This is a genomic window from Streptomyces sp. PR69 (genome assembly GCF_026420845.1).
In the GTDB taxonomy this organism is placed as follows: domain Bacteria; phylum Actinomycetota; class Actinomycetes; order Streptomycetales; family Streptomycetaceae; genus Streptomyces.
Genome location: NZ_JAOWCB010000019.1, coordinates 1 through 113,538, shown reverse-complemented (window position 1 = coordinate 113,538; position 113,538 = coordinate 1). Strand labels below are relative to the sequence as shown.

General features: G+C 72.7%; 102 protein-coding genes, 1 pseudogene and 1 riboswitch. Of the genes and pseudogenes, 55 read left to right on the top strand and 48 right to left on the bottom strand.

Annotated features, from left to right (window positions below):
- From OF819_RS19360 to OF819_RS19350, 3 genes and pseudogenes are all read right to left on the bottom strand, one after another.
- Positions 1–517: pseudogene (locus OF819_RS19360) on the bottom strand (ABC transporter ATP-binding protein); the annotation flags it as partial.
- A 77-nt stretch (positions 518–594) separates the two neighbouring features.
- Complete coding sequence (locus OF819_RS19355; RefSeq protein ID WP_267244835.1) at positions 595–1,443, bottom strand: NmrA family NAD(P)-binding protein; 849 nt, start codon at positions 1,441–1,443, stop codon at positions 595–597.
- Entirely contained in the window at positions 1,440–1,697 is a 258-nt protein-coding gene (locus OF819_RS19350) for a hypothetical protein (RefSeq protein WP_416370573.1), read from the bottom strand. Before OF819_RS19350 ends, OF819_RS19355 begins: the two co-directional genes overlap by 4 nt.
- 88 nt (positions 1,698–1,785) lie before the next feature.
- Between OF819_RS19350 and OF819_RS19345 the strand changes: the two genes are divergently transcribed.
- The 4 genes from OF819_RS19345 (at position 1,786) to OF819_RS19330 (ending at position 7,842) form a co-directional block, all read left to right on the top strand.
- Positions 1,786–2,415: a TetR/AcrR family transcriptional regulator gene (locus OF819_RS19345; RefSeq protein WP_267244834.1), complete on the top strand. Its 630-nt coding sequence runs from the start codon at positions 1,786–1,788 to the stop codon at positions 2,413–2,415.
- A gap of 241 nt (positions 2,416–2,656) precedes the next feature.
- Positions 2,657–4,492, top strand: coding sequence for a transglycosylase domain-containing protein (locus OF819_RS19340; RefSeq protein WP_267244833.1), 1,836 nt, complete (start codon positions 2,657–2,659; stop codon positions 4,490–4,492).
- 240 nt (positions 4,493–4,732) lie between these two features.
- A complete protein-coding gene (locus OF819_RS19335) occupies positions 4,733–6,514 on the top strand; it encodes an SPFH domain-containing protein (protein WP_267244832.1) in 1,782 nt (593 codons plus the stop codon).
- Complete coding sequence (locus OF819_RS19330) at positions 6,511–7,842, top strand: SPFH domain-containing protein (protein ID WP_267244831.1); 1,332 nt, start codon at positions 6,511–6,513, stop codon at positions 7,840–7,842. Before OF819_RS19335 ends, OF819_RS19330 begins: the two co-directional genes overlap by 4 nt.
- Positions 7,843–7,964: 122 nt before the next feature.
- Here OF819_RS19330 and OF819_RS19325 read toward each other — a convergent pair whose 3' ends face one another.
- A complete protein-coding gene (locus tag OF819_RS19325) occupies positions 7,965–9,056 on the bottom strand; it encodes an RICIN domain-containing protein (RefSeq protein WP_267244830.1) in 1,092 nt (363 codons plus the stop codon).
- Positions 9,053–10,216, bottom strand: coding sequence for an alpha/beta hydrolase (locus OF819_RS19320; protein WP_416370572.1), 1,164 nt, complete (start codon positions 10,214–10,216; stop codon positions 9,053–9,055). Before OF819_RS19320 ends, OF819_RS19325 begins: the two co-directional genes overlap by 4 nt.
- Positions 10,217–10,684: 468 nt before the next feature.
- Here OF819_RS19320 and OF819_RS19315 point away from each other — a divergent pair, with 468 nt between their 5' ends.
- Positions 10,685–12,403 carry a cytochrome b gene (locus tag OF819_RS19315; protein ID WP_267244829.1) on the top strand — a complete coding sequence of 573 codons (1,719 nt, stop codon included), beginning with the start codon at positions 10,685–10,687 and terminating at the stop codon, positions 12,401–12,403.
- A gap of 28 nt (positions 12,404–12,431) precedes the next feature.
- Here the strand turns inward: OF819_RS19315 and OF819_RS19310 are convergent, their stop codons facing one another.
- A complete protein-coding gene (locus OF819_RS19310) occupies positions 12,432–12,824 on the bottom strand; it encodes a cytochrome c oxidase subunit 4 (protein WP_267244828.1) in 393 nt (130 codons plus the stop codon).
- On the bottom strand, positions 12,821–14,536 hold the full coding sequence (ctaD, locus tag OF819_RS19305) for a cytochrome c oxidase subunit I (protein WP_267244827.1): 1,716 nt from the start codon (positions 14,534–14,536) through the stop codon (positions 12,821–12,823). Before ctaD ends, OF819_RS19310 begins: the two co-directional genes overlap by 4 nt.
- A gap of 281 nt (positions 14,537–14,817) precedes the next feature.
- On the opposite strand from ctaD, the gene OF819_RS19300 reads away from it, so the two are divergent.
- The 3 genes from OF819_RS19300 to OF819_RS19290 all read left to right on the top strand — a co-directional run bounded on the left by OF819_RS19300 (position 14,818) and on the right by OF819_RS19290 (position 19,777).
- A complete protein-coding gene (locus OF819_RS19300; RefSeq protein WP_267244826.1) occupies positions 14,818–16,404 on the top strand; it encodes a DUF4331 domain-containing protein in 1,587 nt (528 codons plus the stop codon).
- 152 nt (positions 16,405–16,556) lie between these two features.
- On the top strand, positions 16,557–18,029 hold the full coding sequence (locus OF819_RS19295) for a tetratricopeptide repeat protein (RefSeq protein WP_267244825.1): 1,473 nt from the start codon (positions 16,557–16,559) through the stop codon (positions 18,027–18,029).
- Positions 18,029–19,777 carry a nickel transporter gene (locus OF819_RS19290; RefSeq protein WP_267244824.1) on the top strand — a complete coding sequence of 583 codons (1,749 nt, stop codon included), beginning with the start codon at positions 18,029–18,031 and terminating at the stop codon, positions 19,775–19,777. The genes OF819_RS19295 and OF819_RS19290 overlap by 1 nt, the downstream gene beginning before the upstream one ends.
- A gap of 81 nt (positions 19,778–19,858) precedes the next feature.
- Here the strand turns inward: OF819_RS19290 and OF819_RS19285 are convergent, their stop codons facing one another.
- A complete protein-coding gene (locus OF819_RS19285) occupies positions 19,859–21,229 on the bottom strand; it encodes a S1 family peptidase (RefSeq protein WP_267244823.1) in 1,371 nt (456 codons plus the stop codon).
- 142 nt (positions 21,230–21,371) lie between these two features.
- Positions 21,372–21,884, bottom strand: coding sequence for a GNAT family N-acetyltransferase (locus OF819_RS19280; RefSeq protein ID WP_267244822.1), 513 nt, complete (start codon positions 21,882–21,884; stop codon positions 21,372–21,374).
- 108 nt (positions 21,885–21,992) lie between these two features.
- Here OF819_RS19280 and OF819_RS19275 point away from each other — a divergent pair, with 108 nt between their 5' ends.
- Positions 21,993–22,982 carry a pyridoxal-phosphate dependent enzyme gene (locus tag OF819_RS19275; RefSeq protein WP_267244821.1) on the top strand — a complete coding sequence of 330 codons (990 nt, stop codon included), beginning with the start codon at positions 21,993–21,995 and terminating at the stop codon, positions 22,980–22,982.
- Positions 22,983–23,054: 72 nt separating this feature from the next.
- Here OF819_RS19275 and OF819_RS19270 read toward each other — a convergent pair whose 3' ends face one another.
- From OF819_RS19270 to OF819_RS19260, 3 genes are all read right to left on the bottom strand, one after another.
- A complete protein-coding gene (locus OF819_RS19270) occupies positions 23,055–23,798 on the bottom strand; it encodes a class I SAM-dependent methyltransferase (protein WP_267244820.1) in 744 nt (247 codons plus the stop codon).
- A gap of 245 nt (positions 23,799–24,043) precedes the next feature.
- A complete protein-coding gene (locus OF819_RS19265) occupies positions 24,044–24,439 on the bottom strand; it encodes a GntR family transcriptional regulator (protein ID WP_267244819.1) in 396 nt (131 codons plus the stop codon).
- The gene (locus tag OF819_RS19260; RefSeq protein WP_267244818.1) at positions 24,436–25,197 is read right to left on the bottom strand and encodes a hypothetical protein; all 762 of its coding nucleotides are present in this window, start codon (positions 25,195–25,197) and stop codon (positions 24,436–24,438) included. Before OF819_RS19260 ends, OF819_RS19265 begins: the two co-directional genes overlap by 4 nt.
- A gap of 223 nt (positions 25,198–25,420) precedes the next feature.
- Here OF819_RS19260 and OF819_RS19255 point away from each other — a divergent pair, with 223 nt between their 5' ends.
- Positions 25,421–27,154, top strand: a complete 1,734-nt coding sequence (locus tag OF819_RS19255; RefSeq protein WP_267244817.1) for a glycoside hydrolase family 71 protein — start codon at positions 25,421–25,423, stop codon at positions 27,152–27,154.
- Here the strand turns inward: OF819_RS19255 and OF819_RS19250 are convergent.
- Entirely contained in the window at positions 27,112–27,621 is a 510-nt protein-coding gene (locus OF819_RS19250; RefSeq protein ID WP_267244816.1) for an Lrp/AsnC family transcriptional regulator, read from the bottom strand. The genes OF819_RS19255 and OF819_RS19250 overlap by 43 nt on opposite strands.
- Positions 27,622–27,815: 194 nt before the next feature.
- On the opposite strand from OF819_RS19250, the gene OF819_RS19245 reads away from it, so the two are divergent.
- Both OF819_RS19245 and OF819_RS19240 read left to right on the top strand, forming a co-directional pair.
- Complete coding sequence (locus OF819_RS19245; RefSeq protein WP_267244815.1) at positions 27,816–28,829, top strand: DMT family transporter; 1,014 nt, start codon at positions 27,816–27,818, stop codon at positions 28,827–28,829.
- Positions 28,822–30,066: an amino acid aminotransferase gene (locus tag OF819_RS19240; protein WP_267244814.1), complete on the top strand. Its 1,245-nt coding sequence runs from the start codon at positions 28,822–28,824 to the stop codon at positions 30,064–30,066. The genes OF819_RS19245 and OF819_RS19240 overlap by 8 nt, the downstream gene beginning before the upstream one ends.
- Before the next feature lie 275 nt (positions 30,067–30,341).
- On the opposite strand, the gene OF819_RS19235 is transcribed toward OF819_RS19240, so the two are convergent.
- Positions 30,342–30,575 (bottom strand): hypothetical protein, encoded by a 234-nt coding sequence (locus OF819_RS19235; protein ID WP_267244813.1) that lies wholly within the window; start codon positions 30,573–30,575, stop codon positions 30,342–30,344.
- A gap of 343 nt (positions 30,576–30,918) precedes the next feature.
- Between OF819_RS19235 and OF819_RS19230 the strand changes: the two genes are divergently transcribed.
- The 4 genes from OF819_RS19230 to OF819_RS19215 all read left to right on the top strand — a co-directional run bounded on the left by OF819_RS19230 (position 30,919) and on the right by OF819_RS19215 (position 33,966).
- Positions 30,919–31,284, top strand: coding sequence for a hypothetical protein (locus OF819_RS19230; RefSeq protein WP_323748940.1), 366 nt, complete (start codon positions 30,919–30,921; stop codon positions 31,282–31,284).
- Positions 31,284–32,186, top strand: coding sequence for a non-homologous end-joining DNA ligase (ligD, locus tag OF819_RS19225; RefSeq protein ID WP_267244812.1), 903 nt, complete (start codon positions 31,284–31,286; stop codon positions 32,184–32,186). Before OF819_RS19230 ends, ligD begins: the two co-directional genes overlap by 1 nt.
- 1 nt (position 32,187) lies before the next feature.
- Entirely contained in the window at positions 32,188–32,892 is a 705-nt protein-coding gene (locus OF819_RS19220; RefSeq protein ID WP_267244811.1) for a DUF429 domain-containing protein, read from the top strand.
- Between the two features lie 231 nt (positions 32,893–33,123).
- On the top strand, positions 33,124–33,966 hold the full coding sequence (locus OF819_RS19215; RefSeq protein ID WP_267244810.1) for a DMT family transporter: 843 nt from the start codon (positions 33,124–33,126) through the stop codon (positions 33,964–33,966).
- Between the two features lie 225 nt (positions 33,967–34,191).
- Here the strand turns inward: OF819_RS19215 and OF819_RS19210 are convergent, their stop codons facing one another.
- The gene (locus OF819_RS19210) at positions 34,192–35,397 is read right to left on the bottom strand and encodes an effector-associated domain 2-containing protein (protein WP_267244809.1); all 1,206 of its coding nucleotides are present in this window, start codon (positions 35,395–35,397) and stop codon (positions 34,192–34,194) included.
- 5 nt (positions 35,398–35,402) lie between these two features.
- Complete coding sequence (locus OF819_RS19205) at positions 35,403–35,702, bottom strand: trypco2 family protein (protein ID WP_267244808.1); 300 nt, start codon at positions 35,700–35,702, stop codon at positions 35,403–35,405.
- A 177-nt stretch (positions 35,703–35,879) separates the two neighbouring features.
- Between OF819_RS19205 and OF819_RS19200 the strand changes: the two genes are divergently transcribed.
- Complete coding sequence (locus OF819_RS19200; RefSeq protein ID WP_267244807.1) at positions 35,880–36,629, top strand: tRNA-dependent cyclodipeptide synthase; 750 nt, start codon at positions 35,880–35,882, stop codon at positions 36,627–36,629.
- On the top strand, positions 36,619–37,860 hold the full coding sequence (locus tag OF819_RS19195) for a cytochrome P450 (RefSeq protein WP_267244806.1): 1,242 nt from the start codon (positions 36,619–36,621) through the stop codon (positions 37,858–37,860). The genes OF819_RS19200 and OF819_RS19195 overlap by 11 nt, the downstream gene beginning before the upstream one ends.
- A gap of 122 nt (positions 37,861–37,982) precedes the next feature.
- Here the strand turns inward: OF819_RS19195 and OF819_RS19190 are convergent, their stop codons facing one another.
- Positions 37,983–39,074, bottom strand: a complete 1,092-nt coding sequence (locus OF819_RS19190) for a sugar ABC transporter substrate-binding protein (protein ID WP_267244805.1) — start codon at positions 39,072–39,074, stop codon at positions 37,983–37,985.
- A 190-nt stretch (positions 39,075–39,264) separates the two neighbouring features.
- Here OF819_RS19190 and OF819_RS19185 point away from each other — a divergent pair, with 190 nt between their 5' ends.
- Positions 39,265–40,263: a zinc-binding alcohol dehydrogenase family protein gene (locus OF819_RS19185; RefSeq protein WP_267244841.1), complete on the top strand. Its 999-nt coding sequence runs from the start codon at positions 39,265–39,267 to the stop codon at positions 40,261–40,263.
- Here the strand turns inward: OF819_RS19185 and grpE are convergent.
- Both grpE and dnaK read right to left on the bottom strand, forming a co-directional pair.
- Entirely contained in the window at positions 40,226–40,903 is a 678-nt protein-coding gene (grpE, locus tag OF819_RS19180; RefSeq protein ID WP_267244804.1) for a nucleotide exchange factor GrpE, read from the bottom strand. The two genes, OF819_RS19185 and grpE, sit on opposite strands and share 38 nt — an antisense overlap.
- Positions 40,900–42,789: a molecular chaperone DnaK gene (dnaK, locus tag OF819_RS19175; protein ID WP_267244803.1), complete on the bottom strand. Its 1,890-nt coding sequence runs from the start codon at positions 42,787–42,789 to the stop codon at positions 40,900–40,902. The genes grpE and dnaK overlap by 4 nt, the downstream gene beginning before the upstream one ends.
- 1,904 nt (positions 42,790–44,693) lie before the next feature.
- On the opposite strand from dnaK, the gene OF819_RS19170 reads away from it, so the two are divergent.
- Positions 44,694–45,926, top strand: coding sequence for a transglycosylase family protein (locus OF819_RS19170; RefSeq protein WP_267244802.1), 1,233 nt, complete (start codon positions 44,694–44,696; stop codon positions 45,924–45,926).
- A gap of 246 nt (positions 45,927–46,172) precedes the next feature.
- On the opposite strand, the gene OF819_RS19165 is transcribed toward OF819_RS19170, so the two are convergent.
- A complete protein-coding gene (locus OF819_RS19165) occupies positions 46,173–46,541 on the bottom strand; it encodes a hypothetical protein (protein WP_267244801.1) in 369 nt (122 codons plus the stop codon).
- Positions 46,542–46,723: 182 nt separating this feature from the next.
- On the opposite strand from OF819_RS19165, the gene OF819_RS19160 reads away from it, so the two are divergent.
- The 9 genes from OF819_RS19160 (at position 46,724) to OF819_RS19120 (ending at position 56,974) form a co-directional block, all read left to right on the top strand.
- A complete protein-coding gene (locus OF819_RS19160) occupies positions 46,724–47,551 on the top strand; it encodes an SGNH/GDSL hydrolase family protein (RefSeq protein ID WP_267244800.1) in 828 nt (275 codons plus the stop codon).
- 187 nt (positions 47,552–47,738) lie between these two features.
- Complete coding sequence (locus tag OF819_RS19155; protein WP_267244799.1) at positions 47,739–49,019, top strand: WS/DGAT domain-containing protein; 1,281 nt, start codon at positions 47,739–47,741, stop codon at positions 49,017–49,019.
- Positions 49,020–49,066: 47 nt separating this feature from the next.
- Positions 49,067–51,310, top strand: a complete 2,244-nt coding sequence (locus OF819_RS19150; protein WP_267244798.1) for an MMPL family transporter — start codon at positions 49,067–49,069, stop codon at positions 51,308–51,310.
- On the top strand, positions 51,289–51,702 hold the full coding sequence (locus OF819_RS19145; RefSeq protein WP_267244797.1) for a phosphopantetheine-binding protein: 414 nt from the start codon (positions 51,289–51,291) through the stop codon (positions 51,700–51,702). Before OF819_RS19150 ends, OF819_RS19145 begins: the two co-directional genes overlap by 22 nt.
- A complete protein-coding gene (locus OF819_RS19140) occupies positions 51,699–52,946 on the top strand; it encodes a beta-ketoacyl-[acyl-carrier-protein] synthase family protein (protein WP_267244796.1) in 1,248 nt (415 codons plus the stop codon). Before OF819_RS19145 ends, OF819_RS19140 begins: the two co-directional genes overlap by 4 nt.
- Before the next feature lie 282 nt (positions 52,947–53,228).
- Positions 53,229–53,711, top strand: a complete 483-nt coding sequence (locus OF819_RS19135; RefSeq protein WP_267244795.1) for a hypothetical protein — start codon at positions 53,229–53,231, stop codon at positions 53,709–53,711.
- A 196-nt stretch (positions 53,712–53,907) separates the two neighbouring features.
- Positions 53,908–54,621: a VOC family protein gene (locus OF819_RS19130; protein ID WP_267244794.1), complete on the top strand. Its 714-nt coding sequence runs from the start codon at positions 53,908–53,910 to the stop codon at positions 54,619–54,621.
- A 109-nt stretch (positions 54,622–54,730) separates the two neighbouring features.
- A complete protein-coding gene (locus OF819_RS19125; protein WP_267244840.1) occupies positions 54,731–55,591 on the top strand; it encodes an aldo/keto reductase in 861 nt (286 codons plus the stop codon).
- A gap of 405 nt (positions 55,592–55,996) precedes the next feature.
- The gene (locus tag OF819_RS19120) at positions 55,997–56,974 is read left to right on the top strand and encodes a TerC family protein (protein ID WP_267244793.1); all 978 of its coding nucleotides are present in this window, start codon (positions 55,997–55,999) and stop codon (positions 56,972–56,974) included.
- Here OF819_RS19120 and OF819_RS19115 read toward each other — a convergent pair.
- Entirely contained in the window at positions 56,947–58,089 is a 1,143-nt protein-coding gene (locus OF819_RS19115; protein WP_267244792.1) for a site-2 protease family protein, read from the bottom strand. The two genes, OF819_RS19120 and OF819_RS19115, sit on opposite strands and share 28 nt — an antisense overlap.
- A gap of 277 nt (positions 58,090–58,366) precedes the next feature.
- Between OF819_RS19115 and OF819_RS19110 the strand changes: the two genes are divergently transcribed.
- Positions 58,367–60,466, top strand: coding sequence for a SpoIIE family protein phosphatase (locus tag OF819_RS19110; RefSeq protein ID WP_267244791.1), 2,100 nt, complete (start codon positions 58,367–58,369; stop codon positions 60,464–60,466).
- Positions 60,467–60,689: 223 nt separating this feature from the next.
- Here OF819_RS19110 and OF819_RS19105 read toward each other — a convergent pair whose 3' ends face one another.
- Positions 60,690–61,730 (bottom strand): polyprenyl synthetase family protein, encoded by a 1,041-nt coding sequence (locus OF819_RS19105; RefSeq protein ID WP_267244790.1) that lies wholly within the window; start codon positions 61,728–61,730, stop codon positions 60,690–60,692.
- Positions 61,731–62,063: 333 nt separating this feature from the next.
- Between OF819_RS19105 and OF819_RS19100 the strand changes: the two genes are divergently transcribed.
- Positions 62,064–62,843, top strand: coding sequence for a DNA-formamidopyrimidine glycosylase family protein (locus OF819_RS19100; RefSeq protein ID WP_267244789.1), 780 nt, complete (start codon positions 62,064–62,066; stop codon positions 62,841–62,843).
- Positions 62,844–62,862: 19 nt separating this feature from the next.
- Here OF819_RS19100 and OF819_RS19095 read toward each other — a convergent pair whose 3' ends face one another.
- On the bottom strand, positions 62,863–63,156 hold the full coding sequence (locus tag OF819_RS19095; protein ID WP_267244788.1) for a hypothetical protein: 294 nt from the start codon (positions 63,154–63,156) through the stop codon (positions 62,863–62,865).
- A gap of 217 nt (positions 63,157–63,373) precedes the next feature.
- Here OF819_RS19095 and OF819_RS19090 point away from each other — a divergent pair, with 217 nt between their 5' ends.
- Entirely contained in the window at positions 63,374–63,871 is a 498-nt protein-coding gene (locus tag OF819_RS19090; protein WP_267244787.1) for a peptidylprolyl isomerase, read from the top strand.
- 139 nt (positions 63,872–64,010) lie between these two features.
- Here OF819_RS19090 and OF819_RS19085 read toward each other — a convergent pair whose 3' ends face one another.
- The 12 genes from OF819_RS19085 to OF819_RS19030 form a co-directional block, all read right to left on the bottom strand.
- Positions 64,011–64,820, bottom strand: a complete 810-nt coding sequence (locus OF819_RS19085) for a LysM peptidoglycan-binding domain-containing protein (protein ID WP_267244786.1) — start codon at positions 64,818–64,820, stop codon at positions 64,011–64,013.
- A gap of 4 nt (positions 64,821–64,824) precedes the next feature.
- Positions 64,825–64,980, bottom strand: a riboswitch (cyclic di-AMP (ydaO/yuaA leader).
- Positions 64,981–65,364: 384 nt separating this feature from the next.
- Positions 65,365–67,017, bottom strand: coding sequence for a phospholipase D-like domain-containing protein (locus tag OF819_RS19080; RefSeq protein WP_267244785.1), 1,653 nt, complete (start codon positions 67,015–67,017; stop codon positions 65,365–65,367).
- A gap of 141 nt (positions 67,018–67,158) precedes the next feature.
- The gene (locus OF819_RS19075; protein WP_267244784.1) at positions 67,159–67,413 is read right to left on the bottom strand and encodes a hypothetical protein; all 255 of its coding nucleotides are present in this window, start codon (positions 67,411–67,413) and stop codon (positions 67,159–67,161) included.
- Between the two features lie 443 nt (positions 67,414–67,856).
- Positions 67,857–68,189 carry a putative quinol monooxygenase gene (locus tag OF819_RS19070; protein ID WP_267244783.1) on the bottom strand — a complete coding sequence of 111 codons (333 nt, stop codon included), beginning with the start codon at positions 68,187–68,189 and terminating at the stop codon, positions 67,857–67,859.
- Positions 68,190–68,286: 97 nt separating this feature from the next.
- On the bottom strand, positions 68,287–69,036 hold the full coding sequence (locus tag OF819_RS19065) for an IclR family transcriptional regulator (protein WP_267244782.1): 750 nt from the start codon (positions 69,034–69,036) through the stop codon (positions 68,287–68,289).
- Between the two features lie 142 nt (positions 69,037–69,178).
- A complete protein-coding gene (gene tgmB, locus OF819_RS19060) occupies positions 69,179–70,099 on the bottom strand; it encodes an ATP-grasp ribosomal peptide maturase (protein ID WP_267244781.1) in 921 nt (306 codons plus the stop codon).
- An 18-nt stretch (positions 70,100–70,117) separates the two neighbouring features.
- Entirely contained in the window at positions 70,118–70,309 is a 192-nt protein-coding gene (gene tgmA, locus OF819_RS19055; RefSeq protein ID WP_267244780.1) for a putative ATP-grasp-modified RiPP, read from the bottom strand.
- Positions 70,310–70,595: 286 nt separating this feature from the next.
- Complete coding sequence (locus OF819_RS19050; RefSeq protein WP_267244839.1) at positions 70,596–71,426, bottom strand: carbohydrate ABC transporter permease; 831 nt, start codon at positions 71,424–71,426, stop codon at positions 70,596–70,598.
- Between the two features lie 125 nt (positions 71,427–71,551).
- On the bottom strand, positions 71,552–72,892 hold the full coding sequence (locus tag OF819_RS19045; RefSeq protein WP_267244779.1) for an ABC transporter permease subunit: 1,341 nt from the start codon (positions 72,890–72,892) through the stop codon (positions 71,552–71,554).
- An 11-nt stretch (positions 72,893–72,903) separates the two neighbouring features.
- On the bottom strand, positions 72,904–74,238 hold the full coding sequence (locus OF819_RS19040; protein WP_267244778.1) for an ABC transporter substrate-binding protein: 1,335 nt from the start codon (positions 74,236–74,238) through the stop codon (positions 72,904–72,906).
- A gap of 38 nt (positions 74,239–74,276) precedes the next feature.
- Positions 74,277–75,962, bottom strand: coding sequence for a glycoside hydrolase family 13 protein (locus OF819_RS19035; protein ID WP_267244777.1), 1,686 nt, complete (start codon positions 75,960–75,962; stop codon positions 74,277–74,279).
- Positions 75,963–76,172: 210 nt separating this feature from the next.
- Positions 76,173–77,462 (bottom strand): ABC transporter substrate-binding protein, encoded by a 1,290-nt coding sequence (locus tag OF819_RS19030; protein WP_267244838.1) that lies wholly within the window; start codon positions 77,460–77,462, stop codon positions 76,173–76,175.
- A gap of 183 nt (positions 77,463–77,645) precedes the next feature.
- Here OF819_RS19030 and OF819_RS19025 point away from each other — a divergent pair, with 183 nt between their 5' ends.
- Genes OF819_RS19025 through OF819_RS19015 form a run of 3 tightly spaced genes read left to right on the top strand, consistent with a single transcriptional unit; the run spans position 77,646 to position 81,360 of the window.
- The gene (locus OF819_RS19025) at positions 77,646–78,152 is read left to right on the top strand and encodes a PadR family transcriptional regulator (protein WP_267244776.1); all 507 of its coding nucleotides are present in this window, start codon (positions 77,646–77,648) and stop codon (positions 78,150–78,152) included.
- Positions 78,149–78,985 (top strand): ABC transporter ATP-binding protein, encoded by an 837-nt coding sequence (locus tag OF819_RS19020; protein WP_267244775.1) that lies wholly within the window; start codon positions 78,149–78,151, stop codon positions 78,983–78,985. Before OF819_RS19025 ends, OF819_RS19020 begins: the two co-directional genes overlap by 4 nt.
- Positions 78,986–78,990: 5 nt before the next feature.
- On the top strand, positions 78,991–81,360 hold the full coding sequence (locus OF819_RS19015; protein ID WP_267244774.1) for an ABC transporter permease: 2,370 nt from the start codon (positions 78,991–78,993) through the stop codon (positions 81,358–81,360).
- 625 nt (positions 81,361–81,985) lie between these two features.
- Here the strand turns inward: OF819_RS19015 and OF819_RS19010 are convergent.
- A complete protein-coding gene (locus OF819_RS19010; RefSeq protein WP_323748939.1) occupies positions 81,986–82,264 on the bottom strand; it encodes a glycosyltransferase in 279 nt (92 codons plus the stop codon).
- A gap of 278 nt (positions 82,265–82,542) precedes the next feature.
- On the opposite strand from OF819_RS19010, the gene OF819_RS19005 reads away from it, so the two are divergent.
- Together OF819_RS19005 and OF819_RS19000 are read left to right on the top strand one after the other, a co-directional pair.
- Positions 82,543–83,871, top strand: coding sequence for a glycosyltransferase (locus OF819_RS19005; RefSeq protein WP_267244773.1), 1,329 nt, complete (start codon positions 82,543–82,545; stop codon positions 83,869–83,871).
- A 4-nt stretch (positions 83,872–83,875) separates the two neighbouring features.
- Positions 83,876–84,772: a DMT family transporter gene (locus OF819_RS19000; RefSeq protein WP_267244772.1), complete on the top strand. Its 897-nt coding sequence runs from the start codon at positions 83,876–83,878 to the stop codon at positions 84,770–84,772.
- A gap of 134 nt (positions 84,773–84,906) precedes the next feature.
- On the opposite strand, the gene hpnR is transcribed toward OF819_RS19000, so the two are convergent.
- Positions 84,907–86,406, bottom strand: a complete 1,500-nt coding sequence (hpnR, locus tag OF819_RS18995; protein ID WP_267244771.1) for a hopanoid C-3 methylase HpnR — start codon at positions 86,404–86,406, stop codon at positions 84,907–84,909.
- An 84-nt stretch (positions 86,407–86,490) separates the two neighbouring features.
- The gene (locus tag OF819_RS18990; RefSeq protein ID WP_267244770.1) at positions 86,491–87,411 is read right to left on the bottom strand and encodes an SDR family NAD(P)-dependent oxidoreductase; all 921 of its coding nucleotides are present in this window, start codon (positions 87,409–87,411) and stop codon (positions 86,491–86,493) included.
- A 355-nt stretch (positions 87,412–87,766) separates the two neighbouring features.
- Between OF819_RS18990 and OF819_RS18985 the strand changes: the two genes are divergently transcribed.
- A complete protein-coding gene (locus OF819_RS18985; protein WP_267244769.1) occupies positions 87,767–89,068 on the top strand; it encodes a cytochrome P450 in 1,302 nt (433 codons plus the stop codon).
- A 151-nt stretch (positions 89,069–89,219) separates the two neighbouring features.
- A complete protein-coding gene (locus OF819_RS18980; RefSeq protein ID WP_267244768.1) occupies positions 89,220–89,708 on the top strand; it encodes a DUF5709 domain-containing protein in 489 nt (162 codons plus the stop codon).
- Between the two features lie 30 nt (positions 89,709–89,738).
- Here the strand turns inward: OF819_RS18980 and hemC are convergent, their stop codons facing one another.
- Entirely contained in the window at positions 89,739–90,674 is a 936-nt protein-coding gene (gene hemC / locus OF819_RS18975) for a hydroxymethylbilane synthase (protein WP_267244767.1), read from the bottom strand.
- A 318-nt stretch (positions 90,675–90,992) separates the two neighbouring features.
- On the opposite strand from hemC, the gene OF819_RS18970 reads away from it, so the two are divergent.
- Entirely contained in the window at positions 90,993–92,372 is a 1,380-nt protein-coding gene (locus OF819_RS18970; RefSeq protein ID WP_267244766.1) for a vanadium-dependent haloperoxidase, read from the top strand.
- Positions 92,373–92,399: 27 nt separating this feature from the next.
- Here OF819_RS18970 and OF819_RS18965 read toward each other — a convergent pair whose 3' ends face one another.
- From OF819_RS18965 to OF819_RS18955, 3 genes are all read right to left on the bottom strand, one after another.
- Positions 92,400–94,142 carry a sigma-70 family RNA polymerase sigma factor gene (locus OF819_RS18965; protein ID WP_416370571.1) on the bottom strand — a complete coding sequence of 581 codons (1,743 nt, stop codon included), beginning with the start codon at positions 94,140–94,142 and terminating at the stop codon, positions 92,400–92,402.
- 116 nt (positions 94,143–94,258) lie between these two features.
- A complete protein-coding gene (locus OF819_RS18960) occupies positions 94,259–95,350 on the bottom strand; it encodes a type III polyketide synthase (protein WP_267244765.1) in 1,092 nt (363 codons plus the stop codon).
- Positions 95,351–95,397: 47 nt separating this feature from the next.
- Positions 95,398–96,606, bottom strand: coding sequence for a cytochrome P450 (locus OF819_RS18955; protein ID WP_267244764.1), 1,209 nt, complete (start codon positions 96,604–96,606; stop codon positions 95,398–95,400).
- Between the two features lie 316 nt (positions 96,607–96,922).
- Between OF819_RS18955 and OF819_RS18950 the strand changes: the two genes are divergently transcribed.
- Entirely contained in the window at positions 96,923–98,236 is a 1,314-nt protein-coding gene (locus tag OF819_RS18950; RefSeq protein WP_267244763.1) for a Dyp-type peroxidase, read from the top strand.
- Positions 98,237–98,356: 120 nt separating this feature from the next.
- Here the strand turns inward: OF819_RS18950 and OF819_RS18945 are convergent, their stop codons facing one another.
- Positions 98,357–98,548, bottom strand: a complete 192-nt coding sequence (locus OF819_RS18945) for a DUF6381 family protein (RefSeq protein WP_267244762.1) — start codon at positions 98,546–98,548, stop codon at positions 98,357–98,359.
- Between the two features lie 208 nt (positions 98,549–98,756).
- On the opposite strand from OF819_RS18945, the gene OF819_RS18940 reads away from it, so the two are divergent.
- From OF819_RS18940 to OF819_RS18900, 9 genes are all read left to right on the top strand, one after another.
- Complete coding sequence (locus OF819_RS18940) at positions 98,757–98,972, top strand: hypothetical protein (protein ID WP_267244761.1); 216 nt, start codon at positions 98,757–98,759, stop codon at positions 98,970–98,972.
- Positions 98,973–99,045: 73 nt separating this feature from the next.
- A complete protein-coding gene (locus OF819_RS18935) occupies positions 99,046–99,288 on the top strand; it encodes a hypothetical protein (RefSeq protein ID WP_267244760.1) in 243 nt (80 codons plus the stop codon).
- Between the two features lie 478 nt (positions 99,289–99,766).
- Positions 99,767–100,489 carry a class I SAM-dependent methyltransferase gene (locus tag OF819_RS18930; RefSeq protein ID WP_267244759.1) on the top strand — a complete coding sequence of 241 codons (723 nt, stop codon included), beginning with the start codon at positions 99,767–99,769 and terminating at the stop codon, positions 100,487–100,489.
- A gap of 70 nt (positions 100,490–100,559) precedes the next feature.
- On the top strand, positions 100,560–101,687 hold the full coding sequence (locus OF819_RS18925; protein WP_267244758.1) for a trypsin-like serine peptidase: 1,128 nt from the start codon (positions 100,560–100,562) through the stop codon (positions 101,685–101,687).
- 126 nt (positions 101,688–101,813) lie between these two features.
- Positions 101,814–102,032, top strand: coding sequence for a hypothetical protein (locus OF819_RS18920; RefSeq protein WP_267244757.1), 219 nt, complete (start codon positions 101,814–101,816; stop codon positions 102,030–102,032).
- Positions 102,010–103,434: an amidase gene (locus OF819_RS18915; protein ID WP_267244756.1), complete on the top strand. Its 1,425-nt coding sequence runs from the start codon at positions 102,010–102,012 to the stop codon at positions 103,432–103,434. Before OF819_RS18920 ends, OF819_RS18915 begins: the two co-directional genes overlap by 23 nt.
- 31 nt (positions 103,435–103,465) lie before the next feature.
- A complete protein-coding gene (locus OF819_RS18910) occupies positions 103,466–104,038 on the top strand; it encodes a TetR/AcrR family transcriptional regulator (protein WP_267244755.1) in 573 nt (190 codons plus the stop codon).
- Between the two features lie 90 nt (positions 104,039–104,128).
- Positions 104,129–104,836, top strand: a complete 708-nt coding sequence (locus tag OF819_RS18905; protein WP_267244754.1) for a polysaccharide deacetylase family protein — start codon at positions 104,129–104,131, stop codon at positions 104,834–104,836.
- Positions 104,837–104,965: 129 nt separating this feature from the next.
- Positions 104,966–105,670, top strand: coding sequence for a hypothetical protein (locus OF819_RS18900; RefSeq protein ID WP_267244753.1), 705 nt, complete (start codon positions 104,966–104,968; stop codon positions 105,668–105,670).
- 93 nt (positions 105,671–105,763) lie between these two features.
- Here the strand turns inward: OF819_RS18900 and OF819_RS18895 are convergent, their stop codons facing one another.
- Positions 105,764–106,240 (bottom strand): DUF6299 family protein, encoded by a 477-nt coding sequence (locus OF819_RS18895; RefSeq protein ID WP_267244752.1) that lies wholly within the window; start codon positions 106,238–106,240, stop codon positions 105,764–105,766.
- Positions 106,241–106,516: 276 nt separating this feature from the next.
- On the opposite strand from OF819_RS18895, the gene OF819_RS18890 reads away from it, so the two are divergent.
- Positions 106,517–107,329 carry a VOC family protein gene (locus OF819_RS18890; RefSeq protein ID WP_267244751.1) on the top strand — a complete coding sequence of 271 codons (813 nt, stop codon included), beginning with the start codon at positions 106,517–106,519 and terminating at the stop codon, positions 107,327–107,329.
- Positions 107,330–107,361: 32 nt separating this feature from the next.
- Here OF819_RS18890 and OF819_RS18885 read toward each other — a convergent pair whose 3' ends face one another.
- Together OF819_RS18885 and OF819_RS18880 are read right to left on the bottom strand one after the other, a co-directional pair.
- Positions 107,362–107,721 (bottom strand): DUF3040 domain-containing protein, encoded by a 360-nt coding sequence (locus OF819_RS18885; RefSeq protein WP_267244750.1) that lies wholly within the window; start codon positions 107,719–107,721, stop codon positions 107,362–107,364.
- A gap of 92 nt (positions 107,722–107,813) precedes the next feature.
- Positions 107,814–108,254, bottom strand: coding sequence for a CBS domain-containing protein (locus OF819_RS18880; RefSeq protein WP_267244749.1), 441 nt, complete (start codon positions 108,252–108,254; stop codon positions 107,814–107,816).
- Positions 108,255–108,677: 423 nt separating this feature from the next.
- On the opposite strand from OF819_RS18880, the gene OF819_RS18875 reads away from it, so the two are divergent.
- Positions 108,678–109,481 carry an RNA polymerase sigma factor SigF gene (locus tag OF819_RS18875; RefSeq protein WP_267244836.1) on the top strand — a complete coding sequence of 268 codons (804 nt, stop codon included), beginning with the start codon at positions 108,678–108,680 and terminating at the stop codon, positions 109,479–109,481.
- On the opposite strand, the gene OF819_RS18870 is transcribed toward OF819_RS18875, so the two are convergent.
- Positions 109,476–110,714 carry a PAS domain-containing protein gene (locus OF819_RS18870; protein ID WP_267244748.1) on the bottom strand — a complete coding sequence of 413 codons (1,239 nt, stop codon included), beginning with the start codon at positions 110,712–110,714 and terminating at the stop codon, positions 109,476–109,478. The two genes, OF819_RS18875 and OF819_RS18870, sit on opposite strands and share 6 nt — an antisense overlap.
- 76 nt (positions 110,715–110,790) lie before the next feature.
- On the opposite strand from OF819_RS18870, the gene OF819_RS18865 reads away from it, so the two are divergent.
- Positions 110,791–111,555: an ANTAR domain-containing response regulator gene (locus OF819_RS18865; RefSeq protein WP_267244747.1), complete on the top strand. Its 765-nt coding sequence runs from the start codon at positions 110,791–110,793 to the stop codon at positions 111,553–111,555.
- Positions 111,513–111,893, top strand: coding sequence for a hypothetical protein (locus OF819_RS18860; RefSeq protein ID WP_267244843.1), 381 nt, complete (start codon positions 111,513–111,515; stop codon positions 111,891–111,893). Before OF819_RS18865 ends, OF819_RS18860 begins: the two co-directional genes overlap by 43 nt.
- A gap of 116 nt (positions 111,894–112,009) precedes the next feature.
- On the opposite strand, the gene OF819_RS18855 is transcribed toward OF819_RS18860, so the two are convergent.
- Entirely contained in the window at positions 112,010–113,128 is a 1,119-nt protein-coding gene (locus tag OF819_RS18855) for a Vms1/Ankzf1 family peptidyl-tRNA hydrolase (protein ID WP_267244746.1), read from the bottom strand.
- Positions 113,129–113,234: 106 nt separating this feature from the next.
- Here OF819_RS18855 and OF819_RS18850 point away from each other — a divergent pair, with 106 nt between their 5' ends.
- Positions 113,235–113,513, top strand: coding sequence for a DUF6158 family protein (locus tag OF819_RS18850; RefSeq protein WP_267244745.1), 279 nt, complete (start codon positions 113,235–113,237; stop codon positions 113,511–113,513).
- Positions 113,514–113,538: the final 25 nt, after the last annotated feature.

Below are 113,538 nucleotides of genomic sequence, written 5' to 3'. Positions count from 1 at the left end.
GCCGGACACGCTCGGGAGGCCCGTCGGCGATCAACCGGCCGAAGTCGAGAACGGTCACCGAGTCGGCGATGCGCATGATCAGACCCATGTCGTGCTCGACGATCAGGATCGAGATGCCCAGCGCGTCACGGACCTTGGCGATGGCTTCTGCCATGGCCGCCCGCTCGGCGGGATGCATGCCGGCGACAGGTTCGTCCAGCAGCAGCCGGGGCTCCATGCACAGCGCACGCGCCATCTCGACACGTTTGCGGTCCCCGTACAGAAGCGAGCTCACCGGCTTGTCGAAAGCGGACCTCAGGCTGAGGAAGTCCGCGATCTCGGCCGCTCGCTCCCGGTGGCGGCGCTGCTCCCCCACCGCACGAGGCAGCCGCAGCGCACTCTCCACGAATCCCGCACGGGTCAGGCAGTGGCGGCCGAGCATCAGATTGTCGGCAACCGTCCCGTGGGTGAGCACAATGTTCTGGAAAGTACGGGCCACGCCCAGCCAGGCAATACGGTGCGGCGCCTGGCGGGTGAGGGGCGGGCGGCGGGGGCGCTCGGCGGTGGTGTGCGGCGGTCGGGTGCCCGCAGCGCCGTCGCCATGGCCTCCGCACGTCATCTGCGCCGTGTCAGCTCCCGTTCGGCCACCGTCCGAAAACTGTGCGGCGGCCGGCCGGTGAGGCGCTGGACGGTGTCGGTGGTCCGGTTCTCGGCTCCCCGGGCGATGGCGCGGTCCATGCCGGCCAGCAGGGCGGCGAATTCCAGCGGCATGGACGCGGCCAGGCGGTCACGCAGCTGTTCGCACGTCAGGTGGCGGTGGGTCACACGGCGGCCTGTGACCTCGGTGACGACGGCCGCGATGTCGTCGTAGGAGAGCGCCTCCGGCCCGGTCAGGATCAGGTCGGCGTTGGGTGCGCGGGCGGCGGTCAGGGCGCGGGCGGCGACGGCGGCGATGTCCTCGGCGTCGACGAATCCGACACGGCCGGATCCGGCCGCGGTCAGGATGACGGCGTCTTCGCGGATGCTGCGGGCGTGGGCGTGCGTGCCGGTGAAGTTCTGCATGAACCAGGAGGGCCGCAGCACCGCCCAGTGGCCGAACAGGCCCCGCAGGGCCTGGTGCACCGCCCCCGCGCCCGGGCCCCCTTCGGAGATGGCCGAGGAGCTGAGCAGCACGGCGCGGTGCACGCCTGCGGTGCGGGCCCGGTGGAGGAAGGGCAGCATGACCGCGGCCGGGTCGGGGTCGCCGACCGGCGGGACGAGGTAGACGCGTTCTGCTCCGAGCAGAGCGTCGCCGAAGGTGGCGGGGTCGTACCAGTCGAAGCGGACCGGTTCCGCGCCCGGGAGCCGGGCGGCCCGACGGCTCGCGGCCTTGACGCGGTGGCCTGCGGCGATCAGCGCGGCGGCGGTTCGGCTGCCGGTGGTGCCGGTGGCCCCGGTGACCAGGGTGGCGCCGGTGACAGTCATCGGACGCCGGTGACGCCGAAGGGGCCCTGCATCCCGGCCAGGCGGCCCGCGCCGCGCATCCCGACCACGATGGTCTGCGGGCCGGCGGTCTGGTGGATCCTCAGGTCGGGATGGTGGCGTATAGAGGCGGCGACGGCCTTCCCGCCCCCGAGCCGCCCCGGCCGGGCGGGAATGTCCTTGTCGAGGAGCAGGCGCAGGCCGTGGCGGTCGAGCTCTTCCGGTGACGCGTGCGTCGCGTGCGTGGGCATGGGCATGGGGTCCTCCGTCCCGTACGATGTGGACCCGCGGTCCGTTTCAATGGACGATACGGACCGCCGGTCCGGATTGCAAGGGAGGGAACACGTGGACGCGCGCAGACCGCGCAAGGACGCGGTGCGCAACCGGGCAGCCGTCTTCGCGGCCGCCGACGCGCTCTTCGCCCAGTGCCAGAGCCCCCAGAACGTCACCATGGCCGACATCGCGGCTGCGGCCGGCGTCGGCAAGGCGACCCTCTTCCGCGCCTTCGGCGATCGCACGGGGCTGATCCGCGCGCTGTACGCGGCACGGCTCGAGCCGGTCAGAAAGGCCGTCGAGGAGGGACCGCCGCCCCTGGGACCCGCCGCCCCGCCGCTGGTGCGCGTACCCGCCCTGCTCGACGCCGTCCTGTGCTTCAAGCTCGACAACCGCCACCTCGCCATGGCCCTGGAGTCGGCCGGCGCGGACAGCCCCTACCGCACCGAGCACTACGAGCGCTGGCACACCCTGCTCCGGGACCTGCTGGAGCAGACCCCGGGACCGGCGGCCGCCGGCTCCGCCGGCTTCGCCGCTCACGCGCTGCTCGCCGCCACCCGGGCCGACCTCGTCGCGCACCTGGCCGACGGGAAGGGCGTGCCCCGCGAGGAACTGCGGGATCAGCTGGCGGACTTCACCGCCTCGGTGCTCGGCGCCGGCACCGGGCGGGGACCGGCCTCGGGCCGCGGCGCCGGGTGCTGACGGCGGCCCGCCCGCGGCCCTGGTGAACGGGCGGTCGTCGCGGCCCGTAGGAGAGAGTGCACCCGCTTTCACCGTACGAAAGAGGTCCTCCACCGTGATACGCCGCAGGGGTCGCAGCACCCGGACGCCGCGCCGGTCCACCGCCCCGGCCGGCCTGCTTCGCGTCCGTGTCGACTACCCCCGCCGGGGACGCAGCGGACCGGCTCGCTTCCTGCCGTCATGGCGGCAGCTCCTCGGCCTTGTGCTCTTAAGCTTCGCCGCAGTCACCGGGCTGGCCGGCTGGGTCTACGCGACGACGACGATCCCGGACCCCAACGCCGAAGCACAGGCCGAGGCCACGGTCTACTACTGGGCCGACGGCACACAGATGGTGAGCGTGGGCCCCGTCAACCGGCAGAGCGTGCCGCTGTCGGACATCCCGCTCTCCCTGCAGAACGCGGCGATCGCCGCGGAGAACGCCGGCTTCCGCAGCGACCCGGGCTTCTCCGTCCGCGGTCTGGCGCGGGCCGCGGTCAGCGTCGTGCGCGGCGAGGAACTCCAGGGGGGCTCCACGATCACCCAGCAGTATGTGAAGAACACCTTCCTCACCCAGGAGCAGACCGCCGAACGCAAGCTCCGCGAGCTGTGCCTGGCGGTCAAGCTGTCCCGGACCCAGTCCAAGGACCAGATCCTGCAGGGGTATCTGAACACCAGCTGGTTCGGCCGGAACTCCTACGGGGTCCAGGCGGCGGCCATGGCGTACTACGGCACGGACGTCCGGCAGCTCGACCCCTCCCGCAGCGCCCTGCTGGCCGCGCTCCTCAAGAACGGGGATCTGTACGACCCGGCCCTCGGCGAGGCCAACCGCCGCAGGGCGGAGGCACGCTGGCGGTATGTACTGGACCGGCAGGTGGAGCTCGGGCTGATGACGCGTGAGGAACGGGCGGCCTACTCCGTCTTCCCCGAGCCCCGGCCGCGGGAGGCGGCAAGCGGCCTCGCAGGGCAGGCCGGCTACCTCGTCGACGCGGCCAACAAGGACCTGCGGAACCGGGCGGGGCTGACGCCCGAGGCGCTGGGCAGGGGCGGGTACCACATCCGCACCACGTTCGACCGGGCCGCGGTGGAACGGCTGCGGCGGGCGGTGGAGGAAGTCTCCGCCGAGGCGCAGGCCCCGGACCGACAGGCAGCGGACCGGGACGTCCAGTACGGCGCCGCGTCCGTACGGACCGAGGACGGCGCGGTGCTCGCCCTGTACGGCGGGCCCGACGCCACACGTCACTTCGCGAGCAACGCCGACACGGCCGGGGTGCCGGTGGGGTCGGCGTTCAAGCCCTTCGTCCTGGCGGCGGCCCTGGAGCACGGCGGCGCGACGGGCGAGAGCCTCGCATCGGCCCGCACCGGACTGCTCGACACCGCCGTGCCCCCGCCGGCGGGCGCCGGCGGGGCCGGCGCAGACATCGCCTCACCGGACACGCTCGCCCTGCGCCGGGCCCTGGTCCGCGGCGACCAGGACGCCTTCCGCCGGCTGGGCGCGGACGTCGGACCGCGCCAGGTGCGGAAAACCGCGATCGCCTCCGGGCTGCTGCCGCACAGCATGGCGGCGCCGGACCCGTCGTTCGCGCTCGGCACGTCCACGCCGAGCGCCATCCGGATGGCCGCAGCGTATGCGACGTTCGCCCGCGAGGGACGGCGGACCGCACCGTACTCCGTGGCCTCGGCGACCTACCGGGGAACACCGCTGGCAGGCCTGGAACGGCCGGGCTCCCGGCAGGCGATCGCCCCGCAGACGGCCCGCGAACTCACCCGGGCGCTGCGGGACGTCGCCGTGGACGCCGTCGACGCCGCCACCCTGCGCAGCCTGGGGCCCATCGCCGCCGGGCGCACGGACGGCGGGGACCGGATCCCGGCGGGGTGGTTCGTCGGATACGGCGAGGAGCTGTCGACGGCCGTCACCGTCTTCCGCAGCGCCCCGGACGGCGGCGGACTGCTGGCGCTCGACGAACCCGGCACGGGAACGCCGGGCAGGGGCGAGACACTGCCCCTGCGCGTGTGGTCGGCGTTCATGAAAGGCGAACGGCCCGGAAGCGGCAGCGACTGAGCGCGCACCGCCCGACGCACTGCCCGGCCGCCGATTCCTGACCGGACCGGACGACACCGCGTGCTGCCAACATGTGAGCGAGGCGGTCGCCGCCGGCCGCGAACCGCACGAAGCCCCGCCCTGGCCTTCGGACCCTCCCTGCCCCCGTCCCGGCGCATGGTGTGGGATGTCCTGGGGCGCCCGGCACGGCGCCCCAGGACAGGGAACACAACGGCAAGGAACGAAGGAGGGGGGATCGTCATGGCACGAACACGGGCTCAGAGCCTGCGGAGAGCCGCCCAGGCGGTGGCCTCCGGCACCGGTCCGCGGGCAGCCGCCGAAGAGGAGCTGCGGCGGCACACCGGACGCTCGGGCGGGCAGCAACGGCAGCAGCGGCACGACATGCATGACTCCGACGAGCGGCACGAGCCGCAGGAGGAGGGCATGGACCCGGCGGACTTCCCGGCCGCGCGCGAGCAGGGCGGGTCGATCGCCACCGTCATGGCGCAGAAGACCGTGGCTCTGGATGACGCCGGTGCGGCGCTGGGCCGCAGCGAGCAGCAGCGCGTGGACGGCGAGCAGGTCCATGCGATCTGCCCCATGGTGCTGCCCAGGGGCCGCTCGCTGCTGTCCATGCTGCCGGTGCTGTCGCTGCTTCTGGTGGGCGTCGTGGGCACGGCGGTCGTCTCGGCCGTGGACGACTCCCCGTGGAGCCATCCGCTCTTCGGCGTCCACTACTGGGTCATCTCGGTGCTCGCCGTGGTGTTCGTGTGGTGGCGGCAGGGCATGGTGATGGTGCCGGACGGCAGCCAGGCGATGATCACCCGGTTCGGGAAGCTGGAGCGGGTGGTCGGGCCCGGGCGGGTGATTCTGCTCAGCCCGTGGAAGCGGGTGTCGTACATCGTCAACACGACCCGTGAGTACCCGTTCAACGCGCCGGTGCGCGAGGCCCCGACCAAGGGGGGCGTGAAGGCGTCGATCGATCTGTTCATCCAGTTCCGCATCAGCGACCCCACCGAGTTCGTCTACACGCTGGGCGCGGTGCGCGGCTTCGAGGAAAAGCTGAGCAACGCGGTGAGCGAGACAATCCGCAGCCTCATCTACGAGCAGGAGGCCGCCGGGATCTACGACATGGTCGGCGAGGACACAGGGCGGCTGCTGGAGCAGCTGAACCAGCAGTTCCGGCCCGCGGTGGAGCTGACCAACGCCAACATCACGCACGCCGAGCCGTCCGACCGCAACTACCGCATGGACCTGGCGGCCCCGGAGATGGTGCGCATGGCGAAGGAGGCGTACACCCACGAGTACGCGCTGATGCTGCGCAAGGAGCAGGACGAGGGCGATCTGAGCCGGGAGCTGGCGGGCAGTCAGGAGACGCTGTCCGCGATCCAGGCCGACATCGCCCAGTACCAGGCGCAGATGGACACCGCGGTGGAGCGCGAGACCAACCGCGCCGAGGCGCTCGCCCGCCAGCGGTATGTGCAGGCCGAGTCGGAGGCGAAGGCCAACGCGGCGCTGCTGGAAGCGCAGGCGCTGGACATCCGTGCGGTGACCGCGGCCGAGGCGCCGGAGATCCTCGAGTACCGCTACCAGCAGCAGGTGCTCGACACGCTGGAGCAGGTCGCGGACCATCTTCCGCACCTGGTGCGGATCGGCGGCTCCGCGGACGGCAGCGGCGCGGCCGGGGTCGACTTTCTGCAGCTGGCCCGGGAGCTCGTCGGCGAGCGGGGCGCGAAGCTGTTCACGGACGCGGACACGGCGGCGGTGCGGGCGCGGCTCGGCGAGGTCGCCGACCGCATCGCCTCCCGCGAGGCGGAGATCAGCGCGCTGCTGGAGGCGGACCGCCCAACCGTGCCGACCGCGCCCGCCGCGGCGGCGGCAGAGACGACGGCGGCCGCCGGGGCCGCGGCGGAGGCGGCTGCCGGGGCCGCCTCCGAAGAGGCCGAAGAGGCCGCAGGGGCCGTAGCGGCCTCGGCGGCCGAGCAGGCCGGGACGTCCGAGCGGTTCGGGCGGTTCGACGAGTCCGACGGGGCCGAACAGTGAGCAGCGCACCTGCCGGCCGCCGGTCGGTCATATCCGAGGCCGTCGCCCCGTGGAGTGAGATCGCGCAGCTGCTGCGCGGCGGCGAGGCGGGCACCCTGATCCCGGTGATCATTCCCCGCCACCGGCGCAGACTGTGGTGGATGCTGCCGCTGTGGCTGGGGCTGTTCGCCCTGCTGAGCGGGGTGATGCTGAGTGTGCGCGAGGCAGGCTCGGACGGGGCCGCCGATCTGGCGTACGGGGCGCTGGCCGCGCTCGCCTACACCGCCGGGCTCCTGCTGATCCTGACCGGCGGGCTGTGGTGGTGGCGGTCCTCGATCGTCGAGATCGAACAGGGCACGAATGGCGTGCTGACCCGCTACGGCGCCGTCACCCGCACCCTCGACGCCGGCCGCCACTATCTGTGGCATCCGTGGTCAAGGGTCGATTTCGTCGTGGACACGGCGACCGAGATCCCGTACTCCGCGCCGGTGATGGCCTGCCCGACACAGGAGAATGTGCCGCTGCGGTCGATCGAGTTCTTCCTGAAATTCCGGATCACGGACGCGGTGCTGTTCGTGCGCACCATCGGCGCGGGCAACTTCGACCTGGTGCTGTCCAGCGCGGTGCAGGACGCCATCCGGCAGCGCGCCCGCACCATGCGCACCGAGCGGGCCTACGACCTGCGCGGCTCAGACGTGGCCGACATGCAGGAGCTGCTCAACCGCCAGCTGTCGCGCTACGGCGTGCGCGTCACGGGGTCCAACATCCCCGATGTCCAGCTGCCCGCGCAATACCAGCAGCATCTGGCCACCCGTGAGCGGATCGCCAAGGAACGCACGGCGTACGAACAGGAGTGGGGTCTGACCCGCAAGCGCCGCATCGACAGCCTGGGCATGGACATCGAACGGGCGAAGAAGGTGCGGGACGCGCGCATCGTGGAGGTGAAAGCCGCCCTGAACCGGGCCCGGGAAGAGGTCGCCCAGCTGCTCGAACAGCAGGAGACCAACGCCCAGCGGGTGCGCTTCGAGATCGAGACGCGCGGGCGCAGCGGGCTGATCGCCGCCGAGAACGAGGCCCGCGCACAGCGCGCCCTCGCCAAGGCCTACCGCGACAACCGCGCGGTCCTCCAGTACGAACTGGCACGCAGGCGGCTGGAGGTGGGCGCCGAGCTTGCCACACGGGCGCCGCAGCCGGTGGTCGTCAGGACCGACGGCGCCGGCGGCGACGTCTCCGCGCTGTCGACCCTGATCACCGCCCAGCTGCTGCCCCGGCTGACGCCGCTCCCGCCGGACACCGGCGGGAACTTCCCCGGCGGCCGGCCGCCGGGTGAGGACGGCCGCGGGGAGTAGACGGGACGGTCTGTCCCCTCTCGGGTCCGGGCGCGTACCGCGGGGTACACGCCCGGGCTTGCCGACCGGGCCTGCCGCCGCTGTCGCCCGGCGGGGCGGGCGGCAGCGGCGGCCGGGGCGGTTCAGGAGCAGGAGGTGAAGGTCTCGCTGGTGTTGGCGATGTAGACGGTGGCGCCGCCGCTGGGGTCGTCCTTGACGGGGACGGTGATGGTGTCGTCGGCCTGCCAGGGCAGCCCGCGGGCGTCGAACGTCCAGGTGCCGGTGACCTTGCGCGCCAGTACGGAGAGGGTCACCCAGCCGTAGTGTGCGGCGGGGACGTGCACCTCGACGCCGTCGTCGACGCTGGCAGAGCCCGACCAGGTGTTGGTGAAGCTCAGGGTGGAGCCGATCCTCGTCTGCAGTGCGGGGGCGGCGCCGGCTTCGAGGTCGGTGGACAGGGTGGTGCCGATGCTGCTGCTCCAGCCGGTGGTCTGGTTCACCGAGAAGGACTGGGTGACGGGACCGGCGGTGTTGTTGTACCAGACGGCCGAGGCGCAGACGGTCGGCAGGGGCGCCGCCGGGGCTTCATGGGTGACGGCCCAGGAGCAGCTGGACGGGGTCTTCTGGCATTGCCGGGCCGCATGGTCCACGGCGAGGTCCCATGCGCCCTCCGCGGTCTTCCACTGCTGGTTGACCCTGCCGTGGCAGCTGGACTTGCCGGTCCAGGCGTCGTCGTACTGCGCATTGAGCAGCAGGTCGAGGCAGGAGTCGTCGCTCGCGTTGCGGATCATGAACGCGTCACCGGACCCTGACACCGGCTGGAAGTACCACTTCTGGCTTTCCTGACCCCGGCACGTCTGCTGGCGCAGGGCAGGCCAGCTCAGGCCGATGCACTTGCCGGTGGCGTTGTTGACGATGGAGAAGGTGGAGTCCGCCCCGTCGACGTTCAGCCGCCAGGACTGGTGATATCCAGGGACCGAGTTGGTCACGATATAGGCGCCGTCGCCGCGTGATCCGTTCTGTACGTCGAGCATGCGGCCGTTGCCCACCGACTGGATGGTGGCGCACTGCAGCGGGGTCGCGCAGTTCTCCGCCGCGTGGGCGGCGGGTGCGGCGGACGGTGACAGGCTGATGCCCAGCGCGATGCAGCAGGTCACCAGGGCCGCGGCGAGCAGTCGCAGTGGGGCGGGGGGCTGTCCGGGCCGTCTGCGGGGGCGGGCGGCTGTCGATGTCACGGGTGGGTTCCCTTCCTTGGCTGCGGGGTGTTCGGCAGGAGCGCCTGGGCGGCGAAGGCCGCTTCCAGACGCGGCACATAGTCGGTGAGGTCCTGTGCCCAGCAGCCGCTGTTGTGGCCGCCGTTGCACTGGTCGCCCCAGGTGGCGCCGTTGCCGTAGTTCACGTAGTGGTGGGGGTATCCGAGGGCGTCCAGGGCCTCCTTGGCGTGCTGCGCCGCGGACTGGACCCAGAACTCCATCTCGGCGGGGTTGCCGGCGCCGTCGCCCGTGTAGATCGAGATGCCCATGCCCTCCAGTGCGTCCATGTGCGCGGCGGGGTCCGCGGCGTTCCAGCGCCAGTCGGCGTCGAACAGCGGATACGGCGTGCCGAAGATCGCGTCGCTGGACACGGTGGGCCCGAAGTCGAGGGAGCAGGTGGAGCCGGCGCCGGTGCTGGAGCCGCAGAGCGGCTTTCCGGCGTTGACCAGGGTGGCCACGACGGCGGCCCGCATGACGGCGTGGTTCCTGGAGAGGTCGGTGGCCCCGGAGAACGTGGCGACCTGGCTGAACAGTTCGGGATGGTTCTGCGCGTAGTGCATGGCGCCGAAGCCGCCCATGGAGATGCCGCCGACGGCCCGCCCCTGTCGGGTGGCCACGGTGCGCAGATTGGCGTCGATGAAGGGGATGACCTGGTTGATGTGGAAGTTCTTCCAGTTCTGTGCGCCTGCGGCGGTGTTCTGGTCGAGCCAGTTGGCGTACCAGCCGCGCAGTCCGCCGTCCGGGATGACCGTGATCATCGAGGTGGACCGGGTGAGGGCGGGGTAGGCGAGGGCGGGGTTGCCCGGGTCGTCGGCTGCGCCGTGCAGGAAGTAGAAGACCGGGTAGCGCTTGGCGGGCTGGTCCGCGTAGTCGCTGGGCAGCAGGATTCTGATGCGCTGTTCGCCGGCGACCTCGGGGGTGGACACGGTGATGACGAAATTGGTCGCGGTGCCGGTCGGCTCAGCGGTCTGGGTCAGTCCGTAGCCGTCGGTCAGCAGTGGCGGGACGGTGGCGTCGGCCCGGGCTGCGGGTGTGCCGGGGCCCAGGAGGAGGACGAGGACGGCGGCGGTGAGGGCGGCGATCGCCGCCGTGGCCCGATGGGGTCGTAAGGACGGTGGCCAGGCGGGCAGGGCGGGTCTCAAGGCGTCTCCTCCGGTGGGGGGCTGGACATGCGTCGAGTGTGGACCGCGTCTGGTGCCGGTGTGGAGTAGTTTTCTAGAAAAAGTTTCTAGATGATTTTGGTCGGCGGGCGTGGCGACCCCCGTGCCCGAAGCTGGGGCTCCGCCCCAGGACCCGGTTCTCGGGGGCTTAAGCCCCCGGACCCCCGCGCCTCAAACTCCCCCAGCTGCCTCCCCCAGACTCCGTCCGGGGGTACCCCCAGAGGTGCCCCCGCGAGGCTGCGTTGTGCAGCCCCCTGCGCCTCAAGCGCCGGCGAGGCGGGGTTTCTGGCCTCCGTGCCTTGAGGGCCGGGGATGAGGCAGGCGCGGACGTCGTCAATGCGGGGTGACCCGGCGGGGCGGGCGATTGAGTCGGGGCGTCGGCGGTTACCCATGGAGCGCGAACGGCGGCGGACGTCCCGCGGGCGGGACCGCGGACAGGGAGAGTGGCGCATGGTCCTTCACAGCTACCGGGCCCGGATGCGGGGCAGGGCCCGTGACGCCGTGGCGGGCGGGTTCACCGGCGCGGACCGACGGCTGCCCGTCGCCGAGCTGTCCCGGCAGCTGCTGCGCAAGACCTTCCCCGACCACTGGTCGTTTCTGCTCGGCGAGGTGGCGCTGTACTCCTTCGTGGTGCTGCTGCTGACCGGCGTCTATCTCACGCTGTTCTTCGACCCCAGCATGGCCGAGAGCGTCTACGACGGGCCCTATGCCCCGCTGCAGGGTCTGAGCGTGACGCGGGCGTACGCCTCCACGGTGGACATCAGCTTCTCGGTGCGGGGCGGGCTGCTCATCCGTCAGATCCATCACTGGGCCGCGCTGGTGTTCGTCGCGGCGATCGCCGTCCATCTGCTGCGGGTCTTCTTCACCGGGGCGTTCCGCAGGCCGCGGGAGGGCAACTGGGTGATCGGGGTGACGCTGTTCATGCTGGCGATGCTCGAAGGGTTCGCCGGCTACTCCCTGCCCGACGACCTGCTGTCGGGGACCGGACTGAGGACGGCGGCCACGATCGTGCGGTCGATCCCGGTGGTCGGGACCTATCTGGAGATGGCGGTGTTCGGCGGGCAGTTCCCGGGCGAGGTCATCCTCCCCCGGCTGTACATCGTGCACGTTCTGCTGGTGCCGGGGCTGATGCTGGCGCTGATCGCGGCGCATCTGATTCTGGTCGTGTATCTGAAGCACACGCAGTGGGCCGGGCAGGGGAAGACCAACCGGAACGTGGTGGGCCAGCCGATGTTCCCGCAGTTCACCGCGAAGACGACCGGCTTCTTTTTCCTGGTGTTCGGCGTGTTGACGGTGCTGGGTGCGGTCGCGCAGATCAATCCCGTATGGAATTACGGCCCCTACCGTGCCGATCAGATCTCCACCGATGTGCAGCCCGACTGGTATGTGGGCTTTCTGGAGGGGGCGCTGCGGCTGATGCCGCCCTGGCAGACCGAGGCCGCGGGGCACACGGTGATGTGGAATGTCTTCATTCCGGCGGTGGTGCTGCCGGGTGTGCTCTTCGGTGTGCTGTATCTCTATCCGTACGCCGAAAGGTGGGTGACGGGCGAGAGAGGGGAACGCCATCTGTGCGACCGGCCGCGCAATGCGCCTACGCGTACGGGGCTGGGCGTGGCGGGTGTCGTCTTCTACGCGGTGCTGCTGATCGCCGGCGGCAACGACGTCGTGGCCTTCGCGTTCCTGCTGTCCCTGGAGGCCACCACCTGGGTCCTGCGGGTGGCTCTCGTCCTCGCCCCGCCGCTGGCGTTCATGATTGCCAAGCGGGTCTGTCTGGCGCTGCAGGAGGGGGACCGCAGACGGCTCGCCCACGGTGTGGAGACCGGTCAGGTGACCCAGTCGGTGTCGGGGGGCCTGTCGGAGGGCTGCCGGCCGCTTCCTCCCGCGGCCCGGTACCGGATTCTGATGCGCGATGTCCCGGCGCCTCTGACGCCCGAAGAGCCCGAAGAGGCCGAAGAGCACGGAGAGGCCAAGGGGGCTGAGCGGCCTGAGGAGCCCGGGGAGGGCGCGCGGGGCCGGGAGGGCGGGCCGCCGCGGCGCAGACGGCTGCGGGTCGCGCTCAGCGGCTGGTACTACGGCGATGTGGTCGACCTTCCCGCCACCGACGAGCAGCGGGCCGCGATCGCCGATCGGACGCGGCCGCCTCAGTTCGCGGAGGACCGGGAGAGCTGACGCCGTACGGCGGGGCGTGCAGGGCGCGTCAGCGCTCCTCCCGCCCCGCGTACTGGAAGGTCATGGCGCACACACCGGCCGTCACCATCCCCAGGCCGATCAGGAGGAGCCACACGGCGTACACCGCTCCGAGCGCCACGACGGCCGCCCCGGCGGCCGTGGTCACGGGCCAGGGGCTGTGGGGCGGGAAGAAGTCCACCGGCCCGGCCCGCTCGGACACATCGCTCCTCTTGCGGTCCTCGGGGCGCAGTCCCCTGCGCCGGTAGTTCATGGCGAAGAAGAAGGTGATGAGAAGGGACATCAGGAGGGCGATGGTGAGGGCGGCGGTGCCCGCGGGGTCCTTGGACCACACGCCGTACAGGACGCCGGTGACGAGGAAGAAGGCGGAGACTCCGGCGAACACGGCGGCTTCGGTCCTCATCGGTTCCTCTCCTGGAGTGTGTCGGGGGTGGGGACGGAGGGGTCGTGGTCGCCCGGCCGTCTGCCGTGGACGTCGGGGTGGTTCATGTCGAAGGCGGGCGAGTCGGAGCGGACGCGCGGGATGGCGTGGAAGTTCTGGCGCGGCGGCGGGCTTGTGGTCGCCCATTCGAGCGACCTGCCGAATCCCCAGGGGTCGTCCTCACCGGTCTTCGGCGCATGGCGTTGGGTGCGCCAGACGTTGTAGAGGAACGGCAGGGTGGACAGGCCCAGCAGAAAGGAGCCGATCGACGACACCGAGTTGAGCAGGGTGAATCCGTCCGCGGCGAGGTAGTCGGCGTAGCGGCGCGGCATTCCCGACTGGCCGAGCCAGTGCTGGACGAGGAAGGTCGCCTGGAATCCCGTGAAGAGGGTCCAGAAGTGAATGCGTCCGAGGCGCTCGTCGAGTCTGCGTCCCGTCCATTTAGGCCACCAGAAGTAGAACCCGGCGAACATGGCGAAGACCACCGTGCCGAACAGCACATAGTGCAGATGGGCGACGATGAAATAGCTGTCGGTGAGGTGGAAGTCCAGCGGCGGGGAGGCGATCAGCACACCGCTGAGTCCGCCGAGCAGAAAGGTCACCAGGAAGCCCGCCGAGAAGAGCATCGGGGTTTCGAAGGAGAGGCTGCCGCCCCACATCGTGCCGATCCAGTTGAAGAACTTGACCCCGGTGGGCACGGCGATGATGAAGGACATGACGGCGAAGAACGGCAGGAGGACCGCTCCGGTGGCGAACATATGGTGTGCCCAGACGACTGCCGAGAGCATGGTGATGGCGATGGTGGCGCCGACCATGCCGATATAGCCGAACATGGGTTTGCGGCTGAAGACCGGAATGATCTCGCTCACCACGCCGAAGAACGGAAGGGCGACGATATAGACCTCCGGATGCCCGAAGAACCAGAACATGTGCTGCCACAGCAGCGCTCCCCCGTTGGCTGGATCGTAGACATGCGACCCGAACGTCCGGTCCGACATCAGCGCCAGCAGCGCGGCGGTGAGCACCGGGAAGGCGAACAACACCAGGATCGAGGTGAAGAGCACATTCCAGGTGAAGATCGGCATCCGGAACATCGTCATGCCCGGGGCCCGCAGACAGACGATCGTGGCGATGAAGTTGACGGCGCCGAGGGTGGTGCTGACGCCGGACAGCACCAGTCCCATGGCCCACAGGTCCCCGCCGTGGCCGGGTGAGAAGACGGCCCCGTTCAGGGGGGCGTAGGCGAACCAGCCGAACGAGGCCGCGCCGCCGGGGACGATCAGCCCCGAGACGACGATCAGCCCGCCGAAGAGGAAGAGCCAGTAGGTGAGGGCGTTGAGGCGGGGGAAGGCCACATCGGGCGCGCCGATCTGCAGCGGCATCACGGCGTTGGCGAAGCCGGCGAACATGGGGGTGGCGAACAGCAGCATCATCACCGTGCCGTGGACGGTGAACAGCTGGTTGTACTGTTCGGCGCTGAAGATCTGCATGCCCGGGCGGGCCAGTTCGGCTCTTATGAGCATCGCGAGGGCGCCGGCGAAGACGAAGAACCCGAATGCGGTGACCATGTAGAGATTGCCGATGACCTTGTGGTCGGTGGTGGTCAGCCAGCCCGTCACCCGGACGCCGGCGCTGATCCGTCTGCCGGTCGCCGTCCGTCCGGCTGGGACGGCCTGCTGCTGGTCCTGCGACATCTGGCGCTCCGTATACGCTCCGCGGGGGTTGAACCCGGAAGGGGCGCTTCCGGCTTCCAGACCCGATGGTGGGGCTTTTCGGCGCGCCCGCGCGGCGCGACTGGCGGGCGGGCCGCGGATTTCATCAGTTCACCGCCGTCTTGTGACGGGGCCGGGGGTGGCTGCCGGGGTCCGCTGCCGCGCCGGACGCCCGGTCCGGCTCCGAACATGAACGGCCCCGCGCGCGTACTTGACGTCAAGCAAGCCCGGACTGACGGGATGACGGATGAAGGACGTGCGATATGACTGCACAGAGCACAGACGGGCGGACACGGCGGCGGCCCGGGCAGCCGGAGGCCGGCGGGCGGACGCGGCGGGGCCTGAGGGGCGTCGCGCTGCTGACGGGCGCCGCACTGGCCGCCGGGGGCCTCGCGGCGGCGGGAGCGGGCCTGCTCGCGCCGGACACGGCGCGCGCGTCAAGTCATCGGGAGGCGCCGCTGATATCCGGGCAGCCTCAGTTCGACACCACCGACCTGTACGCGTTCGTCAGCCCCGACCATCCCGACACCACGACGCTGGTGGCGAACTGGCTGCCGTTCCAGGAACCGGCGGGCGGGCCGAACTTCTACCCCTTCGCCCAGGACGCGCGCTACAACCTGCACATCGACAGCGACGGCGACGCCCAGGACGATCTCGTCTACCGCTTCACCTTCCGGGACCACCGGAAGAACGAGCACACCTTCCTCTACAACACGGGCGTGGTGGAGAGCCTGGACGACCCGGATCTCAACTTCACCCAGACCTACGACATAGAGCTGCTGCGGCTGAAGCACAAGAAGGTCGTCTCACGCCATGTGCTGGGGCGGCATCTGCCGGTCGCGCCGTCGAACGTCGGCAAGGCGTCGATGCCCGACTACCAGACGCTGCGCGACCAGGCGGTGCGCAAGCTCCCCGGCGGGCTGAAGGCCTTCGCCGGCCAGGCGGACGATCCGTTCTTCCTCGATCTGCGGGTGTTCGACCTGCTGTACGGCGGGGATCTGTCGGAGGTCGGGAACGACACGCTGCGGGGCTACAACGTCAACACGATCGCCCTGCAGGTGCCCAGCTCCTACCTCCGCCAGTCGGCGGAGCAGCCGGTGATCGGCGTGTATGCGACGACGGAGCGCAAGAACGCCGCGGGGGACTTCGCCCAGGTGTCGCGGCTGGGGATGCCGCTGGTCAACGAGGTCGTCAACCCGGTGAAGGACAAGGACAGGTTCAACGCCTCCTCACCGGAGGAGGACGGGCAGTTCCTGAAGAACGTCACGGAGCCTGAGCTGCCGAAGCTCATCGAACAGCTCTACAAGATCAAGGCCCCGGAGGAGCCCCGGAACGATCTGGTGTCGGTGTTTCTGACCGGCGTCGAGGACCTCAACCAGCCGCCGAACGTCACCCCTTCGGAGATGCTCCGCCTCAACACGTCCATCGAGCCGGTCGCGGAGCCCAAGCGGCTCGGCGTGCTGGACGGGGACAACGCGGGCTTCCCGAACGGACGGCGGCTGACGGACGACGTGGTGGACATCGCGCTGCAGACCGTCGAGGGCGAGCTGGTCGGCGCGGAGAACGATCTGGGTGACGCCGTCGACGCCAACGACAAGGAGTTCGGCGGCAGCTTCCCGTATGTCGCCCTGCCCACCGCCGGTTCCGACGTCAGGGCGGACCAGGCCGCGACCAAGTCCGGCGCGACCGGGCTGAGCGGCGGGCTGTCGTCGGTTGCCGCGTCGTGGGGCAGCGACACGCTGATGCTGGTGTCGGCCGCGTCGGGGGCCGTGGGGGTGCTGCTGGTCGGCCTCGGCGTGAGCTGGCTGCGCGGCCGCCGGCACCCGGCGCGCCGGTCCTGGCTCGGCTGACGCCGGGCCGCCGGCCCTTGACTCATCCGGGCGGGCCCGCCTGCGCCGTCGCATGGGTGCACGGCGCGGCGGCGCCGCCCGGCACCAGAGCTCCGAAGAGCCCGTACGGCGGAACAGAGCCCGTATGGCAGAACGAGGAAGGCAGAGACCGAATGCTTCCATGGAAGCCGCAGTCCGCGCGATGGCGCCGTCTGCGGGGGGCGCTGCGGGGACGGCGGGCCGCGTCGGCCGTGGCGATCGCGGTGGGACTCACCGCCGTCTCGGCAGTGGCCGGGCCCGATGGCACGCGGAGCGGGTCCGGGCAGTCCGCGTCCGGACGGGCGGCGTCCGCGCTCACCGCGGATGTGCCGGCAGCGGCGCTGACGTCGCGGGACCTGGCGCGCGGCGTCGACGCCCTCCAGCGGCGCCTCAGGGCGCACCCCGAGGACGCGGGCGGGTGGGCGACGCTGGGCGCGGCCTATGTCGAGCAGGCCAGGACCAGCGGTGATCCGACGCGGTATCCGCAGGCGGAGAAGGCGTTCGGCCGTTCGCTGCGGCTGCGCGGGGCGGAAGAGAACGATGCGGCGCTGGCCGGACAGGCGTCCCTTGCGGCGGCACGGCATGACTTCACGGCCGCGCTGCGGCTGGCGGACCGGGCGCTGAAGGTGAATCCGTACAGCGAGCGTGCGCTGTCCGTCCGGGTGGACGCCCTTGTCGAGCTGGGCCGCTACCGCGAGGCGCGGCGGGCCGTCGAGCTGGCCGACCGCAGGCGGCCCGGCATTCCGGTGTTCACCCGGTATGCGTATGTGCTGGAGCTGCACGGCGATGTGAAGGGGGCGCGCCAGGTGCTGCTGCGGGCGCTGGAGTCCGCGTTCAGCGCGGGCGACAAGGCGTATGTGGCCGCCGAGCTGGGGCAGCTGTCGTGGAGTCAGGGGGACTTCCGGCAGGCGCTGCGGCATTTCGACGCGGCGTTGCGTGCGGCGCCGGAGTATGTGCCCGCGCTGGAGGGGCGGGGGCGGTCCCGGGCGGCGCTGGGCGAGGTGAAGAGCGCCGTGCGCGATCTGGAGGAGGTCGTGCGGCTCGGTCCGCTGCCGGGCCGGCTCGCGGTGCTCGCGGAGCTGTATGAGGCGGACGGGCGGCAGGAGGCTGCGGAGGGCCAGTACGCGCTGGTGAGCGCCTGGACCCGGCTGGCCCGGGCGAACGGCGTCGCCGCCGATCCGGAGTCCGCTCTCGTGGCGGCCGGGCACGGCGATGCCGCGGGGGCGTTGACGGCGGCGCGTGCCGAGTGGTCCCGCCGGCGGAGCGTCCACACGGCCGATGCGCTGGCCTGGGCGCTCCATGCGAACGGACGGCATGAGGAGGCGCTGGGCTATGCGAAGAAGGCGACGGCTGCGGAACCCGGCTACCGGAACGCTTCCTTCCTGTTTCACCGGGGCATGATCGAGCGTGCCCTCGGCGAGGACGCGGCGGCGCGCCGCCATCTCAAGGGGGCGCTGGAGCTCAATCCCGGGTTCTCCCCGGCGGGGGCGCGTGAGGCGGAGGCCACGCTGGCCGAGCTGTCTGAGCTGCCGGGGCGGTCCGCGGCGGGTTCGGCGTCCGAGGCGTCCGAGGCGTCCGTGCGGTCTGCGTCCCGAGGGGGGTCGTGATGCGCCGCGTCGCCGCCGGCGCGCTGGCCTCGCTTGCCGCGCTCATGGCGGCCGCGGCCCTCGTTCTGCTGCCCGCCCCGGAGGCGCACGCCCATCCGCTGGGCAACTTCACGGTCAGTCAGTACGACGGCGTCGTCGTCGCTCCCGGGAAGCTGAGCGTGCGCCATGTGGAGGATCTCGCGGAGATTCCGGCCGCTCAGGTGCGCACACGCATCGACGGGGACGGCGATGGGCGGCTCGCGGAGGCCGAGCTGTCGGCGTGGGCACGGACGCGGTGTGAGGCGGCGGCGCGCGGGGCCCGGCTGACGGTCGCGGGCGGCCCGGCCTCCGGCGGGTCGGCTTCCGGCACGTCGGCTTCCGGCGGGTCGGAGACGGCCGTCTCGCCGGTCGCCGGGAGCGCGCGGGCGGCGGAACGCCCCGGACAGGCCGGGCTGCCGACGCTCCGGGTGGTGTGCACACTGGCCGGGCCGCTGACCGTGCCGTCGTCCGATGACGCGCCGCTGCGGCTGGCCTATGTCCCGGCCGATGTCTCCACGGGGGCCGGGTGGCGGGAGATCACCGCTCGGGGCGACCGGATGACGCTCATGGAGTCGGATGTGCCGCGGGCGTCCGTCTCACGGGAGCTGACCGCGTACCCCGACGATCTGCTCTCCTCGCCTCCCGGCGTCCGGTCGGCGGCCCTTGCCGTCCGCCCCGGCGGGCCTCCGCTGAAGGCGGGCGCTCATGACGGGGACGAGGGACGCGGGTCCCCCGCGGCCGCCGTGCTGCCGCGGGGCGCGGACCGCTGGGCCCAGGCGCTGACCGGGCTGGTGGCGCGGCATGAACTGACCGCGGGCTTCGCGGCGCTGGCGCTCGGCGTGTCCGTGCTGCTGGGGGCCGTGCACGCGCTGGCTCCGGGACATGGCAAGACCATGATGGCGGCTGCCGCGGCGGCCCGCGGCCGCGGTTCCGTGAAGGAGGTGCTGACGCTCGGAGCGTCGGTGACGGTGACGCACACGCTGGGCGTGTTCCTCCTGGGCGCCCTGATCACCGCGGGGTCGGCGGCGGCCCCGACCGTGGTGTCCTGGCTGACCGTGGTGAGCGGTGCGGCGGTGGCCGTCGCGGGGGCGCTGCTGCTGCGCCGGGCCTGGCGGCTGCGGGGCCTCCCCCATGGGCACATACACGGGCACGGGCATGTACACGGGCACAGTCATGGGCATCACGGGCATTCCCACGGGCACGAACACCGGCGTGACGAGGCACGGGTTCCCGCGCTGGCGGGTGCGCACCGGGGCGGGCAGGATGCGCCGGACGCCGCCCGGGGGCCCGCGTCCGCGCCGGCGTCGGCCGCGGTTCGCCACGCCCGCGCGGACGGGCACGGCCACGCGCACGGCCACGCGCAGGGCCATGCGCACAGCCATGTGCCGCCCGCGCCCGGTGTGCGCGGAGTGGTGCTCATGGGGCTGGCCGGGGGGCTGGTGCCCAGTCCTTCGGCCGTCGTCGTGCTCGTCGGCGCGGCGGCCCTCGGCCAGGCGTGGTTCGGCTTTCTGCTGGTTCTGGCGTACGGGGCCGGGCTGGCGCTCACCCTCGCGGGAGCCGGGCTCGCGGTGATCCGGCTGCGGGACACCACCGCGCGCCGGCTGGCGCGGCGGCCGCGGGGCCGTCTGTTCTCGCTGTTCCACCGGCTGGCTCCGCTGGGCACCGCGGCGGTCGTTCTGACGCTGGGATGCGGACTGCTGACGAGGGGTCTGGCGGCGACGCTGAGCTGATGAGCCGCACAACCGGCTGGAGCGCAGGCAGAGAGGGAGGGCCGCCGACGGCGGCCCTCCCTTTCCGCGTGCCCCCCGGTGTCAGCTCCAGATCTGGGAGTACTGCCGGCGGTAGTTCCTGCGGTCGCAGGCCGAGCGGATCAGGCCGTTGAGGACGAGCACCACCAGACTGACCCCCATGACCGCCAGCCCGGGCTTGACGGTGTGGACGCCGACGATTCCGGTGCGCCGTGCCGAAGGGTCCGGCCGGTCCGGCAGCGCGCCGCCCCCCGCCGTGAGGGGCGGAGAGGCGGCGTCTGAGCCATCGCCGGCCCCGGGGTTCCCGGCCCCGGGGCCGGCCGTTCCGGCGAGCCTCACCCCGAGCGCTTCCATCGCCTTGGTCACCGGCTGGAAGTATGTGACGCCTCCGCTGCCGCAGTCGCCGATGCCGCCCGACGTCAGCCCGAGGGCCAGGCCGCCTGCGAACAACGGCCCTCCGCTGTCGCCGGGTTCGGCGCAGGCGGTGGTCTGGATCAGTCCGGTGACCGTGCCTTCGGGGTAGTTGACCGTCGCGTTGAGCGCGGTCACCTTGCCGGAGCGCACCCCCGTGGTGCCGCCGCTGCGGAACACCTCCTGCCCGACGACGGGATCGGCGGCCGCCGTGATCCGCACACCCTGCCGTCCTTCGAGGCGTACGACGTTGTCCGCGGCGGTCGCGTCGGCGTTTGCGTAGGCGACGAGGGAGAAGTCGCTGCCGGGGAACCGTCCTGCGGTCGTCGTGCCCACCCCTTGCGTCCCCTGCGGGTCCCGGAACCAGGCGGTGCCGGGAGGACCGCAGTGCCCGGCCGTCAGGATGAACGCACGCCGGCCGTCCGTCACATTGAACCCCGCGGAGCAGCGGCCGGTGCGGGAGAAGACGGGGTCGGCGCCGTTGAGCCGGGGGGACAGGGCGCCCGGGGTCCGCTCCATATGGACGAAGCCGCCGATCCGCTCGGCGAGACGGGACATGCGGGCCCAGTCGTCGGACGAGACGGTGCTGTCGGCGCGCACCACGATGCGGTTGGAGGCGTAGTCGACCGCCCAGGCCGTGCCCGGCACCCTGGGGGCCGCGCTCAGCGCGTCCACTGCGGAGCGCAGACGGCTCATGCTGTGCTCGACGACCTTGGCGCGCGCGCCCGAGCGTCCGACCTCGACGGCGGCGTCCTCGTCGGTGACCGCGACGACGGACCGCCCGTCCTCCCCGATCCAGGCGCCCGCCGTGCGCGACGGCCCGAGCCGTGAGACCAGACCGGCCCCCAGTCCGGCCGGGCGATCGGTCTGCTCCTGGCCGGGGACGCCCTGGTTGGTCTGCTCCTGGCCGTGGGCCGGCGGCTCGGTGGCGGCCGCGGTCGTCACCAGCAGCCCTCCGCAGAGTAATCCGCCGACGGCGGCGAGACGCGTGATGCGCTGCAGGCTGCGTCGTGCGTGCCTCATCCGTTTCCGTCCCCCTCTTCCAAGCCGTTCCGACACGGCGTCGGCGACGCCGGCCCCGCGGGACAACGGTGCCTTTACCCATACGTGCGGCTCGGCGGCCCTGTTCACCGTGGCGGGCGGGACAGCCCTGGGGAGGCGGGGGTCAGCGGATGAGGTCGGACGCCAGGAGGTCCATGAGGAGGCCGTCGTGCCAGGAGCCGTCCGGGCCGCGTTCGTACTGGCGCATGACGCCGACCGGTCGGAAACCCACCTTGGTGTAGCAGCGGATGGCCACGGCGTTGTCGGCCGCCGGGTCGATGATGAGACGGTGGTGGCCGTGGTCGTCGATGAGATGGCGGGCCAGGGTGCGTACGGCGTCGGAGCCCAGGCCTCGGCCGTGCACAGCGGGGTCGAGGAAGACGTCAATGCCGGCGTGCCGGTAGTCCGGTTCCTCCTCGGCGTACCACTGGATCATGCCGACGATGCGTTCGCCGTGCAGGACCGTCAGACAGCGGATGCCGGAGTCCTCGAGATCGGCGGCGACGGCCGCCTCAAGGTCGTCGCCGCCCCTCCAGTGTGAGAGCACCTCGGGGGTGGCCCGGATGGCCGCGAGGGCGGGGATGTCCTCGCGGACGGAGGGGCGTAGGACGACATGGACGCCGCGCAGCACAGTCATGACCGGGAACCCTACGCCCGGGCGGGGCGGGCGGCTCAACCGATATATGGCTCCTCGGCAACAGCGGCGGGGCGTGGCGGCGGCACGGCCCGTGAAAGAGTGTGAAACATGTCAACTACACCTCCTACATCTGCTGCACCTCCCATCACTCTGGACGATGTACGTGACGCCGCCGCGCAGATCAAGGGCGTCGCTTGCCGGACTCCGGTGCTGCGCTCCCGTACGCTCGACGGCCTCGTCGGCGCGGAGGTCTTCCTCAAGTGCGAGAACTTCCAGCGTGTCGGGGCGTTCAAGTTCCGCGGCGCGTACAACGCAGCCTCACGGCTGTCGCCGCGGCAGCTGGAGCGGGGGATCGCCGCGTACTCGTCCGGCAACCACGCTCAGGCCGTCGCCCTGGCCGCGCGGGAGCTGGGCACGACGGCGGTGATCCTGATGCCCGAGGACACCCCGCGGTCCAAGAGGGAGGCCACTGCGGGGTACGGGGCGGAGGTCCTCACCTACGACCGCTATACGGGCGACCGTGTCGCTCTCGGCGAAGCGCTGGCCGAGGAGCGGGGGCTGACGCTCATTCCGCCCTATGAGCATCCGCACATCATGGCCGGGCAGGGCACGGCGGCGCTCGAACTGCTTGAGGAGACCGGCGATCTGGGCGCGCTCCTCGCGCCGGTGGGCGGCGGAGGGCTGCTCGCGGGCTGCGCCACCGCGGCGAAGGGGCTGCGCTCCGGCATACGCGTCGTCGGGGTGGAGCCGGAAGCCGGGGACGACACCAAGCGGTCGCTGGAAGCCGGCACGCGGGTGTCCATCCCCGTTCCCCGGACTATCGCGGACGGTCAGGCCGCCGACATTCCGGGGGAGTTGACGTTCTCGGTCACTCAGCGCCTGGTGGATGAGATCGCGCTGGTCAGCGATGAGCAGATCCGCGACGCCATGCGCTTCGCCTTTGAACGCCTCAAGATCGTCCTGGAGCCCAGCGGGGCCTCGGCCCTGGCCGCGCTGCTCGCCGGACGGCTCGGCGGACTGCCGGACCGGATCGGGGTGATCGTCTCCGGCGGCAATGTGGACGCGCGGCGTTTCGCGGAGCTGTGCGGCGCGGGGTGAGACAGGGACCACGCCGTCCGCCCCGGCCAGTAGCCGGGGCGGCGCCGGCTGCGCGGGCGCTGCCGGCGGTCCTCAGGCGTCGCGGCGGAAGAGGGCCGTCCAGAGGAAGGGCTCGCCGAAGTGCGGGGACCCGGGAGGTTCGTCCCGCATACGGCGGAGTTCGACGCTGGTGAGGCCGGAGAAGATCCAGCGCAGGGACTCCTCGGTGTAGGCGAGTCCGCCGTGGAGACGGGAGTCGCCGTAGAAGGCCGCGTCGGGGAGTTCGGAGCCCATGGCTCCGGCGGCGAAGCAGGTGAGCGCGAAGTGGCCGCCGGGGGCGAGGGCGCGGTCGAGGAGGGCGCGGTAGCTGATACGGCGGTGGGGCGGGAGGTGGTGGAAGCAGCCCGAGTCGTAGATCAGGTCGTATGGGCCGCCCGGTTCGCCGAGGGATGTTCCGGTGGCGAGGCGGAATATGTCGCCGCAGTGGAAGCGGACGGCGGCGCCGGCCTGGCGGGCGCGTTCCTCGGCCCAGGCGATCGCAGCCGGGGAGAGGTCGACGGCGGTGACTTCGAAGCCGGCGGAGGCCAGGCGGAGGGCGTTGCGGCCGGGGCCGCAGCCCAGTTCCAGGGCCCGGCCGGGTGCGATCAGCCCCCGGTCGAGATACGAGACCAGGTTCTCGTCGGGCTTGGCGGCGAAGAACGGCACGGGCCGTGAGCGGTCGGCGTAGAAGTCGTCCCACCAGTCTGCCGCGCCCGCGGTCCAGCGGTCGGCCTCCGGCGCGAACAGGTCGTCCATCAGCGTCAGCACGTCGTCGACCGTGCGTATGTTCCGGTCCATCCGGCCCCCTTCCAGGTGTCCGCACACAGTACGGCGCAGCAGGTCGTCCGCCCAGCTCACACGGGGTCGCGCGGGTGCCGGCCGGGGGCCGGGGCGGGCGCTGGCGGGCCCGTGGCGCGGTGGTGTGACCCGCCGGGTCGGAGGTGACCGGGCTCTGCTGTGACGGGCGCGCACACGGCCGTCCCGATGCCTTCCGGCACAGCGCTGAGAGGTGTTTCCGGCCGGCTCCGCCCGGCGGGGCCGGTTCAGGCGGTGGGCGGCTGGGTGGCGAGCGCGTGGCGGATGGCGGCGAGGGCTTCTTCGTCGGTGGCGTGGAGCCTGCGGACCGCGAGCGCGTAGCTGCGGGCGTGTTCGGCGAGTCTGGCTTTCGCGGCGGCGGCGTCGGACGGGGCGATGACCCGGGTGCCGGAGCCGCGGCGGGTCCGCACCAGGCCCGCGGTCTCCAGTTCGCGATACGCCCGCACCACCGTGTTGTTGGCCAGTCCGAGGTCGGAGGCGAGCTGGCGCACCGAGGGCAGCCGGTCGCCCTGGCGCAGTGCGCCGGTCGCGATCAGTTCGGCCAGCTGGGCGCGGACTTGCTCGTACGGCGGAATGTGCGCGCCGTGGCAGACGCTGATGCTCAGGCCGCCGGACGCCGTCATGACCGGGCCCGTGTGTAGACCTGCGGCAGCAGCAGGACGCACAGGCAGTGGCAGGCCGTCAGCGCGGAGACGAACGCCGTCGTGCCCAGAACCCACAGGGCCACGGCTTTCAGCGCTCCCGCGCAGGACAGGCTCAGCGCCACGACTCCCATGGTGAGGGAGACGGCGAACAGCGGGGCGCACACCAGGACGCCCCAGGCGCCGATCGCCGCACGGGCTCTGATGCGCCGTTGGCCGTCGGCGGCGGGCCGGGCTGTGACACGCCGCAGGAGGAGCGCGCAGACGGCGGTGCCGAGGACGAGACCGCCCAGTCCTGGCCAGGCGTACGAGGGGCCGGGCCACGGGGAGAGCAGCTGGTCCCCCGCCGGGCACTGGACCGCCAGCGCGCGGCCGGGGCGGCCGTCGGCGTCGGCTGTGGCCGTCGCGGCGGCGAAGGCCAGCAGGAGCAGCAGGACGACGGCCTGTGCGGCGATCGAGGCCGTCAGGGACCGGGGCAGGCAGTCGCGGATTCTGCGCGGCGTCACCGAGGCCGTGCGGCGCATCCGGCCGTGCGCGGGGGCGGCGACGGCGTCTGAGGCCAGCACGCCCGTCATCACGCAGAGGCCGAACACGGGAAAGGCGTAGAGCAGGTCGACGTCTGAGTCGGGATGGAAGGTGACCGGAATGTTGACCGCGATGCCGATCAGTGCGCCCGCCCAGCGGGCCGGGTTTTCGAGGACGGCTCGCCGTGGGACGTCCTGTTCCGCCTCGACCGTCATGGCACCCCCTGCAAGATCAAGATGTGTATCAGATGACTGATACAGTTCCTCGTATGCCGCAACTGTGTCAAGTGGTTGATACACCGGGCTCCGGCGGCCGCCGCTGGAGCCGCACTGAGACCTCGGACCGGTTGCACCCGGGGAACAGTTGTCCGTATCGCGGCCGATCGGATCTACTGCTGTCGTCCCGCAGACGCGGGCGTGTCCAGGGGAGGGATGCAGCATGCGAGGCAACAGTCACCGGCGGCGGTCGGCGTCGCACCGGCGGCGGAGCGGTTTACCGGGACGCAGACTGGCGTTGCTGCTGTCCGGCTTCCTGGTGATCGGTCTCTGTGTCGCCGCGGGCGTCGCATGGGACCCGTTCCGCTCCGGAGCCCGGGCCGGCGACTCCGCGGCCCCGGACATCGCCGGGCCGCAGGCTGTGCCGAGCCGTTCCGGGGGCGGTGTGAGCCCCAGTGCCGCGTCCGGCGGCACGGCGTCGCCGAGTGCCGCCGGGGAGCAGACCGCTGCCGGGCGGCAGCCGGGCGACGCCGCCAAGGGGAAGGGGCAGGGGCAGGACGCCGGGAAGGACGCGCAGAAGGTGCGCCGCACCGGCCCCCTGCCGTTCGACCTGCCCTCCCCCGCCGCGCTGAGGGCGAGCGGCAAGCTGGTGTTCGCCCACTACTTCACCCCGTATCCGCTCTCGCTCGACAACGCCCGCCCGGACGGCGACTACTACAGCCGCAACTACCTCACCCCGGACGGCGAGAAGGGCAAGCACGAGGAGTACGGCGGGCTGCTGCGCGACCGGCCGCTGCCCGTCGGCCCGCGGGCCGGGAACTGGGAGCTGGCCAATCTGCGGCAGGAGGTGCGCACCGCCCGGGACGCCGGGCTGGACGGCTTCACGCTCGACATGCTGTCGCTGGAGGGCAAGAACTGGGAGCGGTGCGAACTGCTGCTACAGGCGGCCCGCTCGGTCGACCCCGACTTCACGATCATGCTGATGCCGGACATGACCTCGCTGAAGACGGACGACCCCGACGTCCTGGCCGACGCCGTCGCCGCACTGGGCACGTACCCGGCGGCGCACCGGCTCGGCGACGGGCGGCTGGTCGTCTCCCCGTTCAAGGCCGAGGAGAAGTCCGCCGGATGGTGGTCGCGGATGCTGAAGTCCCTTGAGACGCGACATGGGATCCGTACGGCGTTCGTGCCGCTCTTCCTCGACTTCGACGCGCACCACGCGCAGTTCGCGTCCATCAGCCACGGCTACTCCGAGTGGGGCAGCCGCAGTTACGTCGGCCAGCACGGCGTCTCACGTGATGTGCGGCGTGCCCACGGGGCGGGCAAGATCTGGATGCAGCCGGTGTCCGTCCAGGACACCCGGCCCAACCAGGGCGTCTACGACGAGGCGGGCAACACCGCGACGCTCCGCACCACCTGGAACCGCGCCATCGCGGACGGCGCCGACTGGGTGCAGCTCACCACCTGGAACGACTACTCCGAGGGCAGCCACTTCGCGCCGTCGCTGCACAACGGACACACATATCTGGACCTCACCTCGTACTACCTCACCCGCTTCAAGACGGGCGCCTGGCCGAAGATCGTCCGGGACACCCTCTATCTGACCTCGCGCACCCAGTTCGCCGACGCCCGGCCGGCCGGCGGGCAGTCGCAGGTGATGTCCCTGCGCAAGGGCAGCGCGTCCGCCCGGGACACGGTGGAGGTGCTGAGCTTTCTGACGGGGCACGCGACGATACGGACGGACGTCGGGTCCGCCGAGTCGGCGTACGACGCGCCCGCCGGGGTGCACGCCAAGCTGCTGCCGCTGCGCGCGGGCACAAGTTCGGCGCAGGCGGTGCGCGGCGGGAGGACCACCGCGCGCGTGGAGCTGCCGTACGCGGTGGAGCACCGCGTCGAAGTACAGGATCTGCAGTACTACGGGGCGACCAGCGGGCGGGAGGTGCCGGACTGCTGCTGAGTGCTCGCGGCGGCGGGCCGCGGGTAGGTCCTGGACTGTTTGACGCTGCCGAAGGCGAAGCTGGACTCGATCGACGCGATGCCCGGAATCGCATGGATCCTGGTGCGGACGAGGATCTCGTACGCCTCCAGGCTCTCGATGACGACCCGCAGCAGATAGTCGCTGCTGCCGGCCATCAGATAGCAGTCCTGGATGTGCTCGATGAGCCCGACGTGCTCCTCGAAGACGTTCACCGCCTCGGCGGTGTGGCGTTCGAGGCGGACGCGGACGAAGACGGTGATGGGCAGCCCGAAGGCCACCTGATCGACCATCGCCGTGTAGCCGCTGATGAGGCCGGACTGTTCGAGTCTGCGGACGCGGCGCAGACAGGGGGAGGGCGACAGGCGGACGCGGTCGGCCAGCTCCTGGTTGGACAGCCGGCCGTCCGTCTGCAGCTCGCGGATGATCTGGAGGTCGACTGCGTCCATCGTCTCTTCCTCGACTCCTCGCCGATTCTTGGCAGATTCTGCCCCGACGGTAGCTCTGGAAGGCAGAAGTAGCAATCGGCTGCCTCGCTGTTTGACCTAGCGTTGCCGGGAGTGCGGGGGTCCGATTCCAGCCGGGTGCGTGGTGCGGCCTCCCGCTTGGATCAGCTGGATCAGCGGGACTGCGAGGAGGCCGGGTGGCGGCGACGAACACCATGGAGACGCCGAGTGCGCCTCCGGCAGCGGCGGAGGCGTCCGTGCCCCAGGCGCGGCGCGGCCTGCCCCCGAACACCGCGCCCGTGGCGGCGCTGCTGCTCACGGTCGCCATCTGGGCGGGCTTCGCGCTCAGCGCGCGGGCGCTGAGCTCCTCCACCCTGCTGCCCGCCGACGCGGCCCTGCTCCGGTTCGGCCTGCCGCTGGTGATCCTGGCGCCCGCGCTGTGGCGGCGACGGCGGCAGCTCGCCGCCGTGCGGCCCGCTGCCGCGCTGAAGATCGTCTGCGGCGCGGGGGTGCCGTTCTTCCTGGCCGCCATGTACGGAGGTGCGCTGACCTCCGCGGCGTTCGTGGGGTCCCTGATCCCGGGCATGGTCCCGCTGTTCGTCTCCGCCATCATGGTCGCGAGCGGGCGGGGAGCTCCCCGCGGCACCCAGGCGGCCGGGCTCGTCCTGATCGCGGCCGGGGCGGTGACCCTGGTCGGCCGCCACACCGTGGCGCTGGACGCCGGGGTGCTCCTCGGCAGCGGGATGCTGCTCGTCGCCAGCGGGCTGTGGGCCCTGTACACGGTGGGCCTCAAGGAGATCGGCCTCGATCCGGTCGGGTCGATCGGCGTGCTGTGCCTGCCGTCGTTCGCCGTGCTGGCGCTGCTGGTGCTGAGCGGGGCGCTGCCGACCGGGTTCGCGGACGCCGCGGTGCGCGACATCGCGCTGTTCGCGGTCGTCCAGGGCCTGGGCGTCGGGCTCGCCGCCGGGCTGCTGTACGCGTTCGCGATCCGCCGACTGGGCGCGGAGCGCGCCTCCGTCACGGGCAGCCTCAGCCCCGTGCTCGTCGTCCTTCTCGCCGTGTGGCTGCTGGACGAGTCCCCGACGCTCGCCGTGCTGGCGGGCGTGCCCCTGATCACCGCGGGCGTCGTGCTCGCCAACCGGCGCCCGCGGCGGCTCCGTTTCCTCCGTTCCGCCCGTTCCCTCCGACGCAAGGTCATCGCCGATGCTTGAGCTGCTCACTCCCCCGCCCGCCGACCCGCTGTGGGATCTGGCCGCAGAGTTCGGCGCGGACGCCCGCCCCGAGCGGCTCAATCTGGTCCTCGGGGTCTACCGCGACGACACCGGGGTCACTCCGGTGATGCGGGCCGTCCGGGAGGCCGAGATACGGCTCGCGGAGGGCTCCGCGTCCAAGGAGTACCGGGGTCTTTCGGGCAACCTCGCCTTCAACCGGGCCATGGTGTCGCTGGTCCTGGGGACGGACGGCTCCGAGGTGGGCGGGCGGGCCGCCGCGGTCCAGACGGTGGCCGGAACCGGCGCGCTGCGGCTGCTGGCCGACCTCGTACGGCAGACACGGCCGGACGCCACGGTGTGGATCAGCGATCCCGCGTATGTCAACCACCGTCCGATCATGCAGAGCGCGGGGCTGACGGTGCGCACATACCGCTGGAGCGGGCCCGACGGGCGCGCGGATCTGCCGGGGATGCTGCGGGATCTGCGCGAGGCGCGGCGGGACGATGTGGTGCTGCTCCAGGGCTGCTGCCACAACCCCACCGGCGTCGACCCGTCGCCCGAGGCCTGGGAGGCGCTGGCGGACCTGGCGGAGCGGCGCGGCTGGGTTCCGTTCGTCGACCTGGCGTACCACGGCCTCGGCGACGGTCTGGACGCGGATCTGCGGCCCACGCGGATGCTGGCGTCGCGGGTCCCGGAGATGCTGGTCGCCGTCAGCTGTTCGAAGAACTTCGGCCTGTACAGCGAACGCACCGGCTGTGCGATTGTCCTCGGCCGCTCCCGACAGACGCTGCGGCATGCGGAGACCTCGCTGCAGAACATCGCCCGGACGCTGTACTCCATGCCTCCGGAGCATGGCGCGGCGGTGGTGACGGCCGTGCTTCAGGACCCCGCTCTGCGGTCCGCGTGGCGCGCGGAACTGGACGTCATGCGGGGCCGGATCACGGACAACCGGGCCGATCTGGCGGCCCGGCTGCGCGCACTGGGGCACCCGGTCGCGGCGGAGACCCTGGGCCGGCAGAAGGGCATGTTCTCGACGCTGCCGCTCACGGCGGACCAGATGCGCAGGCTGCGGGAGGAGTTCGCCGTGTACGGCACCGCCTCGGGGCGCGTCAACATCGCGGGCGTGGCCGCGCACCGCATCCCGTATCTGGCCGGGAGCGTCGCGGCGGTCCTCGGGGACGGGCGGATGCCGGCCGGGGCGCAGCGTCTGGACGCGGTGGGGGCGGCGGCCGGCTGACGGCTCACGGTCCGGATGCTGTCCGTCCGCGGGGTGCGCGGCCGGGGCGGGGTGGCATACGGCGGTCGGGAACCGCTCGTACCGGGGCAGGCCGCGGGCAGCCGGGCTGCGTGTCGTCGACTGCCGCGGCGGTCGCACCCCGTGCGCACAGCCACAGGGCCCGGGCGCCGTCGTGGGCGACGGCACCCGGGCGCGGCCCGGGACGCGGGCGGCGACCGGCCGGGCCAGGGCGGCGGGCGTACGGGCCGCGGCGGCAGGCACACGGGCCGGGGCGGTCAGGGCGCCCACCGGTATTTGCCGCCGCCCACCCAGCGGACGACCGCCGGGTCGTCGAGGTCGATATGGGTCAGCCCGGCCTGGTGGGCCAGTCTGATCACGTCGGTGATGTCATGAGCGGTCCCTGCGACGTTTCCGTGGATCTCCACGACCCGGAACGGCGGATCGGTCGGCACGATGCCGAGGACGACGATCGGGGCGGGGGTGGCGTCTGGTCCATGCGCTTCGGTCATGCCATCCAGCGTGCGCCAGCCGGGCGTCCGGCACATCTCGTCGGCGCGCCGGGGGTGTGGCGGGCGTCCGTCCGGGAAGGGGGGCGCGGGCAGGAATGGACAACGGCACGGTGGAAACCCGGACGGGGACGAGGGCATGCGGGGACTCTCTCCCGTACCCCGCTGCCGACGACACCTCCAGGGCGGCTGAGCCATGACCGCGAAGGACGCGCTCTGACGAGTACCGCCGACGGCGCGACTTCTCGCGGACGGCCGAGCCGAAGGGCGCCGGGGGCGGGGCGGCCGGCGACCGTCCCTCGTTCGCAGAAGGCGTCATCGCCGGGGCGAGTACGGCGCGGACGCCGTGATCGTCTGGGATGAGGGCGGCTACCGGAATCCCTCCGCGGACCGGGACAGCGAGGAGGTCGCAATGGCCGACGCGCTGGAGAGCGGGCACGCCTCCTTCCTGCTGGAGCGCCGCAAGGTGCGCGGCGCGTATCCGCTCACCCGCATCCGCACCGGCCGCGGCGGGGAGCGTGCCGCATGGCTGCTGGTCAAGCAGGCGGGCGACCGTGTCCCGCGCGGGGGTGCGCCCTACCCGCGGCGGGCCCGCCCGGCGCGGACCGGGCGTACGCTCGGGCAGACCGCCCGCCATTGGGTGAGCCGTTCAGCCGTGTTCGGCCCGCCCCGCCCGCCGCCGGAAGCGTCCGAAAGAGCCGGGAGACCGTGATGGCCAGCACCAGGAGAATCCGGGCCGGCCGGCGGACCGTCGAGGTCAGCCGGCCGGAGAAGGTCCTCTTCCCCGCCGAGGGCATCACCAAGGCAGACCTCGCCGACTACTACCGGGCCGTCGCCCGGCGGACGCTGCCCCAGCTGCGGGGCCGGCCCCTGATGCTGGAGCGCCGCCCCGACGGCATCGAGGACTCCGGCTTTATGCAGAAGGACATGCCCGATCACTTCCCCGACTGGGTGCACCGGGCGGAGCTGGCGAAGGAGGACGGCACGGTCACGTATGTGCTGTGCGACGACACCGCCACCCTGGTGTACCTCGCGGACCAGGCGTGCATCACCCCGCACCGATGGCTGTCCCGGGCGGACAAACCGGATCACCCCGACCGGCTGGTCGTGGACCTCGACCCGCCGGGCGACGATTTCGCCGCGGTGCGGGAGGCGGCCCGGCGGCTGCACCAGCTGCTGGACGAGCTGGAGTTGCCCTCCGCGCTGATGACCACCGGGTCGCGCGGACTGCATGTCCTGGTGCCGCTGGACCGCCGTGCGCCGTTCGGCGACGTCCGCACGTTCGCCCGCGAGCTGACGGACCTGCTCGCGCGGCGTCATCCGGAGGAGCTCACCACGGAGCCGCGCAAGCAGTCCCGCCGGGGCCGCCTGTATCTGGATGTGCAGCGCAACGCCTACGCCCAGACGGCGGTCGCCCCCTACGCGGTGCGGGCCCGCCCCGGCGCGCCGGTCGCGGCACCTCTGACCTGGCCGGATCTGGACGACCCGGAGCTCGGCGCGCGCCGCTGGACGCTGGCCGACGCCGATCGGCTCGCCGAGGCCGACCCCTGGCGGGATATGCCGCGCGCCCGCTCCCTCAGGGCCGCGGGCCGCCGGCTTGCGACGCTGGACTGACATGGGCGGCGGACGGGTGAGGGTGCTGGGCGTCGACGCCTGCCGGGACGGGTGGGTGGCCGTGGAGCTGTGCGACGGCCGGTTCTCCGGGGCGCTGGTGAGCGGCGGGCTGCGTTCACTGCTGTCGGGCGCGGCGGCGCGCGGCGTTGCGGCGGTGGGCGTGGACATGCCGCTGGGTCTGGTGGAGTCGGGGTGGCGGCGTGCGGACGCCGAGGCGGCGGCGCTGCTGGGCGGGTTGCGCAGCAGTGTGTTCCGGGTGCCGCCCCGGGCGGTGTGGCAGGAGGACGGCTATGAGGCCGCGGGCCGCCTGTGCCGGGAGCTCACCGGCGCCGGGCTGAGCAGACAGACGTGGGCGCTCGCCGTCCGGCTCCGCGAGGCGAACGCGTGCCGGGACAGCGCGGAGGGCGGCGAGCGTCTGTTCGAAGTGCATCCCGAGGTGTCGTTCTGGGCGCTGGCCGGGAAGACGCCGCTCGGGCGCCGCAAGAAGAGCTGGGAGGGGCAGATGACCCGGCGGTCGCTCCTGGAGGCGGCGGGCGTGGCGCTTCCCGACGCCCTCGGGGAGGCGGGCCGTGTCCCGCCGGACGATGTGCTGGACGCGGCGGCCGCGGCGTGGAGCGCGCACCGGATCGCACAGGGGGCGGCGTGTCCGCTGCCCGATCCGCCGGAGTCCGACCGGCACGGCAGGCCGATCGCGATCTGGTATTGAGCTGGCGCCGTCCGCCGGGCTCCGGCAAATCGATCACCATTGGCGGCGGTGTCACGCTGAACCACGCCACGTGGGGTGGTGAGTCCTGACGCTGATGTGAGGGGGGTGACGCCGTCCCCGCCATGCCCCCGTCACACCTCGGGCGGGTTCGCCGTCGGCGTCGAGCGGCTTCGGGGGCTCGGCGGTGTTTGTGTGCTCGCCCCGAACAGGCGGTATGGCTAATGTCCCGTTATGGGAATCGGTCTGCTCTTCGCGCTCGGCGCGGCCGTGTGCATGGGCACGGCGACCGTGTTGCAGGCCATGGGCGCGCGGAGGGCGGCCGAAGGTGCCTCGGCCGCCGGCCTGGGGACGGTGCTCCTCGCCCTGCGGCGCTGGCCGTTTGTCGCGGGCGTCGGGCTGGACATGGTGGGCTTCGCCGCCGAGCTCGCGGCGCTGCGTGCGGCGCCCATCTTCACGGTGGAGGCGGCGCTGGCCTCCTCCCTCGCGGTCACCGCGGTCGTCGCCGCCGTCGTGCTGCGCATCCGGCTGCGCCGCGTGGAGGTCGCCGCGGTGGCGGCGGTGTGCTGCGGGCTCGCCCTGCTCGCCCTCGCGGCAGGCCGGGAGGGCGAGGGCGAAGGGGATCTGACGCTGCGTCTGGGGGCGCTCGGGGCGTCGGCGGCGCTCGCCCTGGCCGGGTGGACGGCGGGGCGGTGGGTGCGCCGCGGCCGCGCGGTCGCCCTCGGCGGCGTCGCCGGGCTCAGTTTCGGCGTGGTCGCGGTGAGCGCGCGCATGCTGCCGGATCTCGAAGTGCCGGGCGTGTTCGCCGAGCCGACGGCGTACGCCGTGGCCCTGTCGGGCATCACCGGGTTCCTCTTCCTGATCGACGCGCTGCAGGCCGGCGCGGTCACCGCCGTGACCGCGGCGATGGTGATCGGGGAGACCGTCTGGCCGGCTCTCTTCGGCGTCGTATGGCTCGGCGACACCACGCGGCCCGGGCTCGCGCCGCTCGCCGTCGCCGGGTTCGCACTGTCGATCGCGGGTGCGCTCGCCCTGGCGCGGTTCGGGGAGGCCGAGCAGCACGCCCCGGCCGGGTGACGGCGGGGGCGTTCCCGGCCGCGCGACGGCGGGGAACGCCCCGCAGGAGGAGGCCCGGCGGGGTTTTCGCGCATCGCATCCGGCGTCCGGCATCCGGCTCCTCCACGTCCGCACCGAAGCGCGGCCGCGAGCGATGTCACCCCGTCTTTCCTCATGATGGCCCAGTACCCAGCGCTCCGAAGCCCCGCGCCGGAGGCGGAAGCGCAGGGCACGGGCGAATGCCGGTCAGTGTGCCGCGCGGCCGTCGGCTAAGTGGCGGTGGGCCAGTGCGGCGGCCTCCCGGTCCACGCGGGTCATTTCGGAGGATGCGCCCTCCAGCGTCCGCAGGGCGTCGAGCAGTTGGTCCAGGGCGCCGGGGTAGCGCAGGCAGGTGCGCAGGATGCCCAGCACGTCCACGCGGAGTACGGCGTTGCGCGGGCTGTTGGCCGCGACTTCGGGCCGGATGCCGTCGAGGATCTGCCCGCGGGTGGCGGCGTCCCGCAGGGACGGTACGGCGGTCAGGGCGGTGAGCAGCCCGTTCAGCTCCCGCAGCGGAGTGCCGGGCGGGACGGTGAGCCGCCGGGCCGCCGCGGGATGCCCGGGCGGTGCGTCCTGCGGGGATTGCGCGGGGAGGCAGCAGGCCAGTTCGCCGGCCGGGGGAAGGCCGGCCAGCTGGTGCAGCAGATCCAGCTCGCGGCCGTCGAGCAGGTCGTACCAGCGGTCCACGCGGGTCGCGGCGAGCCTGCCCGGGCCGTCGCCGGGATGGTGCGCGCTGACGAGGCCGATCAGCACGCCGCCGTGCCACAGCGCGGCGCCTGACATTCCCTCCCATGGGGACCGGTCCGGGTCCTGGTCGGCGGGCGGTGCGGGGACGGACAGTTCGAGGGTGCCTTCGCGGCGGTTGGAGAGCACCGAGACAGTTCCGGCGGCATGGCAGGAGTCCCGGTACTGGGACGGTGATCCGTCGTCGAGTGCGCGCATGCGGTCGTCGCGGAGTTTGAAGCGGGGAAAGCCCATGGCACTGCACGTCAGGACCACATCGGCGTCGGGCACCCGCCCGTAGCGGGGTGTGGTGGCGTCGCGGGCGCCGGGGGCGAGGGGGCCGCGGATCTCCAGCAGGGCGGCGTCGGCCGCCTCGGCGGCCATGATCACCTGGGCGTCCGCGGTCCACTCCCCCGGGCGGTCCGCGTCAAAGCGGACCTGGACGGCCGGGCCCGCGGCCGGGTGGGGCGCCGGGTGGGGCGCCGGGCGGAGGGCCGGGTCAGGAGAGGGGCGAGCGGGCGGGCGGAGGGCCGGGTCGGTGACGACATGGGCGGCTGTCAGCACCCAGCGCCGGCCGACCCGGTAGCCGGAGCCGCGCCGGCCGGTGTGTCCGGCCGGCGGGGTCACCAGGATCTCGGCCACCTGCCCGGGCGTCAGTCCGGGCAGCTGGCCGCCCTCGGCGTGGGACACGGCGCTCAGCGCTCCCCGGGCTCTGCGGAGCCGCTCACCCAGGGCGGCCGGGCGCTGCCCCGCTGCTGCGGCTGGAGAGTGAGGGTGATCCGGTGCGTGGCCCCGGAGGCGATCCGGCCCTCGCCGCCGCCTTCCACGACCCAGAAGCGCAGCCTGGCCCCGGCCGTGCCCGAGCGCTCCACCACGACGGACGCTTCCAGCTCCACGGGCCCCAGGGCGAACTGGAGTTCCTCGTCCTTCGCGGCCTCGACGGCGGCGGTGAGCTCGTTGCGTAACTGCCGGATCATTTCCGCTAGCTCGATCATTCTTCCTCTCTACCCGCACGGCGGGCCCGCCAGTCGGCGGCGCGGTACGCCCCGGCCGGGGGGCGGCGCTGGACGGGCGTTGACGCTCTCCGTGTTCGGAAGCTAACTTCTGGTCGTCGTCGCCACACCGGGAGCACGAGGCTCCACTGGGACTAGCGACGCGAAGGACGCTTTCAGTTGACGACTGCGACCGTTCCCACCATTCAGCCTCTCTCGCCGCCTTCCGAGGCGGCCCGGGCTTTCCGAGTCCAGCCGTACACCTCTCACTGTCAGGTGATCTGCGCCGAGGGCGATCACGCGGTGATCGGGGTGTCTCCGGGTAACAGCTATTTCTCCGCCCGGCGTGTCCACGATCTGGCGCTCTGGGGTCTGGCCCTCTTCCGCCGGGTGGACTTCGTCTACACCGATGTGCATGTCGCCGAGATGTACGAGGCCCTCGGCTACCGATGGGAGGACGCCCGGCGCAAGGCGGTGAAGAACGTACGCGGCGTGCGGGCCAAAGTGACCGGCGCGGTCCACGATCTGGACCCCGGGGGCCGGCGGCTGCGCGCCCACGCCATGTCGGACTTCGCCGAGAATCCCGCGTACCGGGACATCCATGACCGGCTCCAGCGGCTGCTGACCGCGGACGAGGAGTTCCGCGCCACCTGCGATGCGCTGGTGGACTCCTTTCTGTCGTCCAAGGTCCTGGACGGCGAGTCCGCCACCGAGCGGCAGCGGGAGGTCTGTGTGAAGTACGTCTGCGCCGAGGCGCCGCTGTTCCTGGACACCCCCGCCATCCTGGGGGTGCCCTCCTCCCTCAACTGCTACCACCAACTGCTGCCGATGGCCGAGCTGCTGTATGCGCGCGGCTCGGGGCTGCGCGCTTCGCGCAACCAGGGCCATGCCATCGTCACACCCGCGCAAGGAGACGCCGATGTCCGTTGACACACTGCTCGCCGACGGCGCCCGTGCCGCGCGTCCACGCGATGGTGCGCGCGCCGGGGACCTGCTGGACTTCCCGTTCTCCTGGCGCGGCGACCGGCTCCCCGACGAAATCGAGTCGCTGCGGGAGCGGCCCGTGGCGCGGGTGCGGACGATCGCGGGCGACGAGGCCTGGCTGGTGTCCTCATACGCCCTGTGCAAGCAGGTGCTGGAGGACCGGCGGTTCAGCCTCAAGGACACCTCGGCGCCGGGTGTGCCGCGCCAGTACGCGCTGACGATCCCGCCCGAGGTCGTCAACAACATGGGCAACATCACCGGCGCCGGGCTGCGCAAGGCCGTGCTCAAGGCGCTCAACCCCAAGAGCCCGGGCCTGGTCGAATGGCTGCGGTCGTACGCCTCCGAGCTGGTCGACGGGCTGCTGGCCGAAGGCGCGCCGGCGGAGCTGCGCGGGCGGTTCGCCGACCCGTACTCGGCCGGCATGCACTGCCGCATCCTCGGCATCCCGCAGGCGGACGCGCCCGGGCTGATGCGGAGTCTGGACATCGCGTTCATGAACTCCGCCTGCCCCGTCAGCGGCGCCAAGCTCAACTGGGACCGCGACATCGCCTATATGACGGAGCGTCTGGACGATCCGGCGACCACCGGGCTGATGGCCGAGCTGGCCGCGCTGCGCGCCGACCCGGACTACGCCCATCTGACGGACGAGATGCTCGCCACGGTCGGGGTGACGATGTTCGGCGCCGGGGTGATCTCCACCTCAGGCTTTCTGACGATGGCGCTGGTCTCCCTGATCCAGCATCCCGAGCTGAAGGCCGAACTCCTCGCGGACCGCGGGAAGGTCCCGGCGGCGGTGGACGAGCTGCTGCGGATCAATCTGTCGATCGGCGACGGGCTGCCGCGGCTGGCCCTGGAGGATGTGACGCTGGGGGACGTCGAGGTGAAGAAGGGCGAACTGGTCCTCGTCCTGGTGGAGGGGGCCAATTTCGACCCGGAGGCCTTCGCCGACCCGCACACCGTCGACCTCACGCGTCCGAACAACGCCGCGCATCTGTCCTTCGGCGGTGGACAGCACTACTGTCCGGCGACCGCGCTCGGCAAGAAGCACGCCGAGATCGCCCTGGAGACGCTGCTGGAGAAGATGCCGGGGCTGCAGCTCGCCGTGCCCATCGAACAGCTGGTGTGGCGGACCGGCTTTATGAAGCGGATTCCGGAACGGCTGCCGGTGATGTGGTAGCCGTCGCCGGCTGACGGGCCCGCTTCCTGCCGCCGTCCCGGCAGGAAGCGAGCGCGCCGTGCGCCACGGGGCGGTGGCGCACGGCGCACGGCTGTCCTGAGGGGACCCGCGAGGGGGACGGGTCAGGCGAGGCCGAGGGCCGCGCAGTCGTCCTTGTACTTCTCGGTGCAGATCTCGTCCACGGAGTAGACGCCGTCCTGGACGACGGTGTCCTTGATGTTGTCCTGCGTCAGGGACACCACGGGCACCAGGACCGAGGGGATGTCCTGGGCGGTGGCGCTGTCCACGTCGGCCTGGGCGATGGCGCCGAGGGACATGCCGCGGGCGAGCAGGATGGCCATCTCGGCGGCGGCGCTGGCCTCGGGGGCGTACGGCTTGTAGACCGTCATGTACTGCTCGCCCGCCACGATCCGCTGCACACCGGCGAGTTCGGCGTCCTGGCCAGTGACCGGCGGGAGCTTGGTGAGGCCGCCGGCCTTGAGGGCGGTGATGATGCCGCCCGCCATGCCGTCGTTGGCCGAGTAAACGCCGACGATCTTGTCCTTGCCGAGCGCCGAGATCGCCTCTTCCATGTTGGCGGTGGCGTTCTCCGGCTTCCAGCCCTCGGTGTCGAACTCCTTGCCGACGTTCACCTTGCCGTCGAGGACCGACTTGACGCCCTTTTTGAACAGCGCGGCATTGGGGTCGGTGACCGCGCCGTGCATCATCACGACCTGACCGTCCTGGGCTTTGTCGCCCAGCGCCTTGAGCAGCGCTTCTCCCTGGACCCGGCCGACCTCTTCGTTGTCGAAGGAGGTATAGCCGTCGACCGGGCCCTCGGCGAGCCGGTCGAAGGCGACCACGGGTATGCCCGCCTTGTCGGCCTTCTCGACCCCAGCGGCGATGGCCTTGGCGTCCACGGCGCCCAGGATCACCACGTCCACCTGGTCCTCGACCATGGTCTCGAGCTGCTTCATCTGCAATGCGGCATCCTGCCGGGCGTTGGCATAGACGACTTTGCCCTTGCCGTTCGTCAGCTGTCCGATCTTTTCCTCGATGACCGGCTTGTCGAACTTCTCATAGCGAGCCGCCTGGTTCTCCGGCAGCAGCAGGCCGACGGTGATGTCGTCGGTCATCCGTACGCCCGACTCCTCGGAGCCGCCGCAAGCGGCGAGGGGCAGAGCCAGCGCGGAAGCAGCCAGTGCGGTGACCGTCCGTCGCAGATGTGCCTTCATGTGGTGAAATCAGCCTCCCTGACATGGCCGCGCCGTACGGCCGAGGTGGCTGAAAGCCAACCCTTCCCCGGAGGGGGCGTCAAGATCGATGGCATGAACGAGATGCCAGTGAAGCCAGTTCGTTAGTTACTTGAATGTAGAGGCGTAGCGAGGGGAGACGGGGATGGCGGGTGGTGTGATTCCGGCGACGATGCGGGCCTGGGTGGCGTCCGCCGACCGCCCGGGGACCCTGGAGCGGGCCGAGCTGCCCGTGCCGCGGCCGGAAGCGGACGAGCTGCTGGTCAGGGTGCGGGCCTGCGGGGTGTGCCGGACCGATCTGCATGTACGCGACGGGGATCTGCCGCCGCGCCGGGACCGGGTGGCGCCCGGCCATGAGGCGGTGGGCGAGGTCGTCGCCGCCGGCGAGCGCGCCGCCGGGCCGCGGCCCGGCGTCCGGGTCGGCATTCCCTGGCTGCGCCGGACGTGCGGGGAGTGCCGGCACTGCGCCCGCGGGCAGGAGAACCTCTGTCCGTCGTCGCGGTACACGGGGTGGGACGCGCACGGCGGCTACGCCGAGTACGCTGCCGTGCCTGCGGGCTACGCGTATGAGCTGCCCGCAGGTTACGCCGACGAGGAGCTGGCTCCGCTGCTGTGCGCCGGGATCATCGGCTACCGGGCGCTGCTGCGTGCCGAGGTGCCCGAGGGCGGCCGGCTGGGCGTGTACGGCTTTGGCGCATCCGCCCATCTGACGGCTCAGGTCGCCATCGCGCAGGGCGCGGAGGTCCATGTGTTCACCCGGTCGGCGGCGGCGCGGGAGCTCGCCCTGAATCTGGGGGCGGCGTCGGCGGCGGACTCCGCCGCCCGCCCGCCCCGGCCGCTGGACGCGGCGATCCTCTTCGCACCCGCCGGGGAGCTTGTGCCGACGGCGCTTGAGGCGCTGGACGCCGGCGGGACGCTCAGCATCGCGGGGATCCATCTCTCGGACATTCCGCGGCTGGACTACCGGCGGCATCTCTTCCGCGAACGGACCGTGCGCAGCGTGACCGCCAACACCCGCGACGACGGCCGGGCGTTCCTGGCCGCCGCGGCCGCCATACGGCTGCGGGTCACGGTGGTCCCCTACGGCTTCGACCGCGCCGACGCGGCCCTGGACGATCTGGCGGCGGGCCGGGTCAGCGGAGCGGCCGTGCTGCGTCTGACGTCCCGCTGACCGTGCCGGTCCGCTGCCGCGCGGGCCGCGCCGCCGCAGGCCGCGCGGGGGCCGCCGCGGGGCCGGTGACCCGGCCCGTCGCGGGGCTGGCGGCCGGACCGGCGCCGGGGCCGGTCGTGGGACCGGGGCCTGTGACCGGGCCGGTGACGGCGACCTCCGCGGGCCGCAGCAGATGGTCTCCGACACGGTATCCGCGCCGCAGCACCCGCGTGCACACGGCGCCCGTCGCGTCATCGGACGGCGTGTAGGCGAGCGCTTCATGTCTGCGGGGGTCGAACGGCTCGCCCTCCTCCCCGACGGGCAGCAGCCCGAGCGCGGCGGTCTGGCGCAGCAGCGAGTCCGCGAGAAGGCCGAAGGCCCGCTCGTCCGCGCCGTGCGCACGCGCCTGCTCGACGGTGTCCAGGACGGGCAGCAGGGCGGTCAGCACATTGGAGACCGCGATCTGCCGGATCGCCAGCCGGTCGCGGTGCACCCGTTTGCGGTAGTTGTCGTACTCCGCCTTCACCCGCTTCAGGTCCGCGGTCCGCTCGGTGAGCCGCCGCTGCAGCCGGTCCGCCCGGGCGGACGGGTCGGGGGGCAGCGCGGTGACCGGGTCGGCGGTCCGGCGGCCCGGGGCGGCGGGATCGCGTGGGAAGGTCATCCGGTGTCGTCCTTCCGCTCGTCGTCGACGATCTCCGCGTCCACGACGTCCTCCTCACCGCCGGAGCCGGTCTTCGCCCCGCCGCCCGCGTCCGCGCCGCCCGCGTCTGCGGCTCCCGCACCCGCGGCGGCGCCCTGTGCCTGGGCGTACATCGCGGAGCCGATCTTCTGGGCGACGGCGGCGACCTTCTCGGCGGCGGTGCGGATCTCGGCCGTGTCGTCTCCCTTGAGCTTCTCCTTCAGCTCGCCGACGGCGGTCTCGACCTCGGTCTTCAGCTCAGCGGGGACCTTGTCCGGGTTGTCGCGCAGCAGCTTCTCGGTCTGGTAGACGAGCTGCTCGCCCTGGTTGCGGCTCTCGGCGGCCTCGCGGCGCTTGTGGTCCTCGTCCGCGTAACGCTCGGCCTCCTCCCGCATCCGGTCGACCTCCTCCTTCGGCAGCGAGGAGCCGCCGGTGACGGTCATCTTCTGCTCCTTGCCCGTGCCCAGGTCCTTCGCGGTCACATGCATGATGCCGTTGGCGTCGATGTCGAAGGACACCTCGATCTGCGGCACCCCGCGCGGGGCCGGCGGCAGACCCGTCAGCTCGAACATCCCGAGCTTCTTGTTGTACGCCGCGATCTCCCGCTCACCCTGGTACACCTGGATCTGCACCGACGGCTGGTTGTCCTCCGCCGTGGTGAAGATCTCCGAGCGCTTCGTCGGGATCGTGGTGTTCCGCTCGATCAGCTTGGTCATGATGCCGCCCTTGGTCTCGATGCCCAGGGACAGCGGGGTCACATCGAGCAGCAGGACGTCCTTGACCTCGCCCTTCAGCACACCGGCCTGGAGCGAGGCGCCGATCGCGACGACCTCGTCCGGGTTCACACCCTTGTTGGCCTCCTTGCCGCCGGTCAGCTCCTTCACCAGCTCCGCCACCGCCGGCATACGCGTCGAACCGCCGACCAGAATCACATGGTCGATGTTCGAGACCTTGATTCCGGCATCCTTGACCGCGTTGTGGAAGGGGGCCTTGCAGCGCTCCAGCAGATCGGAGGTGAGCTGCTGGAACTGGGCGCGGGTGAGCTTCTCCTCCAGGTGCAGCGGGCCCTCGGCCGATGCCGTGATGTAGGGCAGGTTGATCGAGGTCTCGCTGGCCGCCGACAGCTCGATCTTGGCCTTCTCCGCGGCCTCACGCAGCCGTTGCACGGCCATCTTGTCCTTGGACAGGTCGATGCCGTAGCCGTTCTGGAACTGCTTGACCAGATGGTCCACGATGCGCTGGTCCCAGTCGTCGCCGCCCAGGTGCGTATCGCCGTTGGTGGCCTTCACCTCGACGAGGCCCTCGCCGATCTCCAGCAGCGAGACGTCGAAGGTGCCGCCGCCGAGGTCGAAGACCAGGATCGTCTGGTCGTTCTCCTTGTCCAGGCCATAGGCCAGGGCCGCGGAGGTGGGCTCGTTGATGATCCGCAGGACGTTCAGGCCGGCGATCTCTCCTGCTTCCTTGGTGGCGGTGCGCTGGGAGTCGTTGAAGTACGCCGGGACGGTGATGACGGCGTCCGTCACCTCCTCGCCCAGATAGGACTCCGCGTCGCGCTTCAGCTTCTGCAGCACACGGGCCGAGATCTCCTGGGCGGTGTAGCGCTTGCCGTCGACGTCGCCGGACTCGGGGAACCGCCACTGCGCATCCCCCATATGGCGCTTCACGGAGCGAGCGGTGCGTTCCACGTTGGTCACGGCCTGGCGCTTGGCGACCTCGCCGACCAGCACCTCCCCCTTCTTGGAGAAGGCCACCACGGAGGGCGTCGTCCGGCTGCCCTCCGTATTGGTGATCACGGTCGGCTCGCCGCCCTCCAGGACGCAGACCACCGAGTTCGTCGTGCCAAGGTCGATACCGACTGCGCGCGTCATGATCGTCTCCTCGCCCTGCGGGCTCACAGGGAGAAATCCTCCGGACAATCTCCATTAAACGCCCAGAACGCCGCGTCAACCGCTTCGGCTGGATCATGTCTCCGTCCGGCGGCGGGGCTGCGGCAGAGGGCGTCGGACCGGGTGTGGGGGCCGACGGGCGGTTCGGTGCACGCGATGGGGAGGGATGCGCCCCTGAGTGGACCCTGTACGGCTGCGGCCAGAGCGCCGTACGGCACAAGGACCATGCTGGCTCAGGCTGTCCGGCCACACGGCAGACGTCATCGCCGCGCCGTGCGCTGCGCAGTACGGAGTATCCGGCGGACGGTAGCCCGAATGGCCGCCCGCGGGGCGACGCCGTGCGCAAAGGGCGACAGCAGCGCCTGCGGGCACCTGGCCGTACTGGTGAAGGGGATTGATCATCCCGGAGCCTCGGGGGAGATCTCCGGGAGAAGTCGTTGTGCGTCAATGGTAGGCGCGGCCGCGCGGCTACGGCTATATGCATGCGGCGAGATATTCCGCCACTTTCCCGTTCCCTCGGCAATCCGTCCTTATCTTCCCGCAAAACCGCGGGCAGGGCGACGGGAAGGACACCCCGCGGCGCCTCGTGAAGAGATCCGTTCGACAGCCATCGTTCGGCGGCCGCCGTGATGGTGCGCCGGTTGGTTGCCCTCCCCGGCCGGCAGCGGCGGACGCGCGCCCCAACGCCCTGTCCATACCAGGCGCCTACCAGGTCCTACCGGGTCCATACCGGACGGTCCGGGAAGTCGGCGGTGTTCCGGGCCGGGATGTTCCCGGTCGGCGTGAGGGCCGGGAAGGAGACGCAATCCCGCTGAACTCCCCGCATCGCTCGCGATCATATGTGCCTTTCGGGCCGTCGGCGACGCGATGCGCGGTCCCCCGGCCGCGGCGGACGGGCGGCGGAGGACGGGCCGCGGAGTGCAGGCAGCGGCTGCTGCGGACGGGTGCGGCCACGGCGACGGGCGGCGACTGCTCAGGGCACGGCGGACCATCGTGGACAGGATGGCAGCACACGCGCGCCCGTTTTCCCGGAATCGCCGTATCCGCTGCTCTGCCGGGGAATACGAGGGGGCGCGACGGGCGTCGGCCGGCCGCGCCCGATGAAGTCGGTGCGGGCGGCGGGCGGGGAATCCCCGGGCAGCCGCGTGGAGGATCACTTCTCGCCTGCCGCGCCGCTTCGCTCCATGTCTCTTCTTATTGGCCGGCATTGGGTTCACCAGCGGGAATGCGGCCGGTATCGCGGCCGTGGGTGCGACGGAGCGCGCCGGCTATCCGTGTGCCGCCGCGTGGAGTGGCGATGCGGTGAGATGATGCGCCTTCGCCTTCCGGCTCAGCGCGAGCCGTCTGTGTCTCCCGGGCCGAACGCACCTTCGCCGTATCCGGAACGACATGGCAATGCGGCCGCCACGCGTGCCGGCGGGCCGCCGATCCGCCGCCCCGGCCCGTCCGCGGCAATCACCGCGGCGGAACGGCAGATCCCGCTTGTACCGGGCCCAGGCCGTCACGCCGCGGAATTCGCCCATCGGTGCGGTGCGCCGCGCGGGCCGAAGTCGCGGGTTCATCAATCCATTCCGGCGTACGGGACGGCGACCGGCCGGGTGCGGGGGCGAGTGCGTCTGGAACGCCCCGCGGGACGGGGTCCGGAGGCCGTCCGCCCCGAAGGGCTGCTGCCGCGGATGAGCGTACGCACCTCTGTGCGGACCTGTGTGCGCCCCGGCCAGCCGAATTGACGGAGCGTCAGCGCGCAGCGCTGGGGCGCGCGATGGCGCATGGGGCCCTGTGACGTGCTGTGCGCCTTGTGACGCACCGAACACGGCTGCGCTACTCGAACCAGCCTGCCGGGTCTGCCGGCGGGCGGGTTCAGCGCCGTACTGGAGGGATGGCCCATGGCCGCACGAGGAAGCCACCGCCGCAGTGTCACGCAGCGCCGGATCGGTGTGCTGTCCGCCGCTCTGACCGCAAGCAGCATGGGCATGACGCTGCCGCTCCTCGGCGCCGGCGCCGCAGCTGCGGCGCCGGTCGAGATCTGGGACGAGGTCGCCGCGTGCGAGAGCGGCGGCGACTGGAGCATCAACACGGGCAACGGCTACTACGGCGGGCTGCAGTTCTCCCAGCACACCTGGGAGGCCTTTGGCGGCGCCCGCTACGCCTCCCGGGCCGATCTGGCGACCAAGGCGCAGCAGATCGCGGTGGCCGAGGCGGTGCTCAACCAGCAGGGGCCGGGGGCCTGGCCCACCTGCTCGGTCCGGGCGAACCTCACACGCGGCTCCGGCGGCGCCGCCGGGCGGGCCGAGGCCGCGGGGAGCGGTTCGTCCAGCGGCCGTACCGCCAAGCCGGACGCCGCCTCGCGGGACGATGGGGCCCGGCCCTCCTCCGGATCCGCGGGCGGATCCACGGGCGCGACCGCGGGCGGGGCCGCCGCGGCGGGCGGCCGGGCCGCGTCCGGCGTCTACACGGTCGTCAGCGGTGACACACTGTCGTACATCGCGGTGAAGAAGTCCGTCAGCGGCGGCTGGAAGCGTCTCTACAACGCCAACCGCGACGTGATCGGCGGCAATCCTCATCTGATCGTGCCCGGCCAGCGGCTCGCCCTCCCCTCGGGCACGGAGCGGGCCAGCCGGATGGCGGGCAAGCCCGCGAAGCCGCTCAAGAGCGCGGGGAAGGCGGGCGTCCAGGCGGCGGCGAAGAACCGCAGCGGCAAGCCGTCCGGGCAGCGCGGCCATGTGGCCCCGGTCAGCGCGGCCGTCAGCGCCTCGTACGGCACAACCGGGGGACGCTGGGCGAGCGGCCGGCACACGGGCGTGGACTATGCGGTGCCGATCGGCACGACCGTACGGGCGGTCTCCTCCGGCACGGTGGTCTCGGCGGGCTGGAACGGCGCCTACGGCTATGAGGTGATCATCCGGCATGCGAACGGCATGCACACCCAGTACGCCCATCTGTCGTCCCTGACCGTGCGGGACGGGCAGCGTGTCGCCGCGGGGCAGAAGATCGCCCGGTCCGGTGCGACGGGCCGCGCCACAGGACCGCATCTGCACTTCGAGGTGCGCACCAGTGAGCGCTACGGCTCCGACGTCAATCCGGTCCGCTATCTGCGGTCGCTCGGGGCCGTCTCCTGACGGTGCGGTGAGGGCGCGCGGACGCTTCAGACCCGGGTGGGGGAGGAGGGGGCGGGCGCGGCGGACCACCGCCGCGCCCGCCCCGAAACTGTGGCTCCGCCCCGGACCCCGCTTTGCAGGGGCTCCGCCCCCGGGCCCCTGCGCCTCAATCGCCGGCGGGGCTGGACTTTCCGGCCCCGCGCCTCAAACTCCCCCAGCCACGCTGGGAGGCGCCCCCACGGGGCCGCCAGCCGGGAGAACTCGCGATCAGCCGTCGGGTGTGTCCGCGCCGACACGGCCGTCCGTGATCAGGGCGGTCGTAAAGAGCACGGCCGTCGACAGCTGCCAGGCGGGCGCCGGGCGGGACAGCGCCAGGCAGACGGCCGCCGACTGGAGGACGGCGAGCGGCCACAGCGGCGCCGGGGGCGGCGAGCCCTGAACTGCATGGGCGCTGAGGTTCCACAGGCCCGTCAGCACGGCGAACAGCACGGCGTGGCTGTGCGGCAGCCAGCCCAGCCAGGCGTGCCGGGGCAGCGGCGCGCGCCGGGCTGTCCACAGGTCCGCGAAGCCCGCGGTGCGCGGCAGCAGGCGGCGCACCGCCGTGGCCGGCCGCTGTGCGTCGTCTTCCGCTGTCACATGGATCACCCTAGGCCCCGTTCTGCCGTTGTCTGCAGCACGGACGTGAGAGACCGGCCGCGGCGGCCGCATCACGCCGTGGAGCGCATCGTTCGCGTAGCTCTTGAGTACGACGGGACTGCTGCGTGGGGCCGACGGTGTGACGGCACGTGTCAGGCTGGAGCGGGGCTCGTTCGCCGGGCATGGATCACTTGCCGCGTGCGTCCCGCCGGCCCGGAGCCCGGGCGCTGTGCTGTCTGCTGTCGCTGTTCTTCTTCCTGGCCGCGGGGCCCGCCCCGGCCGCCGCGGCCGACCGTGCCGCGGGGGGCTTGGGCTATGTCGCCCTGGGCGACTCGTACTCCGCCGGGGTGGGCGCCGGGGACTACGAGGCCGCGAGCGGGGCTTGCAAGCGCAGTCGGCGCTCCTTTCCGGCGTTGTGGAGCGCGGCGCACGCGCCGGGCTCCTTCGCCTCGGGGGCGTGCATCGGGGCGGGCACGGAGGAGGTCGCCAGCGGCCAGCTGGGGCTGCTGAACCGTTCGACGGGGCTGGTGAGCATCACGGTCGGCGCGAATGACGCGGGGTTCGGGGAGACGATGACGACGTGTGTGCTCCGGCCGGAGGCGGACTGTCTGGCGCGGGTGGAGCAGGCTCGTGCGTACATCGGGCGGACGCTGCCCGGGCGGCTGGACCGGGTCTATGGCGCGATCGCGGACAAGGCCCCGGCGGCCCGTGTGGTCGTCATGGGGTATCCGCGTCTGTACCGGCTGGGCGGGAGCTGCCTGGCGGGCCTGAGCGAGCGGTCGCGCGCCGCGCTCAACGCCGCGGCGGACGAGTTGAACGCGGTCGCCGCCAAGCGGGCCGCCGATCACGGATTCGCCTTCGGGGACGTGGCCGCGGCCTTCGAGGGGCATGAGATCTGCTCGGCCGCCCCCTGGATCCACAGTCTGGCCTTCCCGGTCGAGAACTCCTACCACCCGACGGCTGCGGGCCAGTCGCACGGCTATCTTCCGGTGTTCTCCTCCGCGGTGTGAAAAACGTTCGCGGTGCGGTCGGTCACACCAACGGCGGTGTCCGAACGGGCGTCGTCGGCCGATGCCTTGGATGTGGTCACGGCTCGGTGAATCCGCTCGGTGAAACCGCAGGGCGGACGCATCCGGCGGACACGTCCGGTGACCGCGAAACGCCCCTGTCCGACGCCCACTTCAAGGAGAGAGCCGCATGCCGACGGACGTGACGGGACCGAAACCGCGGTCAAGTCCCCTCGACCGCGCCTGGTTCCAGTACGAGAAGGCGTATCCGCGCTCCTCCCCCGCGATCGGCGGCGCGTTCGTCTGCCGGGGCGCGCCGCCCGGCCCCGAGGAGCTGCGGCTGCTCGTCGAGGCGGCGGCAGCGGCGTATCCGGAGCTGTCCGGCGGCCGTGCGGCCGGCCCGGTGGAGGCGTTCCCCTTCGACCGGCACATCGGTGAGATGCGCATGCCGCCGGGCTCCGGCGAGCGCGGGCTGCGGGACGGGATCGACGCGGTGTCCGCGCTGCCGCTGCCCGAAGTCCCCTGGGGGATCTGGGTCGTTCACGGGTACGACAGCGAGCGGTTCGCACTTCTCGCGCGCGGACACCATGCGCTCTTCGACGGACGTCTGCTGATCCAGATGGTCGAGCGGCTGTTCGGCGCCGCCGCACCCCGGGCGGCTGCCCGGACTCCGGGCCGGGCGGCTGCCGACGCGCGCGGCCGGCGCGGGGCGGCGCTGCGCCAGGCGTTCCGCGAGGCTCAGGCGCTGGTGGACGGCGTGAGCCGGACCTGTCGGCCGGTCAGCGGGACGGCCGGTCTCACCGGGCGGGTGCGCTTCGCCTGGGAGACCACGCCGCTCAGCCGGCTGCGCAGGATCGCCGCCCGGCACGGGGCATCGGTCAACGATCTGTATCTGGCCGCGCTGGCCGGGGCATTGCGCGCCTGGGCCCCGGAACGCGGCTGGCTCGACGGCGGCCGGCCGGTGCGCGCCCATGTGCCGGTGAGCGAACAGCATGTACGTCAGGAGGGGCGGCTGGGCAACGAGGTGTCGGGCATGCAGCTGCGGCTGCCGTGCCGTGAGCCGCAGCCCGCGCGTCGCGTGGCCGACGTGGTGCGGCAGACGGCTCGGATCCGGGCCGCTCAGCTGCATCCTGACCACGGCGCATTTCTGCGGCTGCTGCCCGCCCGACTGGGCCGGCTGCAGATGCTGCTGGCGCTGCACCCCTCCCGTACGACGGTCCTCGCCTCGTGCGTTCCCGGGCCGCGGCGGCCGCTGGACCTGGCCGGCCGCAGCATCGACGCGGCGGTTCCGCTGGTGTTCCTGCCGGCCGGGCATGCGGTGGCGGCCTGTCTGACCGACTGCGCGGACACGGCCACCATCTGTTTCGCCCACGACGACGCCGTGCCGTCCGGGGAGCAGCTGCCTGCCGTATGGCTGCGGGAGGTCGAGCTGCTGGAGCGGGCGGAGCCCGCACGGCCCGGGCGGCGATGACGCGGATTCCGACCGGATCGCGGACTCCCGCACGGCACCGTGCCCTGGTGGCCGTGTGGCTGTGGCTGCTGGCGTGTGTGCTGTGCGCCGTGCCCGCGACGGGCGTGTTCGATGCGCTGGCCGGAGGCGGATTCACCGTACGGGACGCGGAGTCGGCGCGGGCCGCGGCGAGGGCGGAGGAGCGCTTCCCCGCCGCCTCGCCCGACGCCGTGATCCTCGTCCGGGGCACGGAGCCGCCGATGCGCGGCCGGGCGCTGCTCACGGCGGTGAAGCGGGCCTGGCAGCCCGCGGCCGGGCAGGCGCGGGGACACGGCTCCGGGGCAGCGGGGACGCAGGGCCCTGAGGCGTCGCTGTCGCACGACGGGCGGGCGGTCCTGCTCCCCGTCGTGCTGCGGGGCGACGACGAGGAGTCAAAGCGCCGTGCCTTCGCGGGGCTGAAGCGGGCCTTCGCCGCGCCTGCCGGCACAGCGGTCGCCTACGGCGGCCCGATTCCCTTTCTCCAGGAGGCGGGCGAGCGCTCACAGGCCGACCTGGTGCGGGCCGAACTGGTGGCCGCTCCGCTGCTGCTGGTGCTGCTGATCGCGGTCTTCGGCAGCGCCACGGCCGCCGCGCTGCCGCTGTGCGTGGGGGCGGTCGCCGTCGTGGTCGCGCTGGCGGCGCTGCGGGCGGCCGCCGCGCTGACCGAGGTCTCGGTCTTCGCCGTCAACACGGTCACCATGATCGGCCTCGGTCTCGCCATCGACTACGCGCTGCTGATCGTGAGCCGGTTCCGCGAGGAACGACGCCGCGGGGCCGCCGTGGCCGGGGCGCTGTCGGTCACCCTGCGCACCGCGGGCCGCACGGTGCTGGTCTCCGCCGGGCTGGTCGGCGTCGCGCTGGCCGCGCTGGCGCTCTTCCCGCTGGGCTTCATGCGGTCGCTCGCCATCGGCGGCGTGGCCGTGACGGCCGCCGCCGCCGCGGCGGCCCTGACGCTGCTGCCCGCTCTGCTGACGCTGCTCGGGCCGCGGCTGGAGAAGGGGCGGCTGCCGCGGGGGCGACGGGCGGCGGGGCATCCGGGCGGTGCAGGGCGTCCGGATCGACGGGGGCGTCAGGACGGAGCGGGAGCGGGTCACCGGAGCGGTGCGGTCCATCCGGACGGGGAGCGCGGGCAGCTGTTCTGGCGGCGGTGTGCCGTGGCCGTCGGACGCCGCCCGGTGCTCTGGCTGACGCTGTGTACCGCGGCGCTGCTGCTGGCGGCGGCGCCGGTGCTCCATGTGACGTTCGCGGGCATCAGCGTCCGCACCCTTCCCGAGGACTCCGCGTCACGCCAGGTCGAGCAGGCGGTGCGCGAGACGTTCCCGCAGGCGGCGCGCTCCCCCGTCACCTCCGTGGTACGGCTGCCGTCACCCGCCGCGTCGGCGGAGGGACAGCGGGCGCTGCGCGGTCTGCTGGAGCGGATGCGGTCACTTGAGTCCGTCGCGGGAGCCCGGGTGGTCGCGGCGGACGGGGACACCGCGCTGGTGGCCGTCGCCCCGGAGCGGGAGGGGCCCCGGGCCGGGCAGCAGGCCGTGCGGGAGGTGCGGGAGGTGCGCGCGCCGCCCGGCGTGCGGATGCTGACGGGCGGTGACGCGGCGCTGGACGTCGACATGATCGATGCGCTGAGGGCCCGTCTGCTGCCGGTCGCCGGGGTGATCGCGGCCGTCACCTTTGCTGCGCTGGCGCTGATGCTGCGTTCGCTGCTGCTGCCGGTGAAGGCGGTGCTCACTTCTGCGCTGTCCGCGGTCGCCTGTCTGGGCGCGATGACCTGGGTGTTCCAGGACGGGTATCTGTCCGGCCCGCTGGGGTTCACCGCGCTGGGCTTTGTGGAGGCCACACAGCCCGTGGTGGTGCTGATGGTGCTGTTCGCCCTGTCCATGGACTACGAGCTGTTCCTGATCGCCCGGGTGCGTGAGGAGTATCTGCGGCTCGGCGACAACGCCGCCGCGGTCGTCGCCGCTCTGCAGCGCACCAGCACGGTCATCACCAGTGCGGCGCTGTTGCTGCTGGCTGTGATCGCGGCCTTCACGACGAGCAGCGTCATCGCCGTGAAGGAGGTGGGCGTCGGGCTGTTCGCCGGCGTGCTGCTCGACGCGACGCTGGTCCGCCTGCTGCTCGTGCCCGCCGCGCTGTTCCTCGCCGGCCGCGCCAACTGGTGGGCGCCGCCCGTGCTCATCCGCCGTCTTCCCAGCCCTCGCGGGCCGGCCGCCCGTGAGTCGGACACCGTCATCGACAGAACCGAGGAGTACGCATCGTGGACATCGAAGCCAAGGTAACGGGCTATCTGCAGCAGCACTTCGGGGTGGACGCCGCCGCGCTGCGGCCGGACGCCACGCTGGAGGAGCTGGACTTGGACTCCCTGGCGCTGCTGGAGCTGCTGGTCATCGTCGAGGAGGAGACGGGCGTCCCGGTGACCGACGAGCTGGCGGGCATGAACACCGGCGCCACGCTGGGCGAGGCCGTCGCCCAGATCGAGAAGGCGGTGGCCGGCGCGGCACCGGCGGGGGAACCCACCGCGGCCGGGGAACCCGGTGCGGCACCGGCGGGGGAAGGCGGCGCGGCACCGGGCGCGGCTTCCGGCGTCCCGGCGGCCGTTCCGGCGCCGGGGCCGGCGGTGGCCGCCGGGGACGAGTCCGGCGCCGCCGCGGCCGCGGACGTACGGCGGTGAGGGCGGCGTCGCGCGGTGAACCGGTCGCCGTCACCGGTCTGGGGCTGATCACCCCGGCCGGGGTGGGCGTGGAGGCCGGCTGGCGCACGCTGTGCGACGGGGTGTCCACGGCCTCCGAGGACCCGGTGCTGCAGGGGACCCCGGTGCCGTTCTCCTGCCGTGTGCCGGATATCGACGCCGCTGAGGCCGTCGGCCGCAAGCTGACCTGGCGCACCGACAGCTTTATCCACTTCGCCGTCGCCGCGGCCCGCGAGGCCGTCGCGGACGCCGGGCTGGATCCGCGGGACGCCTGCCGGTGGGAAGCCGACCGTGTCGGGGTGGTCATGGGGGTGGGCGCGACCAGCCAGGAGAACCACCCCCGGGAGTACGCCAAGCTGCTGCGCGGGCAGCACACGACGCTCTCGCCGACGATCGTGCCGCGCAGCGTGCCCAATATGGCCGCCGGGGAGATCGCCGCAGATCTGGACGCGCGCGGGGCGAATCTGTGCACGTCCACGGCCTGTGCCTCCGGGGCCACCGCGATCGGCGTCGCCCGGCAGCTGATCGCTTCGGGGGCCTGCGACACGGTGATCGCGGGCGGCAGCGAGTCGGCGCGCAACTCCGTCTTCACGGCGCTGCCGTTCTGGCGGATGGGAGTCCTGTCCGGACGGGCGCACGACCCGGCGGGGGCGTCACGCCCCTTCGACGCCGATCGCGACGGATTCGTGCTGGGCGAGGGGGCGGGCGTCATGGTGCTGGAGCGGCTGGGTGCGGCACGGGCGCGCCGCGCGCGCATCCACGCGGTGCTGGCCGGCTTCGGCGCGACGGCCGACGCGTTCCATCCGGTGGCCCCGCACCCGGAGGGGGACGGTGCGCGCCGGGCGCTGCTGGCCGCGCTGGCGGACGCCGGCCTGGAGGCGGGTGACATCGGGCATGTCAATGCGCACGCCACGGCGACGCGGCGGAACGATCTGGTGGAGGGCCGGGTGCTGCGGGAGGTCTTCCCGCATTTTCCGCCCGTCACCGCGACCAAGAGCGTCATCGGACATGCGCTGGGTGCGGCGGGCGCGATCGAGGCGGTGTGCAGTGTGCTGGCGCTGGCCCGGGGGTGCGTTCCACCGACCGCCAACCTCGACCGGCAGGACCCGGAGATCGATCTGGACATCGTGCAGAAGACGCCGTGTGAGCGGCGTCTTGAGGCCGTCGCCAGTTGCTCGTTCGGGTTCGGCGGGCAGAACGCGGCGCTGGTGTTCCGTACGCCCTGAGGACGCCCTGAGAACGGTCGCGGCCGTGTGTTTCCGGCCGCCGTGGCCGGACGTCAAACCTGTGTCGTACAAGTGTTCCTGTACGGAGGTGCAGGTCAGCGGCTGTGTCCCAGGCGGCTGGATCATTGCGGCGGCCAGCGGAGAGCATTGCCTGCCCAGGCCCGCGGCTGTCAGCATTCCGGGGCGCGCACGATGCGGCGGCCGGGGCAGGGCCAGACCCCGGCCGAGCCCCCCACCCGTTGGTTCTGCCCGTGGGACGACCAACAAGGAGTGCTCTGCCTCATGGTGCGATCGAAACTGCGGATGCTGCTGCCCGGCGCTGTCGGCGCCTTCGCTCTGCTCGGAGCCGTCGTCGCCCCCGCCTCGGCCGCGCCGGACGCGGCCGCGGCCGATGCCTCGTCCGGGAGCGCCGCTGCCGCCGCCTTCTGGTCCTGCACGGTTCCGTCCGGCTATGTGTACACGAATACCCGCTCCACGCTGAACTGTTCCGGCAGCGGTTTCAGAACCCAGTACTACGTGCAGCCGCCCAAGGACGGGCTGTGGGCGTGTACGCCCGCGTCCGGCTTCACGTACACGAACACCCGCTCCACCCTGGACTGCTCCACGGGAAGCGGCTTCCGCACCAAGTACTACCTGAAGACCCCGAAAACCGGTCTGTGGGCGTGCACGGTGCCGTCCGGCTTCACCTACACGAACACCCGCTCCACCCTCGACTGCTCCACCGGAAGCGGCTTCCGCACCAAGTACTACCTGCGGGCGCTGTGACGACGGCCCGCTGACCACGCGGGGTGCGGTCCGGGCGGCTGACCGGCCGGGCCGCACCTCGTGTGCGTACGCCCGCTGACCGGGGGCGAAACCCGGCTGCGACCGAGGCCGGCTCGCCCCTAGGATCCTCGTTCGAGGCGCTGCCATGGCGCCCTGCCGGCGCTCGGCACTCAACGGACCGAGGATATGCGCGCACATGAGCAGCCGACTCTTCGCAATCTCCTTCGATGCGCACCAGCCCGAGCGCCTGGCGCGTTTCTGGTCCGGCGTCCTGGGCCTGGAGAGAGCCGGCGATCCTTACGACGGCGTCGCCCTGCTGTCCGCGAACGACGCCGGCTACCGCGTCGGCTTCCGTCCCTCCCGGGCGCGGAAGGCCGCCCAGAACCGGCTGCACTTCGACCTGACCAGCTCCTGCCGGGAGGACCAGCAGGAGACCGTGGCCAGGGCGCTCGGCCTCGGCGCGCAGCACGCCGACGTCGGCCAGGGACCCGACGCGCCCCATGTGGTGCTCGCCGACCCCGAGGGCAACGAGTTCTGTGTCCTCGAGCCGGGCAACGGCTTCCTCGCCGGCTGCGGCTCCCTCGGAGCGCTCGCCTGCGACGGTTCGCAGGCGGTGGGCTACTTCTGGAGCGAGGCGCTGGGCTGGCCGCTGGTCTGGGACCAGGACGAGGAGACCGCCGTCCAGTCGCCGAACGGCGGTACGAAGATCACGTGGGGCGGCCCGCCGCGCATGCCGGACCCCGGCAAGGACCTGCACTTCGACCTCGCGCCGGAGGACGATCAGCAAGCGGAGGTCGAGCGCCTGCTCTCCCTCGGGGCGAGGCGTCTCGGCTCTGCCCATGGCGGGGACGGCCCGGTGCTGCTGGCCGACCCCGACGGCAACGAGTTCCGCGTGCTCACGCGCCGGTGAAGCCGGTGAAGCCGGAGCCGGCGGGGGCCGCGGCAGGCGGAATGCGTTGGACACAGTCCAGGCGACGTCCGAGGCTGGGGGGATGACGAAGACTCCCCCGCACCCCGCGATGCCGACGCGACGGATCGGACAGGTCGAGGTGGGCGCGATCGGGTTCGGCGCGATGCCGTTGTCCGTCCAGGGGCGGCCCGGCGAACAGCAGGCGGTCGCCACCCTGCACACGGCCCTGGACTCCGGCATGACGTTGATCGACACGGCGGACGCCTACCATCTGGACGCCTCCGACCCCGGCCACAGCGAACTCCTGATCGCGAAGGCGCTGGCCGCGTACGGCGGCGACACGTCAGGGGTGCTGGTCGCCACCAAGGGCGGCCACACCCGTCCGCCGGACGGCTCCTGGGCGCTGGACGGCTCCCCCGCCCATCTGCGGCGGGCCGTCGAGGACTCGCTGCGGCGGCTGGGGGTGGAGGCGATCGGCCTGTACCAGTTCCACCGGCCGGACCCGGCGGTGCCCTACGCCGAGTCCGTCGGCGCGCTGAAGGAGCTGTGCGACGCGGGAAAGATCCGCGCGGCCGGGATCTCCAATGCCGACCCGGCGCAGATCCGGCTGGCCCACGGCATCCTCGGCGATCGGCTCGTCGCCGTGCAGAACCAGTTCTCCCCCGCTTTCCGCAGCAGCCTGCCCGAGCTTCGGCTGTGCGCGGAGCTGGGTCTTGCGTTCCTTCCGTGGAGTCCGCTCGGCGGCATGGCCGACGCCGCGCGGCTCGGCTCGGAGCACGCCGCGTTCCAGGACGTGGCCGCGGAGACGGGGGTGAGCCCGCAGCGGGTGTGTCTGGCCTGGATGCTGGCGCTGTCGCCGTGCGTCGTCCCCATCCCCGGCGCGCGTCGGCGGGAGAGCGTGCTGGACTCCGCGCGGGCCGTGGAGCTGACGCTGTCCCCCGAACAGCTCGACCGGCTGAATGCCGGCTGAATACCGGCTGTATGGGGAGAACGCGGCGAGCACGGATCGCGGATGACGCGGCGCACGCTGTGGGCCGACCGCCCGCCGCGGCCGCGGCTGTGACGGCCGGCGCGAGGACGGAGCGATGGGCCTGACGCGGCTTCAGGGGCCTGCATCCGGGCCCCGTTGCCGGTGGCGCCGTCGCCGTCGCACTGGACGGTCTGCCCGGACGGGCCCTTCGCCGGGGCGCTCGGCCGCCGGCGGCGGGCTCGTCTGCCGTACGCCCTCGGCCGCGCGGGCGTCGAGCGCGGGAGCAACCGGCCTTGCGCGGCAACTGCGGGTCCTCGGCGGGCGCTTCAGAGGGCTTGACCGGGTCCTCGGCGGGCGCGGGGGCCGCGGGCGGCACGCGTGCGTGCCCGGCCGTAAGCTGGCCTCGTGCACGACGTGCCGTTGTGGTTGTGGATCGCCTTCGCCGCCATCGTGCTGGTGTCGCTGGCGGTCGATCTGCTGGCCCACCGGCAGGCGCATGTCATCGGCTTCCGTGAGGCCGCCGTGTGGAGCGCGGTGTGGGTGGGGCTCGCGATCGTCTTCGGCGCCGGCGTCTTTCTGGTCGTCGGCCAGGCGGCCGGTGTCGAGTACACCACCGCATGGCTGCTGGAGAAGAGCCTGTCCGTCGACAACCTCTTCGTCTTCGCGCTGATCTTCGGCTACTTCCAGGTGCCCCGCGCCTATCAGCACCGGGTGCTCTTCCTCGGCGTGCTCGGCGCGCTGGTGTTCCGCGCCGTCTTCCTGGCCGCGGGGATCGCCGTGGTCAACCGGTTCACCGCGGTGCTGTTCGTCTTCGCGCTGATGCTGTTCTACAGCACGTACAAAATCGTGAGGGGTCAGGAGTACACCTTTGACCCGGACCGGAGCGTCGCGCTGCGGCTGCTGCGCAGGCTGGTTCCCGTCCGGGACAGCTACGCGGGGGCGAGGTTCTTCGTCCGGGAGGCCGGACGGCGCGTCGCCACTCCGCTGCTCGCCGTCATCGCCGCGATCGAGGCCGCCGACCTTGTGTTCGCCGTCGACAGCGTCCCCGCCGTGCTCGCCGTCAGCGGCGACATGTTCATCGTCTATACGAGCAACGCCTTCGCCATCCTTGGGCTGCGCGCCCTGTACTTCCTGCTCGCGGGCCTGCTCGACCGCTTCCGCTATCTGAGCCGGGGGCTGGCGCTCATCCTCGCCTTCATCGGCGTCAAGCTCGTGCTGCAGGCCCTGCACAAGACCGTCAGCACGGCTGTGCCCGAAATCCCCTCGCTCGTCAGTCTCGCCGTCATCGTCGCCGTCCTGTCGGCGTCCATCGTGCTCAGCGTGGTGCGTCCGCCGGACGGGGGCCGGCCGGAGCGTCAGAAGGCGCGGCCGCGCCAGGAGTAGGAGGAGGACAGCCAGGACGTGATCCGGCTGATGTCGGAGCTGGTGACCATGCCCACGAGCCTGCCCTCGTCCAGCACCAGCGCCCGGTGCGCGGAGCTCGACTCCAGTGCGGGCAGGAGCTGCACCAGAGGATCGTCGGGGTGCGCTGTGGGCACATCCTCCAGAGGGATCATCACCTCGGCCACGGCGGTGGCGGAGCGCCGGTCCTCGGGCACATCGACGGCGGCCTTGACCGTGATCAGACCGACGGGCCGTTCCCGCTCGTCGACGACCGGGAACGCCGAGTGCCGGTACCGGTACGCGGGGCTGGCCAGGAACTCCGCCACGCTCGCTGAGACGGGCGCCGCCACGGGGTCGGGGCCCATGGCCTGCCGTACGGGAATGCCGCCGAGCATCTCCCGCAGCCTGGCCTCGCCGCCTTCCGCGGTCGCCATGGCGATGAGGAACCAGCCGATGATCACCAGCCAGAGTCCGCTGAGGGCGGCCCCGGCGACGGCCAGATAGACGCCGACTGCGACGAGCAGCCAGCCCAGCGCGCGGCCCGCGCCCGCGGCGACCGCGGTCGCGCGCAGCGGATTGCCCGTCCTGCGCCACACCAGCGCCCGCAGCAGCCGCCCGCCGTCCAGCGGGGCGGCGGGGAGCGTGTTGAACACGGCCAGCAGGATGTTGATCGCGGCGAGCCACGCCAGCACCTCCACCAGCAGCCCCACCCCGAACACGGAGGCGAGAAGGCCCGCCAGGGCGCCGAACGCCAGCCCGAGCAGCAGGCTGACCAGCGGCCCCACTCCGGCGATGCGCACCTCGGCCCCCGGAGTGGGGGCCTCGCTCTTCAGCCGGGCGATTCCGCCGAGCAGCCACAGGGTGATGTCCTCCACGGACACGCCGTTGCGCCGGGCCACCACGGCATGGCTCAGCTCATGCGCCAGCAGGGACAGCAGAAAGACCACGGAGGCCGCCAGGCCGGAGAGTGCGTACAGCCACGCCGGGCGGTCGGGGTACGCCTCCGGGAACCGGGTCGCCAGCCCCACGGCGAGCAGCACCAGGATGACGAGGACGCTCCAGTGGACGCCGACGCGGACGCCCGCCAGACGCCCCAGCGTGAATGTCGCCTTCACGGCAGGTACCTCCTCCCGCCTCCAGTCTCCTTCCGCATACGGGCTTCCGGCAGGGCCTCCCGGCCCTCGCCCTCAGCCCTCACCGCGTACGCCGCGCGGGCAGGACGGCATACGGGGAGCACGGCGACCGGTACGGGGCGCACTCAGGCCGCGCAGGGGCGCGCCGGAGTGTCGCGGCGGGGGTGCGTTCCCGGCCGGTGGAGAGGGACGATGGTAGCCACGTGGCCGGTGCGGCACGTGGCGGGTGCGGTGACGGCAGAGCGGAAGGAGGGCGCCGATGAGCACGGCCGAGTCCTTCCCCTCCCCCGGTCCCGGCGAGGCCGCGCAGGCGGAGGCCGCCGCCTCCGAGCCGGGCGGGCTGCTGGATGTGCTGAGCGTCGCCGCGGTGGTGCTGGACGCGGAGGGCAAGGTCGCGCTGTGGAGCCCGCAGGCCGAGGAGCTGTTCGGATACACCGCCGAGGAGGCGCTCGGCCGGTACGCGGGCAGACTGCTGGTCCACCAGGAGAACCTCCCGGTGGTGCGCCAGCTGTTCGCCGAGGTCATGGCGGGCGACGAGGGGCGGTGGGCGGGAGTCTTCCCGGTCCGCCACAAGGACGGCGGGACGCTGCTGGTGGAGTTCCGCAATATGCGGCTGCACGGCGAGCGGAAGGACTTCTACGCCCTGGGGCTGGCCACCGAGCAGGGCACGCTGCGGCGCGTGGAGCGGGATCTGGCGCTGTCCACCCGGCTGATCTCGCAGTCGCCGATCGGCCTCGCGGTGGTCGACACCGAGCTGCGCTATGTCATCGTCAATCCGGCGCTGGAGCGCATCAACGGCCTGCCGGCCGACGACCATGTGGGACGCCGGGTCCGGGAGGCGCTGCCGTTCCTGGACGCCGAGGGCATCGAGTCGGCGATGCGCGAGGTGCTGGCCACCGGCGTCCCCCTCCTGGACCGGGAGACTGTCGGGCGCACACCGGCGGACCCGGACCGGGAGCACGCCTGGTCCGTGTCCTTCTACCGGCTGGAGTCCTCGAACGGGAAGGTGCTCGGGCTCGCCGCGTCCGTGGTGGACATCACCGAGCGTCACCGGGCGACGGCGGAAGCCGCCCGGGCCAGAGCGCGTCTGACGACGGTCGCCGACGCCTCCATTCGCATCGGCACCACGCTCGACCTCGACCAGACGGCCCGTGAGCTGGCCGATGTGTCGGTGCCCGAGCTGGCCGACGTGGCGGCGGTGGATGTGCTGGACTCCATCCTGAACGGCCGCTCGCCCGGCGCCGTGGAGGCGGGCCCCGCGGTGTTCCGGGCCCTCGCGGTGGCCGCCTCGCACTCCGGCGACGCCGTGCACGCCGCCGACCCGCCCGGACAGATCGCCCGCTACGAGGCCGACCGGCTGGTCACCGCGTGTGTGCAGAGCGGCCGGCCGGTGCGTGTGCCGCGGGTGGCGGACGGCGATCTGCCGCAGATCGCCCGCAGCCCGGAGGCGGCGTCGCTGCTGGCCGCCGCCGGTGTGCACTCGTATATGGCGGTGCCGCTGATCGCCCGCGGCGAGGTCCTCGGCGCGCTGGACCTCAAACGCACCCGCAACCCGGAGCCGTTCTCCGCGGAGGACGAGATCCTGGCCGGTGAGCTGGCGGCGCGGGCCGCCGTGTGCATCGACAACGCACGCTGGTACGGGCAGCTGCGCAGCACCGCGCTGACGCTCCAGCACAGCCTGCTCCCCCAGCAGCCGCCGGACCAGCCCGGCCTGGAGGTCGCCTACCGCTACCAGCCGGCCCAGGCGGCCAGCGAGGTGGGCGGCGACTGGTTCGACGTCATCGCGCTGAGCGGCGACAAGACGGCGCTCGTCGTCGGCGATGTGATGGGCAGCGGCATCGACGCGGCGGCTGCCATGGGGCAGCTGCGCACGGCCACCCGCACCCTGGCCGAGCTTGATCTCGACCCCGCCGAGGTGCTGCGCCACCTCGACCGCATCACCGACCGCATGGGGCAGCCCATCACCACCTGCGTCTACGCCGTCTACGACCCGCACCGCGGACGCTGCCTGATCTCCAACGCCGGGCATCTGCCGCCCGTGCTGCTGCGGCCGGACCAGGCCCCCGAGCTGCTGCAGCTGCCCACCGGCGCGCCGCTGGGCGTGGGCGACGTCGAGTTCTCCACCACCTCGCTGGCACTGCGCCCCGAGGACGAGCTGGTCCTGTACACCGACGGCCTGGTCGAGACCCGCGACCAGGCCATCGACGTACGGCTGAACGCGCTGATCGACGTCCTCGCCGGACGCCGGCTGTCGCTGGAGCGCACCTGCGATGTGCTGCTGCACTCCCTGCGGCAGCCCGGGGACCACGACGACGTCGCACTGCTGATCGCCCGGGTGCGCCGCCGGATGCGGACCTGAGGCCCCGGGCCGGGGGTCGGGGCGGAGGGACTCTTTGGGGTGACGGGGAGCATCGCCGCCGGGTTCACCGACGCCACGCCGTACGCGCATCTGCTGCTCGGCCCGGCGTGGTTCGGCGCGACCTGACTGCTGGGCACAGCGGCCTTCTCCCTGCGCACGCGCCGCGCCACCGGCTGCCGTCCGGGCGCCCCGTCGGCGCCGGCCGTTGAGCACGCCGGTTCGGTCAGGCGGGCGCGGGCTGGGCCGGGTGCGGGTCGCCGGGGGCGTCGAGGAGGATGCTGGGGAGCTCCGTGAGGATGTCGCGGCCGTGGCCTGCCGGGACCCACGCCGTGGCGCGCCGGCAGCGCCCGAGGTACTGCCCCAGCATGTGCTGCGCCTGGTCCAGCGCGCCGGTGTCCCGGACGAGCCGGCGCGCGGCGTCCTGCCGCTCCCGCTCGTCGCCTCCGCCGGATGCGAGAGCTGCCAGCAGGGCCCGGTCGGCCGGGGTGCCCCGCTGACGGGCGAGGAGCAGCGGAAGCGCGGGCCGCTGATTGCGCAGATCGCTGGCGGGCGGCTTGTCGGCCGCGCAGCCGGGTGTGTACGGCAGCAGGTCGTCATGGATCTGGAAGGCGATGCCCAGGGCTTCACCGTAGGCGGCGAGCAGGTCCGCACAGCGCGGGTCGCCGCCTGCGAGGGTGACCCCGATGCGGCAGGTGGCGCTCAGCGGCGTCGCGGTCTTCAGCCGCACCATCTCCAGATAGGCCGCGACCCGGTCGGCGTCGTCCGGTTCGCCGGACCGGGCCGCGGGCCCGCTCAGCGCGATCTCGCGCGCCACGCCGCGGGCCGCGCCCTGCACCACCGCGGCCGCGATCTCCATGGCGTCGGCGATCAGCGGGTCCGGGACGCCGCGGCGGCGGCATGCGCCGAGCTGCTGGAACAGGGCGAAAGAGAGGCAGTCGCCGCCCAGGATGGCCGCCGCCGCGCCGTACCTCTGGTGGACGGCCGCCCGGCCGCGCCGCCGGTCGTCGCCGTCGATGATGTCATCGTGCAGCAGGCTCGCCACATGGGCGAGTTCGACGCCGACGGCGGCCGGCAGCACCTGCTCGCAGCGGCCGCCGACCGCGCGGGCGGAGGCGAGCAGCAGCAGGGGACGCAGCAGTTTGCCCGGCGGGAGCAGCGCCCACCGGTACACCTCGCTCAGCGGATCGGCAGCGCGGGCGGCGGCCCAGTCCTGGATCGCTCCGGCCGCCGCCTCGCGCAGCTCGGCGAGCGGGGAATCCTGCATGGCGACCGCCGCCTTCCGGAGCGTCTCGACTGCCTCACGGTGTGATCGCGCGCCTCATCGGCTGATCACGCTGGAACCAGCCTGATCACCCGCCGCGCCTCAAGCGTGCCGACCCGCTGGCGTACCACCGGATCGAGCGTGCTGCCGGCCGCCGTTGACGCCCGCGGCCAGGGCCAGGGCGGTGCGCGAGCGGTCCTCGTCCCCGGCGGTGCGCAAGCCGGGCGGTGCGCAAACCCGCGTTGGACCGGATGGCCCTGACGCGTACGTGCTCGGCGCGGAGGATACGGGGGTACTCAGTGGCCGGAGCGCTCCTGAGCGGTCCCGGAGGAGGACATGCCCGAGCTGCCGGACGTCGAGGGGTTCCGCGGGGTGATGGAGCGGTGCGCCGCGGGGCGGCGAGTCGACGATGTGGAGGTCCGCGATGCGGGGGTGCTGCGCGGGGTGAGCGCGCGGCGGCTGCGCCGGGAGCTTCGGGGGCGACGGTTCGGCACGCCGTGGCGGCACGGCAAGCAGCTGGTCACGCCGAGCGACGGGCCGGCGCTGGTCTGGCACTTCGGGATGACCGGGGAGCTGCTGTGCCGGACGCCGGACGCCGCCGTCGAGGCGCATGACCGGGTGCTGATCACCCTCGACGACGGCCGCCAGCTGCGCTACCGCGATCAGCGCAAACTGCAGGGCGTCCGGCTGGCCGCGGACGAGGCGGCCGTGGAGCGGATGCTCGCGGATCTCGGCCCGGACGCGCAGGAGCTGGACCGCTCGCGGTTCCTTCGGCTGATGGCCGGGCGGCGCGGGGGGATCAAGAGCGCCCTGACGGACCAGTCGCTGCTGGCGGGGCTCGGGAATCTCCTCGCCGACGAGATCCTCTGGCGGGCCCGGGTGCGGCCGGACCGTCCGGTGCGCGATCTGGGGGACGACGAGCTGCGGCGGGTGCATGCCGCGATGGGCCGGGTGCTGCGGTCCTCGGTGCGGGCGGGCCGCGTCCCGGACCGCCGCGGCTGGCTCACCGGCCGCCGGGACGACGCCGCCCCGGTGTGCCCGCGGTGCGGCCGGCCGCTGGCGTCGGGGCGGACGGCGGGGCGTCGGACGGTGTGGTGCGAGCACTGCCAGAGCTGACGCCCCGCGCCCGGGGTGCTCAGTGCTGGACCGCCGCGAGACCCTTCTGCATGTCCTCGGTGTTCATCACCGGCTGCACCTCGATCGTCGCGCCGAGTTCCGTGAAGAGCGGCTCCGCGATGCCGGGAAGCCGCCAGCTGTCCTCCATGTCGAAGACGAACGTGCAGGAGCGCTTGCCGTTGCTCGGGCCGAAGTAAGCGGCCTCCGGGTGGAGCTGGTCCATGAGCTCCATCATGATCTTCGGCAGTCTGCCCTTGTGAAGGGCTTCGCTCGACTTCTCGGTGTCCAGCTGGGCTCGCAGCATCACCCGCATGGCCTCGTACCTCTCCTCTGCCGCGGGCGGGCGCGGTCCTGTCCGCGCTTGGCGCCACCCGGACGGCGTCCCGGCCAGCGTCGCCCGGGGCCTGGGGGCGGGCAAACGCAGCGCCGCCGTCCGGGGCGGGCACGGTGTGCCGACCGCGCGAAGGGGTGGACGGTGACACGAGGGGGGTGTGTGGGCACGGAGGGCGACAAGATGTGAGGATGTACCCGTGAGCAACAGCAACGTTTTCTTCGACATTTCCATCAACGACGAGCCCGCGGGCCGGATCGTCTTCAAGCTCTTCGACGACGTGGTCCCCAACACCGCCAGGAACTTCCGCGAGCTGGCCACCGGCGAGCACGGCTTCGGCTACGAGGGCTCCGGGTTCCACCGGGTCATCCCCGACTTCATGCTGCAGGGCGGCGACTTCACCGCCGGCAACGGCACGGGGGGCAAGAGCATCTACGGGGAGAAGTTCGCCGACGAGAACTTCCAGCTCAAGCACACCAAGCCGGGCCTGCTGTCCATGGCCAACGCAGGCCCGAACACCAACGGGTCCCAGTTCTTCATCACCACCATCGTCACCGACTGGCTGGACGGCAAGCACGTCGTCTTCGGCGAGGTCGTCGAGGGCATGGACGTCGTGAAGAAGATCGAGTCCCTGGGCTCGCGCAGCGGCGCCACCAAGGCCAAGATCCAGATCGCGAAGTCCGGCGTCGTCGCCTGAGACCGCTGAAGCAGAATGGCCGTCCGGCCCTGGCTCCCCGCTCGCGGGGCTGCCAGGGCCGGACGGCTGTGCCGGGCGTCAGCGCGGCTGTCCGGCCGGTCCGGGTCGTACGGCCGGACGACCCGGACCGGCCGTTCGCTCAGTACGGGCCGTTCACGTTGTCGATCGACCCGTAGCGGTCGGCCGCGTAGTTGCAGGCGGCGACGATGTTGGCGACCGGGTCGAAGGGGTTCGTGGACGTGCCGGGCACATGGTAGGCGCGGAACGTCGGGTCGATGGTCTGGAGGAGACCCTTGGACGGGGTTCCCTTGGCCGCGTTGGAGTCCCAGTTGTTGATGGCGTTCGGGTTGCCGGAGGACTCCCGCATGATGTTGCGGTGGATGCCCTCGTAGCTGCCGGGGATGCCGTGCTGGGCCATGACGTCCAGGGCCTCGCGGATCCAGCCGTCGAGGTTGTCGGGGTAGCTCGCAGCCTTCGTCTCAGCGGCGGGCGCAGTCCGCTCCTCGGAGCGGTCGGCCCGGTCCGCCGCCGCCCGGTCGGAGGCGGCAGCAGCCTTCTTGGGCTCCTGCGGCGCGGCTCCCGGCCCCGGGACGACGGTCAGCTTCAGGCCCGGGCGGATCAGTGACGGGTTGTCACCGACCGCGCGGCGGTTGTCCTGGTAGAGGCGCTTCCAGCCGCCGCTCACCGAGTGCTCCTCGGCGATGGCGGAGAGGGACTCGCCCGGGACCACGGAATGGGTGAACGGAGCGGCTGCCTTGGCCGCCGCGGCGGTCGCGACTGCGGCAGCAGCGGCCGGCTTGGCAGTCGAATGGAACGTATTCGGCGTCGCTTCAGCAATGCTCGCGCTGACGAGCGGAAGAGCGAGTGCGGTGCTCCCGGCACCCGCGACGGCAAGTCCACGGGTGATCCGCTGATACTTGGGACGACGGTGCTTACCCTTTCCGGGCATGGCGAATTCCTCTCCGTCGCCTGCGAGGTGAGCTGTCGGGTTCGGGCTGGAGATGCCCGGCCGCACATCGCTGTGCAGGCTTCACCCCAAGCCGCTCCGGGGTCCGGACCGGCGTCTTACCTGGGTCCCCCGCTCCTGCCGGATGTGACGGGTGTGTGGGTGGGTGCGGTGTGCCCGGACGGCGGCAGGATTCGGCGTTCCATCCGGAATGACGGTGACGGTAGGCGAGTCCGCCCCGGAGGAACAAGGCCGCGAATGACGGAATGAAATCCAAAGAGTCCGATTGGGCGATGAAGTGGCGGCGCTCGCACCGAGCGCACAACTCAACTTTCCTTCTGCAAAGCACCAATTCGCGGGGACGGCAGAATCGCCGATCGGTTCCCGGCGTGACCGATATCACGGGCAGGTGCGCCGGATGTCATTCGGCGCAACTGCCCTGAGATATCAGCGAATAACAAGAAAAGCCGCTGACCGTGCGACCAACCCACTAAGGTGCGAAATCACCCATAACAGAACCTGTCATAGTAAGTCGCTGCTCATCCGGTCAGACGCAGACTCCGCGCTGGTAGTCGTGCGTCGCCGTGTGACGGGAGTGGGTCCACTGCGGATCGAGCAGCTGCTCCTTCAGCTGCCGGGCGGCGTCCGGGCTCTCCACGATGTAGCCGAAGTCCTGCAGCCAGGAGGGATAGAGGTTCTTCGAGCCGATGTAGAAGGCGGAGTCGTCGACGGAGACCAGCTTGTGATGCAGGGCATACGGGCTGCCGTCCGCCCAGGTCGCGGACGGCGCGGCACGGAAGGAGGCGAGCTGGAGGTTGGCGCACAGCGTGCGGGAGGCGGCGGCCTCGTCGCCGGTGAGGCGCGCCAGCCGGTCGCGGAGGGTGTCGCTGATCTCGGAGAGGGACTTGATCTGCGAGTAGCCGCCGCTGCCGATCAGACCGCGGTTGGCGGGGTCGCTGACCACGACGCGCACCTTGACGCCCGCGGCGAGCTTGGCCGCGAGGGTGTCGTAGAGGCGGATGTCATAGCGGGGCAGCGGCGGGCAGGTGGCGTTGAGATCCTGCTGGGAGATCTCGATGTGCTCGCGGGCGGACGCGACCAGCGCGCGCAGCGCACTCTCCTCCGGGTTGACCGTGTCGTAGTCGCGGTCCGCGTTGGTCCGGTCGGACAGCAGACCGGGGAAGCAGCGGGCGTCACGGGCGCCGGGCAGGGCGGGCCGGTAGGACGAGGCGGGGTCGGAGTCCTCGATGCCGATGCCGAGGCCGCCCACGGCGATGACGGGGACGTTCCCCTGCGCGGGGACGGCGGCCGGATTGCTGTCCCCGTCCATGGTCGCCATGCAGCCGGCGCCGTCGGAGACGGCCAGCCACACCTTGGCGGGGTTGTCCGCGTTGCGGCAGGTCCAGGTCCACAGCGTGTCGAGGAACGCGCCGGCGGTGCGGGCCGCCGGGCCCCGCAGCGCGAGGTCGGCGTCGGTGACGGGGTGGGCGGTGTTCAGGTAGTCGTTCTTCCAGCTGTTGATGCCCCCGGTGATGACGGACTCGCCGTCGACGACCAGCAGCTTGGAGTGGTTCCAGGAGAAGCCGGTCTTGGACGTGGTCATCGACGCGACATTGAGCGTGACGCTGCCGGCCGCGCTGCCCAGCCGCTGAAGCAGGTCGTTCTTGTACGTCGCCGGAACGACGTTGAGGTGGTACAGCGGGGCGGCCCCCACGAGGATGCGGACCTTGGGCCGGTGGCCCGCCGCCACGGACGCCTTGAGGCCGTCGGCGATGGCGTCGTTGAACGCCCCGTCCGGCAGCGGCGCGAGCGTGGAGATGTCGACCGTCCGCTCGGCCCGGGAGATGTCCCGGGTCATCTTGGCGAGTCTCTTCTGCGCGCCCGAGCGGTCGGAGCAGGCCGCGTCGCCCCAGCAGCCGGGGGTCTGGAGCAGCCAGCCGGCCGGATCGCCCTCGGGCGCGTCCAGGGCGTTGCCGCCGCTGCGCTCCCATATGCGGCCTTCGAGGCCCGGTGAGACCTCTCTCAGCGTCCGCTCGACGGCGTCGAGATACGGGGTGCCGTCATCGGCCTGGGCGGGTGCGGCACCCAGGGAGACGAGCGCGGCGGCGAGAGCTGTCGCGGTGGAGACTAGACGGCGGAGCCGGTGGCGGGCCACGGGTGTGTCCTTCGGTATGACGGCGGAAAGCGCACGGCTGTCCATGCGGTGAACATCCCGTGCGCTCAATGAGCGCGTTGAAGCTACCGGCTGGTTAACCCCGTTGAGCAGACGATGGATGATCATCGGCCAGCGCGTACCGCTCGGCACGCGGCCTCCCCGCCCGGCCCGCCTCGCGCCCGCATGTCAACACGCCGTTGTTTTCAGGGCGTTGCGGACGGATATGGACTCCTCGCGCGGTGCTGCCGCCCGCTGCTGGGCTTGGCGGGAAATGATCGGCTTCGTCAGTGTGCAGGGCCGTACGGGGGTGGCGAGCCGGGCGGCGATCTCACGGTTCGTACGCCCCTGGGCCAGTTCGGCCAGCGCCTCCGTCGTACGCAGCGACAGGCCGCCCGGGCAGGCGACCGGTCGGCACACCGCCGGCGTGGCGGCGCTCCTCAAGTGCCGGAGGGGCTGGATTTTCCAGCCCCTCCGGCACTTGAACGTCCCCAACGGACCCGTTCTGAGCCCGCCTGGGGGCCTGGCGGCAGCACGCCCCATCCCGCCGGCGATTGCGGCGCGAGGGCCTGCGCCAAACCAAGCCCGCCTGGGGAGTGTCGTCAAAGTGGCGTCGTCCGCCCGGAGGGCGGGCCGGGCGCGTCTGGTGCTGGGGGCGCCCCCGCGCCCGAAGGGCCGCGGGGGAGATCGCAAGGCGGAGGGTGGGGGCGCCTCCCGGGCCGCCAGGCCCAGGGGGAGAGAGCGCAGCGGGCTGCGCTGACGACCGACAACGCCGCGAGGGAGCGTGCCAGACGCCGCCCGGCAGACGGGACTTTGACGACACGACCTAGGGGCCTCCGTGAGGGCTCCAGACTGTCGCGGGGGTCCGGGGCGGAGCCCCCGGATGGTCAGGCGGGGTCGTCGACTTCGAGTTCGGACATGCGGCCGAAGCCCTGGCCCGGGATCTCCGTGTTGATGATCTCGGGGGTGCGGGCGATCGCCCCGGCCATGGCGCGCAGTCCGGCCTTGAAGTGGTCGGACCGCACATGGGCCGCGCCCGCCTCTGCGTCGGCGAAGGCCTCCAGCAGGACGTACTGGTGCGGGTCGTCGACGCTGCGCGACCAGTCGAAGAAGAGGTTGCCGGGCTCGGCGCGGGTGGCGCGGGTGAAGTCGTCGACGAGGGTCAGCCAGTCGTCGGAGTGCTCGGGACGTACGGTGAACTTGACTGCGATGAAGATCATGCCGTCCACGATGGCCCTGACCGGGCCGGTGTGCCAGCCAGGCCGCCGCCGATTCCGGCAGTGCCGGAAAACGCAGGGGCTGAGCGGGGGCGGCTGTTCAGACGGGCAGTGCGGCGGCGTCCGCGAGGGCGGCGCGCAGCGCGCCTTTCCGGCGGCGGAAGTCCGCGGTCGGCAGGGACACGGACAGCGCGTGCACAGGGTCGGCGGCCGCGCCCGGCGCAGGCGGCAGGGCGACGGCGAGACAGGTGTACGCGGGGTCGGCCTCGCCGACCGAGACCGCGAAGCCCTGGCCCCGCACCCGCGCGAGCTCCGCCTCGAAGCGCTCGGCGCTGGTGATCGTGCGGTCGGTGAAGCGGGCCATCCCGTGGTCCGCCAGATACCGCCGGCGTGCCGGCCGCGGCACGGCGGCGAGCAGGGCCTTGCCATGGGCGGTGGCATGCGCCCTGGCTTCGGCGCCGGATGTGAAGGGGTGCGTGCGGTCGATGAGCGGGACGGTGCTGTCCACCACGGTGATCCGGCCGTCGTGGTACGCGGTGAAGTACGCCTCCGCCCCGCCCGCCCGGCGCAGCGCGACGAGGCGCTCGGCGATATGCGGCCCCATGCCCAGCCGCCGCTGGAACGACCGGTGCAGCTCGGCGGCGCGCGGCCCGGTGGTGTATCCGCCGGCGGTCTTGACCAGGTGTCCGCGGGTGCGGAGCGGGCCGAGCAGGTGGTACACGGTCGACAGCGAGCAGCCGAGCCGCCGGGCGAGCTCCTTGGCCCCGACGGGCCCTGGCGCGTCGGCGACGGCGTCGAGGATCTCCAGGGCGCGGTCGACCGACTGGGGGGCGGCGGCGGGCGTGGGCATCGTCGTCTTCCTGGCTCTTTCCTGGCTCTGCGGCGCTCTGGGGCGCTCTGGGGCGCTCTCCTGCTGGTGTCCTGACCGTTCTGCCGAGGCTACCCGCCCGGCGTGCACGCCGGAGGACCGGCGGCGGCCCGCCCCCGCGGCTTCAGGCGCGCAGCCAGCGGGCGACCTCCTCGGCGATCGGCTGCCCGGTCTCCAGTTCGATGAAGCCGAATTGGCCTCCCTGGTTGCATTCCAGGAACCACCAGACGCCGTCCTCGTCCTCCGCGAAGTCGAACGCGGCATAGGCCAGGCCCGCGAGGTCGATGAATTCATGGACGGCGCGGGCGATGCGGTCAGGGGTGTCGACCGGAGCCCAGGTGTGCTCACTCGTGCCGTAGCGCCCGTCCACCTGGCCTTCGGCGGCGGGCTTGCGGGCCGCGTACATCCGGCCGCCGACACAGGTGAGCCGGATGTCGGCCTGTTTGGGGATGTACTGCTGCAGCAGGGTGGGACCCGCGGAGACGGCGGCGAAGTCAGCGTCGGGCCCGATGCGGGTGGTGGGGAGCGCGACCGGGGGGCCGCCCGAGGGCGGCCCGGAGGCGGCTTTGACGACGATGTCACCGTACTGCTCGGCGAACTGGCGGGCCGCGTAGGGGAAGGTGGTGATGACCGTCGGGGGCACGGCGAAGTTGCTGCGCTGGGCGATCCGCAGTTGCCAGGGCTTGCAGCGCGCCTGTGCGGAGGCCGAGGGGTGGTTCATCCACCGGGCCTGTGTGGAGTAGAGCATTCCGTACAGGGCCTGCTCGGTCTCCGCGGTGAGCCAGGGGGAGGGCTCGGGGGCGTGTGCGGCGGGGGCGCCCGGTCTTCGCACCCATATGGACCGCAGACTGCTCATCGACAGCAGGCGGCCGCCGGTGGAGAGATAGCCCTGGAAGTCGCCGCTGACGTATTCGGCCGACAGGGCTGCCGTGCCGGGCAGATCGGCCGGATCCAGGCGCATGAGCGGGACGCCGTGGTCATGGAGGCGGGCGACCACCATGTCCGCGGTGACGTCCTGCCGGCAGGTCAGGATCAGCACAGTCATCGGGGTACCGGTCTTCGTTCAGTCGTCGAAGTGCGTTTTGGAACCCGCCGTGGACGTGGTCGTGCCGGTGGCCAGAAGCACGGTGCGGTCCAGGATGGCGGGGCGGCCGTCGGGCAGCACATTGAGCTGGAGGGCGGAGTCATAGGTGTAGGGCACGGTGACCGCCGGATCCTCAGCCGGACGTACATAGTTCAAGACGAACGGGCGCATGGGTCTCCTTGGTCGCCCTCGGACGGTGGGTGCACACGTAACAGTACGTGCCAGCAATAGGGAAAACTCATCACGCTGGGTCACTTGTGATCTGTGTCGGAGTGAGGGTGGTCACATTGGCTCTTCATGACAACTCGCTGCGATCGGGGGTGAGTTATGGGTGACGGTGGCTGGATCGGGCACCCGTTAAGACCCCGGCGACGGCCGCCGGGTTCCATGCAAAAGGTGACCGCCGGATTCCGGCGGTCACCTCGGGGAGCGGTCTGTGGGAACTGTCCGCGGGGGACTACTTGACGGAGCCCGCCATCACCCCCTGTACGAAGTGGCGCTGGAAGGCGAAGAAGACGACGAGCGGCACGATCAGCGAGAGGAACGCGCCGGGCGCGAGCACCGAGATATTGCTCCCGAACTGGCGCATCTCCTGCTGCAGGGCGACGGTCAGCGGCTGGGATTCGCTGTCGGCGAACAGCAGCGCGACCAGCATGTCGTTCCAGACCCACAGGAACTGGAAGATGGCCAGGCTCGCCAGGGCGGGGCGGCCCAGCGGCAGGACCAGCCGGGAGAAGATCCGCCATTCGCCGCCGCCGTCCATGCGCGCCGCCTCAAGCATCTCCCGGGGGATCTCGGCGAAGAAGTTGCGCAGCAGGAAGATCGCGAAGGGCAGTCCATAGGCGACATGGAAGAGGACGACGCCCGGTACGGTGCCGAACAGCCCGACCGCGCCGAACAGTTTGGCCACCGGCAGCAGTCCGATCTGCACCGGCACCACCAGCAGGCCCACCACGACCAGGAAGACCGCGTCCCGTCCGGGGAACTCCAGCCAGGCGAAGGCGTATCCGGCGAGCGCCGCGAGGCCGACGACCAGCGCGGTGGCGGGCACCGAGATCAGCACGGTGTTCCAGAAGGCCAGGGTGATGCCCGAGTCGCCCAGCAGGGCCGTGTAGTTGTCGAGCGAGAGCTGCCCGGGATCGGCGAGCGCCGTCCACCAGCCGCTGGAGGCGTTGTCCCGGTCGGTGCGCATCGAGGACAGCAGCAGTCCGGCGAGCGGGGTGATCCAGATCAGCGCGACAACGGTGAGGACGGCCTGGACGGCCCCGCTGCCCAGCCAGGCACGCAGCCGCTTCGCCGTGCGCCGCGGCGGCGCGGGCGGCGAGGCGGGTACGGGACTGCGCGCCGGGGACTTCGCGCCGTCGGGGGCCGGGCCGCGCTCGATGACGTTGCCGGCGTTGCCGATGCTGCCGCTCACTTTCGGCTCCCTCTGAAGCGCCGGATGTTGAAGATCATGGCGGGGACGACCAGCAGGAGCAGCAGCACGCTCAGGGCGCTGCCGAGCCCCTGGTCATTGCCTCCGCCGAAGGACACCAGCCACATGCGGGTGGCGAGCACGCTCGCCTCCTCCTGCACGGGGCCGGGCGCGATGATGTAGACGAGGTCGAAGACCTTCATCACATTGATCACGAGGGTCACGAAGACCACCGTGAGCACGGGGGCCAGCAGCGGCACCGTGATCTTGCGGAAGATCTGCCACTCGTTCGCGCCGTCCATGCGCGCCGCCTCCAGCGCGTCGCGGGGCAGGGCCGACAGTCCTGCGCCGATGAGCACCATGGCGAATCCGGTCCAGATCCACAGATAGGCGCCGATGATCGCGGGGGTGACGAGGGCCGGTCCGAGCCAGGAGACGCCCTGGTAGGGGGGTGCGAAGTTCTTCCCGGGGAGCTGCACGGCATACGAGCCGGCCTGCAGGCCCGTGAAGGCGAAGGAGCCGTCGGCCGCGGTGAGGGCGGAGGCGATGACCTCGCCGTCGCGCACGGCTTCGACGGCCATGCCCGGCAGCCCCTTCTCGTCGGGGTCGACCGTGCCGGGCGTGCCGCCTCCGCCGGGGGTGAAGTCGAGGTAGACCACTCCCCTGACCTCGTCGTCCGCGGCGGTGGCGGCCGCGTCCCGCGCGGGCCCGGCGTCCGCGGGCACGGCGTCCGGGGTGAGGCCGACGAAGCCGAGGCTGACGGTCTCTCCGGTGCGCACGGCGTCATCGGTGCGGTACGAGCCGTCGCCCGCGGCGGTCAGTCCGTGGCCCTCACGGGCCCTGGCGTCGGGGTAGGGAGACTGCTCGGTGAAGACGTCGTGCACGCCGACGGCGACGGCGTTGAGGACGCCGCGGTCCGGCTGCTCCTCGTACGCGAGGCGGAAGACGATGCCCGCGGCGAGGAACGACACGGCCATCGGCAGGAACAGCACCAGCTTGAACGCGGTCGCCCAGCGCACCTTCTCGGTGAGCACCGCCAGCACCAGACCGACTCCGGTGAGCAGGACGGGGGCGACGACCACCCAGATGGTGCTGTTGCGGATCGCCGTCAGGGTGGCGGGGTCGCGGAACATCTCGGTGTAGTTGGCGAGGCCGACGAAGCGCTCGCCGCCGGCGTCGAAGAGACTGCGGCCGATGGAGAACAGCACCGGGTAGACGACGAGCGCGCCGAGCAGCAGCAGCGCGGGCAGGGTGAACACGGCCGCGACGGCGCGCTTTCTGCGCTGGGCCCGCCGCCGCGGGGAGACCGCGGCGGCGGGGGCGGATGAGGTGACAGCCATGGGGGAGGGCCTCAGCTGCCGTTTCCGTAGGCCTTGGCGGCCGCGTCTTCCAGCGCCTTCGCGGTGGCCTTCGCGTCGGACGGGTCGCGCAGGAAGTCCTGGAGGATCTTCCACTCGCCCGCTCCCTTGGTGCCGCCGAAGGCCGCGGGGGCCTGGTCCGACATGTCGAAGCGGACGGAGTCCCCGGCGCGGACGAGCGATTCGGCGGTGTCGCGGGTGGTGTCGTCGCCGTACGCGGCGAGGTCGACGTCCTTGTTGGGCGACAGGAAGCCGCCGGCCGCGGCCCAGACCTCGGCGGCCTCCGGGGTGGCGAGGAACTCCAGCAGCCGCATGGCGGCGTCCTGCTGCTTGCCGTCCTTCAGGACGACCGCCGCGTCGCCGCCGGAGACCACGGGAGCGTGACCGCCGTCGACCGACGGGAACGGGAAGAACGCGGCGTCCTCGCCGAGCTTCTTGCCGAACTGGTCCTTGGCTATGCCGCCGACGAAGTCGCCCTCGTACACCATCCCGGCGCGCGGCTTGGGCCCGAAGACCTGCTCGACGGAGCCGGGGAAGTCGGTGTTCAGGGCGGCGTCGGCGCCTCCGGCGACCAGTCGCTTGTCCTGGAACAGCTCGCCGAGGGTGGTAAGGGCCTTCACCACGCTGTCGTCGGTCCACGGCAGCGTGTGGGCCGCGAGCCGGTCGTACTTCTCCGGGCCCGCCTGGGAGAGATAGATGTTCTCGAACCAGTCGGTCAGCGTCCAGCCGTCCTGGCCCGCGACGGCGAAGGCGGGCAGTCCGGAGTCGGCGAGCGCACGGCCGGCCTTGAGCAGATCGGCGTAGGTGCCGGGCTCCTTCACCCCAGCCTGGTCGAAGGCGTCCGGGCTGTACCAGACGGTGGACTTGTGGGCGGCCTTGAAGTAGAGGCCGTAGTAGGTCCCGTCGACGGTGCCGTAGTTCTTCCAGACAGGGGCGAGGGAGGTCTCAGCGGCCTTGGCGGTCTTGTCCGACAGCGGGGTGAGCCACCCCTCCTCGGCGAACTGCTTCAGCACTCCGACCTGAGGGACCATCACCACGTCAGGGGCGTTGCCGCCTTCGATCTTGCTGCCGACGAAGGTGGAGAGACTGTCTCCGGTGGGGACGAAGACGGTCTTCGCGCCGGTCTTCTCGGTGAAGGCGTCCAGCACCTTGCGGAAGTTGTCCTGCTCGCTGCCGGTCCAGACGCCGGCCACGGTCACGGTCCGGCCGCTGAGTTCCTTGCCGTCGGCGGGTCCGGCGGAGCCGCCGCAGGCCGTTGCGCCGAGGGCGAGGGCGAGGGCGGCCGAGGCAGCGGCCGCGGTTCTGCGGGCGGTGGCGGAGGGTCGCATGGGTGTGTCCTTCCTGACGGGGTGTGGTGCGGGGGCTTTTAGGGGGTGGGGGGCTCGGCGGTCCACCAGGCGGCGGTGGCCGCGGGCAGTACGCCGTCGGGGCAGGGGCCGCTGGCCAGCAGCGGGGCCCCGGCGACGGGTGCGGGCGCGGGCTTGTCGCCGAAGTTGACCGCGCAGACGAGGCCGTCGCCGCGGGTGAAGGCGAGGACCTGCTCGGGCGCGTCGAGCCAGCGCAGCGCGCCCTCGCCGAGCTGGGGGAGGCTGCGGCGCAGCTGGAGTCCTTCGCGGTAGAGGTGCCAGAAGGAGCGGGTGTCGGCGAGCGCACGGTCGGTGGCGTGGTCCGCGAACCACTCGGGCTGCGGCAGCCAGGGCCGCGTCGCCTGTCCGTCGGCGCCGCCCGGGCTGAAGCCGAACGGGGAGGCGTGGCCCGACCAGGGCAGCGGCACCCGGCAGCCGTCGCGCACCCGGGCGCGGCTGCCGGTGCGGTGGAAGATCGGGTCGGTGAGGACGTCGTCGGGCAGGTCGAGCACCTCGGGGAGGCCGAGTTCCTCGCCCTGGTAGACGTAGGCGGCGCCGGGCAGCGCCAGCATCAGCAGGGCGGCGGCGCGGGCGCGGGCGGCGCCGAGGCCGCTGCCTTCCACTCCGGGTTCGCCCGCGTAGCGGGTGACGGTGCGGACCTGGTCGTGGTTGTTGAGGACCCAGGTGACGGTGGAGCCAGTGCCGGCGATGTCGCGGATGGCCTCGGCGATGACGGACCGGAACGCTTCGGCGTCCCAGGGGGCGCTGAGCAGGTCGAAGAAGAATGCCTGGTGCAGTTCGTCGGGGCGGACGTACTGCGCGTGCTCGCGGGCGGTGGGCACGGACACCTCGCCGACGAGGAGCCGCTCCCGGCCGTCGTGGCCGGTGTACTCCTCGCAGACGGCGCGCCAGCGCCGCCAGACGTCGTGGACCTCGGGCTGGTTCCAGGCGAGCGGGTTGACCGAGTCGCGGGCGCGTTCGTCGGCGGCGGGGTCGTCGGAGTCGGGCAGCCGCGGGTGCTTGAACAGTCCGGCGGCGACGTCGATGCGGAATCCGTCGACGCCCCGGTCCAGCCAGAAACGCAGGACGTCCTCGAAGTGGTCCCCCACCTCGGGGTTGCGCCAGTTGAGGTCGGGCTGCTGCGGGGTGAACAGATGCAGATACCACTGGCCGGGGCTGCCGTCCGGCTCGGTGACCCGGCTCCAGGCGGGGCCGCCGAACATGGCCCGCCAGTTGTTCGGGGGCTCACTGCCGTCCGGCCCGCGGCCGGCGGCGAAGTGGAAGCGGGCGCGCGCCGCGCTCCCGGGGGCGGCGGCGAGCGCCTCGCGGAACCACGGGTGCTCGCTGGAGCAGTGGTTGGGGACGATGTCGAGCAGCAGCTTCAGCCCGAGTCTGCGGGCGTCGGCCATCAGCCGGTCGAATTCGCCGAGGTCGCCGTAGACCGGGTCGACGTCGCAGTAGTCGGCGACGTCGTAGCCGTGGTCGTGCTGGGGGGACGGATAGAACGGGCTGAGCCAGATGCCGTCGACGCCGAGCTTCTTGAGATAGGGCAGTCCGGCGCGCACGCCGGCCAGGTCGCCGATGCCGTCCCCGGTGCTGTCGAGGAAGCTGCGGACATAGACCTGGTAGATCACCGCGTCACGCCACCAGGCGGGGGCGGGCGGGGAGGGGCGGCCGCCGACGGCGGCCGGGAGAGTGCTGAGCATCTCGCGTCAACCTGTTCTTGCTGGATGCGAGAGCGCCCCAGAGCGGGTGCGCTGTTATGCATGCATGTTAAGTAGGGATGTCGCGAAGGTGTCAACGATGATGCAGAAAGCTGCCCAGATTTGTCCGTATTTCTGATGGTGCGACACCTCTGACCTCTACCTAACACGTAAGTAGAGGCTGGCGGGAGGGGAGGAGGGAAAAGGAAGGGGTCAGCCGGTGCGGGAGATCTCCGCCAGCTCATGCGCGAGCCGTGTGGCGGCCTCGTCCGGGCTCTGACGCAGCGCCATCACATCCTGGACGACGGCCTGCACGGCCAGGCTCACCTGGTCGTACCGGGCGCTCTTGGGACGCGGCTGGGCGCTCAGCACGCTCTGCTTGAGCGTCGGCAGATACGGATACGCGCGCACCAGCGCGGGATCCTCGTACAGTCCGGCCCGTACGGGCGGCAGCGATCCCTCGGTGAGCACCTGGCGCTGCACCCGGTCGCTGGTGAGATACGCGATGAGGTCGGCCGCCGACTCGGGGTGCCGGGAATGGCTGCTCACCGCCAGATTGGAGCCGCCGAGCACGCTGGTGCCGGGCCCGGAGGGGCCGGGCAGCGGCACGGCGTCGAACTTCCCGGCGACGGGTGAGCCGGGCGCGCTCGCGAGCGAGTGCACATAGGGCCAGTTCCGCAGGAACAGCAGCCCGCCGTTCTGGAACGCCCGGCGTGACTCCTCCTCCTTGTAGGCGAGGGCGTCAGGAGAGATCCAGCCCTCGCGGACCCCCTCGGCGAGGAAGCCCAGTCCGGTGCGCGCGGCTTCGGAGTCCACCGTGACCCGGCTGCCGTCGTCCACCAGGATCGATCCCCCGGCGGAGTGCACGGCTTCGGTGGCGTTGACCGTGAGCCCTTCGTACGGCAGGAACTGGCCCGCGTAGCCGTCCACGCCGTACTCAGGCGCGAGCGTGCGGGCCAGCCGGGCCAGCTCCGCCCAGGTGCGCGGCGGCCGCTCACCCTCCCGCTGAAGAATGTCCTTGCGGTAATAGAGCAGCCCGGCGTTGGTGACATACGGGACGGCGTACAGCCGCCCGTCGAAGGTGGCGGTGTCCACGACGGGCGGCAGGAAGTCGTCCAGCGGGAACCGCTCCCGCTCAAGCGGGGCGATCCAGCCGGCCGCGGCGAACTCCGAGGTCCAGGCCACGTCGATGTTCAGCAGATCGAACCGGTCGCTGCCGGCCCGCAGCTCGCTGATCATCTGGGCGCGGGTCTCGTCGGCGGAGTCGGGAAGCTCGACGAGCGTGACCCGCTCGGCCGGGCGGGCGCGGTTCCAGTCGTCGAGCAGCCGCCCCAGATAGCCGGTGAGGTCGCCCGCCGTCGCCAGGGTCAGCGGCCCGCGGCCCGAGGCGTGCGCGGCGCCGGGCGGATGCGGGGACACGGCGCCCGCGCTGAAACCGGTGTACCCGGCAAGGATCACGGCGGCCGCGAGGAGTCCCCTACCCGCGGCACGCATCCACCGCATAGGTTCCTCCCAGCACACCGCTGCGGCCACACTGCCGCTCATCCGGCCTATGTATACCGGTTAGGCATGGGCGATACTAGACGTCCCGGCACATAAGCCAGGTGGCGCAGGCCACAGTCGGCGCCGTGTCAGTCAACATGCAGGCATTCACGTCAGCAGAGGGATCGCAAGGGAGGGGAGCGCGTGCGGCTGCCGCTCCTGGCACTCCTCACCCGTGGCCCCGCCCATGGCTACGAGCTCAAGCAGGACCTTGAGAAGCTTCTGGGCGCCGCGTACCCTCAGCCGAACGTCGGCCAGATCTATGTCACCCTCGGGCGGCTGGAGAAGTCCGGTCTGATCGCCGGCGAGGACGTCGAGCAGTCGGGCAGGCCCAACAAACGCACGTACCGGCTCACCGAGGCCGGCCGTGAGGCGGTGCTCGCCTGGTTCGACGAGACCAGCGACGAGCCGCGGGTGCGGGACGAGTTCTTTATGAAGATCGCCCTGGCGCCCGAGTCCGGGCTGGCCGACCCCATCGACGTGATCAACAGACAGCGGCGGCACTATCTGAGGACCATGCGGGACCTGTCGAAGCTGGCCGCGTCCGAGGACCGGGACAACAAGGTCTCCCAGCTGCTGATCGAGGGCGCGATGCTGCATCTGCAGGCCGACCTCGACTGGCTGGAGCGCTGTCAGGAGGAGCTGGAATGAGCGACGCGGCGGCCGCCGGCCCCGGCGGCGGGATACCGGCGGGCGAGACGCCCGCCGGGCGCGCCGGGGGTGCGCCGATCGTCCGCGCCGAAGGGCTGACCAAGACCCACGTCGGCGAGGGCGCGCCCGTGCACGCCGTGCGCGAGGTGGACCTGACGGTGCGGCCCGGCGAGTTCGTCGCCGTGACCGGCCCCTCCGGAGCGGGCAAGTCCACGCTGCTGCATCTGCTCGGAGGGCTGCAGCGGCCGGACGGCGGACGGCTGTGGCTGGACGGCCGCCGGGTGGACGGCTACCGCGAGGCCCGCTGGTCGGTGCTGCGCCGCCGCAGCATCGGGATCGTCTTCCAGTTCTTCAACCTGGTCTCCGATCTGACCGTCGCCGACAATGTGGAGCTGCCCGCGCTGCTGGCGGGCGCCTCGCCGCGCGAGGCCCGCGCGAGCCGCGCGGAGCTGCTGGCCGAGCTGGGCCTTGAAGGACGTGAGCGGGCCATGCCCGGCGAGCTGTCCGGCGGTGAGCAGCAGCGGGTGGCCCTGGCGCGGGCGCTGGTGAACCATCCGGCGCTGCTGCTGGCCGACGAGCCGGCCGGCAGTCTGGACAGCAAGGGCACCCGGGAGGTGCTGCGGCTGCTGTCCCGCTTCCACCAGCGCGGCCAGACGATCGTCATGGTCACGCATGACGCCCGGATGGCGGGCGCGGCCGACCGGGTCATCAGCTTCTTCGACGGGCGCATCACCGACGACGCCCGGCTCGACGGCCCGGAGCCGGGGCCGGAGCGGCGTGCGGCGCGCGGTCCCGCGGGCAGCGTCTCGCACGTGGTCGAGCTGAAGGACTGAACGGCGTGCGGGCCACTGTGCGCTGGGCGCGCGCCGATCTGAGAGCACACCGCGGGCAGGCCGTCTTCGCGGTGCTGGCCAGCGGGGGCATCATCGCCTCCCTGCTGCTGGCCGTGGCGCTCTTCAGCTATGCGGCCAACCCCTGGCAGCGGATCTTCACCCAGTCCAAGGGCGCGCATGTGTGGCTGCACACGCAGGCGGGGGCCGGGCAGAACGACGCCGCGGCCCTGTCCCGCATCGACGGCGTCACGGGAGTCGCGGGGCCGTACCGCACCGGGCGGGCCGTCCTTCAGGCGCATGGGACCCGCGCGCAGATCACCCTGCGCGCGGCGTCGGAGCAGCCGCCGCAGATCGCGCGGCCGCTGGTGACGGCGGGCCGCTGGCTCACCGCGCAGGACAAGCAGCCGGACGGGCGGTCGGAGGGGCAGCCGGAGGGGCGGTCGGCCGGGCAGCCGGAGATCGTGCTGGAGCGCTCGCTGGCCCGCGTGCTGTGGGCGGAACCCGGCGACACGATCACCATGACCGGCGCGGACGGCCCGACCCGCACGGTGCGGGTCGCCGGCGTCGCCGAGGCCGCGGAGCCCGGCTACCGGCCGGGCGGGCAGCCCGGCGCGGGCTGGGTGCTGCCGGCCACGCTGGACCTGGTCGCGCCCGGCAGCGCGGGCCGGAGTGTGGGCCTGCGGCTGGACGATCCGGCCGACACGGACTTCACCGTCCAGCGGGCCGTCACCCTGCTGGGCGCTGACCGGGTCTCCCAGGTCGTCAAATGGCAGCAGGTGCGGGCCGAGGCCGGAGGCGACGACCGGCTGCTGGGTCAGCTCTTCGCGGTCTTCGGGCTCGGCGCGCTGCTGGCCGCCGCGCTCGCCGCGTCCGGGGCGATCAGCGCACGCGTGCGCGGACAGCTCAGGGACATCGCGATCCTCAAGGCCGTCGGCTTCACCCCCGCCCAGGTCGTCCGCGGCTTCCTGGTCCAGCATCTCGCCTTCGCACTGCTCGGGGCGGCCCTGGGGACGGCGGCGATCGCACTGCTCGGCGCGCGCATACCCGGCCGGATCGGAGAGGCGGCCGGCCTCTGGCAGGACCTGCCGGGTTACGGGGCCCAGCTGCTGGGCATCCCGGCCGCGGCCGTGCTGCTGATCGCGGCGGCCACCTCGCTCGCCGCCTGGCGGGCCGGGCGGGTGCCGCCGGTGCCGGTGGTCCGCGCGGCGCGGCCCGCGGCCGCGCCGATGACGCCCCTCGCCCGGCGGGCGCTGGGGCTTCGGGTGCCGCCCGCGCTGGTACTGGGCTGGCGGGCCGCCTTCCAGCGGCGGCCGCGCACCCTGGCCGCCCTGGCCAGGACCGCGCTGCCGCTGCTGATGATCACCGCGGCGCTGGTCGCCTCGGCCACCCTGGATGTCTTCCGCAGCAGCCCGGCCCAGGTGGGGGTGGCGGCCGCGCTGACCGTACGGGCGGAGAGCGGCGCCGTCGCCGGGGAGCGGCTCCAGAAGGTGCTGACCGCTCCCCCGGGCGTCCTCGCGGCCCACCCCGGGGTGGAGGCGGCGGCCCTGGTGCCCGGCCAGACGGGCACGATCACCGTGCGCGGCCTCGGCACCGCGGCGGAGCCGTACCCCTTCAGCATCGCCGAGGGGCGGGCCCCCGAAGGACCGGACGAGGCGGTCGCCGGGCAGGGGCTGCTGGATCTGCTGAATGTGCGGATCGGCGACTGGGTGCGGATGACGGTGCAGGGGCGGCCGCAGATCCTGCACATCGTCGGGCGCAGCATCGAGCCGGAGGCGGGGGGCCGGGTCGTCTCCACGACCCTGGACACCCTGCGGGAGCGCGATGCGGCCATCCGGCCGGACTTCCACCATCTGGTGCTGCGCCCGGAAGCCGACGCCTCGGCGGTGCGCGCCGCCCTGGCCGGGGCGGCGGACGGCACGCTCGACATCCGTGAGACCGCCAACCCGGCGGACCGGCTGGAACCAGCGCAGGGCGTGATCGCGGCGCTGGTCGGCGTGCTCGCCCTGATCTGCTTCACGGAGCTGCTGACCCTGGCCGGGACCGGGGTGCGCGACCGCGGCCGGGATCTGCTCGCGCTGAAGGCGATCGGACTGACGCCCCGCCAGATCAGCGCGACGATCGTGGCGGCCGCCGGGTTCACGGCGCTGGCGGCGGCCGTGCTGGGCGCAGGGCTCGGGCTGCTGTCGGGCCACTGGCTGGTCGAGGCCCAGGGCAGGGCGAGCGGCATCGGCGCGGGGATCGCGCAACTGCCGTCCGCCGGAGTGCTGCTGGCCGTGGTCGCCTGCGCGATCGCGGGCGCGGTCGCCGCGGCCGCGGTGCCGGCCGCCCGCACGGCGCACCGGCGGCTGGCGGACTCTCTGAGCGAAACGCTCTGACGCGCGCCGCACGCCGCCGCGAACCGCGGTCCCCCCTGTGTGAATCCAGGTGTCCGGCTCGGCGGGCGTGCCGATCAGCTGAGCCCGCGCACGGGCGTCTCCTCGGGGCATCCGCACGCCGGAACCACCGGACGGGGGCGGCGGCCTCAAGGCCGTCGACGAGGACGGCCGCCCCGCGGAACGTGGCGTGCGCTGTATGCCGGCGCCCTGGCCCGGCCGCGGTCACGAGGTGTGGTGGCCCGGTGAACGGCCTCTCGGCGTTTCCCGGCGTCGCCGGGCACCGCCGTCGCACGGACCTGGCACGCGCACGCCGGTCTCGTCCTCCTTCGAGGGCCTGCGGGCCCGCTGCCGGCAGGCGCCGGGCCCGGACATGGGTGCTCAAGCCGGCCGGCGGCGACGCGGCGGAACCGCTCGCCAAGGGCGGCCTCACGGGCCTGCGCAGCCGCTCATGCGCCCTGCAGGAGTACCGCCCGCAGACCGGGGAGGAACGCGTCGTCCTCGCCGCCGGCCGTCCCACGGCCCGGCAGGCGCACCCGCTGGCGGCGGACGAGCACCGCGGCAACACACCGCGGACGTGCTCGACGCACTGCTGGAGCGGGCGCCGCGGGACTCCGTCGCGCGGCCGTCACCGGGTCGCCGCGGCGGCGTCGACCGGGGCCACACCGTCCTCCGCAGCGAGACGGGAGGCCAGGGACCGTGCCCGGTCGCCCCGCTCGGAGCGCAGCTCCGCATACGAGTCCATAAGCAGAGTGTGGAAGCCCAAGCCCGCGGACCGCGCCAGCGGCTCGCATCGGCTGTGGGTGACGAGGGTGACCTCGTGCCCCGCGCGGGCGACGCCGTGCCCGAGACCTGTGTAAGGGGCCCCGTCGCCCCGCGGCCCTGCCGTCATGACCGCTACGCGCATGTCGGCCAGTATGGACGGGACGCCGCGGCGGGACAGATGCATTCAGGCCACGGCGGCGCGCCCGCGGAAGGGCTGGCCGGGGACCGCCTTGACACCAGGAGCGCGCCCGCCGAGCGCGCCGGGCCGGCGGCCGTGTGCCGGTTGCGACGAGGCGGAGCAGTTTCGACGAGCCGGAGCGTCGGAGGTCGAATACGATCGGCTCACCGGCCTCACGGCCTCGGCAAGGCCGCCTCGGGACAGGTCTTCCCGGGACGGGTCTCCTCGGTAAGGGCTGTACGGTGAGCGATCCGCTGACGGGCATTCCATTCGGGGGAGACCTCACGCTGCCGTCCCCTGCCGGATCGCCGTCCGTCGCGGTCCTCGTCGATCTGGTCCGCACCGGCTCCGCAGGCGGCCAGGTCAAATGCTGGGAGCGGTTCGCCGAAGCCGCAGCGGGGCTGCACGCCGCGGAGCTCGGCGTCGATCTGACGCTGTACGTGCTCGGCGACAGGCCCCGCATGGAGCCCCTCTCCCCCGCGGTCCGCTTCGTCACCCTGCCTCCGCTGATCAGCACGGCCCCGCTGGTGCGGAACCGGGGCGTGGACGTCTGCGACGTCGCACCGCACCATCCGGCGCTCGGGCGGCTGCTCCCCTTCCACGACGTATGGCATCTGACCCATGTCTTCTCCTTCGCCGCCACCGCGGTGCGTCTCAGCCGCGCGCAGCGGCGCTCGGCGCTGCCGAACCGCGCGGGGCTCGTCGGCTCGGTCCACACCGATGTGCCCGCCCTCACCGCCCTGTTCGTCCAGGAGCTGACCGGCCGGCGCACGGGCCGGGGGGCGCATGCGGCGGCCGAGGCGGGCGCGGCCCTGGTGCGGCGCAGGCGTGACCGGATTCTGCGGGCCTGCGACCGGGTGATGGTCTCCACACACGCGGAACGCGCCGAGATCGCCGCCGTGGTGGGCGCGCAGCGGGTGTCGCTGCTGGGCCGCGGCGTCGACCACACCCGGTTCCGTCCCGACCCGTCGGCGCGGGCCGAGCTGACCCGGCTCCTCGGCATCCCCCCGGACCCGGTGCGGGTGCTGTTCGCCGGGCGCGTCGACTCCTCCAAACGCGTGATGCTGGCGGCGGAGGCCGTACGGCTGCTGCGGCAGCGGGGGCGGTCGGCGCATCTGGTCGTCGCCGGAGCCGGTCAGGACTCGGCGCGGGTGGCGGGGCTGCTCAGCGGCGGCGCGACGCTGCTCGGCACGCTGGACCAGGACCGGCTGGCGCGGGTGTACGCGGGGTGCGACCTCTTCGTCTTCCCCTCGCTGACCGAGACAATCGGCAATGTCGTCGGCGAGGCGATGGCCTGCGGGCTTCCCGTGGTGCTGCCCGCCGGGGCCCGTACCACCCAGTGGCTGGCGGCCCCCGGCCGGGACGGGCTGACCGTGTCGGACGACAGCCCGGCGGGCTGGGCGGACGTGCTGACGGCGCTGGCGGACGATCCCGGGGAGCGGGCCGCGATGGGGCGGCGCGCGGCCGCGTCGGCCGCGGCCCGCCACCGGACCTGGGCCGAGGTGCTGACCGAGGATCTGCTGCCCGTCTGGCGCGCGGTCGCACCGCTCCCGGCGCCCGCGGACGGCTGACGGCGTGTGGGCCGCCGTCGTCGCCTCGCTGGCGGCCGCCGCGTGCTTCGCCCTGGCCGGGGTGCTCCAGCAGCGGGCCGCCGCGCGCCGTCCGGACGCGGAGTCCCTCTCCCCCGCCCTGCTGCGGCAGCTCGTACGGCAGCGGATGTGGCTGGGCGGCATCGGGCTGGCGGTGCTGGCCTACGGCTTCCAGGCGCTCGCTCTCGCGCGCGCCCCGCTGAGCCTGGTGCAGCCGCTCATCGTCTGCGAGCTGGTCTTCGCCATCCCCCTGGCAGCGCGGCTGGCCCGCACCCGTCTCGGCCCGCGTGAATGGGCCGGCACCGCGGCGGTGACCTGCGGGCTCGCGGCCGCCCTGCTGGCCGCCCGGCCGCAGGAGGGCAGCACCGCGGCGAGTCCGGGCGGCTGGCTGCTGACCCTGGGCGCCGTGGGAGGGCTCACCGCGGCGGCCCTGGCTGCCGGCCGGGCCGTCACCGGGCCGCCGAAGGCCTCCCTGATCGCACTGGCGGCGGGGGTGGTGATGGGCAGTCAGTCCGTTCTCCTGGCCGCGACGGTCCACCGCTTCGACGAGGGCGCGGCGGCGGTCTTCACCTCCTGGCAGACCTATCTGCTGGTGGCCGCGAGCCTGGGCGGGCTCCTGCTGATCCAGAGCGCCTTCCAGGCCGGCCCGCTGGCCGCCTCCATGCCCGTCATCGACGCGGCGGAGCCGGCCGTGGCCATCACCGCGGGCATCTGGCTCTTCGGCGAAAGCCTGCGGGGAGGGTGGCTGGCGGGCGGGGTCGCCGGGTGCGGGGCGGTGGTGACGCTGGTGGGGATCGTGGTCCTGGACACGTCTCCCGTGCTCAGGGCGGTCTACGGGCGTCAGACGGCCGGCCGGCGGGGGGCGCCGTACGGCACGCGGTGACTCGGGGGCGCGCCTGCGGCGGGCCGTCTCCCCAGTGCCGCCCCTTCCCGAAACCGGGGCTCCGCCCCGGACCCCGCGCCTCAATCGCCGGCGAGGCTCAAAGTGCGGTCGGACGCCCGGGACGGCCCCGTGTCTCAGTTCGCCGCGTCGGGCCGCCTCGTATGCGTCGCCGCCCTCGCGTGAATGTACAGATCCTGCCGAGCCGGCGCGGACACCCGCCGCTGCGGGAGGGGGAGTTCGAATTCCACCGGCCGGCGGTGGTCCGCCAGCTGCCGGTCCTCGTTGTACACACGGCCGAACTTCCACAGCATGCGGGCGAAGTTCGTCTGGCCGTGCAGCAGATTGCGCCCCAGCACCCGCATCGCCCCGACCGCCGTCTTCAGCCCCAGGTGCTTGCGGTTGATGACGGCCTGGGTGCGCACCAGCTCACGGTAGAAGACGTCGAGCGGGAGCTTGGTGGGGACGACCGCGTGCTGGATGTCGAACAGCCGGTAGTCGCGGGTGGTCAGATGGCGGGCTTCCGTGTGCCAGATCTCGGTGCCGGGATAGGGGGTCATGACCGTCAGATGCACGATCTCCGGCACGGTCATCGCGAACTCCCGCACGGTGCGGAAGCGTTCCTCGTCCCAGGCGGGGTCGACGATCAGATTGATGGCGACCATGATGCCGAGGCGGCGAGCGGTCTCCAGGGCGCGGAAGTTGTCGTCCGGACTCACCCGTTTGCGGTAGAGGTCGAGCCCTTCGGCGTCGATGGCCTCCATGCCGAGGAACATGTAGCGCAGTCCGAGGCGCGTCCAGCGGCGGAAGACCTCCTCGTTGCGCAGGAGCACATCGCTGCGGGTCTCCAGGTAGTAGCGCTTGCGGATCTTCCGGCGTTCCAGGGCGGCGGCGATGCCGTCGCCGTGCTCGGGGCGGATGAAGGCCACGTCGTCGACGATGAAGACGTTGGGTTCGCGGATCGAGGCCATCTCGTCGGCGGCGGCCTCGGACGAGGCCTTGCGGTAGCTGCGGCCGTAGAACGTCCACGCGGAGCAGAAGGAGCAGTCCCAGGGGCAGCCGCGGGTGAACTCGATCGAGGCGCAGGGGTCGAGCTCCCCGATGAAGTAGCGGTTGCGCCTGCGCATCAGATCGCGGGCGGGGCGCGGGCGGTCCAGGCTGTCCAGCAGCTTGGGCGCGGGTCCCCGGCCGTCCGGTGAGACGACGCCGGGCACGGTGTGCGCCGCGCCGTCGCGCGCCGCGGCCAGCAGCGGCGCGACGGCGGGCTCGCCTTCGCCGCGTACGATCGCGTCCACCGAGCCGTCCGCCTGTCGCAGCACATGCTCGGCGATGAACGACACGCTGTGCCCGCCGAAGAAGACGAAGCACCCCGGGGCGGCGGCCTTGGCGTGGCGGGCGATGTCGATCGCCTCCGGAATGTTCGCCAGATAGTTCAGGGAGACGCCGAGCGCCTCGGGCCGGAAGGAGGCGATCTCCCGGTCCAGCAGATCGCGGGAGAGGACCTGCAGATCCACCACTCTGACCTCGTGTCCCGCGTCGCGGGCTGCTGCGGCCACCCGTTCCAGGCCCAGGGGCTCAAGGCGCAGGAAAATCTCCGAGTACATCAGAGCACTCGGGTGAACCAGCATCACACGCATCATCAGTCTCCAGCCGACAGCTCACTAATTGGGCGGCTTCCTCGACGGGCTTCCCGGCGCGTCCCGGCAGTCCTGGGCGGCACGTCAGCCGAATCTCCCCGCAAGCCGCCGGAAGAGGCCGGGGGCCGCGCCGTACAGGCGGGCGGGAAGCCGGAGCCACCGGGGGATGAAGATCTCCTGGCGGCGGCGTCCGCGGGCGACGGCCCGCCACACCTCGTCCGCCACCCGCGCCGGGCTGACCGCGCGGACCTTGGTGGGGCGGAGGGTTCCCCTCCGGGCGAAGAACGGGGTGTCCACGATGCCCGGCACGACCAGGCAGACATGGACGCCCGTGCCCCGAAGCTCGTAGCGCAGGCTGTCGGCGAAGACGCCCAGCGCCGACTTGGCGGCGGAGTACACGGCCTCGTCCCGGACGCCGACGGCGCCCGCGATGGAGCCGATGAGCACCAGCTGTCCGCCGCCCCGCTCCACCATCCCGGGCAGCACGGCGCGGACCAGATGGACCAGGGCCGCGAAGTCCACGGACAGCACCTCGTCGATGGCCTCGTGCGGCATGGACACAAAGGGGCCGGACCAGCCGACGCCCGCTGAGGCGATCAGCACGTCGACGTGGCCGTCGTCCTGGAGGACGGCGCGGGACAGCCTCCGCACCGCTGCGGGGTCGGCAAGGTCGGCGGACACGGCCGAGCCGCCGGTACGCGCCGCCAGCCGCCCCAGACGCTCCCTGTCCCGGCCGTGGAGCAGCAGCCGCCAGCCCCGCTCGTCGGCGGCGAAGCGGGCGGCGACCGCCGCGCCGATGCCCGAGGACGCCCCGGTGATCAGTGCGACGGGGCGGTCGGCGAGGCCCTGGGCCGGGCGGCTGCGCTCTGCTTCGTACGGCTCACCGGCCGTGTCGCCGGCGCCGGCGGCGGAGCCCGGGCGGCCGCGCGGTTCTCCCGCGTGGTGCGGCGGGGGTTCGGGGCCGGGGCCGGGGCCGGGGCCGGTGGCCAGGTATGCGCTCGCCACACCGTTCTCCTTGGCTCGGTTGCCGGTCGCTCTGCCGGTGCTGTCCGTCGTGGGGGCGTCGGTGGTTCTCGGCTCTCTCAGGCTGGTCAGGCTTCTCATGCCTTTCGGACGCTGGGCCTTAAGGGGTTCCGGGGTGTCTTGAGGGGCTGGGGACGGCTGCCGCGCGGCTCGTCGCTCTTGCAACAGCAGACCCGACGCGGCCGCATATCCGCCGGGGACACGCCGAGGGACGGATGGCGGTGGTGCGAGTGGCTGAACCCGCCGCGGCCCCCGGCGCGCCTCCGGGACGGCGCGCGGAGCATGACGCGGGCGCTGGCTGTGAGTGGTTCGCCCCGTACGGGGCACCCGGCGTCGTATGAACCAGCGCACGGCACCCGTCGTCGACAGCACGGTCTCCTTTCTGACCCACGGCTACGCCTGGCTGCCCGATCTGCGGAGGCATCTGGGCGCGAACACGGTGCAGACCCGGCTGGCGGGGCGGACGGCAACGGCCCTGCACGGCCCGGACGCCGTCGGGTTCTTCTACGACGAGCGGCATGTCGTCCGCCGGTCGGCGCTTCCGTCCCCCGTGGTCGACACGCTGTTCGGCCGCGGCGCGGTGCATATGCTCGACGGGCCGGAGCACCGCACCCGCAAGGCGCTGTTCCTGGCCCTGCTCACCGGCGAGAGTCCGGTGGCCGCGCTGGTGGAGCGCGTCGGAACGGAGTGGGACGCGGCGGCCGCCGCCTGGGCGCAGCAGCCCGCCGTCGAGCTGTTCCGGGCGGCGAGCATGGTGCTCACCCGCGCCGTGTGCGGCTGGGCGGGCGTGCCGCTGCCCGCGGAGGAGACGGTGCAGACGGCGGACGACATGGTGGCCATGGTCGACGGGTTCGCGACCGCGGGGCCGCGGCACTGGCATGCGCGGCGGGCCCGCATCCGGCAGGAGAAGCGGTTCGAGGAGCTCATACGGGCCGAGCGGGAGGCGGCGGACCTGGCCACGGGGCGGGACGGCGCGGGGCCGCGGGGCTCGGCGCTGCGGGCCGTGGCGCTGCACCGCGACGCGTACGGCGAGCTGCTGGACGAGCACACCGCGGCGGTGGAGGCGCTCAACATCGTGCGGCCCGCCACGGCCGTCGCCTGGTACGCCGTCTTCGCCGCGCACGCGCTGCACCGCTGGCCGCAGCACCGGGCGCCGCTGCGGGCGCGGGACGCGGCGTATGCGGAGGCCTTCGCCCACGAGGTGCGCCGCTTCTATCCCTTCGTGCCGTTCATCGCGGGTCTCGCCGCCCGTGAGCTGCGCTGGGAGGGCGTGACGATCCCCGAGCACTCGCTGGTGCTGCTCGATGTGTACGGGCAGCACCACGACCCCGCGCTGTGGCCGCATCCCTATGCCTTCGATCCGGCGCGGTTCCTCGGGCGTCCGCCGGGGCGCGACGCGCTGATCCCGCAGGGCGGCGGCGATCCGCACGGCCATCGCTGTCCCGGTGAGGATATGACCGTCGCGCTGCTGCGGTCGGTGTCGGCGCGGCTCTCCCGGATGGAGTACGACGTGCCGCGGCAGGATCTCGCGATCCCTCTGCGGCATGTGCCGACCCGGCCGCGCAGCGGCTTCGTCATCTCCCTGCCGCCTGCGGACGCCGGGCGGCCCGCGGCGCGGAACCGCAGGCCAGAGGGGTGATTCCGGTGCGCGGCGGACGCCGGGGCCGTTTGCCCGCGGCCGTGCGCGGGCACCCGCCATCCGACAGGGGGCGCAGGCTGCATCGGCTGCCCCAGGGGCTGGAGCCCGGCACGGATCCCGCCACTGGCACAACGGAAGGCGGGTTGACGTGATGTCCGACGAGACGACGCGCGGCGACGAGGTGTACCAGCCGACGGGCTCGGATGTGCAGAACCGGCCGGACGACGACCTCGACATGGAGAACGTGCTCGGCGAGAAGGACCTCGACGCGCTGCTGGACGAGGGCTACTCGCCGCCGGAGCGGCCGCTCGCGGTGGAGGCGTACGGGACGACCGGCACGGAGCAGCTGCGCGGCGAGACGCTCGATCAGCGGCTGGCGCGGGAGCAGCCGGACGGGCCCGGCGCCGGGACGGAGGAGGACGGCGACGGCATCGGCGATCTGCCGGGCGGCGAGGGCGAGCCGCTGGACGACGAGGCGGGCGGGGTGCGGGCGGGGCGGCTGACCTCGCCGGACGACCCGACGCCGCGTCGGCCGAGCGACATGGTGGCGCGTGATGTGGGGGTGGACGGCGGGGCGGCCTCCGCGGAGGAGGCGGCGATGCACGTCGTGGAGGGTCTGGCCGCCGGAGCCGAGGACTGAGGCGACCCACCCCGCGGCCGGCCCGGCAGGTCAGTGGGCGATGGAGTCGATCAGCTCCCGGGCGCCCTGGCGGAGCAGGGCGACGGCCACGGAGATGCCCAGCGTTGCGGGGTCGAGCGGGCCGGCCCATTCGTGTGCGTTGAGGACGCGCTTGCCGTCGGGGGTGAACACACAGGCGCGCAGCGACAGGTCGCCATTGCGCTCCGCGCGGGCGTATCCGGCGATCGGGCTGTTGCAGTGGCCCTGGAGGACGTGCAGGAGCATCCGCTCGGCGGTGGCCTCGCGGTGGGCGTCGGGGTCGCCGAGGCCGCTGACCGCGTCGATCAGCTCGGTGTCCCCCTCGCGGCACTGGAGCGCCAGAATGCCCGCGCCGATGGGCGGGCACATCACATCGGCCGGCAGGATCTCGCTGATCACGTCCATGCGGTCGATGCGTGCCAGCCCGGAGACGGCGAGCAGCAGGGCGTCGGCGTCGCCCGCGTGGAGCTTGTCCAGCCGGCGGTTGGCGTTGCCGCGCATGGGGACGCACTCCAGGTGCGGGTGGGAGGCGGCGAGCTGGGCGACGCGGCGTACGGAGGAGGTGCCGATGCGGGCGCCGGCGGGCAGTTCGTCCAGTGTGAGGCCGCCGGGGTGGACGAGTGCGTCGCGGATGTCGTCCCGCTTGAGGAACGCGGCGAAGACGGTGCCGGCGGGCAGCGGCCGGTCGGCGGGCACGTCTTTGACGCAGTGGACGGCGAGATCGGCCTCGCCGGCGAGCAGCGCGGCGTCGACCTCCTTGGTGAACGCCCCCTTGCCCTCCACCTGGGAGAGGTCGCCCATCCACTTGTCGCCGGTGGTCTTGACGGGGACGACCTCGGTGGCGACGCCGGGGTGACGGGCGGCCAGTTCGGCGCGTACGCGCTCCACCTGGGCGAGTGCCATGGGCGAGTCGCGGGAGACGATGCGGATGAGCTCAGGGGTGGACATGGCTTACACGATAGGGCGTCAGACCGCCGTGCCCGGACGCCGGTTGCGGAGGCGGCCCGGGGCGCGAGCAGCGGCCGAGGAGGGCTGTAGCCGCCGGGACGACCGGCGGTAACAGGCCGACCTGACACGGTGTCGCCCCGGTGGTTCCGCTGTTCGACGCCGTGCACGAGGATCGCGCTGCCGGCCGGCGGACTGTGCCGCGGTCCGTCCCGGCAGGGATGTCATCGACCTCAAGGGGGATGCAGCATCATGTGGACACGTCGCAGGGCACAGAGAGCCGCGCGGGTCGGGGCGGGGCCGCGGCGGCGACGGCGGGCCGTGGCGTTCGCGGTGGCACTCGCCGCCGCCGGCGGGACGCTCGCGGCGGCCCCGCGGCCCGCCGCGGCCGCGTTGCCGCCGCAGACGATCGCCGACCCGGTGATCTACTGGAACGATGTGCTCCTGGAGCTGTTCCGGCGGGAGGGCGGCTCTCCGGTGCGGGCGGCCAGAAGCGCCGCGATGATGAACGCCGCGATCTATGACGCGGAGAGCTCGTACCGCCTCACCTGGCGCCGTGGGATCACCTCCGAGGCCTATATCCACGCGGAGAAGTACGCAGGGTGGTTCGAGGGCCCCGACGAGGAGGAGCGGGTGATCGGGCGGACCGCGTACAACGTCCTGCTGAAGCTCTACGGCGAGCGGCACACGGCCTTCCTGGACCAGAGGTTCCGTGACCGCTTCGGCGCGGAGCCCACGGAGTTCGATCTGCTGGACGCCACCGTCGTCAACAAGATGGTGACGCAGATGATGGACGCGCGGAACGGCGACGGCTCCGACAACCCCGGCGTGTACACCGGCGACGGCCGGCCCGGCGCCTGGCGGCCGACCAGCTATCCCGACATGCCCGATGCGTCCTGCCGGCAGGACGCCGACGCCGTGGAGCCGAACTGGGGCCTGGTGAAGCCCTTCGCCCTCGCCTCCGGCTCCCAGTTCCGCCCGGCGACCCCGGGGCTGTACGGCGCCTACGACAAGCTGCTGGCCAGCCCCGAGTACCGGGACCAGGTGGAGGAGGCCAGGCGGCTCGGCGCGGACGCCCCCACAAAGAAGACGCCGCGGGTGGACCGTACGGCGGAGCAGGAGGCGGCGGCCTGGTTCTGGGCGAATGACCTGGACGGCACCTACAAGCCCCCGGGGCAGCTGCTGCAGGCCACCCGTCATGTCTCCGAGGCGCGCCGGCTCGGCGTCTATGCGAACGCACGGCTGTTCGCTCTGGTGTCGCTGGCACTGGCGGACGCGGGGATCGCTGTGCGCGACGTCAAATTCCGTACGCCGATCGATCTGTGGCGGCCGGTGTCGGCGATCCGCGAGGGCGGCATCGACGAGGAGTGGAAGCCGCTGCTGAAGAACCGTGACGGGGTGAACGTCAATCCGTGCTTCCCGGCATGGGCTTCCGGCCACGCCACGTTCGCCGCGGCATGGGCCGGGGTGATGAAGCGCTATTTCGGCAGCGACGCCATCGCATTCGAGATGACCACCGACGACGACCAGTCGCCGGTGAAGTCGCGCCGTTTCGAGAGCTTCAGCGAGGCGGCCGCCGAGAACGCCGAAAGCCGGGTGTGGCTGGGCGTGCACTACCCGTGGGACGCCGCCGACGGGCTTGCGCTCGGCGAGAAGGTCGCGGGCCATGTCTTCTCGACGAAGCTGCGGCCGATCGGTTAGCGGCGCCCTCACCGGTCATGGCGTCGCTCAGCCGCGGGCGCCGAAGACCTGGGTCCACCAGGGTCCGCCCTGGGCCTCGTGGACGCCGACGCCGATCTCCTTGAAGGAGCAGTTGAGGATGTTGGCCCGGTGGCCGGGGCTGTTCATCCAGCTCTCCATCACCTTGGCCGCGCTCTGCTGGCCGCGGGCGATGTTCTCGCCGTAGGTGCTCCACCGGTAGCCCGCGGCGGTGATGCGCTCCCCCGGTCCCGTGCCCTCGGGGCTGGAGTGGTCGAAGTAGTCCCGGGCCGCCATGTCCTCGGAGTGGTTGAGCGCGGCCTCGTGCAGCTGGGCGTTGCCGCTGACGGGGCCGCAGCCCTCCTTGGCGCGTTCGGCGTTCACCAGGTCGGTGACCTCCGCGACGAAGCCCTGAGGTGCGGCCGGCGGGGCGGGCCGGGAGGCGGCGGGCGGGCGTGGCGCGGCAGTGCGCGGGGGCGTCGGGGCGGGCTGCTCGGACTTCTTCGGTGCGGCGGAGCTCTTGGAGGGGGCCGTCGACGCGGAGGGGGTCGGCGGGGAGCTGGACGGGCTCGGGGAGAGGGACGGTGACACAGACGGGGAGACAGGGGCCGTCGACGCGGTGTGCGGGAGGACCAGCCCGGCGTCGGCGTCTGCGGTCGGCGACGCGGTCGCCCGGTCCTTGTCCTCGTCATCGGGGAGCAGCAGGAACGCACCGCCGCCGCCCCCGGCGATCAGTACGGCGGCCAGCGCGACGGCCGTACGGCGGCGGGCGCGCCGTCCCTGGCGCGCTTCCTGGCGGGTGCGGGCGCGTCCGCCGTGGCGGCCTCCCCGCCGGGCCGCCACGGCGGGGGCGGCGTGGGCCGCCGTGGCGGCCGGGTCCGCCGGGTCCGCCGGGTCCGCCGAAGACACAGCGCGTTCGGCGTCGTACGCCGGGGCTGTGCTCGCTGCCGCGGGCTCGGCGTATGCGACGGGGTCGGCAGAGGGCTGGGCGCCGACGCCCCAGCGCAGCGCGAGCGCCGCGGAGAGCGGGGTCAGCGCCAGGCCCGCCAGCAGCCGTTCCGCGGGTATCAGCCCGGATGAGTGCCCGGAGCAGACGGTGCACTGCCGGGCGTGCCGGGCGATCCGCTTGCGCCAGAGCGCGGATGGTATGCCGTCCCACTGCTCGGTCAGCGGTTCCAGCAGCACGCAGCGCGGCTCGGCGGCCAGCGCCCGCACCACGACGCGGCCGACCTCCAGCTGGGCCTTCATCCGCTGGACCCGTACGGCGGTGTGCTGGGGCGTGAGCTCCAGGGCGGCGGCCACCTCCGCCCGGGTGACCTCGCCGGCGGCCTCAAGCCACCACAGCGACAGCAGGGCGCGGTCCTCGGAGTCGAGCCAGCGCGTCGCCTCGGCGACCTCCCGGCGCTGGCCGGACAGACCGAGCCGGGCGATGGTGACGTCGACGAAGTCCGCGCGGGGGTCGGGAAGGTCATGGATCTCGTCCAGGGCGGCAACCGCTCCCGCGCCGCGCTGCCGCCAGTGGCCGCGCATCTGGTTCATCGCGATCGCGACCAGCCAGGACCGGAAGCGGCCGGGGTCGCGCAGTCCTCCCAGACTGTCAAGTGCGCGCAGCATGGTCTCCTGCGTCACATCGTCTGCGTCCGCATGCCCGTGCAGCGCGCGGCCGACGATGTTGTAGACCAGGGGCAGGGACTCTGCGGCGAGCCGGTCGCGGGCGCTCTGGTCCCCCGACTGCGCCGCCATGATCACTGCGGCGTCGACGTCACTGCTCACGATCTCTCCACTCTCCGTCTCGGCTCGGACTGTACGTCCCACACCTTGGGAGACGCACTGCCCGGATGCCGATAACAGAAATCCTGGAGAGTCTTCTTCCGTTTCGAGAGCCGGGCTCAGGCCACGACGGCGGCCATGGACGAGCCGGCCTGTACGCGGTCGTCGACGACCCAGCGGCCGACGGCGATCTCCGCGGTGATGCCGGGCCCGAATCCGGCGATCAGGCCCCGGGCCCCGTCCTCGGGTCCGCCCTCGGCGAACAGCCGGGCGAGCGCGTCGAAGATGACGGAGCTGGCGATGTTGCCGCGGCCGGTGAGCGTGGCCCTGCTGTAGCGGAACATCTCCTCGGGCACTCCGAGGAAGTGGCAGAGGTCGTCGAGGATGCGCGGGCCGCCGGCGTGGATGATGAAGAAGCCCACCGAGTCCACGGTCCAGGAGTGCTGGGTGAGCAGATCGTGCAGTGCCGGGGCGAGCATCTCCATGGTGCCCGGGACCCGTTTGTCGAGCAGGAAGTGGAATCCGGTCTCCCGTACCGCGTAGGAGATCCAGTCCTCGGTGTCGGGCACGAGATGCGAGCCGTTGCGCTCCACGCTGACCCCCGTGCCGCCCTCGCCGCGCATGACGGCCGCCGAGATCGCGTCCCCGAAGAGGCCGTTGGAGAGCAGCGAGCCCACGCCCAGATCGGTCGGCTGATAGCAGAGCGAGCAGAACTCGCAGGACACGATGAGCACCGTGGCGTCGGGGTACGCGGTGCAGAAGTCATGCGCCCTGCTGATCGCCGCTCCGCCTGCGGCGCAGCCGAGCTGGGCGATGGGCAGCTGCCGGGTGTCGGGTCTGAAGCCCATGGTGTTGATCATCCAGGCGGTCAGCGACGGCATCATAAAACCGGTGCAGGAGACATAGACGATCAGGTCGACGTCCTCCGGCGTCACACCGGCGTAGGCCAGCGCCTCCTTCACGACCGCCGGGACTCTGGCCTTGGCCTCGGCTTCGTAGAGCAGATTGCGCGTCTCGAAGCCGGGGTGCTGCAGGGTCTGTTCGATGGGCTGGACGATGTGCCGGGTGCGGACTCCGGTGTTCTCGATAAGGCGCAGTACGAGATCACGCTGCGGGTGATCCGCATGGGTCTCACGGGCCAGCTGGAGCGTCTGCTCCATGGTGATCACATGTTCGGGCACCGCGACGGCCGGTCGGCACAGGGTCGCCATCACTTCTCCTTAATTCGGGGGTAAGGCGCTTCGGCGCGCGGCGGTCGTCACCAGGCCACGGGCAGCGAGAGCGGACAGCGCCAGATGGATGTCGTGTTCCACGGCACGTCCTCGGGGGCGACGGCGAGGCGCAGGCCGGGGAAGCGTGCGAGGAGGGCGGTGAAGGCGACTTCGAGCTCCATGAACGCCAGCGGGGCGCCCAGGCAGTGGTGCGAGCCCCAGCCGAAGGTCATATGCGGGATGGAGGTCCGGTCGATGTCGAGTTCGTCCGGGCTGTCGAACTTGCGCGGGTCGCGGTTCGCGGACAGATACGAGACATGGACGACGTCCCCGGCGCGGATGGTGACTCCGCTGAGCTCCACGTCCTCAAGCGCCACCCGGGGGATGCCCACGCCCTTGCGGAAGGGGATGAAGCGCAGCAGCTCCTCGAGCGCGCGGGGCAGGGCGTCGGGCTCCGCACGCAGCCGGGCGAGCAGCTCGGGGCGGGTGAGCAGGGTGTACATGATGTTGCCCAGCTCGTAGGTCGTGGTGTCCTGACCGGTGATCAGGAGCACCATGGCCATCACGGTCAGCTCGTCTTCGTCGAGGAGTTCGTCGCCGTCCCTGGCGGTGGCGAGGGTGCTGATCAGATCGTTGCCGGGGTCCTTGCGGCGCCGGGCGGTGAGGTCGGCGAAGTAGGCGCGCAGCTCGGCCTTGGCGGCGATCGCCGCCTCCTTGTTCGCCGCGCCCGTGTTCATCATGGTCAGGGCGTGGCCGCGCAGCCAGGCGCGCTCCTCCCCGGGGATGTCGAGGACCTCGCAGATGGTGATCAGCGGCAGCGGGGCGGACACCCGGGCGACGAAGTCGGCGGGCGATCCGCCTTCCGCCATCTCGGTGAGCAGCTCGTCGACGACATGCCGGGTGCGCACCCGCATCCGCTCCACATGGCGCGGGGTGAAGCTCTTGGCCACCAGGCTGCGCAGCCGGCTGCTCTCCGGCGGATCCATGAGGTTGATCGACTCGGACTGGACGATGGGCTCGGGGGTCATCCGGGGGAAGTCCCGGCCGACCACGGCCCGGCGGCTGAAGCGCCGGTCGGTGGTGACGGTGCGGACGTCTTCGTAACGTGTCACCAGCCATGCCTCGCCGTCGCCGTACGACAGGCGGACTCGGGCGACGGGCTCCTCGGTGAGCAGCTCGCGGAACTGCGGGTCGAATTCAAGCGCCTGTGCGAAGTCAAAGGGGCATGTGCGAACCGTCTGCTGACTGGTCTCCATGCGGCTTTCGCTCCTGTCGTCGGACGTCGGCGGGCACCCCGGCCGGCGTGCGCTGGCATATGCGTCCGGACTGGGACCGGACGAGCCCTCTTTCCCCGTTCGGGAGAGGAGAGATGCCGCGGACACTCCCAATTCACCGATAAGAGACTCAGCTTCACAACTCGGCCTCCGCCGACCGGTCGGCACACACTCGTATGAATCTGAGATTTTCCTAAGATCTTCATTTCTTCTCTGGATAAGGCTGATAGGGGCGAAGGCCGACGAGGGAAGCCGGCGGGGGCGGCCGAGAACCAGCACGATGCAAGAGGGGTCAGCGATGACAGACAGCCGACACGAGAGCGCAGCCGACGACGGGGTCGGCGCCGGCCGACGCCGGTTTATGATCGGGGCAGCCCAGCTCGCCGGAGCGGCAGCGGCGTGCCAGGCCCTGGGCCCGGCGGCCGTCGCCCATGCGGACGAACCACCGCCCGCGCGCCCGACCGGCAAGGCGCCGGGCGGCGCGGACAAGGACGGCGGCGAAGACGCCGAGACCGCGCCCGCCATCGAGTTCCACGGCGCACATCAGGCGGGCATCCTGACACCGCATCCGCCGTTCGCCACCTTCGCCGCCTTCGATGTGAACGTGGAGACCCGCAGGGAACTCGCCCATCTCTTCAAGACCATGACAGACCGCAACCGAGCCCTGACCCGCGGCCTCACCGCCGGGGACCCGGAGGTGGCGGCCCTCCCCGATCCACAGGACGACCTCACCGTGACCGTCGGCGTGGGCGCCTCGCTCTTCGACGACCGGTTCGGCCTGCGGGCCCACAAGCCGGCCAGGCTGGGACAGATGCCCTCGTTCGCCGGCGACGCACTGGACCCGGCGACCTCGCACGGCGATCTGTCGATCCAGGTCTGCGCCCGCTACCCCGACGCCGTGCTCCATGTGATCCGGGATCTGACGCGCGAGACACACGGCGCGCTGACGCCGCGCTGGCGCATGGACGGCTTCCTCAACCCGCCGCGGCCCATGGTCGGCGCGCCCCGCTCCTTTCTGGGCTTCAAGGACGGCATCGCCCAGCCCGACCTGTCCTCGGCGCACCAGCAGAACCGGATGCTGTGGGTGGGCGAGGGCATGGGCGAGCCCCGGTGGGCCCTCGGCGGCAGCTACCAGGTGCTGCGGATCGTCCGGTTCCGGGCCGAGGCGTGGGACCGGGTTCCCACCGGGCTGCAGGAGAGGATCATGGGCAGACGCAAGGGCAACGGCGCGCCGCTCGGCATGCAACGCGAGACGGACCTGCCCGACTACACCAAGGACCCACTGGGCCTGACCATCCCGCTCGACTCCCATATCCGGCGCGCCAACCCGCGGACGGCGCAGACGCAGTCCTCGCTCATGCTGCGGCGCAGCTACAACTACGACAACGGCATGGCCCCGGACGGGACGCTCGACATCGGGCTGGTCTTCTGCTGCTACCAGCAGGACCTCGTACGACAGTTCGAAGCGGTCCAGAAGCGGCTGGAGGGCGAGCAGCTCGCGGACTTCACGACGACGACCGGCGGCGGCTACTTCTTCGCCCTGCCGGGGGTCAGAAACGGTTCGGACTGGTACGGCTCACAGCTGCTCGGCCGCGACGAGCCGGCCGATTGACCGTACGGCCGCCACAACCCCCGGCGGCGGGCGTACGGCAGATGTACGCGAGGGGCGGCCGCGGACCGTGCACATCCGGTCCGCGGCCGCCCTCGGCTGTACGGGTCGCCGTACGGGCGCTCACTCCAGCGGGTAGATGTCCCCGCTGCTCATGCCGCTCACCTGCTCGCTCTGCTGCTGCAGCCGGTCGGCCTTCTCCTTCAGCCGCTGCCGCTGCTCCGGATCGTCGGCCCGCTCCGCCGCCTGCCGCAGTTCCTGCGCCTTCTCGCGCAGCTGACGGGCCCGGCCGCCGGATTCGTCTACAGCACTCATGGGTCGCTCCTGAAGTTGTGGGGATGAGGAAGGGGCCTCCTTAAGCGATCAGCGAACCAGCAGCCCGGCACTGCCGCACCTCGAAACCTCACTCCATGTCATCACCGCAGTTCAGCGCGGCAGATACGGTGAACGCCGCTCGCTGGCAGCCGGGGAGCCGGGGCGTCACCGGCGTGCGGACCTCTTGGCGGCGATGCACATTGGAGGCATGTCGTCCGAACACCCGCCCGTGATCGTGCACCCGCCTGCCGGCGGGGGCCGCCGCGTCAGCGTGCACGGCCGGTTCGCCGGTCTGGCGCACGGGCGCGGGGATGTGGCGGAACTGCTGCGCGGCATGGGGCTCGGCACGGAAGGGGACGCGATCGACCTCTTCGACAGCAGCCTCGTCGAATGGCGCGGAGGCGGGCCGGAGACCTGGCGGTAGCGGACGGGGCGGCACTGGGCCGTACGGGGGCGGGCGGCGTGCCCTCACGTCCGCGTCGGGCGTTGTACGGGCCATGAACGCACGCCGTATCGTCCGCGCCGCCGCGGCGGGCTCCGCCCTGCTCACCGCGCTCGCCCCCGCCGGCCACGCCGCCGCCTCCAGCGAGGCCGCTCCGCCCGCCTCCCGCTCCGGCGAGGGCGCGGAGCAGCAGTTCGCCGAGCCGCAGGTGCTCGGCGGGAAGGGCGTCTTGGGGAGGACGCTGACGCGGGGTGTGACGGAGGTGGGGAAGGCGCTTCGGTCGGACGGGGTCGAGTAGGGGCGGGGCGCTTGGGGCGGGGCGTTCTCCCCTCACCCTCCCCTTCCCGGAACCGGGGGCAGGCCCCCGGACCCCAGGAGGCCGCAGCGTCGCGCGCGGACGGCCGCGCGGCCGCATCCGCATCCGCATCCGCGCAGACGGCGCGCGGCGCGGGCCGCGCTCCGGGCCGGATCGCAGGCCACCAGTCCGGATGGACACCCGCCCCATGCGCGCGACAGCGTCGCGCCGCGGGCGGCCGCGCCGCCACATCCGCAACCGCGGAAGCGACGTCGCACGGCGCGGGTACGGAGGCGGCGCAGGGAGCAGCCGCGGAGGCGGCGCACGGCGCGGGCGCATGCCGGGCTGTTGCTCGAACTGTGCACGCGTCCGCCGTCGAATCGGCATGCGTGCAGGCGCACCGGGCGCAGGCGCGGGCCGGTGGGCCGGTGGGCCGGTGAGGGGTTCGGGGCCGCGCTCCCGCGCCCGATAACCTGGGCGCATGTCGTCGACGCAGAGGCCGACCCTGCCGGAGCTCGTGCGGCAGGGGCTGTCATCCGTCGAGCGGGGGTATGACCTGCTCGCGCCGAAGTTCGATCGCACGCCTTTCCGTACGCCCGACGCGGTGCTTGAGGCGGTGGGCAAGGCGCTCGGGGAGCTGGGGCCGTTTTGTGCGGGGCTGGATGTCTGCTGCGGCACGGGGGCCGGTGTCGGGGTGCTGCGGCGGGTGTGCACGGAGCGGGTCGTCGGGGTGGACTTCAGCGCCGGGATGCTCGCCGCCGCGCACGTCCCTCCGCAGCCGGGCGGCCCCGCGGTCAGCTGGGTGCGGGCGGACGCCCGCGCCCTGCCGTTTCGCCAGGGCTTCGATCTGGCGGTGAGTTTCGGGGCGTTCGGCCACTTCCTGCCGGCCGAGCGTCCGGCGCTCTTCGCCGAGGTGCGCCAGGCGCTGCGCCCCGGCGGGCGGTTCGCCTTCCCGGTGCCCGCGCCCGCCCGCGTCGGCTCACGGCTGTACTGGGCGCTGTGGGGGTTCGACGCGGCGATGCGCGTACGGAATCTGCTGTGGCGGCCGCGGTTCGTCATGTACTACCGGACGTTCCAGCTCCGCGATGTGCTGCGTGAGCTGGCCGCCGCGGGGTTTGAGACGGAGCTGTCGGCGCTGCCCGCGCTGGGCCGCCGGCCGGACGGCTCGCCGCGGTGCCGTCTGGTGGTCGCGCGCCGCGTCTGAACGCCGGCGGCGTCTCCGTCGTATGGGTGGACAGCACATCCGCCGTTGCCGACCGGGAGAATCCGCCGCCATGTCGATGCGCTTGTCCGCCACGGTGCTCACCGTCGTCCTCCTGCTGCTGTTCGGCAGCGGGTGCGGCGGACAGCCGGGCGGCGGCAGTCTGCCGAGAGAGGCGGACGCCCGGCTGAAGGAGCTGGGGGTGGATCTCGACGGCTGGCGGGCGGGCGGCTGGCGGAACTGGAATCCGGCGGCCTGGCTGCGCGGCGCGGAGGAGTTCGTCAATCCGGTGATCGACGGCCTGTGGGGGCACGACCGGATGGCCGGGGCCCGCGAGCCGTACAAGAACGTGCCGGGGAATGTGGGCCGGGAGACCGGCGTCAGCGACCCGGAGCCCGCGCCCGTCGCCGCCCGCCCGGTGCAAACGCCGTACCGCGCGAGCGCCGCCGCGGTCGGCAAGGTGTTCTTCGACGGACCGGCGGGGCCGATGGTCTGCTCGGCGACCGTGGTGCAGGACCCGGCAAGACCCGGACGGTCCAACCTCGTGTGGACGGCGGGGCACTGTGTGCACGCGGGACGGGACGGCGGCTGGTTCCGGAACATCGTCTTTGTGCCGTCGTACAACGACACGGGGGCGCCGGCCGGGCGGCTCGGCGCGCTCGGCTCTGAGCAGCTGGCCCCCTTCGGCATGTGGTGGGCCGACGGGGCGGCTGCCTCGGATCAGTGGATCGCCCAGGGCAGGACCACAGGAGGGGACGGCGCGGCGTTCGACTACGCCGTGCTGCATGTGGCTCCGGAGGGCGGCGGCGACGGCCGGTCCCTGGAGGAGACGGTCGGCTCCGCGCTGCCGATACGGTTCAGCGGTCCGGCCGCGCCGGGGATCGATGTGATGGGGGCGTGGGGGTATCCCGCCGCGGCGCCCTTCGACGGCGCGCGGATGCACTCGTGCACCGGCAGGCCCGGGCGGCTGTCGCTCGCGCCGTCCCAGCCGACCATGTACCGGATCGGCTGCACGATGACCGGGGGCTCCTCGGGTGGCGGCTGGTTCGCGCCGGGCGCGGACGGCAGACCGGCGCTGGTGTCCAACACCTCGATCGGCCCGGTGCCGGCGGCCTGGCTGGCGGGTCCATTCCTCGGCGCGGAGGCACAGGCCATGTTCGCCGGTTTCAGCAGGGCGTTCGCGGCGCAGCCCACGCCATAGCCGGGCGTCGCATCCATGGGCGGGTGTCCCCCGATTGGCCGGAAGTCCGCTTGAGGCGATCTTCAGCACGCTCCTAAGGTGAGCGATTAACGCAATATTCTTGCTTTAACCGGGAGGAAAAGGTCCATGACCGATATCCCGCTCTCGGCCGGAGAAGCCGTCCGCTGGGCCCGCAGAGCGGGACTGCCGCTCGACGCGGAGCACGCGCCCGCGGTCGCCGCCAGGGCCGACCATGTACACGACGCCCTCTCGCCCCTGCGTGCGCTGGAGTTCGGCGAGACGCCTCCAGCGGCGGCCTACGACGCGCTCAGGGAGCCGGGCCATGCCGCCGGACGCGCCGAGTGAGCCGTACGGCCTGACGCTGGCCGCGGCCGCCCGGGCCATCGCGGCGCGCGAGCTCTCCCCCGTGGAGCTCACCGAGTCGGTGCTGGGCCGTATCGAGGCGGTCGACGGCCGGCTCAACGCCTATGCGGCGGTGACCGCGGACAGGGCGCGTGCGGCGGCAGCCGCCGCGGAGCGGGAGATCGCGGCGGGAGGGCCGCGAAGCCCGCTGCACGGCATCCCGGTGGGGCTCAAGGACCTGTTCGACGTCGCGGGACTGGCCACCGGCGCTGGGTCCCGCGTCCGGGAGGGCCACCGGGCGGCCGAGGACAGCGCCGTGGCCGCCCGGCTCTTCGGGGCCGGGGCCGTGCTCACGGGCAAGACGCAGACGCATGAGTTCGCCTACGGGCTGACGACGCCGCAGACCCGCAACCCATGGGATCCGGACCGTGTCGCCGGAGGGTCGAGCGGGGGTTCGGCGGTCGCGGTCGCCTCGGGTGCGGCGACCTTCGCCCTGGGCACGGACACCGGGGGCTCCATCCGGGTGCCCGCCGCGCTGAACGGCATGGCGGGCCTGAAGCCCACCTACGGCCTGGTCTCGCGCCATGGCGTCACGGCGCTGTGCTGGTCCCTGGACCACGTGGGCCCGATCACCCGCAGCGTGGAGGACGCGGCGCTCGTCCTGGACGTGCTGGCGGGCCACGATCCCCGCGACCCGGCCTCGTCCGATAGGCCGCCTCCCCCGTATGCGCGCGAGCTGGGCGGGGAGTTGGACGGGCTGCGCGTCGGAGTGCCCGTCAACTACTACTTCGAGCGCACGGACCCCCAGGTGTCGGCCGCGGTGCGGCGCGCCGTGGAGGTGCTGTGCGGGCTCGGGGCCGTATGCGCCGACGTCCGGGTGCCGATGGCGGAACACATCCGCGCCGTGCAGTGGGGTCTGACGGCGCCTGAGGCGACCGCGTACCACGAGCGGACGCTGCGGGCCTCGCCCGAGCTGTACGGAGCCGAGGTGCGCACGCTGCTGCAGGCCGGCGCGCTGGTCCCGGCGGGCGACTATCTGCGCGCGCAGCGCGCCCGCGCGCTCATGCGGCGCGCCTGGCAGGCCGTCTTCGACGCGGTGGACGTCGTCGCCGCACCCGCCGTCCCGTGCACCGCGGCCGGCCGGGGCCGGGAGCGGATCGACTGGCCGGACGGAACCTCCGAGTCGGTCGCCGACGCCTATGTCCGGCTCTCCGCCCCGGCCAACATCGTCGGCGCCCCGGCGCTCACCGTGCCCGTCGGCTGCGATGACGCCGGGCTGCCCATCGGCATGCAGCTCATCGGCCGCCCGTTCGGGGACGCGACGGTGCTGCGCGCCGGGGCCGCGTACGAGCGGGCGCGGGGCGAGATCGGCCGACTGGCCCCGTGCGGGACTGCGCAAAGCTAAAAGCTGCATATGTGCGTTAAGGTCCCGTGGAATGAGCCCCAGACCAGCGGTACGCCCCGGCGGGCGCAGCGCCCGCGTCCGGCAGTCCGTCCATGCGGCCGTACGCGAACTGCTCCAGGAGCGAGGACGGGACGGCCTCACCGTTCCGCTGGTCGCCGCCCGCGCCGGGGTCACTCCCTCGACGGTCTACCGCAGATGGGGGACGCTCCGGGCGCTGCTGGCCGACGTCGCGGTGGAACGGCTGCGGCCCGGCTCCCCGCCGGCGGACCTCGGCAGCCTCCGCGCCGACCTGGAAAGCTGGGCGACGGCCTTCGCCCAGCAGCTGGCGTCCCCGGCCGGGCGCGCCGGCCTCCGGGACGCGGTGGCCGGGGACCCGGACGGCTCCAACAGCGGGCAGTGCGCGGTGTATGCGGCCGGGCAGATCGAGACGATCCTGTCGCGGGCCGCCGCCCGCGGTGAGCACGCCCCGGACGCCGGGGCGGTGCTGGACCATGTGGTGGCGCCGTTGGTGTACCGCGCTCTCTTCCGGCAGGGGGCGCCGGAGGTGGGGCATGCGCGGGCTCTTGTCGCGACGGTGCTGTACCGGCTGATCCCGCTGCCGTGACGCGATGCGGAGGACCGCCGCCCGGTCCTCAACGCCGTTTTGCCGCACAGGCATTGACAGAGTGTATGGTCTGGACCAATGGTGGGCGGCATGTCGAGAATACGCATGGCACTCGCCGTCCTGGCACCCGTGCTGCTGCTCCTGGGGCTGGCTCCGGCCCCCGTGTCCGCCGCACAGGCGCAGGCCGGATCAGCGGGCGTGGGAGCACGGTCCTGGCCCGAGCCCGTGCCCGTCGTCTCCCACGTCGCGACCGACGACCCCGTTGTCTTCATCACCATCGACGACGGGTGGCACCATGACCCCGCTGCACAGCGGCTCCTGCTGGAGCGTCAAGTGCCGGCCTCGCTCTTCCTGCTGCCGGACGCCTACGCGTACGACAGGAGCTACTTCCGTACGCTGCTCGACCACGGCCCGTCCCGAGTGGAGAACCACAGCGTCAGCCATCCGAACCTGACCGGGCTGGACGCCGCCGGACAGCGGGCCGAGATCTGCGAAGCCCGGGACCGGCACCTCGCCGCCTTCGGGGACGGGCCGCGGCTGTTGCGTCCGCCCTTCGGGGCGTATGACGAGACGACCCGGACGGCCGCGCGCGCCTGCGGCGCCACGGCGCTGGTCACCTGGACGCACGACTTCACCACCTGGGGCGAGCAGCCGCCGCCCGCCCCGCAGCTGAAGCGGGGGGACATCGTCCTGCTCCACTTCACACCGGGTCTGAGCCAGGACCTCGCCCGCGCGCTCGACGCCGCGGAGGCGGCCGGTCTCAAGCCGGCGAAGCTGCGGCAGTACCTCGCGGACTGAGCGGGCGCCGTGTGCCGCCCCGCGCCGACCACCCGTATGGTCACCTGCGGCGACCCTCCGGTTGCGCACCGTGCACAGCGCCCGAAGTGTGGTTCCCGTCCCACCCACGATTCGAAAGGTGCTGTCCTCATGCATCGCAAAGCCACCGCTTCCACCGCCATCGCCATCGGCGTCGCCGGCGCCCTGGTGCTGGGTCCTGCCGCGGCCGCGGGCGCCGTGACCTCGGCGACAGGGCCCACGAGCCCCCTCGCGGCCGCCGCCGCCGAGGCCGCGAAGGCCGTCGGCCCGGACGCACGGGCGGACGGCGCAGACGCGCGGGCCGACCTCGCCGAGACCACGCGCGAGCTCCGCATGGCCACCCAGGACCTGGTCAGAAGCGCGGCGAAGGCCGAAAGCGGAACGACGAGGGCCGAGGACTCGGCCGTCCAGGACCTGATCAGGGACATCCAGGCCACAAAGCGGGCGCTCGAGAAGGCCAGAGCCGCGGCGGAGGACCCGACGGGCCGGGTCGCCAGCAGTTCGGCAGGCGTCGAGGCGGGGCTGGACAGCCTGCTCAGGCAGGTACGCGCCGCTGCTCCGACGGACATCCTCTCGTCGCTTCTCGCCCTGGTCACCGGCCTGCTCAACACCGTGCTGAGCCTGCTGGGCGGCCTGCTGGGCATCTCGCTGCCCCCCATCGAACTGCCGCCCATCGAACTGCCGGAGCTGCCGACACCCGAGCTGCCGGCTCCCGAACTCCCCGCGCCCGAACTCCCCGCGCCCGAACTCCCGGCACCCGAACTCCCGGCACCCGAACTCCCCGCGCCCGAACTGCCGGCCCCGAGCCTGCCCTGACAGATTCCCGCCACGCCCGCGGCCCGCTGCCGATCGACCGGCGACGGGCCGCGGGCGTGGCGCCCGGCGCCCCCGGCCGGCACGTCGTTCCCGTCACGGCAGAGCTTGCCGGGAGGGACGTTGGTCGCGCAGCAGCACGAGCGGGCGTGCGTCGCGGTCGAGGAGGACCGGAACCGGGACCAGCCCGCCCGAGTCCAGCTTGAGCAGGGTGGCTTCGCCGTCGACCCGGCCGGCGACCGTCCGGCCGGCCTCGCCCCCAGCCGGGTCGGCGGACTCCCCGGCGGCGAGCTCGCCCGGGAGTTGTCCGGTGTGCCGCCAGCTGTGTTCCCGGCCGTCGCAGTGGGCGACCGTGCCGCCGACGCCGTAGTGGACGTCGCCTTGGATCAGCGTGGCGCCGACGAGCACCGTCCTGCCGTGGTGGAGCGGCGAACAGCGGTAGGAGCCGCTCAGGGTGACCGTGCCGTCGGCGGCCAATTGCCCTTCCGGATCAAGCGTCACGGCGTCGGAGCCGGAGCGGGTGGCGGAGTGGGCGGCGGAGTAGGCGCCTGCCCCGCCCGGGGCCACCCCCATGAGACAGACCGCGGCGAGGCACGCGGCCGGCGCGAGCGACAAACGTCGAGGTGTGATCATGCTTCGCCCAACGAAGCCCGTGCGCAGAGGTGTCTGGCCCTCGCACGGACGGCCGACAGCCGTCTGCCGCCGAATGGCGGTCACGCTCCGTATGGCCCTCGGGACCGTCCCGTGTCCTGGTCGCGGGATGTCCGACCGTTCGCGTGCGGCGACACCGCGCGGCACGATGGTCGTGGATCCCGCCATGCCCCCTTTCCGAGCGGAACACTGAGCGTCATGGACAAGGAAACGACCGCTGCCGACCCGGGCGTCACCTCAAGCGAAGAGGTGTACGGCGCGCCCTGCTGGATCAGTCTGATGGCGCGGGACCTCGCCGCCGCGCAGGACTTCTACGGAGCGGTGCTCGGCTGGCGGTTCCGGCGGGCGCGGCTCGGTGCGGAGTTCCGGCTGGCCGTGCTCGACGGAGAGCCGGTCGCCGGCATCGGCCAGGTCACCCCCACCCTGCAGGCGCCGGTCGCCTGGACCCCGTACTTCGCCGTCGCGGACGCCGACGCGACCGCGGCCAGAATCCGGGAGCGCAGCGCCACCGTGGCGGTCGGCCCCCTGAACTTCCCCGTCGGGCGCGGCGCGCTGGCCGCCGACCGGGACGGGGCCGTCTTCGGCATCTGGCAGGGCCAGCTGATCTCCGACTGGCAGACCTGGCGGGAGAAGGCCCCGACCTGGCTGCGGCTGCGCACCCGCAACGCCTTCGACGCCGCGATCTTCTACGGCGAGGTCCTCGACTGGGCCTGTGGCAGGCCGGGCTGCTGCCAGGTCGACTACGAGGAGGACGAGGTCGTCCTGCGCCAGCACGGCTTCGTGGTCGCCCGGCTCAGTTCGGGGGCGATCGAGGAAGCGCCCGATCCGCTCATCCGCCCGCACTGGCATGTGCATTTCGCGGTCCGCGACGTCGAGGCCACTGTCCAGGCGGCGCTGCGGCACGGCGGGCTGGTCCTGGAGCAGCGCAGCACCCCGCAGGGCGCCGAGGCCACGCTTCGGGACACGGACGGCGCGATGTTCTCCGTCAACGACGGCTCGCACCGCAGCTGACAGCGGCGAGGGCCGCCGGTCAGGGGTCGCGGTCAGCGGTCAGGGGCGCCTTCCCGGCGGGCGCGGGCACGGGCGCTGAACCGGCGCGACCACACGATCACCCCGCGCAGCGCGCACACGAGGGTGAGGGTGTAGGCGGCGGCGAACGCCCAGATGAGGGCCGGGGCCGACGTCAGGACCGCGAGGACGAGCAGGACCAGCGACACCGCGGCGAGCGTCCAGCCCGCGACGGCGAGGGGCCGGCGGTGCAGGGTGGACCAGAGCTGCGTCAGCGGCGCGGGCGTGCGCCGCATCGTGCGGAGCTTGCGGTCCAGCAAGGCGTCTTGGCGCAGCCCGTTCTCGATCTCGTCGAGGATGCGCCGTTCGTGATCCGTAAAGCCCGTTCCGTCCATCGTCAACGCCTCCTCACGGCTGGCGGTGATGACCGCTGACGCCCGGTTGCGCACGGGGGCGGGTACCCGCCGGGGGCCGCCGGACACCTCGCTCAGCCGGGCACGGGGCCCGTGTCGCTGTTGGCGGGAGCGCGGCTGACGTCGCCGAGGGCCGATTCCGGGTCCAGCGTCTCGGCGAGGTCTTCGAGGCTGATCATGCCGATGGGACGGTCTCCCTCGACCACCGGGAGTTGGCGGACCGAGTGTTCCCGCATCAGCGACACGGCGCTGGAGACGGGTTCTTCGGGCCCGATCGACACAGGGGTGGGCGTGCAGACGGCGTCGGCGTTCACCGCGAGCGGGTCCACCCCCTCGGCTACGGCGCGCGTGGTGATGTCGCGGTCGGTGAGCACCCCGATCAGCCGGTCGTCCGATGAGACCACCACTCCCCCGATGTCCTGGGCGCGCATCATCTGGGCGGCTTCGACGAGCGAGGCATCGGGCCGGACGGCCGCCACTCCTGCTGTCATGACGTCCTTGACTTGCTGTGTCATGGCTCAGCCTTTCTGCCGTCCTCTCCGCCCGCGGGCCGGCCGTCCGGGCTTGTCCCCCGGCTGCCGCCTGGCGGTTTCTCCACGTCACGCTGCCCGCAGTACCCCTGCCGTATCCGCCTATGCGGGCGGTGACGTTTTCTCCCGCCGTGGGCGGGCATGGGCTTGGTACGTGCTTCGGACAGCAGGCACGCCCGAGGGAGCAGCCACCCGGGCGTGCCTTCGTGCCGTCCGGCCCCGCTCCCGCACCGTGCGTCGTCAAGACTCCGGGAAGCTGTGAGCATCATGTGTGCGTACGCACCCGTCCGGGACACCCAGCAGACCCAGCGCAGCCGGCACGCCCAGCCGGGCCGGCGCGCCCAACAGGCCCGGCGCGCCGGGCGCCCGCACACCGACGCCCCCGACACCGAGGACGCCTTCCGGAGAATGGTCCTGCTGCCCGAGGGACCGGAGCGCAGCAGGATCCGGCAGGACATCGTCTGCGCCTGGCTGCCCATGGCCGACCGGCTCGCCGGGCGCTTCCGCAACCGCGGGGAGTCACTCGAGGATCTGCGGCAGGTGGCCGCGCTTGGCCTGGTCAAGGCCGTCGACCGCTATGACCCCGGCCGCGGCAACGCCTTTGAGAGCTATGCCGTGCCGACCGTGGTCGGGGAGGTCAAGCGGCACTTCCGCGACCATCTGTGGACTCTCCATGTCCCCCGCCGGGTACAGGATCTGCGCAATCGCGTGCGTTTCGCCCGGCAGGACCTGTCCCAGACGATCCCCGGGCGGCCGCCCACGCGGGCGGAGATCGCCGCACACGCCGGGATGACCGAGGAGGAGGTGCGGATCGGCCTCGAAGCGCTCGACAGCTTCTCGGCGCTCTCGCTGGACGCCGAGCTGAACGGCGCGGAGGACGGATACGCCCTGCGCGACACCCTCGGGTCCGCGGACCCGGCCCTCGACGTGCTCGTCGACCGTGAGGCCGTGAAACCGGGTCTGCGCCGGCTGCCGGAGCGTGAACAGCGCATTCTCTATATGCGCTTCTTCGGCGATATGACGCAGAGCAGCATCGCCGAATCCCTCGGCATCTCTCAGATGCATGTCTCACGGCTGATCAGCCGGTGCTGCGAGCGGCTGCGCGATGAGGTCCTGCGCGACGGGGCTGCGGAGGACGCCGCAGAGGAGACCGCGGGAATCTCAGGGACGGCCTCAGAAGCACCGGCGAAGGCCGCATCGGGGAGGTCATGAGGGACGCCGCCGCATGGCAAGCGCGATGTGGTGGGACATGACGTCGACGACCCGTGCCTCGGCCAGGGAGAAGGCGAGCCTGGCGCCCGTGCGGAAGAGCGTCAGCACGGCGTGCACCGGGCCGCCGCCGGAGAGGGGGGACTGCAGCGGCACGCACAACAGCGACGTCACATCGGCCTGCACGAGGATCGAGTCGCCGGACTCGTCCCGGCCGAAGGACTCCAGGTCGTCCGGCCGTACCTGAAGGCTCGCCGGGCCGCCGCGCGCCGTCTCCACCACCAGGGGGCAGTCCGCCGGGTCCTGTGCGATGACCTTCTTGGCGAGCATGTCCGCGGCGCGGTCGTTCTCGGGGCCGCGGACGCAGACGCGCCGCAGCACTCCGCCCGACGACAGATCGGCCACCACCCAGTCGGCGAAGCCGGCGGACAGCACCCGTGCGGCCGTGTTGAGCACCTGCTGCGGCTCCCCTCCGCCGTCGAGCAGCAGGGCCGTGGTCATGGCGTCCAGGACGTCGATCAGCTCGGCACGGCGGGTGGCCTCGGTCAGATCGGGGCGTGCCGCACCGCGCCCGCCCGGGGAAGCGGACGGAGAAGCGGACGCGGACGGGAGCGGGTGCGCCGTGCGGGCGCCGTCGGTCTGCAGCACCAACAGGACGGCCGGGTGCTGCTCGTTCGGCGGCCGCAGCGCGGTGAGCGTGACCAGCAGCGGTGTCGTGGGGTCCTGCTGAAGGTGGACCCGCAGGCTGCGGCCCCCTTCGCCGCGCGCGACCGCCGCCGTCTGGGAGCGCAGGGCCGCACGGTCACCGGGCCTGAGGAGGCCGGCCAGCGGGCGGCCCGCGGCATAGCCGGCGCGGACGCCGGTCAGCTCCGTCGCGGCGACGTTCATCCTCCGTACGGCCGTGTCGGCGTCGACCAGCGCCACGGGCAGCGGCAGCCGCTGGAAGAGGGCCTTGAACAGCTGCTGTTCGGCCCGGTCCGCCAACGCTCCGGCAGGGGTGCGCGGGGAATGCGGCCGCTGTGCCTCAAGCCTGCTGCGCCAGGCGGGCCAGAGGTCCTCGGCGACGTGTTCAAGCTCGAACAGCGCGGCGTCGAGGAGAGTGTGCTGTTCCGTCGTCGGCAGTCCGCGGGCGGCCCTCAGCTCGCCCACACGCCTGACGAAGTCCGCGAGCTCCGTCTCCAGCGCATCGCCCTGGCCGGGATCCGCTCCGAACCCGTGCGCGTCCGTATCACGCATAGCACGACGCTAGCCCACGGCCGCGTTTCCCGGCGTGCCCAGCGGGAATCCGGACGGTGGAAGGAGGCGGCAGCTCATGCCATCCCCGCCTGTCCGCGTTCCCGTCCCCGAACCCACCGCCGCGGCCCGGGAGCTCTCCCAGTTCACCTGCGAGGCCATGCAGTGTGCCGACGCGAGCTGCGGCGCGGTCGCCACTCTCTCCGGTGCGGGCGGCGAGCTGCGCACCACGGCGACGCACCCCGATCTGACCACGCTGCTCTCCGTGGAGCTGGCCTCCGGCGAGGGACCCACCCCGGCGGCGCTGGACGCGGGCGGGACGGTGAACGCCCAGGATCTGCTGACCGAGGAGCGCTGGCCCGACTACCGTGCCGTGGCGCTCGACTCCGGACTGCGGTCGAGTGTGACCATGGCGTTCAGCAGAGGCGAGCTCGACGTCACCCTCACCCTTTACAGCTTCCGCCCCAGAGCTTTCAGCGAGGGAGTGCAGCAGTCGGTGCACCTGCTCGGCGAGTACTTCGCACAGGGGCTGGCCCGTGATCACTCATGCCGGGCCGCACTCGCCGAGATCGGCCAGCTGGAGACGGCTCTGGAGTCCCGTGCGGTGATCGATCAGGCGAGCGGGATCGTGATGCATGTGACGGGGAGCGACGCCCGGGAGGCGTTCGGCATTCTGCGGCAGATCTCCCAGCGCACGAACCGGAAGCTCGCGGATGTGGCCGACGAGGTCGTACGCCGCCGGGGGCGGGGTTTCGAAGCGGAGCTCAGGGCTCTCGCCGGGGCGAGCGGAAGGAGTCTGGCGTGTTCGGACGAGGCCGTTCGCGCGCCCGCGCGGAGCCGGTGACGGCGCAGCGCCCGCTCAGGGTCCGCATGCTCCTGACCATGGTCTACATCCCTCTGTTCGCGGCGGGCGCGGTGCTGTTCGCCGTATGGGCCCTGTGGTCCGACGCGGGGGACTCGCCCAGCCCCGGGATCCTGATGGCGCTGTCGTTCATCTGCGCGCTGCTGGCGCTGCTCGCGCTGGGCGAGGCGGTCGCCATCCAGCACCGCCGGGAGCGGGTGTACAGGCGGCAGGAGGAGGCCGCGAAGGGGCCGGAGCCAAACGCCCCTGAGGAGCCCGGGCCGCCCGGGCGCAAGCCCGACGATCAGGGGCATCGCGGGCCCGAGCACGGGCCCGAGTAGCCGGTACGGCGGGCAGGGCACGGCGGCGGAGACCGGACAGGCCGTATTGCCGGGCACGCGGCGTCGCGTGCGTGAGCGGGCGCTGACCCGCGCCAAGGGCAGGCGTCGGCCGGGCGTCAGGCCGCCCGGGCGGGCCAGCGGAGCAGGGCGCCCAGACCGCCGGTCGGGGAGGCGTCCGGCGGCTCCCGCGCGGGGATGCGCAGGGCTTCCGCCCCGGTGACCGCGGCGGAGCGCAGCAGGGCGTCATCCGCGCGGGCGGGCGCAGGGTCGCGTGCGCCGAGGTACCGGGCGTCCGAGCGGCGCACCGCGAGCTGGTCGGGATCCTCGCCCACCCACACCTGGCGCTGGGCGTCCGGGCCCTCGGGCCGGATGAACAGCTCCTCGATGCGGTGTTCGCGGGCCGCCTCCACCAGCGCGGGCACCCCCTCCGCCGCCGCGTCGTGCGCGGCCCTGAAGCGGTCGAGCTCCTCTTCGGCATGGCGGCTCACATGCTCCTGACGGGCGTGTTCGACGTCCTCGTCGAGCAGCCTGCTGCCCGCGCCTTCGGCGCGTCCGCCGTGTTCGGTCTCGATGACGTACGGCAGCAGCGCCGCGGGCAGCCGCTCATGGACGGCGCGCCGCTCGTAGGGGTCGCCGGCGAGAACGATCAGATCGGCGCCGTACTCCTCCTGGCTTCCCGCGACGGTCTCCGCGATCTCCTGGGCATTCTGCTCCCAGGTGTTCTCCACGCGCTGCTGGTGATGGCGTTCGGACCAGTCGGCGCTCGCGGTGCGGTGCAGCGGCCAGTCCCTGCCCACGGCCGAGCCGGCGCCCGTGGCGCCCAGCGGGGTGCGCAGCTCCAGGTCCGCGCCCTGGCGGTCGATGTAGACGACCAGACAGACCGGTTCCTGCGCGGCGAGATCCAGCAGCGGTGCGACATGCGGCAGGGCGGCCCAGGTGACGTCCATGGGCGCGGGAGGGCGATGGGTCAGGGGCGGGTCGAGGACCACCTCGCCGCCCGCGGCGTACACAGCCCGGCCGGGTGCCCCCGGCCTGCCCCCGAAGGCGGTGAGGGCTTCGTAGACGGCATGTCCCGTCCGCTGGTCGGCGCCCTGCTCGGCCAGCGCGCGGCAGACCTCACGGGCCTGGAGCTCATGGTGGGCGGGGGTGTCCTGGACGCCCCATGCAGTGTCGAGATGCACGCTGGCCCACGGTCCGGGACGCTCGTAGAGAGGCGTGAGAAATTCGAGTCGCATGGATTCCTCCCGGTGACCGGGTCCGCGCTACCAGCGGGTACCCGCGAGGTCATCAGTCACACGGGATGGCCGCGAGACCTGTGGAGACGGACGGAGGACGGCTGACATGACTCAGACCGAGCACGAGCACCGGGGCGTCGACCCGGCCCGTCTGGACGAGCCGGTGCTGCTCCGCGAGCTGGAGGCGATCCACCGGAGCAGGCACGACACACTGCTGTACGGGTCCGCGGCGGCGCTGGACGCGCACAATGTGCGGATGGCGGAGCTGGAGAGCGAGTATCTGCGGCGGCATCCGCGGCGGACGGTGACGCCGGGCAGGACGCGGGCCGGGGCCCGTGCGCGTGACGGGGCGCGGGACGCGGCCGGGGCGTCGGGGACCGTCTGATCGTGCGGGGCGGGGGCTTTCCCCT

Coding starts and splice junctions, on each gene's coding strand:
- OF819_RS19355 (WP_267244835.1), bottom strand. CDS start 1,443: ATGACTGTCACCGGCGCCACCCTGGTCACCGGGGCCACCGGCACCACC.
- OF819_RS19350 (WP_416370573.1), bottom strand. CDS start 1,697: ATGCCCATGCCCACGCACGCGACGCACGCGTCACCGGAAGAGCTCGAC.
- OF819_RS19335 (WP_267244832.1), top strand. CDS start 4,733: ATGGCACGAACACGGGCTCAGAGCCTGCGGAGAGCCGCCCAGGCGGTG.
- OF819_RS19315 (WP_267244829.1), top strand. CDS start 10,685: ATGGTCCTTCACAGCTACCGGGCCCGGATGCGGGGCAGGGCCCGTGAC.
- OF819_RS19310 (WP_267244828.1), bottom strand. CDS start 12,824: ATGAGGACCGAAGCCGCCGTGTTCGCCGGAGTCTCCGCCTTCTTCCTC.
- ctaD (WP_267244827.1), bottom strand. CDS start 14,536: ATGTCGCAGGACCAGCAGCAGGCCGTCCCAGCCGGACGGACGGCGACC.
- OF819_RS19300 (WP_267244826.1), top strand. CDS start 14,818: ATGACTGCACAGAGCACAGACGGGCGGACACGGCGGCGGCCCGGGCAG.
- OF819_RS19295 (WP_267244825.1), top strand. CDS start 16,557: ATGCTTCCATGGAAGCCGCAGTCCGCGCGATGGCGCCGTCTGCGGGGG.
- OF819_RS19290 (WP_267244824.1), top strand. CDS start 18,029: ATGCGCCGCGTCGCCGCCGGCGCGCTGGCCTCGCTTGCCGCGCTCATG.
- OF819_RS19285 (WP_267244823.1), bottom strand. CDS start 21,229: ATGAGGCACGCACGACGCAGCCTGCAGCGCATCACGCGTCTCGCCGCC.
- OF819_RS19280 (WP_267244822.1), bottom strand. CDS start 21,884: ATGACTGTGCTGCGCGGCGTCCATGTCGTCCTACGCCCCTCCGTCCGC.
- OF819_RS19275 (WP_267244821.1), top strand. CDS start 21,993: ATGTCAACTACACCTCCTACATCTGCTGCACCTCCCATCACTCTGGAC.
- OF819_RS19270 (WP_267244820.1), bottom strand. CDS start 23,798: ATGGACCGGAACATACGCACGGTCGACGACGTGCTGACGCTGATGGAC.
- OF819_RS19265 (WP_267244819.1), bottom strand. CDS start 24,439: ATGACGGCGTCCGGCGGCCTGAGCATCAGCGTCTGCCACGGCGCGCAC.
- OF819_RS19260 (WP_267244818.1), bottom strand. CDS start 25,197: ATGACGGTCGAGGCGGAACAGGACGTCCCACGGCGAGCCGTCCTCGAA.
- OF819_RS19255 (WP_267244817.1), top strand. CDS start 25,421: ATGCGAGGCAACAGTCACCGGCGGCGGTCGGCGTCGCACCGGCGGCGG.
- OF819_RS19250 (WP_267244816.1), bottom strand. CDS start 27,621: ATGGACGCAGTCGACCTCCAGATCATCCGCGAGCTGCAGACGGACGGC.
- OF819_RS19240 (WP_267244814.1), top strand. CDS start 28,822: ATGCTTGAGCTGCTCACTCCCCCGCCCGCCGACCCGCTGTGGGATCTG.
- OF819_RS19235 (WP_267244813.1), bottom strand. CDS start 30,575: ATGACCGAAGCGCATGGACCAGACGCCACCCCCGCCCCGATCGTCGTC.
- ligD (WP_267244812.1), top strand. CDS start 31,284: ATGGCCAGCACCAGGAGAATCCGGGCCGGCCGGCGGACCGTCGAGGTC.
- OF819_RS19220 (WP_267244811.1), top strand. CDS start 32,188: ATGGGCGGCGGACGGGTGAGGGTGCTGGGCGTCGACGCCTGCCGGGAC.
- OF819_RS19215 (WP_267244810.1), top strand. CDS start 33,124: ATGGGAATCGGTCTGCTCTTCGCGCTCGGCGCGGCCGTGTGCATGGGC.
- OF819_RS19205 (WP_267244808.1), bottom strand. CDS start 35,702: ATGATCGAGCTAGCGGAAATGATCCGGCAGTTACGCAACGAGCTCACC.
- OF819_RS19195 (WP_267244806.1), top strand. CDS start 36,619: ATGTCCGTTGACACACTGCTCGCCGACGGCGCCCGTGCCGCGCGTCCA.
- OF819_RS19190 (WP_267244805.1), bottom strand. CDS start 39,074: ATGAAGGCACATCTGCGACGGACGGTCACCGCACTGGCTGCTTCCGCG.
- OF819_RS19185 (WP_267244841.1), top strand. CDS start 39,265: ATGCGGGCCTGGGTGGCGTCCGCCGACCGCCCGGGGACCCTGGAGCGG.
- grpE (WP_267244804.1), bottom strand. CDS start 40,903: ATGACCTTCCCACGCGATCCCGCCGCCCCGGGCCGCCGGACCGCCGAC.
- dnaK (WP_267244803.1), bottom strand. CDS start 42,789: ATGACGCGCGCAGTCGGTATCGACCTTGGCACGACGAACTCGGTGGTC.
- OF819_RS19170 (WP_267244802.1), top strand. CDS start 44,694: ATGGCCGCACGAGGAAGCCACCGCCGCAGTGTCACGCAGCGCCGGATC.
- OF819_RS19160 (WP_267244800.1), top strand. CDS start 46,724: ATGGATCACTTGCCGCGTGCGTCCCGCCGGCCCGGAGCCCGGGCGCTG.
- OF819_RS19155 (WP_267244799.1), top strand. CDS start 47,739: ATGCCGACGGACGTGACGGGACCGAAACCGCGGTCAAGTCCCCTCGAC.
- OF819_RS19135 (WP_267244795.1), top strand. CDS start 53,229: ATGGTGCGATCGAAACTGCGGATGCTGCTGCCCGGCGCTGTCGGCGCC.
- OF819_RS19130 (WP_267244794.1), top strand. CDS start 53,908: ATGAGCAGCCGACTCTTCGCAATCTCCTTCGATGCGCACCAGCCCGAG.
- OF819_RS19125 (WP_267244840.1), top strand. CDS start 54,731: ATGCCGACGCGACGGATCGGACAGGTCGAGGTGGGCGCGATCGGGTTC.
- OF819_RS19110 (WP_267244791.1), top strand. CDS start 58,367: ATGAGCACGGCCGAGTCCTTCCCCTCCCCCGGTCCCGGCGAGGCCGCG.
- OF819_RS19105 (WP_267244790.1), bottom strand. CDS start 61,730: ATGCAGGATTCCCCGCTCGCCGAGCTGCGCGAGGCGGCGGCCGGAGCG.
- OF819_RS19100 (WP_267244789.1), top strand. CDS start 62,064: ATGCCCGAGCTGCCGGACGTCGAGGGGTTCCGCGGGGTGATGGAGCGG.
- OF819_RS19095 (WP_267244788.1), bottom strand. CDS start 63,156: ATGCGGGTGATGCTGCGAGCCCAGCTGGACACCGAGAAGTCGAGCGAA.
- OF819_RS19085 (WP_267244786.1), bottom strand. CDS start 64,820: ATGCCCGGAAAGGGTAAGCACCGTCGTCCCAAGTATCAGCGGATCACC.
- OF819_RS19080 (WP_267244785.1), bottom strand. CDS start 67,017: ATGGACAGCCGTGCGCTTTCCGCCGTCATACCGAAGGACACACCCGTG.
- OF819_RS19070 (WP_267244783.1), bottom strand. CDS start 68,189: ATGATCTTCATCGCAGTCAAGTTCACCGTACGTCCCGAGCACTCCGAC.
- OF819_RS19065 (WP_267244782.1), bottom strand. CDS start 69,036: ATGCCCACGCCCGCCGCCGCCCCCCAGTCGGTCGACCGCGCCCTGGAG.
- tgmB (WP_267244781.1), bottom strand. CDS start 70,099: ATGACTGTGCTGATCCTGACCTGCCGGCAGGACGTCACCGCGGACATG.
- tgmA (WP_267244780.1), bottom strand. CDS start 70,309: ATGCGCCCGTTCGTCTTGAACTATGTACGTCCGGCTGAGGATCCGGCG.
- OF819_RS19045 (WP_267244779.1), bottom strand. CDS start 72,892: ATGGCTGTCACCTCATCCGCCCCCGCCGCCGCGGTCTCCCCGCGGCGG.
- OF819_RS19040 (WP_267244778.1), bottom strand. CDS start 74,238: ATGCGACCCTCCGCCACCGCCCGCAGAACCGCGGCCGCTGCCTCGGCC.
- OF819_RS19035 (WP_267244777.1), bottom strand. CDS start 75,962: ATGCTCAGCACTCTCCCGGCCGCCGTCGGCGGCCGCCCCTCCCCGCCC.
- OF819_RS19030 (WP_267244838.1), bottom strand. CDS start 77,462: ATGCGGTGGATGCGTGCCGCGGGTAGGGGACTCCTCGCGGCCGCCGTG.
- OF819_RS19020 (WP_267244775.1), top strand. CDS start 78,149: ATGAGCGACGCGGCGGCCGCCGGCCCCGGCGGCGGGATACCGGCGGGC.
- OF819_RS19010 (WP_323748939.1), bottom strand. CDS start 82,264: ATGCGCGTAGCGGTCATGACGGCAGGGCCGCGGGGCGACGGGGCCCCT.
- hpnR (WP_267244771.1), bottom strand. CDS start 86,406: ATGCGTGTGATGCTGGTTCACCCGAGTGCTCTGATGTACTCGGAGATT.
- OF819_RS18985 (WP_267244769.1), top strand. CDS start 87,767: ATGAACCAGCGCACGGCACCCGTCGTCGACAGCACGGTCTCCTTTCTG.
- OF819_RS18980 (WP_267244768.1), top strand. CDS start 89,220: ATGTCCGACGAGACGACGCGCGGCGACGAGGTGTACCAGCCGACGGGC.
- hemC (WP_267244767.1), bottom strand. CDS start 90,674: ATGTCCACCCCTGAGCTCATCCGCATCGTCTCCCGCGACTCGCCCATG.
- OF819_RS18960 (WP_267244765.1), bottom strand. CDS start 95,350: ATGGCGACCCTGTGCCGACCGGCCGTCGCGGTGCCCGAACATGTGATC.
- OF819_RS18955 (WP_267244764.1), bottom strand. CDS start 96,606: ATGGAGACCAGTCAGCAGACGGTTCGCACATGCCCCTTTGACTTCGCA.
- OF819_RS18950 (WP_267244763.1), top strand. CDS start 96,923: ATGACAGACAGCCGACACGAGAGCGCAGCCGACGACGGGGTCGGCGCC.
- OF819_RS18945 (WP_267244762.1), bottom strand. CDS start 98,548: ATGAGTGCTGTAGACGAATCCGGCGGCCGGGCCCGTCAGCTGCGCGAG.
- OF819_RS18940 (WP_267244761.1), top strand. CDS start 98,757: ATGTCGTCCGAACACCCGCCCGTGATCGTGCACCCGCCTGCCGGCGGG.
- OF819_RS18935 (WP_267244760.1), top strand. CDS start 99,046: ATGAACGCACGCCGTATCGTCCGCGCCGCCGCGGCGGGCTCCGCCCTG.
- OF819_RS18930 (WP_267244759.1), top strand. CDS start 99,767: ATGTCGTCGACGCAGAGGCCGACCCTGCCGGAGCTCGTGCGGCAGGGG.
- OF819_RS18925 (WP_267244758.1), top strand. CDS start 100,560: ATGTCGATGCGCTTGTCCGCCACGGTGCTCACCGTCGTCCTCCTGCTG.
- OF819_RS18920 (WP_267244757.1), top strand. CDS start 101,814: ATGACCGATATCCCGCTCTCGGCCGGAGAAGCCGTCCGCTGGGCCCGC.
- OF819_RS18915 (WP_267244756.1), top strand. CDS start 102,010: ATGCCGCCGGACGCGCCGAGTGAGCCGTACGGCCTGACGCTGGCCGCG.
- OF819_RS18910 (WP_267244755.1), top strand. CDS start 103,466: ATGAGCCCCAGACCAGCGGTACGCCCCGGCGGGCGCAGCGCCCGCGTC.
- OF819_RS18905 (WP_267244754.1), top strand. CDS start 104,129: ATGTCGAGAATACGCATGGCACTCGCCGTCCTGGCACCCGTGCTGCTG.
- OF819_RS18900 (WP_267244753.1), top strand. CDS start 104,966: ATGCATCGCAAAGCCACCGCTTCCACCGCCATCGCCATCGGCGTCGCC.
- OF819_RS18895 (WP_267244752.1), bottom strand. CDS start 106,240: ATGGGGGTGGCCCCGGGCGGGGCAGGCGCCTACTCCGCCGCCCACTCC.
- OF819_RS18890 (WP_267244751.1), top strand. CDS start 106,517: ATGGACAAGGAAACGACCGCTGCCGACCCGGGCGTCACCTCAAGCGAA.
- OF819_RS18885 (WP_267244750.1), bottom strand. CDS start 107,721: ATGGACGGAACGGGCTTTACGGATCACGAACGGCGCATCCTCGACGAG.
- OF819_RS18880 (WP_267244749.1), bottom strand. CDS start 108,254: ATGACACAGCAAGTCAAGGACGTCATGACAGCAGGAGTGGCGGCCGTC.
- OF819_RS18875 (WP_267244836.1), top strand. CDS start 108,678: ATGGTCCTGCTGCCCGAGGGACCGGAGCGCAGCAGGATCCGGCAGGAC.
- OF819_RS18870 (WP_267244748.1), bottom strand. CDS start 110,714: ATGCGTGATACGGACGCGCACGGGTTCGGAGCGGATCCCGGCCAGGGC.
- OF819_RS18865 (WP_267244747.1), top strand. CDS start 110,791: ATGCCATCCCCGCCTGTCCGCGTTCCCGTCCCCGAACCCACCGCCGCG.
- OF819_RS18855 (WP_267244746.1), bottom strand. CDS start 113,128: ATGCGACTCGAATTTCTCACGCCTCTCTACGAGCGTCCCGGACCGTGG.
- OF819_RS18850 (WP_267244745.1), top strand. CDS start 113,235: ATGACTCAGACCGAGCACGAGCACCGGGGCGTCGACCCGGCCCGTCTG.